The 88,792-nt window shown below is 73.3% G+C and carries 86 protein-coding genes (1 of these 86 running past the window's edge); 46 read left to right on the top strand and 40 right to left on the bottom strand.

From position 1 onward, the window contains the following. The 3 genes from BU52_RS21595 to BU52_RS21585 form a co-directional block, all read left to right on the top strand. On the top strand, nucleotides 1-1,054 hold a 1,054-nt coding region (locus tag BU52_RS21595; protein WP_037936912.1), incomplete at its 5' end, for a phytoene desaturase family protein. Nucleotides 1,055-1,130: 76 nt separating this feature from the next. Next, the gene (locus tag BU52_RS21590) at nucleotides 1,131-1,601 is read left to right on the top strand and encodes a hypothetical protein (RefSeq protein ID WP_037936851.1); all 471 of its coding nucleotides are present in this window, start codon (nucleotides 1,131-1,133) and stop codon (nucleotides 1,599-1,601) included. Next, nucleotides 1,598-2,479 carry an SDR family oxidoreductase gene (locus tag BU52_RS21585; RefSeq protein WP_037936850.1) on the top strand — a complete coding sequence of 294 codons (882 nt, stop codon included), beginning with the start codon at nucleotides 1,598-1,600 and terminating at the stop codon, nucleotides 2,477-2,479. Before BU52_RS21590 ends, BU52_RS21585 begins: the two co-directional genes overlap by 4 nt. Before the next feature lie 307 nt (nucleotides 2,480-2,786). Here BU52_RS21585 and BU52_RS21580 read toward each other — a convergent pair whose 3' ends face one another. From BU52_RS21580 to BU52_RS21565, 4 genes are read right to left on the bottom strand one after another with little or no spacing between them, the layout of a single operon-like run. Beyond that, nucleotides 2,787-3,794: a DUF5914 domain-containing protein gene (locus tag BU52_RS21580; RefSeq protein WP_037936849.1), complete on the bottom strand. Its 1,008-nt coding sequence runs from the start codon at nucleotides 3,792-3,794 to the stop codon at nucleotides 2,787-2,789. After that, nucleotides 3,791-4,792, bottom strand: coding sequence for a phytoene/squalene synthase family protein (locus BU52_RS21575; protein WP_037936846.1), 1,002 nt, complete (start codon nucleotides 4,790-4,792; stop codon nucleotides 3,791-3,793). The genes BU52_RS21580 and BU52_RS21575 overlap by 4 nt, the downstream gene beginning before the upstream one ends. Further along, a complete protein-coding gene (locus BU52_RS21570) occupies nucleotides 4,789-6,318 on the bottom strand; it encodes a phytoene desaturase (RefSeq protein WP_037936843.1) in 1,530 nt (509 codons plus the stop codon). Before BU52_RS21570 ends, BU52_RS21575 begins: the two co-directional genes overlap by 4 nt. Then, entirely contained in the window at nucleotides 6,315-7,619 is a 1,305-nt protein-coding gene (locus BU52_RS21565; RefSeq protein ID WP_078903372.1) for a polyprenyl synthetase family protein, read from the bottom strand. Before BU52_RS21565 ends, BU52_RS21570 begins: the two co-directional genes overlap by 4 nt. A 242-nt stretch (nucleotides 7,620-7,861) precedes the next feature. Between BU52_RS21565 and BU52_RS21560 the strand changes: the two genes are divergently transcribed. Genes BU52_RS21560 through BU52_RS21550 form a run of 3 tightly spaced genes read left to right on the top strand, consistent with a single transcriptional unit; the run spans nucleotide 7,862 to nucleotide 11,394 of the window. Beyond that, complete coding sequence (locus BU52_RS21560) at nucleotides 7,862-9,055, top strand: lycopene cyclase family protein (RefSeq protein ID WP_037936842.1); 1,194 nt, start codon at nucleotides 7,862-7,864, stop codon at nucleotides 9,053-9,055. A 42-nt stretch (nucleotides 9,056-9,097) separates the two neighbouring features. Continuing rightward, entirely contained in the window at nucleotides 9,098-9,832 is a 735-nt protein-coding gene (locus BU52_RS21555) for a class I SAM-dependent methyltransferase (protein ID WP_037936840.1), read from the top strand. Then, entirely contained in the window at nucleotides 9,829-11,394 is a 1,566-nt protein-coding gene (locus BU52_RS21550; RefSeq protein ID WP_078903368.1) for an FAD-dependent oxidoreductase, read from the top strand. The genes BU52_RS21555 and BU52_RS21550 overlap by 4 nt, the downstream gene beginning before the upstream one ends. 24 nt (nucleotides 11,395-11,418) lie before the next feature. Here the strand turns inward: BU52_RS21550 and BU52_RS21545 are convergent, their stop codons facing one another. The 6 genes from BU52_RS21545 to BU52_RS35720 all read right to left on the bottom strand — a co-directional run bounded on the left by BU52_RS21545 (nucleotide 11,419) and on the right by BU52_RS35720 (nucleotide 16,121). Continuing rightward, nucleotides 11,419-11,772, bottom strand: a complete 354-nt coding sequence (locus tag BU52_RS21545; protein WP_235216389.1) for an STAS domain-containing protein — start codon at nucleotides 11,770-11,772, stop codon at nucleotides 11,419-11,421. A 2-nt stretch (nucleotides 11,773-11,774) separates the two neighbouring features. After that, entirely contained in the window at nucleotides 11,775-12,857 is a 1,083-nt protein-coding gene (locus BU52_RS21540; protein WP_037936838.1) for a cobalamin B12-binding domain-containing protein, read from the bottom strand. Beyond that, complete coding sequence (locus BU52_RS21535) at nucleotides 12,854-14,533, bottom strand: PP2C family protein-serine/threonine phosphatase (protein ID WP_235216388.1); 1,680 nt, start codon at nucleotides 14,531-14,533, stop codon at nucleotides 12,854-12,856. The genes BU52_RS21540 and BU52_RS21535 overlap by 4 nt, the downstream gene beginning before the upstream one ends. 186 nt (nucleotides 14,534-14,719) lie before the next feature. Next, on the bottom strand, nucleotides 14,720-15,400 hold the full coding sequence (locus BU52_RS21530; protein ID WP_037936836.1) for an adenosylcobinamide amidohydrolase: 681 nt from the start codon (nucleotides 15,398-15,400) through the stop codon (nucleotides 14,720-14,722). Nucleotides 15,401-15,475: 75 nt separating this feature from the next. Further along, nucleotides 15,476-15,898 (bottom strand): ATP-binding protein, encoded by a 423-nt coding sequence (locus BU52_RS21525; RefSeq protein WP_037936835.1) that lies wholly within the window; start codon nucleotides 15,896-15,898, stop codon nucleotides 15,476-15,478. A gap of 70 nt (nucleotides 15,899-15,968) precedes the next feature. Next, entirely contained in the window at nucleotides 15,969-16,121 is a 153-nt protein-coding gene (locus tag BU52_RS35720) for a hypothetical protein (RefSeq protein ID WP_167343530.1), read from the bottom strand. Nucleotides 16,122-16,262: 141 nt separating this feature from the next. Here BU52_RS35720 and BU52_RS21520 point away from each other — a divergent pair, with 141 nt between their 5' ends. After that, nucleotides 16,263-16,691, top strand: coding sequence for a hypothetical protein (locus BU52_RS21520; RefSeq protein ID WP_107061224.1), 429 nt, complete (start codon nucleotides 16,263-16,265; stop codon nucleotides 16,689-16,691). Between the two features lie 104 nt (nucleotides 16,692-16,795). After that, the gene (gene pgm, locus BU52_RS21515) at nucleotides 16,796-18,436 is read left to right on the top strand and encodes a phosphoglucomutase (alpha-D-glucose-1,6-bisphosphate-dependent) (RefSeq protein ID WP_037936831.1); all 1,641 of its coding nucleotides are present in this window, start codon (nucleotides 16,796-16,798) and stop codon (nucleotides 18,434-18,436) included. Nucleotides 18,437-18,483: 47 nt separating this feature from the next. Here pgm and BU52_RS21510 read toward each other — a convergent pair whose 3' ends face one another. Then, a complete protein-coding gene (locus tag BU52_RS21510; protein WP_037936830.1) occupies nucleotides 18,484-18,996 on the bottom strand; it encodes a hypothetical protein in 513 nt (170 codons plus the stop codon). Nucleotides 18,997-19,265: 269 nt separating this feature from the next. On the opposite strand from BU52_RS21510, the gene BU52_RS21505 reads away from it, so the two are divergent. The 6 genes from BU52_RS21505 to BU52_RS21480 all read left to right on the top strand — a co-directional run bounded on the left by BU52_RS21505 (nucleotide 19,266) and on the right by BU52_RS21480 (nucleotide 24,865). Continuing rightward, nucleotides 19,266-20,354, top strand: coding sequence for a PP2C family protein-serine/threonine phosphatase (locus tag BU52_RS21505; RefSeq protein WP_037936828.1), 1,089 nt, complete (start codon nucleotides 19,266-19,268; stop codon nucleotides 20,352-20,354). 32 nt (nucleotides 20,355-20,386) lie between these two features. Next, nucleotides 20,387-20,914 carry a MarR family winged helix-turn-helix transcriptional regulator gene (locus BU52_RS21500; protein WP_037936827.1) on the top strand — a complete coding sequence of 176 codons (528 nt, stop codon included), beginning with the start codon at nucleotides 20,387-20,389 and terminating at the stop codon, nucleotides 20,912-20,914. A 161-nt stretch (nucleotides 20,915-21,075) separates the two neighbouring features. Beyond that, on the top strand, nucleotides 21,076-21,477 hold the full coding sequence (locus BU52_RS21495; RefSeq protein ID WP_037936826.1) for an AraC family ligand binding domain-containing protein: 402 nt from the start codon (nucleotides 21,076-21,078) through the stop codon (nucleotides 21,475-21,477). 74 nt (nucleotides 21,478-21,551) lie between these two features. Beyond that, nucleotides 21,552-22,817 (top strand): glycosyltransferase family 4 protein, encoded by a 1,266-nt coding sequence (locus BU52_RS21490; protein WP_037936825.1) that lies wholly within the window; start codon nucleotides 21,552-21,554, stop codon nucleotides 22,815-22,817. Further along, nucleotides 22,814-23,626 carry a hypothetical protein gene (locus tag BU52_RS21485; protein WP_037936824.1) on the top strand — a complete coding sequence of 271 codons (813 nt, stop codon included), beginning with the start codon at nucleotides 22,814-22,816 and terminating at the stop codon, nucleotides 23,624-23,626. Before BU52_RS21490 ends, BU52_RS21485 begins: the two co-directional genes overlap by 4 nt. 213 nt (nucleotides 23,627-23,839) lie before the next feature. Continuing rightward, complete coding sequence (locus BU52_RS21480) at nucleotides 23,840-24,865, top strand: hydroxyacid dehydrogenase (protein WP_037936822.1); 1,026 nt, start codon at nucleotides 23,840-23,842, stop codon at nucleotides 24,863-24,865. 24 nt (nucleotides 24,866-24,889) lie between these two features. On the opposite strand, the gene BU52_RS21475 is transcribed toward BU52_RS21480, so the two are convergent. Next, the gene (locus BU52_RS21475) at nucleotides 24,890-25,708 is read right to left on the bottom strand and encodes a prolipoprotein diacylglyceryl transferase (RefSeq protein WP_037936819.1); all 819 of its coding nucleotides are present in this window, start codon (nucleotides 25,706-25,708) and stop codon (nucleotides 24,890-24,892) included. A gap of 542 nt (nucleotides 25,709-26,250) precedes the next feature. Here BU52_RS21475 and BU52_RS21470 point away from each other — a divergent pair. After that, nucleotides 26,251-27,105, top strand: a complete 855-nt coding sequence (locus BU52_RS21470; protein WP_078903366.1) for a hypothetical protein — start codon at nucleotides 26,251-26,253, stop codon at nucleotides 27,103-27,105. Nucleotides 27,106-27,133: 28 nt separating this feature from the next. Here the strand turns inward: BU52_RS21470 and BU52_RS21465 are convergent, their stop codons facing one another. Next, nucleotides 27,134-28,141 carry an MASE1 domain-containing protein gene (locus tag BU52_RS21465; RefSeq protein ID WP_051858426.1) on the bottom strand — a complete coding sequence of 336 codons (1,008 nt, stop codon included), beginning with the start codon at nucleotides 28,139-28,141 and terminating at the stop codon, nucleotides 27,134-27,136. 52 nt (nucleotides 28,142-28,193) lie between these two features. Next, on the bottom strand, nucleotides 28,194-29,024 hold the full coding sequence (locus BU52_RS21460; RefSeq protein WP_037936815.1) for a PP2C family protein-serine/threonine phosphatase: 831 nt from the start codon (nucleotides 29,022-29,024) through the stop codon (nucleotides 28,194-28,196). A gap of 135 nt (nucleotides 29,025-29,159) precedes the next feature. Between BU52_RS21460 and BU52_RS21455 the strand changes: the two genes are divergently transcribed. After that, on the top strand, nucleotides 29,160-29,510 hold the full coding sequence (locus BU52_RS21455) for a hypothetical protein (protein ID WP_037936906.1): 351 nt from the start codon (nucleotides 29,160-29,162) through the stop codon (nucleotides 29,508-29,510). Nucleotides 29,511-29,652: 142 nt separating this feature from the next. Further along, nucleotides 29,653-31,704: a discoidin domain-containing protein gene (locus tag BU52_RS21450; protein ID WP_037936814.1), complete on the top strand. Its 2,052-nt coding sequence runs from the start codon at nucleotides 29,653-29,655 to the stop codon at nucleotides 31,702-31,704. 11 nt (nucleotides 31,705-31,715) lie between these two features. Here the strand turns inward: BU52_RS21450 and BU52_RS21445 are convergent, their stop codons facing one another. Together BU52_RS21445 and BU52_RS21440 are read right to left on the bottom strand one after the other, a co-directional pair. Next, nucleotides 31,716-33,296: a glycerol-3-phosphate dehydrogenase/oxidase gene (locus BU52_RS21445; protein WP_037936813.1), complete on the bottom strand. Its 1,581-nt coding sequence runs from the start codon at nucleotides 33,294-33,296 to the stop codon at nucleotides 31,716-31,718. After that, nucleotides 33,293-33,901 (bottom strand): TetR/AcrR family transcriptional regulator, encoded by a 609-nt coding sequence (locus BU52_RS21440; protein WP_078903365.1) that lies wholly within the window; start codon nucleotides 33,899-33,901, stop codon nucleotides 33,293-33,295. Before BU52_RS21440 ends, BU52_RS21445 begins: the two co-directional genes overlap by 4 nt. Nucleotides 33,902-33,974: 73 nt before the next feature. Here BU52_RS21440 and BU52_RS21435 point away from each other — a divergent pair, with 73 nt between their 5' ends. Together BU52_RS21435 and BU52_RS21430 are read left to right on the top strand one after the other, a co-directional pair. Next, entirely contained in the window at nucleotides 33,975-35,567 is a 1,593-nt protein-coding gene (locus BU52_RS21435; protein WP_037936810.1) for an FAD-binding oxidoreductase, read from the top strand. A gap of 59 nt (nucleotides 35,568-35,626) precedes the next feature. Then, nucleotides 35,627-36,508, top strand: a complete 882-nt coding sequence (locus BU52_RS21430) for a YegS/Rv2252/BmrU family lipid kinase (RefSeq protein ID WP_037936808.1) — start codon at nucleotides 35,627-35,629, stop codon at nucleotides 36,506-36,508. 7 nt (nucleotides 36,509-36,515) lie between these two features. Here BU52_RS21430 and BU52_RS21425 read toward each other — a convergent pair whose 3' ends face one another. After that, complete coding sequence (locus tag BU52_RS21425) at nucleotides 36,516-36,947, bottom strand: DoxX family membrane protein (protein ID WP_037936806.1); 432 nt, start codon at nucleotides 36,945-36,947, stop codon at nucleotides 36,516-36,518. A 66-nt stretch (nucleotides 36,948-37,013) separates the two neighbouring features. On the opposite strand from BU52_RS21425, the gene BU52_RS21420 reads away from it, so the two are divergent. The 8 genes from BU52_RS21420 (at nucleotide 37,014) to BU52_RS21385 (ending at nucleotide 43,499) form a co-directional block, all read left to right on the top strand. Then, nucleotides 37,014-37,715: a helix-turn-helix transcriptional regulator gene (locus BU52_RS21420; protein WP_200881238.1), complete on the top strand. Its 702-nt coding sequence runs from the start codon at nucleotides 37,014-37,016 to the stop codon at nucleotides 37,713-37,715. A 22-nt stretch (nucleotides 37,716-37,737) separates the two neighbouring features. Then, nucleotides 37,738-38,283 carry a DUF488 domain-containing protein gene (locus tag BU52_RS21415; RefSeq protein ID WP_037936802.1) on the top strand — a complete coding sequence of 182 codons (546 nt, stop codon included), beginning with the start codon at nucleotides 37,738-37,740 and terminating at the stop codon, nucleotides 38,281-38,283. Between the two features lie 106 nt (nucleotides 38,284-38,389). Continuing rightward, a complete protein-coding gene (locus BU52_RS21410; protein WP_037936800.1) occupies nucleotides 38,390-38,827 on the top strand; it encodes a Fur family transcriptional regulator in 438 nt (145 codons plus the stop codon). A 33-nt stretch (nucleotides 38,828-38,860) separates the two neighbouring features. After that, nucleotides 38,861-41,092, top strand: coding sequence for a catalase/peroxidase HPI (katG, locus tag BU52_RS21405; RefSeq protein WP_037936799.1), 2,232 nt, complete (start codon nucleotides 38,861-38,863; stop codon nucleotides 41,090-41,092). A 133-nt stretch (nucleotides 41,093-41,225) separates the two neighbouring features. Further along, nucleotides 41,226-41,456 (top strand): hypervirulence associated TUDOR domain-containing protein, encoded by a 231-nt coding sequence (locus BU52_RS21400; protein ID WP_037936797.1) that lies wholly within the window; start codon nucleotides 41,226-41,228, stop codon nucleotides 41,454-41,456. Then, complete coding sequence (locus BU52_RS21395; protein ID WP_407702056.1) at nucleotides 41,453-41,812, top strand: DUF3140 domain-containing protein; 360 nt, start codon at nucleotides 41,453-41,455, stop codon at nucleotides 41,810-41,812. Before BU52_RS21400 ends, BU52_RS21395 begins: the two co-directional genes overlap by 4 nt. Nucleotides 41,813-41,971: 159 nt before the next feature. Beyond that, nucleotides 41,972-42,937: a YihY/virulence factor BrkB family protein gene (locus tag BU52_RS21390; protein ID WP_037936794.1), complete on the top strand. Its 966-nt coding sequence runs from the start codon at nucleotides 41,972-41,974 to the stop codon at nucleotides 42,935-42,937. A gap of 121 nt (nucleotides 42,938-43,058) precedes the next feature. Beyond that, nucleotides 43,059-43,499, top strand: a complete 441-nt coding sequence (locus tag BU52_RS21385) for a hypothetical protein (protein WP_407702055.1) — start codon at nucleotides 43,059-43,061, stop codon at nucleotides 43,497-43,499. A gap of 62 nt (nucleotides 43,500-43,561) precedes the next feature. On the opposite strand, the gene BU52_RS21380 is transcribed toward BU52_RS21385, so the two are convergent. Then, nucleotides 43,562-43,984, bottom strand: coding sequence for a DUF350 domain-containing protein (locus BU52_RS21380; protein WP_037936791.1), 423 nt, complete (start codon nucleotides 43,982-43,984; stop codon nucleotides 43,562-43,564). Nucleotides 43,985-44,220: 236 nt separating this feature from the next. On the opposite strand from BU52_RS21380, the gene BU52_RS21375 reads away from it, so the two are divergent. The 3 genes from BU52_RS21375 (at nucleotide 44,221) to BU52_RS21365 (ending at nucleotide 46,687) form a co-directional block, all read left to right on the top strand. Then, on the top strand, nucleotides 44,221-44,577 hold the full coding sequence (locus tag BU52_RS21375) for a hypothetical protein (RefSeq protein ID WP_037936787.1): 357 nt from the start codon (nucleotides 44,221-44,223) through the stop codon (nucleotides 44,575-44,577). 168 nt (nucleotides 44,578-44,745) lie between these two features. Next, the gene (locus BU52_RS21370) at nucleotides 44,746-45,981 is read left to right on the top strand and encodes a glycoside hydrolase family 16 protein (protein ID WP_037936786.1); all 1,236 of its coding nucleotides are present in this window, start codon (nucleotides 44,746-44,748) and stop codon (nucleotides 45,979-45,981) included. Nucleotides 45,982-46,132: 151 nt separating this feature from the next. Next, entirely contained in the window at nucleotides 46,133-46,687 is a 555-nt protein-coding gene (locus BU52_RS21365; RefSeq protein WP_037936785.1) for a tellurite resistance TerB family protein, read from the top strand. 75 nt (nucleotides 46,688-46,762) lie between these two features. Here BU52_RS21365 and BU52_RS21360 read toward each other — a convergent pair whose 3' ends face one another. Further along, complete coding sequence (locus tag BU52_RS21360) at nucleotides 46,763-47,500, bottom strand: D-Ala-D-Ala carboxypeptidase family metallohydrolase (protein ID WP_037936784.1); 738 nt, start codon at nucleotides 47,498-47,500, stop codon at nucleotides 46,763-46,765. Nucleotides 47,501-47,731: 231 nt separating this feature from the next. On the opposite strand from BU52_RS21360, the gene BU52_RS21355 reads away from it, so the two are divergent. After that, the gene (locus BU52_RS21355; RefSeq protein WP_037936782.1) at nucleotides 47,732-48,454 is read left to right on the top strand and encodes an FAD binding domain-containing protein; all 723 of its coding nucleotides are present in this window, start codon (nucleotides 47,732-47,734) and stop codon (nucleotides 48,452-48,454) included. Between the two features lie 36 nt (nucleotides 48,455-48,490). Here BU52_RS21355 and BU52_RS21350 read toward each other — a convergent pair whose 3' ends face one another. The 3 genes from BU52_RS21350 to BU52_RS21340 all read right to left on the bottom strand — a co-directional run bounded on the left by BU52_RS21350 (nucleotide 48,491) and on the right by BU52_RS21340 (nucleotide 50,986). Beyond that, complete coding sequence (locus tag BU52_RS21350; RefSeq protein ID WP_037936780.1) at nucleotides 48,491-48,943, bottom strand: universal stress protein; 453 nt, start codon at nucleotides 48,941-48,943, stop codon at nucleotides 48,491-48,493. Between the two features lie 47 nt (nucleotides 48,944-48,990). Beyond that, the gene (locus BU52_RS21345; RefSeq protein WP_037936778.1) at nucleotides 48,991-50,469 is read right to left on the bottom strand and encodes a glutamate-cysteine ligase family protein; all 1,479 of its coding nucleotides are present in this window, start codon (nucleotides 50,467-50,469) and stop codon (nucleotides 48,991-48,993) included. 85 nt (nucleotides 50,470-50,554) lie between these two features. Then, nucleotides 50,555-50,986 (bottom strand): SRPBCC family protein, encoded by a 432-nt coding sequence (locus BU52_RS21340; protein WP_078903364.1) that lies wholly within the window; start codon nucleotides 50,984-50,986, stop codon nucleotides 50,555-50,557. Nucleotides 50,987-51,127: 141 nt separating this feature from the next. Here BU52_RS21340 and BU52_RS21335 point away from each other — a divergent pair, with 141 nt between their 5' ends. Next, nucleotides 51,128-51,568, top strand: coding sequence for a hypothetical protein (locus BU52_RS21335; RefSeq protein ID WP_037936774.1), 441 nt, complete (start codon nucleotides 51,128-51,130; stop codon nucleotides 51,566-51,568). Here BU52_RS21335 and BU52_RS21330 read toward each other — a convergent pair. Further along, nucleotides 51,526-52,266, bottom strand: a complete 741-nt coding sequence (locus BU52_RS21330; protein ID WP_063830020.1) for a lysophospholipid acyltransferase family protein — start codon at nucleotides 52,264-52,266, stop codon at nucleotides 51,526-51,528. The genes BU52_RS21335 and BU52_RS21330 overlap by 43 nt on opposite strands. A 232-nt stretch (nucleotides 52,267-52,498) precedes the next feature. Between BU52_RS21330 and BU52_RS21325 the strand changes: the two genes are divergently transcribed. Continuing rightward, the gene (locus BU52_RS21325; protein WP_037936773.1) at nucleotides 52,499-52,693 is read left to right on the top strand and encodes a DUF2795 domain-containing protein; all 195 of its coding nucleotides are present in this window, start codon (nucleotides 52,499-52,501) and stop codon (nucleotides 52,691-52,693) included. A gap of 321 nt (nucleotides 52,694-53,014) precedes the next feature. On the opposite strand, the gene BU52_RS21320 is transcribed toward BU52_RS21325, so the two are convergent. The 11 genes from BU52_RS21320 to BU52_RS21270 form a co-directional block, all read right to left on the bottom strand. After that, entirely contained in the window at nucleotides 53,015-53,848 is an 834-nt protein-coding gene (locus BU52_RS21320; RefSeq protein WP_037936770.1) for a pentapeptide repeat-containing protein, read from the bottom strand. Nucleotides 53,849-54,917: 1,069 nt separating this feature from the next. Continuing rightward, on the bottom strand, nucleotides 54,918-56,219 hold the full coding sequence (locus tag BU52_RS21315) for a bifunctional class I SAM-dependent methyltransferase/N-acetyltransferase (protein WP_235216387.1): 1,302 nt from the start codon (nucleotides 56,217-56,219) through the stop codon (nucleotides 54,918-54,920). After that, on the bottom strand, nucleotides 56,216-57,313 hold the full coding sequence (gene rsgA / locus BU52_RS21310; RefSeq protein ID WP_037936768.1) for a ribosome small subunit-dependent GTPase A: 1,098 nt from the start codon (nucleotides 57,311-57,313) through the stop codon (nucleotides 56,216-56,218). The genes BU52_RS21315 and rsgA overlap by 4 nt, the downstream gene beginning before the upstream one ends. Nucleotides 57,314-57,655: 342 nt before the next feature. After that, on the bottom strand, nucleotides 57,656-57,964 hold the full coding sequence (locus BU52_RS35965; protein ID WP_200881236.1) for a hypothetical protein: 309 nt from the start codon (nucleotides 57,962-57,964) through the stop codon (nucleotides 57,656-57,658). 432 nt (nucleotides 57,965-58,396) lie between these two features. Beyond that, nucleotides 58,397-59,179, bottom strand: a complete 783-nt coding sequence (locus BU52_RS21300; protein WP_037936765.1) for an enoyl-CoA hydratase/isomerase family protein — start codon at nucleotides 59,177-59,179, stop codon at nucleotides 58,397-58,399. Next, nucleotides 59,176-60,441: a cytochrome P450 gene (locus tag BU52_RS21295; RefSeq protein WP_037936764.1), complete on the bottom strand. Its 1,266-nt coding sequence runs from the start codon at nucleotides 60,439-60,441 to the stop codon at nucleotides 59,176-59,178. The genes BU52_RS21300 and BU52_RS21295 overlap by 4 nt, the downstream gene beginning before the upstream one ends. A gap of 103 nt (nucleotides 60,442-60,544) precedes the next feature. After that, the gene (locus BU52_RS21290) at nucleotides 60,545-61,888 is read right to left on the bottom strand and encodes a cytochrome P450 family protein (RefSeq protein WP_200881234.1); all 1,344 of its coding nucleotides are present in this window, start codon (nucleotides 61,886-61,888) and stop codon (nucleotides 60,545-60,547) included. Between the two features lie 58 nt (nucleotides 61,889-61,946). Continuing rightward, the gene (locus BU52_RS21285; protein WP_037936760.1) at nucleotides 61,947-62,549 is read right to left on the bottom strand and encodes a GTP-binding protein; all 603 of its coding nucleotides are present in this window, start codon (nucleotides 62,547-62,549) and stop codon (nucleotides 61,947-61,949) included. After that, nucleotides 62,524-62,898 (bottom strand): DUF742 domain-containing protein, encoded by a 375-nt coding sequence (locus tag BU52_RS21280; protein WP_037936759.1) that lies wholly within the window; start codon nucleotides 62,896-62,898, stop codon nucleotides 62,524-62,526. The genes BU52_RS21285 and BU52_RS21280 overlap by 26 nt, the downstream gene beginning before the upstream one ends. Continuing rightward, nucleotides 62,895-63,296, bottom strand: a complete 402-nt coding sequence (locus tag BU52_RS21275) for a roadblock/LC7 domain-containing protein (RefSeq protein WP_037936756.1) — start codon at nucleotides 63,294-63,296, stop codon at nucleotides 62,895-62,897. The genes BU52_RS21280 and BU52_RS21275 overlap by 4 nt, the downstream gene beginning before the upstream one ends. Then, complete coding sequence (locus tag BU52_RS21270) at nucleotides 63,293-64,498, bottom strand: ATP-binding protein (protein ID WP_200881233.1); 1,206 nt, start codon at nucleotides 64,496-64,498, stop codon at nucleotides 63,293-63,295. The genes BU52_RS21275 and BU52_RS21270 overlap by 4 nt, the downstream gene beginning before the upstream one ends. Nucleotides 64,499-65,000: 502 nt before the next feature. Here BU52_RS21270 and BU52_RS21265 point away from each other — a divergent pair. After that, the gene (locus BU52_RS21265; RefSeq protein ID WP_037936755.1) at nucleotides 65,001-65,696 is read left to right on the top strand and encodes a response regulator; all 696 of its coding nucleotides are present in this window, start codon (nucleotides 65,001-65,003) and stop codon (nucleotides 65,694-65,696) included. 25 nt (nucleotides 65,697-65,721) lie between these two features. On the opposite strand, the gene BU52_RS21260 is transcribed toward BU52_RS21265, so the two are convergent. From BU52_RS21260 to BU52_RS21240, 5 genes are read right to left on the bottom strand one after another with little or no spacing between them, the layout of a single operon-like run. Next, nucleotides 65,722-66,327, bottom strand: coding sequence for a vitamin K epoxide reductase family protein (locus tag BU52_RS21260; RefSeq protein WP_051858421.1), 606 nt, complete (start codon nucleotides 66,325-66,327; stop codon nucleotides 65,722-65,724). Next, a complete protein-coding gene (gene narI, locus BU52_RS21255; protein ID WP_037936754.1) occupies nucleotides 66,324-67,016 on the bottom strand; it encodes a respiratory nitrate reductase subunit gamma in 693 nt (230 codons plus the stop codon). Before narI (BU52_RS21255) ends, BU52_RS21260 begins: the two co-directional genes overlap by 4 nt. Beyond that, nucleotides 67,013-67,792 carry a nitrate reductase molybdenum cofactor assembly chaperone gene (gene narJ, locus BU52_RS21250; protein ID WP_037936753.1) on the bottom strand — a complete coding sequence of 260 codons (780 nt, stop codon included), beginning with the start codon at nucleotides 67,790-67,792 and terminating at the stop codon, nucleotides 67,013-67,015. The genes narI (BU52_RS21255) and narJ (BU52_RS21250) overlap by 4 nt, the downstream gene beginning before the upstream one ends. A gap of 56 nt (nucleotides 67,793-67,848) precedes the next feature. Continuing rightward, nucleotides 67,849-69,417, bottom strand: coding sequence for a nitrate reductase subunit beta (gene narH / locus BU52_RS21245; protein WP_037936752.1), 1,569 nt, complete (start codon nucleotides 69,415-69,417; stop codon nucleotides 67,849-67,851). A 1-nt stretch (nucleotide 69,418) separates the two neighbouring features. Beyond that, entirely contained in the window at nucleotides 69,419-73,120 is a 3,702-nt protein-coding gene (locus BU52_RS21240; protein ID WP_037936751.1) for a nitrate reductase subunit alpha, read from the bottom strand. Nucleotides 73,121-73,758: 638 nt separating this feature from the next. On the opposite strand from BU52_RS21240, the gene BU52_RS21235 reads away from it, so the two are divergent. The 12 genes from BU52_RS21235 to narI (BU52_RS21180) all read left to right on the top strand — a co-directional run bounded on the left by BU52_RS21235 (nucleotide 73,759) and on the right by narI (BU52_RS21180) (nucleotide 88,491). Further along, nucleotides 73,759-74,325: a hemerythrin domain-containing protein gene (locus tag BU52_RS21235; protein ID WP_051858420.1), complete on the top strand. Its 567-nt coding sequence runs from the start codon at nucleotides 73,759-73,761 to the stop codon at nucleotides 74,323-74,325. After that, nucleotides 74,322-74,822, top strand: a complete 501-nt coding sequence (locus BU52_RS34890; protein ID WP_051858418.1) for a hypothetical protein — start codon at nucleotides 74,322-74,324, stop codon at nucleotides 74,820-74,822. The genes BU52_RS21235 and BU52_RS34890 overlap by 4 nt, the downstream gene beginning before the upstream one ends. A gap of 360 nt (nucleotides 74,823-75,182) precedes the next feature. Next, nucleotides 75,183-76,463, top strand: a complete 1,281-nt coding sequence (locus tag BU52_RS21225; protein ID WP_235216386.1) for a TIGR04053 family radical SAM/SPASM domain-containing protein — start codon at nucleotides 75,183-75,185, stop codon at nucleotides 76,461-76,463. Continuing rightward, on the top strand, nucleotides 76,460-77,881 hold the full coding sequence (locus BU52_RS21220; protein ID WP_051858414.1) for a multicopper oxidase domain-containing protein: 1,422 nt from the start codon (nucleotides 76,460-76,462) through the stop codon (nucleotides 77,879-77,881). Before BU52_RS21225 ends, BU52_RS21220 begins: the two co-directional genes overlap by 4 nt. Then, on the top strand, nucleotides 77,881-78,327 hold the full coding sequence (locus tag BU52_RS21215; RefSeq protein ID WP_200881231.1) for a hypothetical protein: 447 nt from the start codon (nucleotides 77,881-77,883) through the stop codon (nucleotides 78,325-78,327). Before BU52_RS21220 ends, BU52_RS21215 begins: the two co-directional genes overlap by 1 nt. 190 nt (nucleotides 78,328-78,517) lie before the next feature. Next, a complete protein-coding gene (locus BU52_RS21210) occupies nucleotides 78,518-79,555 on the top strand; it encodes an Acg family FMN-binding oxidoreductase (RefSeq protein ID WP_063830018.1) in 1,038 nt (345 codons plus the stop codon). A gap of 120 nt (nucleotides 79,556-79,675) precedes the next feature. Beyond that, complete coding sequence (locus tag BU52_RS21205) at nucleotides 79,676-80,923, top strand: MFS transporter (protein ID WP_037936748.1); 1,248 nt, start codon at nucleotides 79,676-79,678, stop codon at nucleotides 80,921-80,923. Nucleotides 80,924-80,950: 27 nt separating this feature from the next. Further along, on the top strand, nucleotides 80,951-81,424 hold the full coding sequence (locus BU52_RS21200) for a hemerythrin domain-containing protein (protein ID WP_037936746.1): 474 nt from the start codon (nucleotides 80,951-80,953) through the stop codon (nucleotides 81,422-81,424). A gap of 252 nt (nucleotides 81,425-81,676) precedes the next feature. Beyond that, nucleotides 81,677-85,360: a nitrate reductase subunit alpha gene (locus BU52_RS21195; protein WP_037936870.1), complete on the top strand. Its 3,684-nt coding sequence runs from the start codon at nucleotides 81,677-81,679 to the stop codon at nucleotides 85,358-85,360. Nucleotide 85,361: 1 nt separating this feature from the next. Further along, nucleotides 85,362-87,062 carry a nitrate reductase subunit beta gene (gene narH / locus BU52_RS21190; protein ID WP_037936743.1) on the top strand — a complete coding sequence of 567 codons (1,701 nt, stop codon included), beginning with the start codon at nucleotides 85,362-85,364 and terminating at the stop codon, nucleotides 87,060-87,062. Further along, nucleotides 87,059-87,727, top strand: a complete 669-nt coding sequence (gene narJ / locus BU52_RS21185) for a nitrate reductase molybdenum cofactor assembly chaperone (RefSeq protein WP_037936741.1) — start codon at nucleotides 87,059-87,061, stop codon at nucleotides 87,725-87,727. The genes narH (BU52_RS21190) and narJ (BU52_RS21185) overlap by 4 nt, the downstream gene beginning before the upstream one ends. Then, complete coding sequence (gene narI / locus BU52_RS21180; protein ID WP_051858412.1) at nucleotides 87,724-88,491, top strand: respiratory nitrate reductase subunit gamma; 768 nt, start codon at nucleotides 87,724-87,726, stop codon at nucleotides 88,489-88,491. The genes narJ (BU52_RS21185) and narI (BU52_RS21180) overlap by 4 nt, the downstream gene beginning before the upstream one ends. A gap of 42 nt (nucleotides 88,492-88,533) precedes the next feature. On the opposite strand, the gene BU52_RS21175 is transcribed toward narI (BU52_RS21180), so the two are convergent. Next, a protein-coding gene (locus tag BU52_RS21175) for a serine hydrolase domain-containing protein (RefSeq protein ID WP_037936738.1) crosses the window boundary here: on the bottom strand, nucleotides 88,534-88,792 show its 3' portion. 947 nt of this gene lie beyond the right edge of the window; only the last 259 of its 1,206 coding nucleotides appear in the window; its start codon lies beyond the right edge, outside the window; it ends in the stop codon at nucleotides 88,534-88,536.

Raw genomic sequence — 88,792 nt, 5'->3', positions numbered from 1 at the left:
GCCGGAGGCCGCGGGCAGCGGTGGCTTCGGCTGGCTGATGTCGATGCTCGGACAAACATACGGCTTCCCCGTGCCGGCCGGCGGCTCCGGCGCCCTCACCGAGGCCCTGGCGCGCCGTCTGGAGTCGCTCGGCGGGGTGCTGCGCTGCGGGCAGCGCGTGGACCGCGTCGTCGTGCGCGGCGGAAGGGCGGTCGGGGTGCGCACGGCCGGCGGTGAGACGGTCGCCGCCGGCCGTGCCGTCCTCGCCGACGTGGCCGTGCCCGCGCTGTACGGCGAACTCGTCGCCCCCGAGCACCTGCCCGCCCAGGTGCTGTCCGACCTGCGGCGCTTCCAGTGGGACTTCGCCACCTTCAAGGTCGACTGGGCGCTCGACGGCCCGGTGCCCTGGAGCTGCGAGCAGGCCGCGGGCGCCGGCACCGTCCACCTCGCGGACGGCCTCGACGAGCTCACCCGGTTCGCCGCCCAGCTCGCCACCGGCAGCGTCCCGGACCGGCCCTTCTGCCTGTTCGGCCAGATGACGACCTCCGACCCCTCCCGCTCCCCCCGGGGCACCGAGTCCGCGTGGGCGTACACGCACGTGCCCCACGACGTCAAAGGCGACGCGGGCGGGGAATCGCTGACCGGCGCCTGGACCGCCGCCGAGCAGGAGATCATGGCCGACCGCGTCGAGCGCCAGGTGGAACGCTTCGCGCCCGGCTTCCGGAGCAGGATCCGGGCCCGGCGCGTCCTGGCCCCGCCCACGCTGCAGTCGCTCGACCGGAACCTGCACGGCGGTGCCATCAACGGCGGCACCACGGCCATGCACCAGCAGCTGTTCTTCCGGCCGGTCCCGGGCACCGGACGCCCCGAGACCCCCGTCAAGGGCCTGTACCTGGCGTCCGCCGGTGCCCATCCGGGCGGTGGCGTGCACGGCGCGCCGGGCGCCAACGCCGCTCGCGCCGCCCTGCGCCGCCACCTTGCCCCCTCACTGGCCGGGGCCCAGCGCCTGCTGACCCGGCGCGACCGCACCGGACGCAGACAACCGGACGCCGGACGAAGGGCCGGGGACGGATGACCGGCACACCGGAGCGGCCCCGCGGACACCACCCCGGCGGGCCACGACACCCACGACCACAGGCGGAGACGAGACGATGACCGGACACGACGACCGCCCCGACCACGCCCATCGGCGCCCCGAGGGCGTCAGCGACGAGACGGTGGAGGCGCTGGGGTCGCTGTCGAAGGCACTGGAGACGATCGAGCGGGCCCGGGGCCACCTCTACAGCTTCCACCAGCTCACCGGCACCGCCGACCTCGAACTGGACCGGGCGGTGGAACTGCTGCACAAGGCCGGGCACGCCGACTGGGCCGAGACGGTGCGGACCCAGGTGCTGGGCCGCAACGTGATCCCGGGCCACTGGACGTTCCAGATCGTCGAGGCGTACGACTCCACGTACTACCAGCCCTTCAAAGAACTCGAGCAGGCCGCCGTCGAGGAGCTGGCCGAGGGCCGGGACCATCTGTACGAGGCCGAGATGAAGGAGGCGCGGCGCACGGCCGGCCATCCCGACCACACGGCCCGCCCCGACACGCCCCGCGACAAGGAGGGGGACGGACGATGAGCGACTCCCCGCTCCGTGACCGCACCGTCGTGGTGACGGGTGCCGCGCGGGGCATCGGCGCGGCCCTGTCCCGCGACCTCGCCCGGCGCGGCGCCCGCATCGCCCTGCTCGGCCACGAGGGGGCGGGGCTGGCGGCGGTCGCGGACAGCCTGCCGACGGACGCGCTGGTGTGCGAGGCCGACATCACCGACGCGGCCGCCCTGGACGAGGCCGCCGACCGGGTCAGGGCGCGACTCGGCGCTCCCTCCGCCGTGGTGGCGAACGCGGGGGTGGCCGAGGGCGGCCCGTTCGTCACCTCCGATCCGGCCCAGTGGCGGCGGGTGATCGACGTCAACCTGACGGGCAGTGCGGCCACGGCCCGTGCCTTCCTGCCGGATCTGCTGGCGACCAAGGGCTACTACCTCCAGGTCGCCTCGCTGGCCTCGATCGGCGCCGCCCCGATGATGAGCGCCTACTGCGCCTCCAAGGCCGGTGTGGAGGCCTTCGCCCACTCCCTGCGCGCCGAGGTGGCGCACCACGGGGTCGCCGTCGGCATCGGGTACCTGAACTGGACCGACACCGACATGATCCGCGACGCCGACCGTCATCCCGTCCTGCGGGAGCTGCGCGGTCACATGCCGCCGCCCGCCCGGCGCCTGTACGCGGTGGAGCAGGTCGCCGCCCGGCTCGCGGTGGCGGTGGAACACCGCAGCACGGCCGTCTACGTGCCCCGGTGGCTGCGCCTCGCGCAGGCGGCGCGGGCCGCGCTGCCCCCGGTCGTGCTCCGGGTGGCCCGCCGGGAGCTGGCCCGGCTGGAGGCCGAGGCGCCCATGCGGCCCACCGGGTTCCTCGGCGCGGGCGGCGAGGCCGACCGGGCCGCGACCCGCCCCCACCCGTAACACCCGCCCACGGTCACCCCGTCCACCCCCCCCCGTCCCGGGCCCACCGTCACCAGCCCGCGACCCGCACCGTCCCGCCGGCCGGTACCCGGCGTCGGTTCGAGCCCGGGACGACCGGTGACGCCGGGCCCGTGCCGGGGCCGGCTCGGAGTCCGGCCGGGGTCGGCCCGCCGGCGGCCGGCCAGGGCCGAGTCGCGCTCCGGCCAGGGCCGCGTCGTGGGCCGGCCCGGGCCGGATGGGGACCGTCGGGCCCGGCCCGGCCGTGTCCCCGGTCGCGCACGGGCTCCGGGGCGGGCCAGGCCGGGGGTCAGCCCGGGAAGCGGCCCGTGGAGCGCAGTGACCAGCGGCGTTCCGCATAGGCCAGGTCGTCGCGCCACAGGCGGCCGGCGGCGGCCCGTACCAGCGGGCGCAGCAGGGGCGCCGCGCCGCGCGCCAGCGCGAAACCGGGACGGTCGGACCCGGCCACCACCGCCTCGACTACCGCCGTACGGGGCCGTCCCCGGTCGTCCGTGCCCAGCGGAGTGGCGTGGGACTCGACCACGGAGCCCGCCCCCTCGCCCTCCGTGATGCGCATGACGACCGTGCGCGGCTCGGGCGCGGTGAACTCGGCCCGCACCGGCACCACCAGGCGCCCCGCCACCTTGAAGGACACGTCCACGGTGAAGGTGTCCGCGCTCCCCTCCGAGCCGTCCGGCGCGCCGGCCACGGTGAGGTCGACGAACGAGTAGGGGTGGAACCAGGCCCCGTGCCAGGGATCGAGACGGTTGGCCACGACGTCCTCGGGTTCACAGGTGCCCACCCCGGTGTACACGGCCGCCAGGGCACGGTCCGGCCGTACCGGCACCACCGGCGCGTCCAGCGGCGGTTCGCCGCCCACCGCGTCCAGGCGGATCCACAGCAGTACGCCGTCGTCGTGCACCGGGAACGGTTCCCACCCCGCGAAGGGACCGCCGTCCAGGGCCAGTCCGTGCCAGTGGCACACCAGCGTCCCGCAGCGGACGGGACTGTCCCGCAGCGGCGCGCCCAGGTGCGGGCAGATCCCGGGCCCGGCCACCGGCCGGCCGCCGGCGGCCCGCCAGAGCACCACCTCCTGCCCCGCCACGGTCCGCGCCAGCGGACGCTCGGCGCGCAGGTCGCGGGAGGCGCCCACCACGTACCAGTTGCCGGACGGACGTGCCTGGGCCCGCTTCAGCGCCTCGGCGATGACCGCCGGCCGCGCCTCGCGCCAGGTGGGACGCTGCCGGTCCCACGGCACCGCACGCCTGCGCAGGGACAGCGGCAGACGCCGGCGCCCGCCCGCGGACCGGGTGTTCATGCGACCCCCTCGGAAACGGCCGGGTACGGATCGAGCGGACGGACGTCAGGGGGCCCGTCGCCGCCACGGGCGCTCAGCCGGGCCGCGACCACCCGGGCGAGCCCGTCGGCGGCGACCACCGCGCGCCGCCGGCGGGGGACCACCGCCCGGCGGTGCAGCACCGCGTAGCCGTCCCGGGCCACGGCGTCCAGGATGCCGCCGTACAGCACGAACGCCGTACGGATGCAGGGCCGTGACACCGGTTCCAGCATCGCGAGCCCCGGTGCGGCCTCCCGGTACACGCCCCGGGTCAGCGTCTCGAACTCCCTCAGCGCCGAGGTGACCCGCCGGTCGCGGCGGCCGGTGTCCCGGCTCCAGCGCAGCATCGCCCGGTCGACGCCGTGCGCGGCGAGCAGGTCCGCGGGCAGGTAGACGCGTCCCCGGTCCAGGTCCTCGCCCACGTCGCGCAGGAAGTTGGTCAGCTGGAAGGCCACCCCGAGCGCGGCCGCGTGCGGCTCGGCCGCCGGGCGCGGGACGACCGTGCCGAGGACCGGCAGCATCTGCAGCCCGATGACCGCGGCGGAGCCGTGCATGTACCGGCGCAGCTCCGCGTAGTCGGCGTAGTCGGTCACCACCAGGTCGTCACGCATGGCGGCCATGAAGTCGGTGAAGTGGGCGTGGTCGATGCCGTAGCGGCGTGCCGTGTCGGCGAGGGCCCGGACCACCGGTTCGCCGCTGTCGCCGTCCCGCAGTCCCTTGTCCAGTTCGCTTTCGAGCGCGGACAGTTCGGCGTCACGGCGCGCGGTGTCCGCGCCGGTACCCAGCGCGTCGACGATGTCGTCGGCCCAGCGGGCGAAGCCGTACAGCGCGTGCACCGCCGGGCGCCGCTCGACGGGCAGGAGCCGGGTGGCGAGGAAGTACGTCCTGCCGTGCCGGGCGTTGAGCACCCGGCAGCGGCGGTACGCCTCGCGCAGCGCCGGATCGCCGACGCCCGCCGCGTCCAGTTCACGGTCGGTCATGCGGAAGCCTCCTGCGTCGCGGTGAGGGGGACACGCGGTCGCCTGGGACCGCCGGTGATCCGTGCCGCGGCCAGCTTCCCGGACAGCAGCACGGTCGGCACGCCGACGCCGGGGGTGGTGCCGCAGCCGGCCAGCACGGCGTTCTCGGTGCCGCGGACCAGGTTGCGGGGCCGGAACGGCCCCGTCTGGGCGAAGGTGTGGGCCGCGGAGAACGGAGTACCGGCCGCGTGGCCCTGCTCGTGCCAGCTCGCGGGCGTCACCACGCACTCCGTCTCGACGGCGGCAGCCAGGCCGGCCAGGCCGCGCCGCTCGAGTTCCCGCAGCAGGTCGTCCCGGTAGCGGGGGGCCAGGTCCGTCCACGCGGCGGCGTCCGGGCCGATGTCGGTGTTGGGGCAGGGAGCGAGGACGTAGTGCAGGTGGCGTCCCGGCGGGGCGAGGTCCGGGTCGGTGGCGGTGGGCCGCGTGATGAGCAGCGAGGGGTCGCTCATCAGCCTCCCCTCGCGGGTGAGTTCGCCGAACGTGCCGCGCCAGGCGGCACCGAAGGAGATGGTGTGGTGGGCGAGTTGCGGCCACGTCCGGTCGGTGCCGAGGTGCAGCACGACCGCGGAGGGGGAGTGCCGCAGCCGCGCGGGGCGCCGTGGCGAACGGCCCAGGAGCCGGTAGGCGACGGGCAGGTCAGGGGTCAGGACGACCGCGTCGCAGGGGATCCGGCCCTGGTCGGTGACGACGGCGGTGATCCGGTCGCCGGAGCGCTCAAGGCGGCTCACCTCGTGGCCGAACCGCAGGTCGGCGCCCGCGTCGGCGGCGGCGTCCGCCATGGCACGCGGCAGGGCGTGCATCCCCCCGCGCGGGAAGTACACCCCGGCGACGGTGTCCATGTAGGCGATGACGGCGTAGGCGGCCAGGGCCCTGGCCGGCGGCACGCCCGCGTACAGGGCCTGGAAGGAGAACACACGGCGCAGCCGCTCGTCCCCCAGGAACCGCCCGATGCGCGCGTCCAGCCGCCCGAAACCGCCCAGTGCCGCCAGCCGGGCCAGGTCTGCGTTCAGCAGGCCCAGCGGGGAGTCGAAGTTGGCGTCGATGAAACGGCGCATCTGCGCCCGGTACAGCCGTTCCAGCCAGTCGCGCAGCCGCAGGTATCCCGCGGCCTCCCGGGAACCGGCGAACCGCTCGACCTCCGCGGCCATCGCGTCGGCCTCCGTGTGCACGTCGATGCTGCTGCCGTCGGCGAAGCCCGCCCGGTACGCGGGGTGCAGCGGCACGAGTTCCACACGTCCCCGCAGACTGTCCCCGACGGCGGCGAACGGCTCGTCGGCCAGGTCCGGCATGGTCAGCACCGTGGGGCCGGTGTCGATCCGGTAGCCGTCGAGATCCAGGCGCCCGGCGCGTCCGCCGGGCAGCGCGTCCCGCTCGACGACGGTGACGCGCCGGCCGGCGCCCAGCAGGTGCAGGGCCGCGGACAGCCCGGCCAGCCCGGCGCCCACGACCACGACGTGATCCGTACGTCCCGTAACCGTGCGGTTCACCGGCCGGCCCCCTCGCCGGCGGCGCGCACCGGCCGCGGCCGGCCGCCGCAGGGTGGTGCCTCCCGCGGGGGTCCCTCACCCGCCGCGGAGGCCAGCAGCAGCCGCAGCCGCTCCCCGCCGTGCGGATCGAGGAGGGCACCGTCGACGTGGCGCAGCCCCTGGGCGACCAGCCGGTCGATCATCGCCTCCACCGTGCGCCGCGCCCCGGTGTCCGTCAGAACCTCCCGCACCTCCTCCAGTTGCTCCTCGGTGAGCGGGCCGTGGCCGAGGAGACGGTCCAGCACCCGCAGGGACCGGCGGTCGCCGGCTGCCTCGGCCCGGGCGTGGGCGAGGGTGACCAGACACGTCGGCTTGCCCTCGCTGATGTCCCCGCCCGCCGGCTTGCCGGTGGTCCGGGGATCACCGAACACGTCGCTGAGGTCGTCACGGAGCTGGAACGCCGTTCCCACACAGCGCCCGGCCGCGCACAGGGCCGCCGTGGTGCCGTCGTCCGCACCCGCCAGCGCGGCACCGAGGGCGAGCGGCCGCTCGACCGAGTACAGGGCGCTCTTGAGGCGGGCGGCGCGCAGCGCGCGCGGCAGCGACCGCGAACCGGTCGCCTGACCGTGCAGGTCCAGGTACTGGCCCGCGACCATTTCCGTGCGCATGTCGCTCCACAGCCGGCGCACCGTCCGTTCGCTGCGCCGTTCGAGCGGCGTCTCGGCCAGCAGGTCGTCCGCCCAGGCGAGCGCCAGGTCGCCCGCGAGGATCGCGGTCCCGTCGCCGAGCTGCTCGGCCCGCCCGCCCGGCGCGGCGTCCGCGTACTGGCCGGCGACGTCGACGTGGAGCGCGGGCCGCCCGCGGCGCAGCGCGGAGCCGTCCATCACGTCGTCGTGGACGAGCGCGCAGGTCTGCACGAGCTCGAGTGCCGCACCGATCCGCAGGGCCGCGGCCACCGGGACGGCGCCCCCGCCGCCGCAGGCGCGCAGCGCCCACCACACGAAACGCGAACGGGTGCGCTTGCCGCCCGCGCGGGTGAAGTGCGCGACGCGTCCGGCCACGTCGTCGCCGAACAGCGGGTGCACGTCCCGTGCCCGGGCCATCCGGTCGGCCAGCACCTGCTCGAGCACGCGGCCGACCGCTCCGGACACGTCCCGGTCCACGACCGACGCGTCCTCGGTCCCCGATGCGAGGGCGAAGTGCTGGGTGTCGTACGGAACGCCGGGCAGGGCGCCGTCGGGCGGGCCCGGTGCCGACAGCACCGGGCCTCCGACGAGCCGTGGCCCCGCCGTGCCGTGATCCTCCGTCTGTGAGCGCCCCATCCCGGTTCCTCTCGTCCTGACGCCGATCGTTCCGTGCCCGACCTCTTTCCGCTCGCGCACGTCACGCGGATGCAGTACGAGGGCGAACGGTCCGACGAACTGCCGCCGCATGCCTTCCCCCTGAGCGCCGTGTCTCATCGGTGGCGGTCCGTCACACCTTCGAGTGGCCTGCATCCGATCGGGCACACAGACAGGAATGCTGGCCACGTGTGGATCGTCAGGATCGGGAGGAGTGTGCCGTCGTGCTGGACGCCGAGGTGGCGATCGTCGGGGCGGGTGCCGCCGGGCTGTCCCTGGCCCACCGCCTGGCGCGGACCGCGCCGGGCACCCGGACGCCGTCGGTCGTCCTGGTGGACGCCCCGCCGGGACCGCTGCGCCCCCCGCGCCGCACGTGGTGCTTCTGGGAGGCGGGCGCGGGCCGCTTCGACGCCGCCGTCACGGCGACCTGGCGGCAGCTGCGGGTGCGTGCCCCCTCGGGCCGGGAGATCGACGGGGACATCGAGCCCCTGCGCTACAAGATGATCCGGTCCGACGACTTCGAGCACCTGGTCGCCCGCGACCTGGCCGGCAGCACGGCCGTACGCCGGCTCGAGGCGGCCGTCGAGACCGTGGAGGACGTGCCCGGCGGGGCCCTGGTCCATCTGCGGGACACCACCGGCGGGGCGCGCTTCCTGCGGGCCCGCTGGGTGTTCGACTCACGCCCGCCGGGCAGCCTGCCGGCCGCCCGCACCACGCTCCTGCAGCACTTCCACGGCTGGTTCGTGCGCACCGCCCGCCCGGTCTTCGACCCCTGGACCGCCGATCTGATGGACTTCCGCACCCCCCAGCCCGCCGACGGTCTGTCCTTCGGCTACGTCCTGCCCGTCGGCCGCCGTGAAGCGCTGGTGGAGTACACCGAGTTCTCCCCGTGCCCGCTCACCGCCGACGGCTACGAGGCTGCGGTACGGCACTACGCCGAGGACGTACTCCGACTGGGCGCACTGCGCGTCCTCTCCACCGAGACGGGCGTCATCCCGATGACCGACGCCCCGATGCCCCGGCGGGTCGGTGCGTCCGTCTTCCGCATCGGCGCCGCGGGCGGCGCCACCCGCCCCTCGACCGGCTACACCTTCGCCGGTATCCAGCGGCAGACGAGTGCCGTCGCCGCGGCCCTGCACCGCGGCCGTGTCCCGGTGCCGCCCCCCGCCCATTCGGCCCGGGCCCGGGCCATGGACGCCGTGCTGCTGCGCGCCCTGGCCGGCGGCCGGGCCGACGGCCCCGCGCTGTTCGCCCGTCTCTTCGCCCGGGTGCCGATGCGGCGCCTGCTGCGCTTCCTCGACGGCCGTACCCGGCTTTACGAGGACCTCGCCGTCGGCCTGCACGCCCCGGTCGGCCCGATGCTCCGCTCGGCGCTGGAACTGCCCACCCTGCCCCGCCGCCCGTTCGACGGCCCCTGACCCCGCCCGTCCCCGTCCGGACCCTTTGCCCCAGGAGACCGCATGACCCTGCTGCTGCGCGACCAGGACCTCGCCACCGCGTTCGACCACGCGGCCCGTGGCTACGACGCCCTCGTGGCCGCCAACCCCGGCTACCACGCCCATCTGCGCCGCTCGGCCCGCCGCCTGGGGCTGCCGCGGCGGGGCGAGGGCCTGCGGGTCCTGGACCTCGGCTGCGGCACCGGCGCGTCGACCGCCGCGCTCGCCGCGGTGCTGCCCGGCGCACGGATCGTCGCCGTGGACGCCTCCGAGGGCATGCTCGAACGGGCCGCCGCCAAACCCTGGCCGGACGGTGTGACCTTCGTGCGGGCGGCGGCGGAGGGGCTGGCCGGGGCCGGGGTGGAGGGGCCGTTCGACGCGGTCTTCGCGGCCTACCTCTTCCGTAACGTGTCCGATCCCGACGCCGTGCTCACCAGCGTGCGCGACCTGCTCGCCCCCGGCGGGAGACTCGGCGTGCACGAATACAGCCTCGGCGGGCGGCGCGCGGACCGTGCGGTCTGGAGCGCGGTGTGCCGCGGCATCGTCCAGCCGGTGGCCACCGTGTTCGGCGACAGTGAGCTGTACCGCCATCTGCACCGCAGCGTCGTGGAGTTCGACACCGCGGACCGGTTCGCCGGACGGCTGCGCGCCACCGGCTTCGACGCGGTGCGGGTCCTGCCGCTGCCGGGATGGCAGACGGGCATCACTCACACCTTCGTGGCCCGCCGCCCCCGCACGGTGAACGGGGCCGGGGCATGACGCCCCTCGGCCGCCCCGGCGCCACCCGGCACGGCCGGGACCGCCGGGCCCGCGTGCTCGCGCCCCCGCCGGGCGCACCCCGGATCGAGGGCGCCCGCCCGACGGCCGCCGTCGTCGGCGGAGGGATCGCCGGACTGGCGGCGGCGACCGCGCTCGCCGAGCGCGGCGTGTCCGTGACGCTCTACGAGCGGGAACCCTTCCTGGGCGGGCGGGTCGGCGGCTGGCCGGTCGCCCTGGCCGACGGCACCCCGGCGACCATGAGCCGCGGCTTCCACGCCTTCTTCCGCCAGTACTACAACCTGCGCGGTCTGTTGCGCCGTACGGATCCGGGACTGGAGCGGCTCACCGGCCTGGCGGACTACCCGCTGCACCACGCGGACGGACCGCGCGACAGTTTCCGCCACGTGCCGCGCACCCCGCCGTGGAGCGCGCTCGGCTTCGTCGCCCTCAGCCCGTCCTTCCGCCCGGCCGACCTGCGCCGCATGAACCCGGTCGCGGCCCTCCCGCTGCTCGACGTGCGCGTGCCCGAGGTGTACGAACACTTCGACGGCGTGAGTGCCCACGACTTCCTCGACGCCGTCCGCTTCCCGCCGAGCGCCCGCCACCTGGCGTTCGAGGTGTTCTCCCGCAGCTTCTTCGCCGACCCCCGGCAGTTGTCGGCGGCCGAGATGATCCTGATGTTCCACATCTACTTCCTCGGTTCCGCCGAGGGCCTGCTGTTCGACGTGCCCGACGCGCCCTTCCCCGCCGCCCTGTGGGAACCCCTGGCCGACTACCTGCGCGGGCACGGCGCGGGAATCCGCACCGGCACGGCGGTGGAGCACGTCGCCCCCACCGCGGACGGCGGCTTCGAGGTGGCCACCGCCGAAGCGGAGCGGCGCCACGACACCGTCGTCCTCGCCCTCGACGCCGCGGGACTGCGGTCCCTCGTCGCCCGCTCCGGCAGGCTGGGCGACGAAGCGTGGCGGGAACGGGTCGCACGCCTGCGCAACGCCCCGCCCTTCCTGGTCACCCGCCTGTGGCTGGACCGGCCCGTCGCCCCCGACCGGCCGGCGTTCCTGGGCACGAGCGGATACGACGGCCTCGACAACATCAGTGTGCTGGACCGCTACGAGGACGAAGCGGCCCGCTGGGCCGCCCGTACCGGAGGTTCCGTGGTCGAACTGCACGCCTACGCGCGGCATCCCGGCGACGCACCGGAGACCGAGCAGAAGCGGCTGACCGACCAGTTGCACCGGGTCTACCCGGAGACGGCCCGCGCCACGGTCGTCGACGCCCGCCACCTGTGGCGGTCCGACTGCCCCCTGTTCCCCGTCGGGGGGTACGAGGACCGGCCGACGGTTCGCACGCCGGACCCCGGGCTGGTGGTGGCGGGCGACCTGGTGCGCACCGGCCTGCCCGTGGCCCTCATGGAACGCGCGGCGACGACCGGATTCCTCGCCGCCAACGCCCTGCTGGAGCGCTGGGGAGTACGCGGACAGACCTTGTGGACCGTGCCCGAACGGGGACGCGGGCCGGTGCTGCGCGGTCTGGCCGGACTGGGGCGGCGGCGGTCCGGCTGACGGAACACCGGCCGGGGTCCGGCGTCAGCCGCCCGGCCCCGTCCGCCCGGCCTCCGCCGCGGTGAGGTGGTCGAGGACGTTGGTCTGCCGCAGGAGGCGCTCGAGGCTGCGCGGCCGGTTGTCCAGGCGGAGGACCGCGCCCGCGGCACTGGTGTGCCGGTGGATCATGAGCAGCGCGGCCAGGCCCAGCGGGTCGACGCCCTCCAGCTCGCGGAAGTCCAGCCGCACGGCGGGCGGCGGCTCCGGACTGCCGAGGTGCGCCACCACGACGGCGATCAGCTCCTGTCCGCCCGCGTCGTCGAGCTCACCGCGGACCGGTACGGTCAGTGCCCCGGTCTCCGGCGCCGGTCCGGGGCGCATTCCGGCGCGGTGGGGCACGCTCATACCGTGGTGCCGGGAACGACGGCGTCGCTCGCCGGGCCGCGGAGCCGTGCCGCGCCCTCACGGACGAAACCCAGGACCCGGGGGAAGTCGTGCAACTGCTCCGCGACGATGTCGAGGCCCGCCACCAGGGAGTGCACCGGTACCCCGCGCGCCGCGAGCACCTCCGAGGTCCAGTCCAGGAACTCGGTGAACACCTCGGCGTCGTCCATGTAGAGCGCGGTGGCCAGGAAGTCGAGGATGTGGACCAGGTCCTCCGCGGTCCGCTCCCGCTGCGCGTCGCTGTACCCGCGCATCGCCGGGAAACGGCTCTCCAGGTCCGCCAGCACCTGCTTGACGAGGCGGCTGCGGGACTGGACCACCATCGTGTACTCCTGGTCCACCAGGTGCGGAAGGTCGTCGACCGCCTGCCGGGCCGCCATGGGCCGCGGCAGGCCGGCCTCCAGCACGGCGGCCGCGCCGCGGGCGTCCGGGGCCCACGCGTCGGCGCCCAGCGCTCGCGCGAACCGGCCGTCCGCGCCGAAGGCCCTGCCGCCGGCCAGGACGGGCACCCCGACCGCCTGGCAGGCGGTGATGGCCGCGTGCGCCGCCGGAAGATGCGTGGGGATCGACCCGGAGAGCAGGACGGCGTCGGAGTTGGTGTGATGCTGGTGGGCCACGAGGTGGGGCGTCGGCGTCTGGGCGCCCAGGTAGTCCACCTGCCAGCCCCGCAGCCGCAACACCTCCGCGACGAGCCGGGCCGGGAACGCGTGCCACTCGCCGTCGACGCAGGTGACCGTCACCCGTCCGCGGTACGGGTGGGCGGGCCTGCCCGCCGCCGGACCGTGGACCAGGGCTGCGATCACCCGCTCGTTGATGGCCGTGGCCGCGTGCTCCTGGGCGACGGTGATGCGGTCGGCGGCCCACTCCAGGCCGATCTTCGTCTGCACCGCCGCGACGACGTCGAGCAGCAGGCCCTCCTCGTCCCAGCCCGCGTCCAGCCCGGCACGCACCACGTCGACGGCGTCGAACTCACTGCCCTCGAGCACCGCCTGCCAGAGTCTGTCGCGCAGCTCGGCGGGCGACAAGCGGGTCTCGCTCACGTGTTCCTCCCGTGGGGTCCGCCGACGCCGACCACGTCGGCCGTCGGCACCGTCCGGGGTGCGCTGACGGCGAGGGTGGCCATGTCGTCGTGCCTGCCGCGGCCCAGCCACTGCGCGGCGAGCATCTGCACCCGCTCCACGATGGCGTCACCCGGCATGCCGGCGCACTCCACCAGGGCCTGCCGCAGACGGTCTTCCCCGAACAGTTCGTCACCCAGCGGTCCGCCGCGGGCCTCGGTGATGCCGTCGGTGTAGAGCAGACACGTCTCACCGGGAGCGAGCACCTCCTCTGCCGTCCGCACCGAGACGGAGGGCAGCGCTCCGACGAGGGTGCCGTGGGTGGCCGCCTCCTCGACGCGGCCGTCGGCGCGGATGATGAGCGGCGGCATATGTCCGGCACTGGTCACCCGGAGGCGCACCCGGTGCCCCTCCCTGCGGACGGAGGCCAGCACCAGGGTGGCGAAGCGGGTGTGGTGCGAGCTGAGCAGGGCCCCGTTGAGCAGGGTGAGGACCTGCTCGTGGTCGGACGCCAGCGGCAGCAGTGCGTGCAGCGTGTTGCGGATCTTCCCGGTCAGCACCGCGGCTTCCAGTCCCTTGCCCGCCACGTCGCCCAGCACGACGAACGTCTCCTTCGAGGCGTCGGCTCCGGGGTGCACGTCGTAGAAGTCACCACCGACCCGTTCGTGGTCACTGGCGGCGCGGTAGCGGCCCGCGTACTCCACCCCGTGCAGGCTCTCCAGCGTCGGCGGCAGCAGGTCCCGCATGAGCGTGGTGGTGATCGCGCTCTGCTCGCTGTACAGGCGCGCGGCCGACAGCGCGGCCCCGGCGCGTGCGGCGAAGAGCCGGGCGAACGCCTCCTCGTCCGGGCTGAACGCGCGTTCCGTGCTGGAGCGCAGCAGGATCAGCGCGCCGGCGGACACCCCGTGACCGGGAAGCGGTGTGATGATGACGGAGCCGACCGGCCGGTCGAAGCCCTTCGGCACGACCCACCCGGGAAGGGAGCCGGGGTCGATCCAGCGCGTCGGCACCGGCGGGAAGCCCTGGAGAGCCTCGACCAGCCCAGCGACCGCGCGCGGATCGAACTGACGCGAGGCGTGCACGGCCGGCCCTCCGCGCACGGCGTGGGTCACGGGGTAGCGGCGCCCCACGGGCGGCAGGACGACCAGCGCGGCGTCGGCGAGATGCTCCGCCGCCAGCTGAGCGGCGACCTCCGCGCAGCGCGGCACGTTGAGTGACGACAGCAGGGTGCTGGAGACCAGGGCACGGGTCCGCGCCTGCTCCCGCACGCTCTGCAGGGAGGTCTCCGCCCGGCGGCGTCCGGTGCCGTCCACCAGCCACCACATGACACTGCCGTCCTCGAGCCGGCTCGGATGCGCCTCGAAGAACCGGTCGCCGATCTCCCCGGCGGCCGACGGGCCCGCCGGAGTGGTTCCGGTGGTGTCGGTGACGCTCCGGTGGGCGTCCGTCAGCCAGGACGGCACCACGTCCGGTGGGCCGCCCCCACCGTGGCGGTCGGTGAGGAGCAGCCGGGCAGGTGGGTTCGCGTCGAGGACAGCGCCGCTCGGATCGAGGACCAGGACCGGGTAGGGGGCGTCCTTCCAGGACGGACCGACGCTGACGCGCCCGTCGCACGGGTGGGCCGGGAAGCCGGGGGAAGGAATCACGAGCTCAGGCACGCGCTGTGCGCACCCCACCGCCTCTCTGTCAGGTGAACGGGATCCGGTTGCCACGGTCCCCCATCCGTGTCCGTCAAATCAACCCAACCGGGCGAAGGTGTGCCCGCCGGGCGGCCGGGTACCCCGGAGCGCGGTCCTCAGTCGGCCCCTCGTGCCCCCGGCCGTACGACCGCGCCGGGCGGGGACTCAGGCGGCGGACACGGCCGCACGCACGGCGCCGTGGACGGCACGGGCCAGTCGCGCTCCCCACAGGGAGCGGGGTCCGGCGAAGGCGTATTCCCTCTGGCCGGAGTCGGGAATGTGGGAAATCACGCACACCGCGTCGGTGGGAGTCCCGGAGCAGTCGTGGCCCGCCTCCACGAGAGCCTGCACCTTCGCTTCCGTGACGGTGGCCACCGCGTTGACCAGGGCCGCGTCGCTCAGCGGGACCGGCACGGCGGCGACGATGTTGATCGTACCCGGCGCCTGCGGCCCGCCCGTGCCCGCGCCGGGCACGGCGGCCCAGCCACGCACGTCGATGCCGGCCGTGACGAAGGCGTCCGCGCCTTCGTCGTGCGCGTGGGTGAACGCCGACACGTCCGCCGCCGTCATCAGTCCCACTCCCGGCCCCCGCGCGCCCGCGGCGGCGGCGAGGCCCGCGAGATGCCGGTCGGGATCGGTGCGCCGGTAGCCGTGGGCCACCTGGGCGTTGAGCACCCAGGCCCGCTCGCCGATGCCCCCACCGAGCACCGCACTGCTGACCATCCTCCGGCCGGGACCGGCCACCCAGAGCAGCGCGTGCAGTCGTTCACCGTCCTCGACCCGGGTCAGGCGCCGCGGGGGCGGCAGCAGCGGGGAGGTGCGGGGCGGCGGGAGGACGGCGGTCACCGGGCGGGGCTCCTTGCAGGCTCGGACCGGCCGATCCTACGGCCGCGCGCCCGCCCCCTCCCGCACGGGGGCCGCTCAGTCCCGCGACTCCTCCGGCCCGGGCCCGAGGAAGCAGGCGGTGACGGTCTTGCCGTGGGGACAGGGGTGGGCCTCCCACTCGTCGGCCAGGGCGTCCACGAGGAGCATGCCGCGCCCGCCGAGGCGTTCCGTGCTCGGCCGCCGGGGCGCCGGGAGGGCGGCCGAGGTGTCGTGCACCGAGATGTGCAGACACCGCTGGTCCCAGGTCATGATCAGCTGGGCGCTGCTGTGGGCGTGCCGGTGGGCGTTGGTGACCAGCTCCGACACGGTCAGCAGCACGGCGTCCACCGTTTCGGGAGCGGTGGTGGTCCAGCCCACCGCGTCGAGGTGCGCGCGTGCCCAGTCCCGGGCCGCCTTCACCTCGCTGTCCAGCGGCAGCGAGCGCGCCCAGCCCACTGCGCGGACCGATGATCCGGTCATGGTGGTCCTTCCTGGTCACGGTCGCGCGGCCCGGCCGGTCGCCGGGCCGCGCGCGCGGGAGTGCCGGAACTCAACGGTGGCCACCCCCGCGGAGTTTGCCCAGCAGACGCTGTGCCTGGGCCCGGCGCCGGGGATCGGCGGCGGCCCGCCGCACCTGCTCGGTCGTACGCCGCCCCTGAGGGCTCCGGGCGAACTGTTTGATGCGCTCCACCATGCTCGGCATGGGTGCTCCTTTCCGCGGATGTCCGCTCTGGTGCCTGCCGTATTCCACGTACCCCCGGCGGACGGACTCAGCCCTGCGGGCGGGGGCAGGGCCCCGTGACGGGGCGTGTTTGGTGCGGAAGTCTGCGGCAATGCGGTGTCCATGAGTGAAGAGAACAAGAACGCGAACCGGAAGACCACGTCCACCCGGACCGTCGCGTCCAAGGCCAAGGAGGCTACGGACAAGGCGACCGCTTCCACCGGTGACGCCGCTCGCGGCGCCGCGGGCAAGGCGGGTGACGCCACGTCAGCGGCCGCGTCGGGTGCCGGCCGCGCGGCCCAGGTGGCGAGCGGCGCCGCGCAGACCGCCGCCAAGGGCGTCGAGGCGGGCCGCCGCGCGGTCGTCGCCACCTCGGGACAGGTCGCGGCCGGCGCCAAGACGGCCTGGACGGTCATCGCCAACCGCAGGCTCGTCGCCGCGGGTGCCGCGGCCGGACTGACCGCGCTGACCGCCGCCTCCTACGCGGTGGGCCGTCGCGCGGAACGCCACACCCACGGCCCCCTCACGAGGATGACCGGCGGACGGATCTGACCGCGGGGCGGCCGGGCGGCGCCGGGCCCACTCGCGCGGTGCGGCCCCGACGGGGAAAGATGTCTCCGCAAGCGAAGAATCAACCCATGCGGAGGAGTGGGCACATGCAGCACGAGCGAGCGGGCGGCCCGGCCGGCCCCGAGGATCTCGTCGACGTCGCTCGGCTGGTCACGGCGTACTACGCACTGCACCCGGATCTGGACGATCCGGGACAGTGCGTCGCTTTCGGGACGTCGGGTCACCGCGGTTCGTCCCTGGCGGCCGCGTTCAACGAGGATCACATCGCCGCGACCAGCCAGGCCATCTGCGAGTACCGCGCCGGCCGGGGGACCGACGGCCCGCTCTTCCTCGGTGCCGACACCCACGCGCTGTCCGAGCCCGCCCGGGTCACCGCCCTGGAGGTGTTCGCGGCCAACGGGGTCACGGTGCTCATCGACAGCGCCGACGGCTACACCCCGACCCCGGCGGTCTCGCACGCCGTCCTCACCCACAACCGGGGCCGCACCACGGGCCTCGCGGACGGTGTCGTGGTCACCCCGTCACACAACCCGCCCGGCGACGGCGGGTTCAAGTACAACCCGCCGAGCGGTGGTCCCGCCGGCTCGGACGCGACCGGCTGGATCCAGGACCGGGCCAACGACATCATCCGCGGCGGCATGAACGACGTCCGCCGCATGCCGTACGCCCGCGCCCTCGCCGCACCCGGGACCGGCCGGTACGACTTCCTCGGCACCTACGTCGCGGACCTGCCGCAGGTGCTGGACCTGGAGGCGATCCGCGCGGCCGGCGTGCGGATCGGCGCCGATCCGCTGGGCGGGGCGTCCGTCGCGTACTGGGGCCGGATCGCCGAACAGCACCGGCTCGACCTCACCGTGGTCAACCCGCTCACCGACCCCACCTGGCGGTTCATGACGCTCGACTGGGACGGCAGGATCCGGATGGACTGCTCCTCGCCGTACGCCATGGCGTCCCTCATCCGGCAGCGCGACCGCTTCGACATCGCCACCGGCAACGACGCGGACGCCGACCGGCACGGCATCGTCACCCCGGACGCCGGGCTGATGAACCCCAACCACTACCTCGCCACGGCGATCGGTTACCTCTACGCGCACCGCGAGCAGTGGCCGTCGGAGGCCGGGGTGGGCAAGACGCTGGTGTCCTCCGCGATGATCGACCGGGTCGCCGCCGACCTGAAGCGCGAACTGGTCGAGGTCCCCGTCGGGTTCAAGTGGTTCGTGGACGGACTCGTCGACGGGACCCTCGGCTTCGGCGGTGAGGAATCCGCCGGTGCCTCCTTCCTGCGCCGGGACGGCTCGGTGTGGACCACCGACAAGGACGGCATCATCCTGGCGCTGCTCGCCTCCGAGATCACGGCGGTCACCGGGAAGACGCCCTCCGAGCACTACGCCGCGCTCACCGCCCGCTTCGGCGAGCCCGCCTACGAGCGCATCGACGCACCGGCCACCCGCGAGGAGAAGGCCCGCCTGGCGAAGCTCTCCCCGGCCCAGGTCACCGCCGACACCCTGGCCGGGGAGGCGGTCACGTCCGTGCTCACCGAGGCACCGGGCAACGGCGCGTCCATCGGCGGTATCAAGGTGACCACGGACAGCGCCTGGTTCGCCGCCCGCCCCTCCGGCACCGAGGACGTTTACAAGATCTACGCCGAGTCCTTCCAGGGCCCCGACCACCTCCGGCGGGTGCAGGAGGAGGCCAAGTCCGTGGTACTCGCGGCACTGAGCGACTGAGCCGCACCGCCGCGTACGGCACGTCCGGCGCGGACGCCGGGGACGCCTCAGCCCTGGACGGCCGGCTCGGAGGGGGCCGGTGAGGCCGGCCCGGGCGGCTCGGACGTCGCCGTGGGCAGGTCCGCCGGGGCGACCTCCGACTGCTGCAGGACGCTGTCGCCGTCCGGTGCCTCCGCCGGGGTGCCCGCCCCGGTGGACAGCTGGGACCACGCGCCGAGGACCAGGGCGATGGCGGCGGCCGTGCCCGCCACGCGTCCGACACGGCGCACTCTGGCACCGCGGTCCATGTCCCGCCAGGACGGGCCCTGCCACGGATCGCCGGGGTGCCACAGCTCACCGACCGGCGCGGTCCCGCCGTCCGTCCGCGGCGCCCCGGTCCGGGCGGGGGGCTCCGGCCGCGCACCGGAGGTCCGCCGGCGTGCGGAGGGCTCCCTGGGGGCGGTGGCCCTGATGGCGTGCTCGGTGTCGGTGAGGAACCGCTGCCAGACGTCATCGGGCACGGGCGGCGCGCCGTCGTGCTCGTCCGGCGGTCCGCCGGCGTCCGAACCCTGCGCGGTCACGTGCGTTCCCCCTCTCGAGTGCGGGAGCCCGCGACGGCCTCTCGGCCGACTCGCCGGGGTCCCGGCAGGATCATTGCACAGCGCAAAAACCGAAGGACAGGGGACCGGGCGGCCGTTCACCCCCGCGTCGGGGGGACTCGATTGCATAAAGGTCCGCTGCGGGGGGCGCGGCCCCTGCACGACCTTTGCATAGTCTAAAGACGGGGCAGGGGGCGTCCGCGGAGGAAGAGGGCGGCCCTCGTGTGCCCCGACACCGCTGGAGCAGGAAGATGACCGACGACGAACCGCGATCGGGCCGGAGGGTCCTGGCCTGGACGCCCCTGGTGGTGATGGCGGTGATCGCCGTCGTCGACGTCATGGTGGGCCCGGGGATCGGCCTGCTGCCCCTGGTGTCCCTCGGGCCGGCCTTCGCCGGACTGACCGGCGGCTGGCGCCGCACCGCGGCGATCGGCGCGCTGGCGCTGCTGCTCTGCGTGGGTCTCGGCCTGTACAACGGGCTCTTCGTGAAGCCCCGCGGCTACACCGCCATGGCGTCGGTGGCCGGAGTGACCGGTGTCGGCATCGCGGCCGCCGTGGCCCGGTCGCGCCGGGAGGCGGAGCTGGCGAACGTGCGGTCGATCGCCGAGGTCGCCCAGCGGGTGCTGCTGCGGCCGGTGCCGCTGACCGCCGGCCCCGTGCAGGCGGCCGTGTCGTACACGTCCGCCGTCGCACAGGCCCGCATCGGCGGCGACCTGTACGAGGTGGTGGCCTCGCCGCACGGCGTCCGCGTCATCCTCGGCGACGTGCAGGGCAAGGGCCTGGCCGCGGTGGAGACGGCCGCCGTGGTGCTCGGCGCGTTCCGGGAGGCCGCCTACGACGAGCCCGACCTGGTCGGTCTGGGCGAGCGGGTGGAGCGCAGCGTGGCCAGGGAACTGGAGGGCGAACGCTTCGTCACCGCCGTCCTGGCGGAGATCGGCTCCGACCAGGAGGTCGTCCTTCTCAACTACGGTCACCCGGCCCCCCTGCTCGTACGCCGCGACGGCAGCACCGACTTCCCGGAGCCTCCGGAGTTCGCGCTGCCGCTGGGTCTGTCCGCGCCCGGAGCCGGCGGGCCGGAGCCCTACCGGGTGGCGTTCGCCCCGGGGGAGCAGTTGCTGCTCTACACCGACGGCGTCACCGAGGCCCGCGACCGGGAGGGCCGCTTCTACCCGCTGGGCGAGCGCACGCACCTGCTGAAGGAACCCGACGCGCACCGGGCCCTGGAGGCCCTGCGCGAGGACCTGGTCCGGCACACGGGAGGGCCGCCCGACGACGACGCCGCGATGCTCCTGCTCCGTTACCAGCGGCACCAGGACCCCGGATCCGCGCCCACCGGATGAGTGGGAGGCCCCGGGAGAGGTACAAAGGACACATGCCGGAGCGTGACGCCCCCGACGGGACCGTGGACGACGTCGAGGCGGTCACCCGCGCGGTGCTGACCGCCTCACGGCTGCTGGTGGCCGTCTCCGCCCAGTCCCTCGCCGCCGTCGAGGAGCGGGTGACGCTGCCGCAGTTCCGCATGCTGATGGTGCTCTCCACCCGCGGTGCCACCAAGCTCGTCGCGCTCGCCGAACTGCTCCACGTCGCCCCGTCCACCGCGATGCGCATGGTCGACCGGCTGATAGCGGCCGGCCTCGCCGACCGGCGGACCAACCCGGCCAACCGCAGGGAGACACTGCTGGGGCTCACCGACGAGGGCCGCCGCACCGTCGAGGACGTCACCGCGCGCCGCCGGACCGATCTCGCGGCGATCGTCGAGCGGCTCGCCCCGCCGCAGCGCGCCTCCCTGGTCAGCGCGCTCACCGCCTTCAACGAGGCCGGCGGCGAGCCACCCGCCGGCGAACCGGAACCGTACCCGCTCGGCTGGGCGGTGGACGACGCCGGCGCCCACGGCAGATGAGCGGCGGCCCGCTGTTCCCGCCGGACCGGCAGCTCCGCCCGCTCCGGCGGGGACGCCCCCGGGCCGTCTCACCTCACCGCCCAAATAGGCATGTTAGATTCCCATTTGGAGAGCGACCGCGGACGGCCGGCGCGTCCACGCGCAGGGGACGGTGACACCTCATGACGTCAGAGACCAGCGGCACACCGGGCGATGACATCCCCCTCCCGCGGATCCTGTGCGACACGGCAGCGCTGGCCGCCCTCGACGACGCGTCCGCCGGTGCCCTGTGGCGGCTCGCGGAGTCCGGCCGTCAGCTCGACGCCAACGTCGTACGCCTCCCGCCCGGGCACCGGGTCGACACCCACCGCGAGCCCGACCTCGACGTCCTCCTGCTCGTCCTCGCCGGCCACGGCACCCTCACCGCCCCCGACGGCCCCCACCCCCTTCCCGCCGGCTCCCTGACCTGGCTCCCGCACGGCTCCACCCGGAGCCTGGCCGCCGGCGCCGAAGGGCTGACCTACCTGACCGTGCACCGCCGCCGCCCCGGCATGACGATCCAGAGCCGGAGGCCCGGCAGTTGAACTCATGTGACCGTCACGGCCACAGAGTGATAACAACGGACAACTCCTGAACGCTCGATGCGGTCTAGTCCGCCATGAAGATCTCATTCCTGGTCCATAACGCCTATGCGATCGGAGGCACGGTCGCCACCACGTTCAACCTGGCCGGCGCGCTGGCCGAGCGGCACGACGTGGAGGTCGTCTCGGTGTTACGGAACCGGGAGCGCCCCAGCCTCACCCCGGACCCCCGGGTCCGGCTGCGGGCGCTGGTGGATCTGCGGCACGAGAGGGACCACCCCCTGCACGGCAGACCGGCCAAGGTGTTCCCCGCCGCCGAGTACCGGCACGGCGCGTACAGCGAACTGACGGACCGGCGGATCGGCGCGTACCTGGAGGCGATCGACGCCGACGTCGTCGTCGGCACCCGGCCGGGCCTCAACGTGCACCTCGCCCTCCAGGCCCCGGACCGCGTCGTACGCGTCGGCCAGGAACACCTCACCCTCGACAACCACCACGCCGGGCTGCGCACGGTGCTGCGGCGCGCCTACCGCAGGCTCGACCTGATCACCACCGTCACGCAGGCGGACGCGGATTCCTACCGCCGCAAGATGCGGCTCCCCGGTGTGCGGGTGGAAGCCCTCCCCAACAGCGTTCCCGATCCCACGCTGCCCGCCGCCGACGGCACCGGCAGGATCGTGATCGCGGCCGGCCGGCTGGTCCCGGTCAAGCGCTACGACCTGATCATCGACGCGTTCGCCCGGGTCGTCGCCGAGCACCCCGGCTGGCAGCTGCGTATCTACGGCAGGGGGGAGGAGAAGGACCGGCTGCGCGCCCGGATCGAGACGCTCGGCCTGTGGAACAACGTCTTCCTCATGGGGGCGGCGACCCCCATGGAAGCCGAGTGGGTCAAGGGCTCCATCGGCGTCTCCGCCTCCGACTTCGAGCCGTTCGGCATGACCATCGTCGAGGCCATGCGCTGCGGGCTGCCCGTGGTGAGCACCGACTGCCCCTACGGACCCGGCGAGATCATCAAGGACGGCGAGGACGGCCTGCTGGTGCCGGTCGGGGACGCCGCCGCCTTCGGCTCCGCCCTCCTCGCCCTGGTCCGCGACGACGAGCGGCGCCGCCGCATGGGCGGGGCGGCCCTCGGCAACGCGCGCCGGTTCGCCCCCGCACCGGTCGTCGCCCGGGCCGAAGCCCTCTTCGGGGAGGCCGTCGAAGCCAGGAGCGGCGGCGGACGCGGCGCACCCGCGCGCAGCGGGCTGCCGCACACCCTGCGCACCGGGGGCTACGCCGCCCGCGACCTCGCCCGCGCCGCCGCCACCAGCGCGCTGCGCGCCGTACGGAAGGGACGCCGATGAGCACCGAACATGCCGACGACCTGCGCACCGACTGCACCGCCGGTGCCGGCGGCCGGATCACCTTCCGGCTGCGGCTGCCGTCCCCCGCGCCGGCGCGGCTGCTGCTGGTACGGCGCCACGCGAAGGGCCGCCCCGAGCAGGAGAGCCGCACGCTCGCCCTCGAGCCCGCCGGTTCCGACGGCGAGGTCCGCGCCGTGCTGGAACCGGCGCCCCCGCTCGCGGAGGGCCGCTGGGACCCGTATGTGCTGCGCGGCCCCGGTGCCGAACGCGAACGGCTGCGCCCCGGCCTGCGGGACGTCCGCGCGCTGGTCGAGGGCTGCCCGCGGGACCGGCCGTCGCCGGTGGCCGTCCGGGTGCCGTACGCCACCGTCGACGGGTTCCTCGCGGTACGCGCCTGGCTGCGCACCGCCCACCCCGAGGTGAGCCGCGTCGACATCGCCGACGGCATGGTGACGGTCCACGCGCGCCTGCACGGCACCGGGCTCTCCGAAGGGGCCGCCGGAGTGCTGCGGCTTCGGGGCGACAAGGACACGGTGCGCGGCTTCCCGGTGCGGCGGGCCGGAGACGGCTTCTCCTTCACCGTCGCCTACGGGGAACTCGTGGCCGAGGACGGCGGTGCCCGGGTCTGGGACGTCTTCCTCCGCCCCGCCGCCGACGCCCCACTGATCAGGGTCGGCCGCCTCCTGGACGACCTGGCGGACCGCAAAGGGGTCTTCGTGTACCCGCGGGTCACCGTCGGCGGATCCGTCCTGCGCCCGTACTACACCGTCGACAACGACCTCGCCGTCGAGGTGACGGCCCGCGGCTGAACGGCCGCGACGGCCCCGCGGGCCCCGTCAGCCGTGTCACGGGGCCCGCCCCGGCTCCGCGTCCTTCTCTCTCCGGGGTACCGCGGCGTGGTCATCATGGGGTCACTGCCCGCCGCCCCTCCTCCCCCCTCCCCGCTTCAGCGCTTCCGGCACGGCGGTCCGGGCACCGGAGCCGTGACACGACCCCGCACGCACCAGGAGGTTCCCGCCGCCATGACCGCGTCCATGCCCGGCCCCCGTCCGCGCGCCGCCCTCGCCATGTTCCCTGACACCGCCGCGGCCGTCCTCGACGCCGATTCCCTGACCGCCCTCGCCGGGCTGTGCGACCTCGCCCCGCTCCCGGTGCTGGACGACCTGACCACGTCCCGGGCACGCACCGCGCTCGCCGACGCCGACCTGCTGGTCACCGGCTGGGGCTGCCCGCCCCTCGACGCGGACGTGCTGCGGGCGGCGCCCCGGCTGCGGGCCGTCGTGCACACCGCGGGCAGCGTACGCGGCCATGTCACCGACGCCTGCTGGGAACGCGGCATCGAGGTCTCCTCGGCCGCCGCGGCCAACGCCGTGCCGGTCGCCGAGTACACCCTCGCGATGATCCTGCTCACCGGCAAACGGGTGCTGGAGTCCGCGCGCGGGTACCGTGCCTCGCGCACCGGGCCGGACTGGCTGCGCACTCCCCGCACGGTCGGCAACCACCACCGTACGGTCGGCATCCTCTCGGCGTCCCTCATCGGCCGCCGGGTCATCGACCTGCTGCGCCCGCACGACATCGAGGTCCTGCTGCACGACCCCTGCGTCGACGACGGCGAAGCCCGCGTACTGGGCGTGGAGCGGGTCGGTCCGGCGGAACTGTTCCGGCGCAGCGACACCGTGAGCGTGCACACCCCGCTGCTGCCCGGGACCCGCGGGCTGGTCGGCCGTGAGCTGATCGACGCCATGCGCCCCGACGCCGTACTGATCAACACGGCGCGCGGCGCGGTGGTCGACCAGGAGGCGCTCACCGACGCGGTGCTGGCCGGCCGCATCCGCGCCGTGCTCGACGTGACCGACCCCGACGTCCTGCCGTCCTCGCACCCGTTGTGGCAGTGCGACAACGTCCTGCTCACCCCTCACCTCGCCGGCTCCCAGGGCAACGAATGGCGCAGGCTGGCCGATCTCGCCCTGTCCGAGATCGCGCGCTGGGCCTGCGGCGAGGGCTTCCGGCATCCCGTCCGACGCGAAAGGCTGGGTTTCCTGGCCTGAGCATCCCGTCCGAACCGCCGGGGATCAGCGGTTCGCCTCCTCCTTCGGCGCCTGCTCGACGGCCTCGGAGACGGTGTAGAAGACCGAGGAACCCTGCTTGGTGCGCTGAGCCTGGTTACGGGCGACGAGTCCCTCCAGGGTGCTGCGCACCACCGTGGTCCTGATGGTCCGCTCCGGGTGCGCCTCCGTGAGAGCGCCGGCCACCTCCGCGGCCGAACGCGGCTCGTTCTGCTCGCTCAGGTGCCGGCGGACGAGTTCGACCAGCTTGGGCCCGTCCGCTCCGGCCGCCCGGGCCTTGGTTCCCTTCGCGTTGCTCTCCTTCGCGTTGCTCTCCTTCGCGTTGCTCTCCTCCGGCTTGGTCTCCTTCGCCTTGGTCTCCTTCGCCTTGCTCCCCTGCACCGCGGTCTCCCGCGCCTGGGTGTCCGAGGCCTTGGCCGCCCGTGCCGCCGGCCGCTCCGCCTTCGCCGCGGACGGCCTGCGGGTCTGCTTGCCGGGCGCGGTGCGCGCGGCCGCCTTCTTCGCCCGCTTCGGCCTCTCCGCACCGGCCCCGGCGCCGCTCCTCCCGCGCGGCGCGGGGACGGTCGCACCGCCGGGCGCCGCCCCGGCCGTGTGCGCGGTGTCGGGCGCGCCCGCGGGCTCGGCGGGTGAGGGGACGAGGCCCAGCGCCTGCTGCATGTTCACCAGGATGGCGTGGTCGTGCCGAAGCACGGTCAACTGCTCCTGCAACGCGGCGACTTCCGCGGTCACCCGCTCCTGCTCCTTGATGTTGCGCTCGAGGTCGTCGGCGACCTGAGCGGTGTACTGCGACGCGAGGTCCGTTGCGGTGGTCGAGTTCTCGGACATGACGGTGTCTCTTTTCTTGCCGTTGGTTCCCCTGGTGGCCAGCCATGGTACGGCCGGGCGCGGTTGACCGTTTCTTCTGTGCGGCCCCTGTCCGGCGCTCGGCGAGAGCGTCACGTCCGTGCGCCGCGTCCGAGCCCGGGTGAGCGCCGACCCGGCACCCGCCGAAGCCGTCGAGGCCCCCGTCGCAATTCACTCGTTCGTGGCGGCCCACGCCGACGACGGCCACCCCGGCGCCCCGCGGGAGGTCCCACGGCCTAGGCGCCCGGGGCCGCGCCACTCCGACGGACCTCACCGTCACCGGTTCCGCCGAAGGGGACGGGGTGATCGAACCCGGCTCGCCCCTGGTGATCCACCGGTGGCGCCACGCCCGCGCGGTACTCCGTCCGGCGAACCCGTACTCCACTCGGTGCGCGGGCCCATCACCCGCGCGGGTGGCTTTCCGCACGGAACGGTTCCCTCCCGGGGGAGCGCAGACGGGGGACTTCACCGGACTCGCGCGGGGAGCTGAGGCGAATCCGGTGAGTCGAAGTCAGGCTGAGAGCATGGCTTCATCGATCGACTGCCCGCACCGTCCGCGTCACCCCGCTCCGCCCCGGGCCGGACGGTGGACCGGCGTCCCCGTCCGAGCGCGCGGCCGTGTGGCGTTGCCGGCCGTCGCCCTGGTCGTCGTCGCGGCCCTGACCGCCTGTGGGGCGGGCACCGGTACGACGACGCGGGACGTTCCCGCCGCCACCGTCCCGGCGGCCGGGGCGCCCGGGACCGCGAACACCGCCCAGGGCCGGGCCGGAGCCGGGACCCGGACGCGACTGCCCACCCGGATCCCCGGCCTCGGCCCCCGGACACTGGCGTGGATCCCGGGCGACGCCCGCCAGGTCCTCGTCGTCACCGGCCGGGCCAGGGACGCCAACCGCTCCGAGGCCGTGCTGTACGAGCACACCGGTTCCGGCTGGGAGGCGGGTCCGGCGTGGCCGGCACGCAACGCACTCAAGGGCTGGACCGATGACCACTGGGCCGGGGACCTGCGCTCCCCGATCGGCGTGTTCACCCTGACCGGCGCCGGGGGACTGCTGCCCGACCCCGGCACCGAGCTGCCCTACGACCGGTCGGACGCGTTCAGCGTCAGCGGCACGGGATTCGAGGGGGAGCCGCTGGAGGGGTCCTTCGACTACGTCATCGCCATCGACTACAACCGCGAACCGGGCACCACCCCGCTGGACCTGACCCGTCCGCTCGGGGCCGACAGGGGCGGCGGCATCTGGCTGCACGTCGACCACGAGGGGCCCACCCAGGGCTGCGTCAGTCTCCAGGAGCGTCACATGGAGGAACTCCTGCGCGCCCTCGACCCCGACCGGCACCCGGTGGTCGTCATGGGAGACACCGCGTCCCTGAGCAAGTGAGGCCGGCCACCCGGGGCCCCGCGTACGGTCAGCCGGCGCTCCGCGACCGCCCGCCGTCGTCCCGCGGCGGCCGGCCGGCCGCGGGTTCCCCCGCCGTCAGATGCTCCAGCACCTCGACCAGCTCCTGACACGCACGCTCCACGGAGCGTCTGGTGTTGTGCTGCTCGGTGATCACCGCGGACAGCAGCAAGGACGTCAGGGCCATCGCCCCGTTGAACGACTGCAGGTTGACCATGACCTCCACCTCCGACATGTACGCGAAGGGCCCGACACCGTCGGTCGCGGCGATGGTGGCCATGACGGAGGCGAACAGGGCGCACAGCATGCTGCCGGGCAGCTGGAACCGCAGAGCCGCCCAGATCAGCAGCGGATAGATGGCGAACAGCAGACTCGCCGGGCTGCGCGTGGCCACCGGCACGAGACAGCCCGCGATCACCGTCAGACCTACCGCCTCCTTCCACCGCGACCAGTGGAAGGGGGCGCGCAGGCGGAGGAGCATGAGCAGGACGGGGGTGATCAGCAGGACGCCCATCGCGTCGCCGACCCACCAGGCCAGCCACACGCCCCCGAAGTCCCGCCCCGGGAGGTCACCCGTGGCGACCAGCAGGCCGGCGCCGGCGGACGAACTGATCAGCATGGCCGAGAAGGCGCCGAGGAACACCAGCGCGAGACAGTCCCGTAACCGGGCGAGGTCGGTGCGGAAGCCCACCCTGCGCAGCAGGAGGTACCCGCACACCGGCGCCGCGGTGTTGCCGGCGACGACGCCCAGCGAGGCCGGCTGCAGGGAGGTGAGGTACATGAGGACGAACAGGGCGCCCAGCGCGATGCCGAGCCAGCAGCGCAGCCCGAGGACCAGCAGAGAGGCGACGGCCACCCCGGCCGGCGGCCAGAGGGGCGAGACCACCGCACCCGCGACGGTCAGCTCGCGCAGCAGCCCCAGTCGCCCCGCCGCGTAGTAGCAGGCGGCGACGGCCAGCGTCTCGAGCACGAAGACGGCCGGTGTACGAAGATCCTGGCGAGCCACCACACCAGCCATCACACACCGGCCCCGCCGCGACGGCGAGGCGAGGAGGGTGGGCCTGTCGGCCCTATGGAGGAGTGGCCGGTCCGTCGTGCCCGATCACCAGGACGGCCGCGTCGTCCTCGTGTCCCACCCGTTCCGCGCCCTTGATGACGGCCGCGGCGAGCGCGTCGGCGTCCAGGCAGGCGACCGCGGCGATGCCCGCCAGCCGCGCCACCTGGTCGAGGCCCTCGTCGAGGGGCATGGACGGTCCCTCCACCACGCCGTCGGTGAGCATCACGAACACGCCGCCGGTGTCGAGCCGGTACCGGGTGACGGGGTAGACCACGCCGGACTGGATCCCCAGCGGCGGACCTCCCTCGTCCCGGGTCACCCCGGACCGGCCGTCCGCGGTGGCCCACACGCACGGCAGATGCCCGGCACGGGCGCTCTCCAGCAGCCGGGTGGCCGGGTCGAGACGCATGAAGGTGCAGGTGGCGAACAGATCGGAGCTCAGGGACAGCAGGAGTTCGTTCGTCCGGGCGAGGAGTTCCCCCGGATCGCTGTCGACGGAGGCGAGGGCCCGGAGGCCGACCCGGACCTGTCCCATGAAGGCGGCCGCCTCGATGTTGTGCCCCTGGACGTCACCGATGGACAGGCCGATCCTGCCGTCGGGCATGGTGAACGCGTCGTACCAGTCGCCGCCCACGTTGAGCCCCTGGTACGCCGGCGCGTAACGCACCGCCAGCCGCACGCCGTCGGCGACCGGCAGTCCCCGCGGCAGCATTCCGCGTTGCAGGGCGATGGCCAGTTCCACCCGGGAGCGCTGCACCTCCGCCTGCGCACGCGCCTGAGCCGTCAGCGTCCTGAGCCTGACCAGAAGCTCGTCGCCGTCGTCCGTGGAACCGGTGCGGGACATGGATCACTCACTCGGGCGAGGACACTCACGCGCGGTGGCCGCCCTCGGGGGCGAAACAGTCATACCTATATGGAACGGATGATATCCAGCCGACGGACGGCTGGGCCAGTCGCCGGACCTGTCTAGGCTGTGCGCATGGAACAGCGGGAGATCATGCAGCGGAGCGTCGGCATCCTCACCGAGGCCCTGGAGATGCGGCGGCGACTGCGTGAGAACCCGGACGCCGACATGACCGGGAACGGGGCGGTCGCCACACTCCTGGAGGAGATGCTGCCGCACGTCCGGTTGCCGGCCGACGCGAGCGCGCGCGAGGTGGCGGACATCGTCACCGAGAAACTGGGCCCCGCCATCGTGCAGATCACGTCCGCGCTCACCTTCGCCTTCGTCCAGCTCGCCGAGATCCACGACGAGGGCCGCACCGACGTGTCCTCCGCCGACGTCCTGCGCTCCATCTCCCTGCACTACGAGACCGGCGGGAGGGGTTAGTCCCGCCGGTCGCGTAGCTCTCGCGCCGGACGGGTGCCGGCGGACGGGTGCGCGCCCCCTTGACGCCTTACGCGCCAGTAGCGATCCTCGCCCCAACGCCTTGTGCCGGTCATGTCAACTCCGCGACGGAGGGACGTGCGTGATGACGACGTACCGCACACGACGACACCTCGGGGTCGTCACGCTGCTCCTCCTCGTGCTGGCCGCGGCCCTGGGGCCGTCACCCAGCTCCGCGGCCGACGGCGACTGGTGGGATCCGGTCGCCCGGCCCGCGCCCGACTCCGGGACCGGCGTCACCGGCGAACCGTTCGGGGGAACCGGCCCCACCGGTGAGGTACGCGGGTTCGTCGACGCGCACAACCACATCATGTCCAACGAGGCCTTCGGCGGCCGGCTCATCTGCGGCAAGGCGTTCTCCGACAAGGGCATCGCCGACGCCCTGAAGGACTGCCCCGAGCACTATCCCGACGGCTCCCTCGCGATCTTCGACTTCATCACCAACGGCGGTGACGGCAGGCACGACCCCGTCGGCTGGCCCACGTTCGCCGACTGGCCCGCGCACGACTCGCTGACCCACCAGCAGAACTACTACGCCTGGATCGAACGGGCCTGGCGCGGCGGCCAGAGGGTGCTGGTGAACGACCTCGTCACCAACGGCGTGATCTGCTCCGTGTACTTCTTCAAGGACCGCGGCTGCGACGAGATGACGTCGATCCGGCTGCAGGCGAAGCTCACCTACGACATGCAGGCGTACATCGACGGGATGTACGGCGGACCGGGAAAGGGCTGGTTCCGGATCGTCACCGACAGCGCCCAGGCCCGCGAGGTGATCGAGCAGGGCAAGCTCGCCGTCGTCCTCGGTGTCGAGACGTCCGAACCCTTCGGGTGCAAGCAGGTCCTGGACGTCGCGCAGTGCGACCGGGCCGACATCGACGCCGGACTGGACGAGTTGCACGCGCTCGGTGTGCGCAGCATGTTCCTGTGCCACAAGTTCGACAACGCGCTGTGCGGGGTCCGCTTCGACTCCGGCGCGCTCGGCACCGCCATCAACGTCGGGCAGTTCCTGTCCACCGGCACCTTCTGGCGCACGGAGAAGTGCGCCGGGTCCCAGCACGACAACCCCATCGGCCTCGCCTCCGCGCCCGGCGCCGAGAAAAGGCTGCCGGAGGGCGTGTCGGTCCCCGCGTACGACGAGGACGCGCGGTGCAACGTCCGCGGGCTCACCGAACTCGGCGAGTACGCCGTGCGCGGCATGATGGAACGCGACATGATGCTCGAGATCGACCACATGAGCGTCAAGGCCACCGGCAGGGTGCTCGACATCTTCGAGGCCGAGTCGTACCCCGGCGTCCTCTCCTCGCACAGCTGGATGGACCTGGACTGGACCGAACGGGTCTACGGCCTGGGCGGGTTCGTCGCCCAGTACATGCACGGCTCGGAGGGCTTCGTCGCCGAGGCGGACCGCACCGGGGCACTGCGCGACAAGTACGGCGTGGGCTACGGCTACGGCACGGACATGAACGGCGTCGGCGGCTGGCCGGCCCCGCGCGGCGCGAGCGCCCCGAACCCCGTCACCTACCCCTTCCGCAGTGTCGACGGCGGATCCGTCCTCGACCGGCAGAGGACCGGCGAGCGCACCTGGGACCTGAACACCGACGGTGCCGCGCACTACGGCCTCGTCCCCGACTGGATCGAGGACATCCGGCGTGTCGGCGGGCAGGACGTGGTGGACGACCTCTTCCGGGGCGCCGAGTCCTACCTCGACACCTGGGGAGCCACCGAACGGCACCGGGCCGCGGCGAACCTCGCCGAGGGCGCCGCGGCCACGGCCAGTTCCGCGGAATGGAACCCGTTCACCAGCTACGCGCCCGGTCGCGCCGTGGACGGCGACCGGGGCACCCGGTGGGCGAGTGGCTGGAGCGACGACCAGTGGCTGGGCATCGACCTCGGCGCCACCCACCGGGTCGGGCGCGTCACCCTGGACTGGGAACGCGCCTACGGCAGGGCGTACCGCATCGAGGTGTCCACCGACGGCACCGACTGGCGCACCGTCTGGTCCACCGCCTCCGGCGACGGCGGCCTGGACACGGCCGTGTTCACCCCCGCGTCCGCCCGCCACCTCCGCGTCCGGTTCCTGGACCGGGGGACCGACTGGGGCTACTCGCTGCACGAGGTCGCCGTCCGCGCACGCTGACCGGGCGCCGTTCAACCGCCCCGCGGCAACGTCCCGTCCAGCAGCGCGCGGACCGCGTCCAGGGCGTCGGCCCGGTCGGCGGGGACGAGTCCGATGCGGGTGCGGCGGTCGAGTACGTCCTCCTCGTCGAGCGCTCCCTCGTGGCGCAGGGCCCAGAGCAGTTCGGCGCCGGTGACCGGATATCCGGGCAGGACCGGTTCGCCGAGCCGGGGGTCCCGCGCGGCGAGCGCCTGCACGGCCGGTGCCTCGGTGCCGTAGAGCCGGACGAGCCGGCGGGGCGCGGGCAGGGCGGCGAGGACGTGCGGTGCGGCGGCGCCCACCAGGGGCAGGGACGCCGTGGGGGACGGGCCCGCTTCCAGTCCGCGGACGCGGACGGCGGTGTCGACGGCGTCCTCGGCCATGCGCCGGTACGTGGTGAGCTTGCCGCCGACGACCGTGACGACGCCCTCGGACGAGGTGAGCACCGCGTGCCGGCGTGAGAGGTCGGCGGTCCTCGGAGCCGCGCCCGCGTGCTCCGCCGTGGTGTCCAGCAGCGGACGCAGCCCGGCGAAGGCGCCGACGACATCGGCCCGGTGGACCGGTACGTGCAGGACGGAGCAGAGGACGTCGAGGAGGAAGCCGATGTCCGTCTCCGGTGCCTCCGCGACGTCGGGGACGTCTCCGTCCACGGGCTCGTCCGTGAGGCCGACGTAGACCCGGCCGTCCTCCTGGGGCAGGACGAGGACGAAGCGGTTGCTCTCCCCGGGGATCGGGATGTGCAGACCCGCGGCCAGCGGCCCGAGGCTCTCCGGACGCAGGACGAGATGGGTGCCGCGCGAGGGCCTTATCCGCACGCCGTCGACGAGGCCCCCCGCCCAGACGCCGGACGCGTTGATCACCGCGCGGGCGCGGATCGCGCCCTCCTCGCCGCTGAGTTCGTCCCGTACCCGGGCGCCCGTCGAGGTCAGTTCCAGGGCCCTCACGCGGGTGAGGATCCGCGCGCCGCGCGCCGCCGCCGTACGGGCGAGGGCGGTCACCAACCGGGCGTCGTCGGTGAGCCGGCCGTCCCAGGACAGCAGGCCGCCGCGCAGGCCGTCGCGCCGCAGGGCGGGGGCGAGATGACGGGTCTCCACCACGGAGAGCCGGCGCGGCGGGGGCAGGGTGGCCCGGGCCGTGCGGGCGGCCAGGCGCAGCGTGTCACCGGCGTGGAAACCGGCCCGCGCCAGGGCGGCCTGACCGCGCGAGACGAGCGGGGTGAGGGGCAGCACGAACGGGTGGGCCTGTACGAGGTGGGGAGCGGTACGTTCCATCAGTACCCCGCGTTCGACCGCGCTCTCGTGGGCCACGTCGAGCCGTCCGGAGGCGAGATAGCGCAGCCCTCCGTGGATGAGCTTGCTGCTGAAGCGGGAGGTGCCGAAGGCCAGGTCGTGGGCGTCGACGGCGACCACGCTCAGCCCGCGGGCGGCGGCGTCCAGGGCGGCTCCCGCACCGGTGGCGCCGAGACCGACGACCAGTACGTCGACCGCGGGACCGCCGACGGAGCCGGTCAGCTCGCGCGCGCGCCGGGCGGCGGACAGGGAGGCGGCGGGTGCCGGGCCGCTGAGGGGGGTCATGGCGTGAGGGTCCTCTCCAGGATGCCGCGCAGTTCGCCGAGGAAGGCCTCGGAGGTGAGTTCGGGGTCGTCCTCGTCGGTCATGGTCCGCAGGGACAGGGTGAAGGACTGCACGATCAGCAGCACCGAACGGGCCTGCCGCTCGGGGTGGGCGGTGCGCACGGAGCCGTCGGCGTGCCCCTCGCGCAGCGAACCGGCCAGCAGTTCCAGCAGGGCCTCCTGGCTCGCCCCGCGGCGGTCCAGCACATAGGGCAGGAGCAGTTCGGGGTCCACGTCGAGGATCTTCCGGAAGAGCGGATGGACGCCGAAGGCGCGCACCGCCGCCACCAGGCCCTCGGTGATCAGATCGCGCGCGGGCACTCCCGGCCGGGGCTCGGGGACGGCCCCGGTGGCCACCGCGATCCACTCCCGGGTCATCAGGTCGCCGACCAGCGACCGCACATCGGGCCAGCGCCGGTACAGCGTCATCCGGGAGACACCGGCGCGGCGGGCCACGTCGGTGAGCGTGGTGCGGCGGACCCCGACGGCCAGGACGCAGTCGCGCACCGCGTCGAGCACCGCGTCGTTGTCGGACCCACCGGAAGCGTTGTGACGAATAGGCGTCATGTGTCACAGTGTAACGCCACGTGAGGCCGTCGTGCGACGGCACCGCCCGTTTCGACCGATGAGGACGACAGCCATGGACATGCTGTGGAGCGGCTGGGGCGACCCGGCCGAGGCGACGCCGCTGCCCGACACGGTGATCGGGCTGTTGCGCGATCTGCTCGGGGTCAAGCCTCGCGAGGCCGGGCCCCTCGCCCTCGAGGACCTGGCCGTCCCCGAGAGCACGCTGGCGCCCGCCGCGCACCGTGCCCTGGTCGCGGCCCTGGGCGACGAGGCGCATGTGCGTACTGACGCGGAGGCCCGCGTCCGGCACACGCGCGGCAAGTCCACCCCCGACCTGCTGCGCATCCGCGGGGGTGACGTCGCCGCCGCACCCGCGGCCGTACTCCTGCCCGCGGACCACGACGAGGTGCTCGCCGTCCTGCGGGTGTGCGCCGAACACGGCCTGCCGCTGGTGCCGTTCGGCGGCGGCACCTCCGTCGTCGGTGGCCTCGCCCCCGAACGGCGCGACGCCTTCGTCGCCCTGGACCTGCGGCGCATGGACGGTCTGCTCGACCTCGACCCGGTCTCCCGCACCGCCACCCTCCAGCCCGGCCTGCGTGCCCCGCGGGCCGAGGCGCTCCTCGCCGAACACGGCTTCACCCTCGGCCACTTCCCCCAGTCCTACGAGTGGGCCACCATCGGCGGCTTCGCCGCCACCCGTTCCAGCGGCCAGGCGTCCGCGGGCCACGGCCGCTTCGACGAGATGGTGCTGTCCCTCACCCTCGCCACGCCCGAGGGCACCCTCGACACCGGCCGTGCCCCCCGCTCGGCCGCCGGACCCGACCTGCGCCAGCTCGTCCTCGGCTCGGAGGGCGCCTTCGGCGTCATCACGTCGGTGACCGTGCGCATCCGGCCGGTCCCGCAGGCCGTCGTCCACGAGGGGTGGCACTTCCCCTCCTTCGAGGAGGGCGCCACCGCGCTGCGCCGGCTCGCCCAGGACGGGCCGCGGCCGACCGTGCTGCGCCTGTCCGACGAGACCGAGACCCTGATCGGCCTGGCGCACCCGGACGCGATCGGCTCCGGCGCGCCGCAGACCGCAGGCTGCACGGCCGTCGCCGGCTACGAGGGCACGGAGGAGGACACCGCGTACCGCAGGGAGCGGGCCGCGGCCGTCCTGCGCGAGTGCGGCGGCACCCCCCTGGGCGAGGAACCGGGCCGGCGCTGGGCGCACGGCCGCTACTCGGCCCCGTACCTGCGCGACGCGCTCCTCGACGCCGGGGCGTTCGCGGAGACGCTCGAGACGGCGACGTTCTGGTCGCGCGTCCCCGGGCTGTACGCCGCGGTGCGGGACGCGCTCACCGCCACGCTCGCCGGGGCGGGAACCCCGCCGCTCGTCATGTGCCACATCTCCCACGTCTACGAGAACGGCGCCTCGCTGTACTTCACCGTGGTCTCGGCCCAGGGCGAGGACCCCGTGGCGCACTGGACCCGTGCCAAGCACGCGGCGAACGAGGCGATCCTCGCCGAGGGCGGCACCATCAGCCACCACCACGGCGTCGGCACCGACCACCGCGACTGGTACGTCCGGGAGGCCGGCCCGCTGGGCATCGACGCCCTGCGCGCCGTGAAGCGGCGGCTGGACCCGGCGGGGCTGCTGAACCCCGGCGTCCTGCTGCCCGCCGACTGATCCCCCGGCACCCGGTCCGTCCCTCCCCGTCCCGCAGGCCCGCCCCGAAAGGCACCTCGATGCGACAGTTCACCGCCGTCGTCAACCCCACGGCGGGCGCGGCCACCGCAGCCGCCGCGCTGCTCGCCCTGGCCCGGCGGCTCCGGGAGGAGGGCGCCGACCTGCGGACCGAGTACAGCCGCAGCCTGGACCACGCGCGGGAGCTGGCCCGCGACGCGGGACAGCGGGGGCGGGTCGTCCTCGCCGTCGGCGGGGACGGCATCGCGGGGGGCGTCGGCGGCGCACTCAGCGGAACGGGCACGACCCTGGGTCTCGTCCCGGCCGGACGCGGCAACGACTTCGCCCGCGCCCTGGGACTGCCAGGGGACCCGGCGGGCCTGGCCCGGATCCTGCTCCACGGCGAGCCGCGGCAGGTCGACACCATCGAGGTCGTCTCGGCCGTCCACGACCGCACCGTCGTCCTCGGCAGCGTGTACGCCGGTGTGGACGCGCTCGCCAACCGTCACGCCAACCGCTCCAGGCTGCTGAAGGGGTCCGCGTCCTACTACGCCGGCGGCCTGCGGGCCGTCACGACCTGGCGGCCCGCCCGCTACCGGGTCACCGTCGACGGCACGGAGCACACGCACACCGGGTACACGGTGGTGGCCGCCAACTCCGGCTTCTACGGCTCCGGCCGCGTCATCGCCCCCGACGCCCGTGTCGACGACGGCCTGCTGGACGTCGTGATGATCGAGGAGGCGCCCAGACGGCTGTTCTTCGCCCTGATGAACGAACTCGGCACCGGCGCGCACGTCCGCCGCCCCCAGGTGCGGATCCTGCGGGGGAGCGAGATCCGCATCGAGGCCGACCGGGACATCCCCTACGGCACCGACGGGGAGGTCGACGCCGTCCTCCCCGTCACGGCCAGGGTCCTGCCGGGAGCGCTGCGCGTCCTGTGCTGACCGCCCGTCAGGACGGGGTGCCGTGGTAGTGCCGGGCCAGCCGGGCGAGCGCCACCGCGCCGAGCAGCAGCCCGAAGTCGCGCAGGGCGACGTCGTAGTAGCCGGACAGCGTGAGCAGGTCGACGATGATGCCCGCGAGCCAGCCGGCGACCAGCCAGGCGCCGAAGCGCGGCGCGATGCCCACCAGGACACCGGCCACGATCTCGATCACGCCGACCGCGTACATCGCCGACTGCGCGCTGCCCGGGACGATGTCGTCGATCCACGGCGCGAGGTAGACGGGCCAGTCGACGAGGAGGTTCGCGAACTTGTCCAGTCCGAACAGGACGGGTGCCACGGTGAAGCCGGCGCGGAGGACGACGTACGCCTGGTAGCGGGGATCGCCGAGTGCGGACCGCCGGGACGTGACCGACCTGCCGCTCGTGGTTGTGGAGGCCATGACCTGCACCCTTCTTCTATCAACAACTCTTATTGACGATAGAAGCGCGGATCCGCTCTTTAGTCAATGGCTGTTGCTTTTACACTGGTGTCCGTGGACGACACGGAAGAAGTGCGCGACAAGGACATCTCCGCCATCGCCGCTCTCGACGAGCCCACCCGCCGGCGGCTCTACGACTACGTGGTGGGCCGGCGCCACCCGGTGGGCCGGGACGAGGCGGCCGAGGCCCTGGGGCTGGCCCGGCAGACCGCGGCCTTCCATCTGGACCGCCTCGCCGCGGAGAACCTGCTCGACGTGCTCCACGTCCGGCGCAGCGGACGCAGCGGGCCGGGCGCCGGCCGCCCGGCCAAGCTCTACCGCCGCTCCGCCGTGCAGATCGCCGTCAGCCTCCCGGACCGGCGCTACGAACTCGCCGGCCGGCTCCTCGCCCAGGCGGTGGAGGAATCCGCGGCCGGCGGCGAACCCGTGCGCGAGGTGCTGCACCGCAGGGCCCGGGAGCTGGGCGCACGGATCGGCGCGGACGGTGACGGGACGCAGGTCTTCCGCGTGCTGGAGCGGTACGGCTTCGAGCCGCGGCGCGACGGCGGGGCCGTCGTTCTGGGCAACTGCCCCTTCCACGCCCTGGCCCGCGCGCACACGCGGACGGTGTGCGGCATGAACCTCCACCTGTTGCGAGGGGTCCTCGAAGGAGCCGGTGACACGGCGTTCGAGGCCCGTCCGGCGCCGGAGCCGGGCCGGTGCTGCGTCCGCCTGGAACCCGCCGTCTGACCCTGCCGAGAGGAGGCGCCGCATGACCCCGCGCGAGTTGTCGACCTTCGGCCACGGCACCGCGGGCCGGGAAGCCCTCACCGGACTGCTGCACGACGCGGGGGTCACCGCCGTCGTGGACGTCCGCATCGGCCCCGGCAGCCGCCGCGATCCCGACCTGGCACGCACCCGGCTGGCCGAGTGGCTGCCCGAGGCCGGCATCGCCTACCGGTGGGAACGGGACCTCGGCGGCTTCCGCAAGCCGCCGCCCGACTCGCCCGACACCGTCTGGCGCAACGAGTCCTTCCGCGGCTACGCCGCCCACACCCGCACCCCCGGGTTCGTCGCCGCGATGGACACCCTGCTGGAGCAGGCCGCCCGCGAGCCGACCGCGGTGATGTGCAGCGAATCGGTGTGGTGGCGGTGCCACCGGCGGCTCATCGCCGACTTCGCCGTCCTCGCCCGTCACGTCCCGGTGCGTCATCTGATGCACGACGGACGCCACGCACCGCACAGCCCCACCCCCGGCGCCCGCCTGCGCGACGACGGACTGCTCGTCTACGACGACACCGCCGCCGCGGCACCGTAGACCGCACGGCGCAACCCAGGAGTCACCCGCAGTTACCGGACACACCCCAAGACTGGACCCGTTCGTTCTCTGGAATTATTCGCGTCTGGGCCTATAGGTTCGGCGCATGACCGCATCCCGGCCGTCCAGTACCGCCGAGGAGCTCCGCGGTGCGGGCCTGCGCGCCACGGCCGCCCGCGTCGCCCTCCTCGAGACCGTCCGCCGGGGCGGCCACCTCGGGGTCGAGACCATCGCCGCCGAGGTGCGCCGGCGTACGGGGCACGTCTCCCTGCAGGCGGTGTACGGAGCGCTCGACGCGCTGACCGGGGCAGGTCTGGTGCGCCGCGTCGCACCGGCCGGCGGCCCCGCCCGCTACGAGGGGCGCGTGGGGGACAACCACCACCACCTGGTCTGCCGGACCTGCGGCGTGGTCGCCGACGCCGACTGCGCGGTCGGTGAAGCACCCTGTCTGACCGCGTCCGACAGTCACGGCTTCGTGATCGACGAGGCCGAGGTCGTCTACTGGGGCCTGTGCCCCGGCTGTTCCGCCTCCCGCAGTACCTGAACTGCGCGAACCGTTTCGCCCGGAAGGACTTCCATGACCGAGAACCACGACGCGATCGTCACCGAGCCCAAGGCGGAGGAAGCGGGTGGCTGCCCGGTCGCGCACGGGCGCGCCGCGCACCCCACCCAGGGCGGCGGAAACCGCCAGTGGTGGCCCGAGCGTCTCAACCTGAAGATCCTGGCCAAGAACCCGGCCGTGGCGAACCCGCTCGGCGAGGACTTCGACTACGCCGAGGCGTTCGAGGCCCTCGACCTTCCGGCGGTGAAGCGGGACATCGCCGAGGTGCTGACCACCTCCCAGGACTGGTGGCCCGCCGACTTCGGCCACTACGGTCCGCTCGTCGTCCGCATGGCCTGGCACAGTGCGGGCACCTACCGCATCAGCGACGGCCGCGGCGGGGCCGGGGCCGGCCAGCAGCGCTTCGCCCCGCTCAACAGCTGGCCGGACAACGCCAACCTCGACAAGGCCCGCCGCCTGCTGTGGCCCGTGAAGAAGAAGTACGGCAACAGCCTGTCATGGGCCGACCTGCTGATCCTCTCCGGCAACGTCGCCCTGGAGTCGATGGGCTTCAAGACCTTCGGCTTCGCCGGCGGCCGTGCGGACGTCTGGGAGCCGGAGGAGGACGTCTACTGGGGCCCCGAGTCCAACTGGCTCGGTGACGAGCGCTACACCGGCGACAGGGAACTGGAGAACCCGCTCGGCGCCGTCCAGATGGGCCTCATCTACGTCAACCCCGAGGGACCCAACGGCAACCCGGACCCGATCGCCTCGGCCCGTGACATCCGCGAGACGTTCCGCCGCATGGCCATGAACGACGAGGAGACCGTCGCCCTGATCGCCGGCGGCCACACCTTCGGCAAGACCCACGGCGCGGGCCCGGCCGACCACGTCGGCCCCGACCCGGAGGCCGCCGGCCTCGAGGAGCAGGGCCTGGGCTGGAGGAACACGTTCGGCAGCGGCAAGGGCGCCGACACGATCACCAGCGGTCTCGAGGTGACGTGGACGAACACGCCGACGACCTGGGACAACAGCTTCTTCGAGATCCTCTTCGGCTACGAGTGGGAGTTGTTCAGGAGCCCCGCGGGCGCCCACCAGTGGCGGCCGAAGGACGGAGCGGGGGCGGGCACCGTGCCCGACGCCCACGACCCGTCGAAGAGCCACCAGCCGACGATGCTGACCACGGACCTCGCGCTCCGCTTCGACCCGGTCTACGGTCCGATCTCGCGCCGCTTCCTGGAGAACCCGGACGAGTTCGCGGACGCCTTCGCCCGCGCCTGGTTCAAGCTCACCCACCGCGACATGGGCCCGAAGTCGCTGTACCTCGGCCCCGAGGTGCCCTCCGAGACGCTCCTGTGGCAGGACCCGCTGCCCGAGCGGACGTACGACCTCGTGGACGCCGCGGACATCGCCGCCCTCAAGGACCAGGTCCTCGCCTCGGATCTGTCGGTGTCCGAGCTGGTGTCGACCGCGTGGGCGTCGGCGTCGTCCTTCCGCGGCAGCGACAAGCGCGGCGGTGCCAACGGCGCGCGCATCCGCCTGGAGCCGCAGCGGGGCTGGGAGGCCAACGACCCCGACCGGCTGGCGACGGTGCTGCGCACGCTGGAAGGCGTCCGGGATTCCTTCAACGCGGCGCAGACCGGCGGCAAGCGGGTCTCGCTCGCCGACCTGATCGTGCTGGCAGGCGCGGCCGGTGTCGAGAAGGCGGCCAGGGACGCCGGCTTCGACATCGAGGTTCCCTTCACGCCGGGCCGCGTGGACGCGTCGCAGGAGGAGACGGACACCGAGTCGTTCGCCGCGCTCGAGCCCACCGCCGACGGGTTCCGCAACTACCTCGGCAAGGGCAACCGCCTGCCCGCCGAGTTCCTGCTGCTGGACAAGGCCAACCTGCTGACCCTGAGCGCCCCCGAGATGACCGTCCTCGTCGGCGGTCTGCGGGTCCTGGGCGCGAACCACCAGCAGTCGGCGCACGGCGTGTTCACCACGGTCCCGGGCACCCTGACGAACGACTTCTTCGTCAACCTGCTCGACCTGGGCACGACGTGGAAGGCGACGTCCGAGGACCGGACCACGTTCGAGGGCCGCGACGCGGCGACCGGCGAAACGAAGTGGACCGGCACCCGTGCCGACCTGGTGTTCGGATCGAACTCCGAGCTGCGCGCGCTGGCCGAGGTCTACGCGAGCGACGACGCCGGGGAGAAGTTCGTGCGGGACTTCGTCAAGGCGTGGGACAAGGTCATGAACCTCGACCGGTTCGACCTCGTCTGAGCCGTCCGTAGCGCTGGTCCGGGCCGGCCCGCAGGGGCCGGCCCGGACGTGCGTGACGCCCCGGGATGCGCGTGGGCCGCCCTGCCAGCAGGGTGGAACGGAGCCGACCGCCACGTGAAGGAGGCGCCTGGGAATGGGCAAGGACAGCGACCGGGAGAAGGAACTCCACGAGGGTGACGGGGTCGCCTGGAGCAGCCACGGAAACGAGACGACGGGCAAGGTCGAGAAGAAGATCACCGAGCGCACCGAGGAGGCCGGACGCACGGTCGCCGCCTCCGAGGAGGAGCCGCAGTACGAGGTGCGCAGCGACACGTCGGGCAAGCGGGCGGTCCACAAGCCCTCCGCGCTCAGGAAGAAGAAATGAGCGCGGTGGAACCGGACCGCAAGGACGAGACCTGGGACGAGTTCCGCGAGCTGGTCAACATGAAGCCGGCCGATCTCGAGAAGTGGCTGGCCACCGACGCGTCCCGCGCCGCGGGGCAGCACAAGGACGGGGGTGAGTCGACCGGCCACGCGTCCGGCCGCCGGATCGCCGGCATCCTCCGCGCGGGCAGGAAGGACCTGACCGACGACGACTACGAGCACATGCGCAAGGTCGTCGGGTACATCCGCCGCCATCTCGCCCAGCGCCCGTCCGGCGACGTGCGCGACTCGCGCTGGCGCCACTCCCTCATGAACTGGGGCCACGACCCGCTCGCCGGCGAGTCCGCGAGCCGGTGACGGTCCCGGGCCCCCCGTGCCTGCGGTGGACCCTCCCGTCCCGTGCGGCACCCGGCGGGCACCTGCGCGCCGTGTGAGTCCTCCCTCAGGGGTGTGGCGCCGCCGAAAGGGGCGATCAGTGAGGGGGAGCAAGCCACTCGAGGCGAGGAGGGTCCGCGCATGGGAACCGTCGTCCGCGTCCCGCAGACCCGGGACATGGTCGGGGACGAGCTCTCCGGAGACGAGGCGTTCGCCGCGCTGCGGCACTACGGGGGCATGCGGCTGCTCACCGACTCCGTCGCCCGCTTCCGCTTCGCGGACGGCTTCACCAACGCGCGGGCGCTCGCCTTCCAGGTCGTCCTGGGCCTGGTGCCGTTCACCGTGGCGCTGGTCGGCCTCGCGACCTCCGTGCACACCGAGGGCGCGGGCCGCGTCATCGAACTCACCCTGGGCCGCATCGTGCCCGGCGCCAGCGCGGACGTCGTCGAGGACGCCTTCGACGGCATCCGGCGCACCGCCCACGACGACCTGGCGAGCACGCTGGCCCTGTGGCTCGGACTGGGCTTCGCCGTACTGAACCTGGCCTCGGCCATGGGCCAGATCGAGCGGGGCGCCAACCGCATCTACGGCATCGAACGGGACCGGCCCCTGCCCCGCAAGTACGGCAGGGCCGTCCTCCTCGCGCTCGCCGCGGGCCTGCCCATGGTTCTCGGGTTCGTCGTCCTGGTCGCCGGTGACGCGGTCAGCCGTTCGGTGGCCGAGGTGGTCGCGGGCCGGGGGGCCGGGGCCGGGTGGTGGGGCGCGCTGGACGTGCCGGTGGGGCTGCTGCTGGCCTGGGTCGCCTCCGCGGTGATCTTCCGCTGGTCGCCCCGCCGGGTCCAGCCGGGCTACACCTGGCTGGCCTTCGGCTCGGCCGTCCATCTCCTGCTGTGGGTCGCCGCGACGTGGCTGCTCGCGCTGTACGTCGAGGGCAGCGGGGCGTTCGGCGCCCTGTACGGGCCGCTGACGGCCTTCGTCGCCCTGCTGCTGTGGGCCTACCTCACCGCCGTCGCCCTCTTCCTCGGCATCGCGTTCGCGGCCCAGCTGGAGGCGGCTCGCGCCGGTGTCGACGCGGCGGTGCGCCCGGACCCGGGGCCGGGCGGCTGACCCGGGGCGGGCGACACGCCGGGACGGGAACGGGGTGAGCCCTGCCCGCGTTGTCAGTGTGAGGTTGCACAATGATCGGAAAAGGAGATCAACACCGGCGCCTCGCTGGGTAGACGGTCTCGTGTCCGGCTCCGGAAAGGTCCTGCTGATGCTCTCCACCGTCGACCGCACGAAGTCCCTCGTCGCCCTGCCCACCGCACGCCGCCGACACTCCCGGGCCGCCACCGCCGGCCCCGCCCCGGCCGGACGCCCCTCGGGAGCGGCCGCCGAAGCGCTGCGGATCATCGCCGACCCCCGTACCCCCACGTACGTGACGGTGTACGCGAACGGCCGCCGGAGATACAGCTACTGGCGCCCCCTCGACTCCACCACCGGCACGGGCGGCTGTTATGCCGCCCTGCCCACCGCCGACTGCGACGAGCTGCACGCGTCAGGCCGCATCACTCTCGGCGAGCCCGTCGTGGACCCCAACCGCACGACGTACCGCGTCCGCACCGCCACCCGCGTCCAGCCCGCGCCGGTGCGCGGCGGCGTCACACAGCTCCGCTCCCGGGTGGCGTGAGGGCGCGGCGGCACCGGCCGCCCCGCCCTGTCCCAGCCGCGCGTCGAGTCGTTGACGGAACGTCAGGCGATCGAGGCCGAGATGATGGCGGACACCGCGAGGTTGCAGGAGGCCGTCACCCAGACCGCCGGGTGGGGTTCGGGCTCCACCAGGGTGGCACCCAGGCGCCCCGGAGTGATGAGATCGACCACCAGGAACGCCACGGCCATCATCACCAGGCCCAGCACGCCGAACGTCGCGGTCGACACCAGCCCCTTGCCGAAGTCGTCGTACGTCGTCCAGATCGACGTGAACACGATGCCTCCGATGCCCAGCAGCGAGGAGCTGAGCACGACGGCGGCGTTGCGGTTGCGCTCCTGCCAGATCTGCCGGCCGAGCTTTCCGGGCGTCAGCAGGTCGACCAGGACGATGCCGAGGACCAGCAGGACCAGCCCGAGTGCGCCGTAGGCGGCGGCCCGGCCGAGTCCGTTGACGATGTCGCTCATGGGTGTGCCGGCTCCGTAGCGTGAGAGATCGTGAATGATCGCCGTCAAGGGCGAGCAAAATGTAGCGCACCCGTTCGACGTTGTGGCCGGGCGCCCCGCTCATCGGTTCCGGCCGGCCTCACCGCGCCGTCGAGGTGGCCGGGGAGGGACGTGCTTCTCACGGCCGGGGACGAGTCATGCCCGCGCGCATCCGGGGCATCAGACTTCCACCGGCAGGACCGAGAAGGAGACGAGCCATGAGCAGGGGCAGCCGCGCTCTCACCGTCATGTACGCCGCCGTGGCCCTGTGGCTCTCCTTCTGTACCGTGAGCACCTGGGGCACCGTTCCCGCGTGGACCAGCCTCGCCATGGCGGTCACCGCCCTCGCGCCCGTCCTGGGAGTGGTCCGCGAGACCGTCATCGCCGAGGAGCGGCGCACCGTCGCCGTTCTGCGCGAGCGGGAGGGCCGCCGGGCGGCGTGGCGGGACGCGGCGGCCGCGGCGCTCGCACAGGCAGAGGTGGAGGCCGCGTGCTGCGAGCGCTGGTGGACGTCGTGCGCCACCGAGCACGACCCCGGCTGTGCGCACCGGACCTCCTGGGGCACGACGGCCTGAAGCGCGGCCCCGGGCCGGGACGGGACGGCGACCGTGCGGTCGTGGTCCGTACCAGGGTCTTGACGCCCCTTTATCTCACCTCTTGAATCAAGGCGTTGCGCATTCACCCCCCCCACCACCTCGGTCGGCGCACCCGCGCATGCGGGGCGCCGTACGGAAGGGAGAGCCATGTTCTCTCCGCGCACCCGCCGCAGATGGCTGATCGCGGCCCTGTCCGCCGTTCTGGTCGCCTCCGGGGCGGCCGGCACCACCGCCCGGGCCGAACCGGCGGACACCACCGCCGCGGCGGCCGTGACGTTCTCGGACACCTTCGACGGGCCCGCCGGTGCGGCGGCCGACTCCTCGAAGTGGCAGACGGAGACCGGGGACAACGTCAACAACCACGAGCGGCAGTACTACACCTCGGGCACCAGGAACGCCGCCCTGGACGGCCAGGGTCATCTGGTCATCACGGCCCGCAAGGAAAACCCGGCAGGCTACCAGTGCTGGTACGGCACCTGCCAGTACACCTCCGCCCGGCTCAACACCGCGGGCCGGTTCACCGCGCAGTACGGGCACATCGAGGCGCGGATGAAGATCCCGCGCGGGCAGGGCATGTGGCCGGCGTTCTGGATGCTGGGCACGCCGGTCGACTGGCCGGACTCGGGCGAGATCGACATCATGGAGAACGTCGGCTTCGAGCCCTCCACGGTGCACGGCACGATCCACGGCCCCGGCTACTCCGGCTCCGGCGGCATCGGTGCCGGCTACACACTGCCGGGCGGTCAGGCCTTCGCGGACGCCTTCCACACCTTCGCCGTCGACTGGGCGCCGGGCTCGATCACCTGGTCCGTGGACGGGAACGTCTACCAGCGGCGCACGCCCGCCGATCTGGGCGGCAGGCAGTGGGTGTTCGACAAGCCGTTCTTCCTGATCCTCAACCTGGCGGTGGGCGGCTACTGGCCCGGCGACCCGGACGGCTCCACCGTCCTCCCGCAGCAACTCGTCGTGGATCACGTCTCGGTGACGACCGGTGACTCGTCCACCGGCGGCGCGATCCGCGGCCTGGCCGGCAAGTGCGTCGACGTGGCCGGGGCGAACACGGCCAACGGCACCCCCGTACAGCTCTACGACTGCAACGGCACCTCCGCCCAGCGGTGGACGGTGGGATCCGACGGCACGGTCCGGGCCCTCGGCAAGTGCCTGGACGTCGCCTCGGGCGGCACGGCCGACGGCACGCCGGTCCAGTTGTGGGACTGCAACGGCACCGCGGCCCAGAAGTGGGTCGTCACCGCGGCGCGCGACATCGTCAACCCTCAGGCCGACAAGTGCCTGGACGTGGCGGGCAACAGTTCGGCCAACGGCACCCGGCTGCAGATCTGGACGTGCACGGGCGGCGCGAACCAGAAGTGGACGGTGGGCTGACCCCGCGCCCGGCACCGGTGCTCCCGATCGGTTTTGCCGTTCTTTTGCCGAGCGGGAACCTCCCCGGGCGCGCGTCCGTTTGACCGGACGGACCGTGAAGATCCGGGACTGGCGAACAGGACCGGACAGCGACAACCCGAGGTGGCACCGAATGGCGATGTGGGACCGGCTCAAGGACCAGGCCAGGACGCTCCAGCAGTCCCAGGGCGCGCGGGCGGGAGGCGCACGGCCGCAGGGGCACGGCCCGTCCTCGTCCGGCGGTGGCTCCAAGGCCCAGTTGATGGGGCTGTTCAAGTCCCAGCTGGCGTCCGCCAAGGCGGAGTTGAAGAGCGGCGCCTACCGGGACGCCAGCATGGCGATGTGCGCGCTGGTCGCGGCGGCCGACGGGCGGGTCGACCCGGCGGAGCGGCAGCGGGTGGAGGAACTGATCGTCTCCAACGAGGTGCTGCAGAACTTCCCGGCGGACCAGCTCCGCAAGCGGTTCAACGAGCACGTGGACCGGCTCACCGCCCACGTCGAGCAGGGCAGGGCGCGGGCGCTGGAGGACATCGCCAAGGCGGCGAAGAAGCCGGTCGAGGCCCGGGCCGTCGTCCAGACCGGCATCGTCGTCGCCGGAGCCGACGGCAGCTTCGAGCCCTCCGAGCAGTACGCCATCCGTGACGCCTGCGCGGCTCTCGGTCTCTCGCCGCAGGAGTTCGGCGTCTGACGGCCGGCCCCGTTGTTCGGCGCCCGCCGGTTCCCCGGAATGGGGCCGGGGAACCGGCGGGCGGTTGCGGCCGGATCAGACGCCGCAGGTCGGCGCGGACCAGTAGCGGCTGGAGCGGTGGTCGACGTGCGCGTGGTCGTCGTGTCCGGGGTAGCCGGGGCCGAGGATGCCGTTGAACCCGTGGTTGCGGGCCTGCTTGGCCAGCGTGCACAGGGAGTGCGGTCCCGCGCCGAGGTCGGCCGCGTCACCGTACAGGTGGCGGCTGCCGCTCGCCCCGCCCACGGCGTCGTTGCAGGCGTAGGACCGGAAGCCGCTGGTGACCCGGATCGGTTCGTCGCCGAGCGCGTGCCGCAGGGCCTCCAGTTTCCACATCGTCCGCAGCGCGTTGGACTTCGCCGTCGCGGCACTGACCGCACCGCCCGACCAGGTGGAGTTGCACTGGTTCAGCTCGGCGTAGGAGAAGTGGATCGGCGTGCAGTCGTCGTCCTGGAGGGCGTAGAGCTTGTTGTAGGTGTTGGGGCCGGCCACGCCGTCGGCGGCCAGGCCGTAGGCGGACTGGAAGCGCTTGAGGGCGGCTGCCGTGGCGGGCCCGAAGCTGCCGTCGACGGCCAGCACGGACCCGTAGCCCGGGTAGCCGCCGAGGCGGATCTGCAGCTGGGTGACATCGGCGCCCGAGGCGCCCTGGGACAGGGTGCGGGTCCAGGTGTAGCAGCCGTCGGCGTGCGCGGTGCCCGCGGTGGCGACGGTACCCGCGACCATTCCAGTCGTGAGCATGACAATCGACAGAATCAGTCGTACAGCGCGTCCGAACATGCGATCTCCGGTTCCGGGACGTGGGGTTGAGTGGGGTGATGAGCCATGTGACGCGCGTCAACCATGGAGCACGCACCCGGCCCGGCGCAAGATTGCCCCCCCCGACGGGCGCACATCCCGGACCTGTGAGCCCTGTACGCGCCCCCGGTGCCGCACGGACAATGCAGTGCCCGCGATCACTCCTGACACCCCTTGTCCACCGCTCCGGTTGAGGAAAGCAGGTCGACCGTCGTGCTGTTGCGTCTGCCCACGTCCCTGTCCGAAGCACAGCGGTATCTGGCGGAAGGAGCGGTGCCGGTCGGCGGCGCCACACTCGTGTGGGCCCTCTGGCAGCGCGACGGCTTCCCCGAGCAGGCGATGTCACTGCGTGAACTGCCCCAGGCGAACCTGAGGGAACGCGAGGCGCTGGGCGCCGCGGTCCTGCTGCACCAACTGGACGACCGGATGCCTGAGGTGCTGCGCCGGGCCGCCGCCACCGTGGGCACCGGCGCCGTACGGCGGACGGCCACCGTGGGCGGCAACATCGTGGGCAGCACGCTGCGCTGCCTGCTGCCCGCGGCGCTTGTTCTGGACGCCCGGGCGACCGTGCTGGACCGGGACGGGACCTGTGAGACCGACCTGGCCGAAGTGGTGGCCAAGCGTCACCTGCTGCTCGGCCTCCGCTGGCGCGACCCGGTCACCAGCGGGTACTACAAGGCGCCCGGTGAAGCGGGAGGCCCGCCGCCGCTCGTCGTCGCCACCGCCGTGCACGCCGGGAGCGACGGCCGGCCCCGCCTCTTCGTCGCCGTCCGCGACGGCTACGAGGTGACCAGCGAGTCCATCGTCTGCCGCAGCGGACCCGACCACACCCTCGAGGCCCTGGACCGCACCGGCCTGGGATCCCTCCCCGCTCCAGCGCGGGAAGCGGTACGCCGGGAGGTGACCAGGACACTGAACCGCTCCCCGGACCGCTGACGCGGGCACGGACACGAAGGCCCCCCCGCGCCGGGATCAGCTGCCCGAGTCCTTGCGGTGCCGGACGACGACGACCGGGCAGGACGCGTGCTGGGCACAGCGCTGGCTCACCGACCCCAGCATCGCCCGGGCGAACCCGCCCCGTCCACGGTGGCCCACCACCAGCAGTTCCGCGCCCTCCGAGGCGCGGATCAGCACCTCGGAGGGATCGCCCTCGATCAGTCGCTCCCGCAGTTCGGCGGGGCGCTCCCCGGGGAAGGCGGTGCTCACCGCCTCGGCGAAGAGCCGCCGTGCCTGCTCGGCGTCGAAATCCGGTTCGATCACGGGGCCGGCCCACCCGGCGGACGACGGGGTCTCCCACGCGTGCACGGCCTCCACGACCGCGCCGACCGTCCGCGCATGGCGTACGGCCCAGCGCAGTGCCTCGTACGACGCCGGTGATCCGTCCACACCCACGACCACCCGCGGGGCCGGTTCAGTGCTGTGCATGCCTACCTCACTCACCAGTCGCTGTCCGCACCGCCGCGCCGCCCGTGTCACTCCACGGGCCAGGTGTGCACCGGGGCGTTGAGATGCATGTACTCGATGTACTGCTGCGTCATGCGCCGCAGGGCCTCGTGGCGGCCGCGGTGCGCGGTGGCGTCGATGTGATGGAACATCTCCTTCTGCCACACCGCCCCGTTGCGGCCCACGACGCAGCGCTGCTCGATGATTCCGAGCAGCGGCTCCCGCCAGGCCTCGTCCATCCCGGAGCGCTCAAGGCCGCGGTGCGCCAGCGGCAGCAGCCGCCGCAGCACGAGTTCGGCCGCCGGCACCTCGCCCATGCCGGGCCAGTACAGCCGGGCGTCGATGCCGTACCGCGCCGCCGTCCTGAGGTTGTCCTCGGCGGCCGAGAAGGACATCCGTGACCACACCGGCCGTTCCTCCTCCACCAGGGCACGGGTGAGCCCGTAGTAGAAGGCGCCGTTGGCGAGCGTGTCCGCGACGGTCGGGCCGGCGGGCAGCACCCGGTTCTCCACCCGGACATGCGGCTTGTCGTGAGCGACGGCGTACACCGGACGGTTCCAGCGGTAGATGGTGCCGTTGTGCAGGGTCAGCTCGGCGAGTTCGGGGACGTCTCCGCGCGTCAGCGTCTCCCAGGGATCCTGCTCGTCGCACAGGGGGAGGAGGGCGGGGAAGTAGCGCAGGTTCTCCTCGAAGAGGTCGAAGACGCTGGTGATCCACCGCTCGCCGAACCACACCCGTGGCCGCACCCCCTGCGCCTTGATCTCCTGCGGCCGGGTGTCGGTGGCCTGCTCGAACAGCGGGACGCGCGTCTCGTGCCAGAGTTCCTTGCCGAACAGGAAGGGCGAGTTCGCGGCGAGCGCGATCTGGACCCCGGCGATGGCCTGCGCCGCGTTCCAGTAGTCGGCGAACTGTTCCGGCGACACCTGAAGGTGGAATTGCGTGCTGGTGCACGCGGCCTCCGGGGTGATGGTGTCCGCGTAGGTGCGCAGCCGGTCGACACCGGTCACCTCGATGTGCAGGTCCTCGCCGCGCGCCGCGAAGATCTGGTCGTTGAGCAGCCGGTAGCGCGGGTTCTCCGACAGCGCGCCCTCGCCGACGTCCTCCTGGCGCAGGGTGGGGAGGACGCCCGTCATGATCAGATGCGTGCCGATGGACCTGGCGCGCTGCTCGGCGTGGTTCAGTGCCGCGCGGATCTCCGACTCCCAGGCATCGGGGCCGCCCGCCGTGAGCCGGCGGGGCGGGATGTTGATCTCGAGGTTGAACCGGCCCAGCTCCGTGGCCCAGGCCGGGTCCGCGATGGCCTCCAGCACATCGGTGTTGCGCATCGCGGGCTCGGCCCGGTCGTCGACCAGGTTCAGCTCGATCTCCAGCCCCACCTGCGGCCGCTCGGCCTCGAACCGTGCCTCGCGCAGCATCTGCGCGAGCGCGTCCAGGCACTCCTGCATCTTGATCCGGTACCGGCGGCGGTCCTCGCGGGTGAAGGTGAGCGCCGGGACGTCGCGTCCCATCGGTCTCCCTCCAGGGCTCTCGTCCTCCTCGGAACCTGTCCACCCCAGCGTCGCACCGGCGGACGAGTCCGACCACGCGAAGCGTTCAGTTCCCCGCGTCCCCGGCCAGGAAGGTGGTCAGGCCGTCGAGGAGCATGGTGCTGCCCTGCTCGGCCATGTCGCGCTCGTCCGCGGTGTCGCACGTCTGGCGTACCACGATCCGGGTCCGCGGGCCGTCCTCGGCGAACTCCACGGCCATCGCCTGGGGCTCGGGCTTTCCGGGCACATCCATCCCGATCACCAGGAGCCGGTCCGGTTCGACCTCGAGGTAGGACCCGGTCAGGGGGAACTCCCCGCCGTCGGGGGTGACCACGGTGGCCTTCCAGATGCCGCCCGGCCGTACGTCCATCTCGACGGAGCCGGGGGCGGCGTAGGCCCAACGGGCGTACCGGTCGGGGGTGGTCCACGCCTGCCATACGCGGTCGGCCGGGACGTCCAGGGTGCGGGTCAGGGTGTAGGAGAAGCCGGTGCCGCTCATGGGTGTCATTCCTCGTCTCGTGCGTCATGCCCCGGTGGGGGTCTGTCGCGGGTGTAGACGCGCCGGGACGCGGGGAGTCATCGGTGACCCCGTAGGAATTTCTCGTTGACAACGAAGTGTTCATTCGGGAGGCTGGTCAGCATGACCAAGCCCTCCGAACAGTGCCCTGATCCCTTCAGCCCGCCCAGCGCCGACACGGCCCGCGCGCGACGGGTGCACGCCTCCCTGTTCCGCATCGCCGAGCGGCACGCGGCCACCGACGGACAGCGCGGCCGGCAGGCCCACCCCGGCGTGATCGGTCCGCACGAGGCGGTCAGGCTGGTGTCGTTCCTGCTCAGCGGCGCGGCGATGCTCCAGGACGGCGAACCGGAGGTGGACCGTGCGGACATCACGGCCGCGCTGACCCTCGTGCCGCGCGCCCGTGCGGAGATGGACGAACTGGAGGTCGGTCTGCTGCAGATGGCACGGGGACGCGGCATGACCTGGCCGGAGATCGCCTTCGGGCTGGGCCTGCGCAGCCCTCAGGCCGCCCGGCAGCGCTACGAGCGGCTGGTGGGGCGCACCGACGCGGACGCGGAGTGACGGTGGGCGCCCGGGGTCTCCGGGGTGTCGGTCTCCGGGGTGTCGTCGCGGGCGGGTTCGCCCACGGCCCGGGCGGCCAGCCGCCAGGCGGCGCTGACCGCCCGGTGGGCCACCACCGTGCCGACCGCGGTATCGGACGGCAGGTGCAGGCGCCCGCCGATGTGGATGTGGAGACGCGGGCGGCGCACCGGGGCAGTGACCACACCTGCCAGCTGCTTCGCGGCCGGCCCCGAGGCCAGCCGCCGGGCCCCCGCCTGGCCCACGGGTACGACCGGCGCCCCGGTGGCGGCCGTCAGCCGGGCCAGACCGGTACGGAAGGGCAGGGGCGCGGCGCACGCCGCGTCCTCGCGCGGGGGCAGGCCGCCTTCCGCGTAGATGAGCACATGGCGTCCCGACCGCACCGCCTCCGCGGCGGCCTCCAGTGCGCCGGCCGCGCGGGCGGTCCTCCGGTGCACCGGGATGTGGCCCTCCTTCGCCAGGGCGCGTCCCAGCACCGGCACGCGCCACAGCCCGGCCGTCGCCATGACGGCGGGCGTCACACCCACCGTGCGCAGAGCGGCCAGTACGACGGCCGGATCGGCCGTCGAGTCGTGGTTGGCCACGAAGACACTGCCCGCGGCGAAAGGCTCCCCGTCATCGCGGGTCACGGTGAGCCGCCCGAACAACGGCAGCAGAACAGCGGCGGTACGGCTGAGCACGAGACGTCCTTCCGGCAGACGGGAACCTCGCCGCCAGCCTCGTACACCACCCGCACCCCGCGCCTGAGTACGCGTACCCGGGTCGACGGTGCCGGGTACTCGGCTCACCGCCGGGACGGCCGGGTGCACGGTGCCCTCCCGCCACCGCCTCGGTGAATCGCCCCGCAATGGCCGGGGTACCCGCCCCGTCCGCGCGCGGATCCGCCGCGCCGTTCCGCCACGGGAGGCTGACATGGCAGAGCTCAGCCCGATCGACCTGCAGAAGGCTCTCAAGGGCGCCGACTATCCCGCCAGCCGTGACGACCTCGTCGCGCTGGCGAAGAGCAACGGCGCGGACAACACCCTCGTCCAGAAGCTGACGGAGACCGGGAGTCAGCAGTTCGACGGTCCCAACGAGGTGCAGAAAGCGGTCTTCGGCACCGAATAGCGCCATGATCCGGGGCGGCCCGCACCCTGACGGTGCGAGGCGCCCCGGACCCCGGGCACCCGCCGGGGAGCCGCCGGCCGTCAGCGCGCACGAGACCGTTCCGGCGAGGACACCTCAGCCGTGCTGCGCGCAGGGCGGGACCGGACGCAGCCCGAGTGGGGCACGCGCGACCGGGGTGGCTGCACGGGACGGCTGCAGGTCTCCGGCAGCGGCAGCACAGGACGGCCACGGCCCGGGGGAGCGGGAGGCGGGCGACGCCCTGGACACGAGCCCGAGGCGCCTGGAGGAACAGGTACGCCTGCGCGTCGACAGCGCGGCCGTCTACCAGTGGGCGGGGCGGGTGAGCGCGGGAGGCAGCACGGTGGCCGCGTCGCCCCTGGCCCCGTTGAGCTGCGCCTGGGTGAGGAACAGGGCGCCGGTGAGGTCGGCGCCGCCGAGGTCGGCGTCCCGCAGATCGGCCCCGATCAGGTCGGCGTCCCGCAGGTCGGCCCCGCTGAGATCCGCGGCCACCAGCAGGGCGCCGCGCAGGCTGGCACCCCGCAGGTCGGCACCGGCCAGCTTCGCGCCGACGAGATCGGCCCCGCGGTGGTTCTTCGTGCGGCCCGGGACATGGGCCCGGGCGAGCTCGCCGGCCCGCAGCAGCAGGGCGTTGACCTCGCCGCGCAGCGCGTTCACGTCGAGCCCGGCGATCGCGGCGGCGCTGCCCCGGGTCAGTCCGTCGATGCGCGCCAGTGCCCGCCGCAGTTCCTCGTGGACGGGGCGGGCCGCCGTGAGCGCGAGGGCCTCGGTGATGTACCAGAGCAGCTCCTGCAACTGCCGGATGACGGGGAAGACCTCGAACATGCTCCGCGCCGTCTCCGGTGCGCGGCGCCAGTCGGTGCCGCCGAAGGTGACCTGGGACACCTTCTGGCCCGCACCGAAGCAGTCGAAGACGGTGCAGCCGGGGTACCCCTCGTCACGCAGCCGGTCGTGAATGCCGCAACGGAAGTCTTCCCGCAGGTTCGAACACGGCCGCCCCGCCGGCTTGGTGGCGGCGAAGCCGGCGGAGCGGGCGAAGGGCAGGGCCACACAGCACAGGCCGAAGCAGGAGGCGCAGTCGGCCCGCAGGTCCTTGCGGTCCCCGGCGGGGGCGGGGGCTTCGTGCTGTGACGACACCGTGTGTGCTCCAGTCGTGCGGCGAGCACCGCACACCGCGGCGCTCGGGGATCGGCCTCATTCTCGCAGACGGCCGCCGGCCGCCGGGGCCGATGGCCCTCAGGGGCGCCCGGTGGGACGGCTGCCTCAACCGGGCGTGCCGCCACGGCCGCCTCAGTCCGCGCGCGGATCCGGGCCGCACGGTGACGCGGGCGACGACGGCCCGGCCTTCCAGGGCAGTTCGGCCCAGACCGTGCGTCCGGGCCGGCCCGGGGACACGGGCGACCGCCCAGGCGTCGCTGAGCGCGTCGACCAGGAGCAGCCCGCGGCCGTTCTGGTCGTCGGGGCACGGCCGGCGGAGGACCGGCAGTCCGGTGCCGCGGGCCTGGTCCTCGACCTCGACGCGGATCACGTCCGCCGACAGGTGCAGCCGGCACACGATCCGGTCACCGGCCGAGGGGTGAGCGCGTTGGTGACGAGCTCCGAGGTCACGACGACAGCGTTGTCGCACGCCTCGTCGCCCACGCCCCGCGCGAGGAGCAGCTCGCGCACCCCGCTCCGGGCCGTACGCACGGAGGCCGGGGTCACCGGCAGGTCGAACGCGCGTGTCTCACAAGGAGCGCGGGACCCGGAGGCGAGACGGCCGGAGCCGTCCGGCTGGGGGAGTGGAGCCGTGTGCCCGCCTCCGGGCGATCTGGGGGGAGAGCTCGCTCCCGGCGTGCTGCAGCGGCCTGGGCAAGGGGAGCCGAGCCATCTCCGTGGGCCTTCGTCTGCTTTCGCGCGGGGGGTGCCGTCACGGCCGGCCGGGGGTCAACCGGCATGCTCCGTACGGCCGTTCAGTGGGCCGCGGGGACGGTGCGAACACTCTGGGACCGGTCAACGGTGGCCCAGACATGAACAGCCGGTCGGACGTGGAACCGCGCGGCACGAGTGTGCTGCCCTGGCCGCGCAGCCCGCAGGAGGAAGCCACCTCGGCCCCGGTGTGACCCCACCGTCCGACAGCCGTCGCTTCCTCCCAGGTCATCCGGAAATATGCGGCCCGGGAAGGCTGTGGCGCCCAGGGAAAAGCCCCGGGGCGCCACAGGAGCGGTCAGACGCCAAACGCAACCGGGTACTGGATGGTGCCCGCCGGGACCGGGCGGGTGTCGTCCAGAGCCATGGCCATCATGGCCTCGTCGGGTACTTCGAAGGGGGCTCGGATGCCGAAGCGGGAGGCTGGCGTGAAGCCGAACCGAGGGTAGTAGTCGGGGTGTCCCAGGACGACAACGAGGTTCTCTCCCGTGGCCCGGGCGGCGGCCAGGGCGGCGCGGATGGCCGCGGAGCCGGCACCGGTGCGCTGGGCCGAGGGCAGTACCGCGCACGGGGCCAGGGCCAGGGCAGGCTGACCGTCGACGTGGCAGCGGGTGAGCAGCGCGTACCCGACCGGGGTGCCGTCGGGGGCTGCGGTGACCATCGACAGGCCGTCGATCCACGCCTTCGGGTCGGTGCGCAGGGCGTCGACGATGTCGGCCTCGGTGGCGGTGGGGAAGGCCCCGAGGAGGATGTCTCGGACGGCGGGGATGTCGTCGGCGGTTTCGGGACGGGCAGTCCAGGTGGTCATGGTTCCGTTCTCAGTGGTGTCGTGGGGGCTGAGGATGTAGGCGGCGTAGCTGTAGTCGCTGCCGTGTTCGCGCCGCATGGCGATCTCTGTCCGGTGTGCGGCCAGGGCCTCCGGCATACCGGGCTGCTGCGGCTCCGCTCGGGCCAGGCGCTGGGTGAGCGGCGTGTAGTACTCGTCCCACCAGTCGCTTTCCGGCAGCGGCCAGTGCGCGCGGAGGCGATAGCCGGCGGCCTGCGCGGCGTCGGTGTTCGCGGCGTGGGTGCGCAGTGGGTAGACCGCGTCCCAGTAGGCGCGCGCCGGGGCAGCGGGGTGGGGCACGGTCCATTCGATTTCGGTGACGACGAGGACGCCGCCCGGGGCGAGTAGGCGACGCCAGGCGCGCAGGGCGACGTCAAAGCCGACGGTGTAGACGGACCCCTCGGCCCAGATCACGTCGAAGCTGTGATCGGGGACGGGCAGCCGGTCCATCGAGCAGTTGACGACCGTGACCTGGTCGCCCAGGCCCCGGCGGCCCGCCTCGGCGGCGAGGCCGTCCAGGAAGGGCTGGTACAAGTCGACCGCGGTCACATGCGCACCGACTTCCTCCGCCAGCAGCAGGGTGGAGCGGCCGGGGCCGCAGCCCGCGTCCAGCACCCGCGGGCACTCGGGCAATGGCCCGGCCATCTCCAGCAGGCGCCGTGTGGTGGCGTCCGAGCCGGGGCCTTGCCGGGGCAGATCGTGGTGCAGGGCGAAGAACGCCTCCGTCACCGGGTCGGTGCCAGGAGCGTGGTCAGGTGTGTCGGTGTCGTTCACCGCTGGCGCTCCCGGAACTGGTAGGTGGCACGCAGGTGCCGCGTGATGTCCTTCTTGGCGGCCTCGCGGTCGGTGCGCAGCCGGGCGTCGGTGCGGGAGCCTGCGTAGGCGTTCTCCCTCAGCAGTTGGCGGTAGCTGCCCAGACGGCGCTGGGGAATCTCGCCTGCCTCGACGGCAGCCAGCACCGCGCAGCCGGGTTCGCTCACATGTGCGCAGTCCGTGAACCGGCAGCCCTGTGCGAGGTGTTCGATCTCGGCGAAGGTCTGCTCCAGCCCGTCCTGGGCGTCGTGCAGGCCGATCGCGCGCAGACCGGGGGTGTCCAGCAGGACCCCGCCGCCGGGCAGCGGAATCAGCTCCCGCCATGCGGTGGTGTGCCGCCCCTTGCCGTCCACATCGCGCACCGAGGCGGTCGCCAGCCGCTCCTCGCCCAGCAGCTGGTTACCCAAAGTGGACTTACCTGCGCCGGAGGGGCCCAGCAGCACGACGGTGCCGTTCAGGACGGCGGTCAGGGTGTCCAGGCCCAGCCCGGTCACGGCGCTGGTGACCAGCACATCCGTGCCTGGTGCCACCTCGGCCACCTCGGCTGCGGCCAGTTGCGGGTCGGCACACTGGTCGGCCTTGGTGAGCACCACGACCGGCTGGGCGCCGCTCTCCCAGGCCAGGGCGAGCATGCGTTCGGTCCTGCCGTGCTTCAGCGGGGTACCCAGCGACACCGTCACCGCGACCGTGTCGATGTTGGCGGCCAGGACCTGGCCACGGGAGGTACGCGAGGCGGTGGATCGCACCAGGGCGGTGCGTCGTTCCAGTACCGTGTGCAGCACTGGTCCGTGACTGGTGGTGGCAGGACGCAGGGCGGCCCAGTCGCCCGTGCATGGCGGCGACAGCTGATTCTTCCGATCGGCGGCACCGGGGACCTCCGCATGGAGGATTCCGGCGTCGGTGACTGCTTCACACGAGCCGCGTTCGGCTCGCACGATACGGGCCGGGATCAGGCCGGCCTCGCGATGGGGCGCGAAGGCGTGCTCGCACGCCTCGTCCCAGCCGTAGTCCGCCAGGGAGTACGGCTGAGCATGGTGGAAAGTGGATTGAGACAACGTAGAGACCCTTGAACAAGGACCCCGTTGAGCGCGATGCTCCGCCCCCGTGAGCCATCGGGCTTGGGTGGGGGTGAACGTCAGGTCAGACCGGGGTCCGGGACGTGAGGATGGTCCGGCGTGCGCTGCACACAGCAGCGGCCTTCACGGCAGACATCAACTCACCTCCCCCTTCCGGTCTCGCAGTTGACCCGATTGTCCCTGCGCCACTGACGCTAACACATCCAGTCCCCGGGTCGGGCAACGCCGGGACGGAGGGCGTCGGTGCACGGGGGCTCAGGTCCGTCGGCGGGCGGCAGGGTGCCGTGACGGAGCCGGTGGAACGTCCACCCGTCCAGGGCCTCAAAGTCCTAGGGTGGGGCGAGGGGGTTGGCCGGCAGACGCCGGCACCTCGTCGGCCCGCACGGCGGACTCGTGGAGCGTCTTGCAGAACGGCTTCTCCTGCAGGGCGACGTCCAGGCGCCACAGGCGGGACAGCTCCCGGTTGACGGTGCCGGCGTCCATCTCATCCGCCCGCGCCGCCGGCACCTCGGGCAGCGCCGGGTCGTCCGTCGTGGTGACGGGGAAGACGGGCGGCTTCGCGCCCCGGCGGGCGGGCCCGGTCGGCGCGGGTTCACCGGCGAGCATCCCCCCCCACGTCGTCAGCGACATCCGGTGGATCCGCGCGGAGGATTTCGCGACGCCCGCGCCGGTGAGGTACCGCTGGACCGCCGCGGTGTACGACGCGGGCGCGCACTGCCGCGGTAGATGCGTGCACCTCGCCTGCGGCGGCTGGAGCACCCACCACAGGTCGCAACGATCACGGTAGGGGGCCGCCGGAAGGCAACAGTCCGATAGGCCGACCTCGAAGCGGAACAGGCGCTACCGCCAGCCGCTGCGCCTCGGCCCGAGCGCCCAGTCCAGCCCTGAACCACCGTCATGCCGTGCCGGTCGTACAGGCGGGGGGCTCCGGTGGTGTTCTCCGTGTCCACGCCGAGGCCGACGGTGTCCCGGCCAAGGGTCGGGCTGCGGAGCCCGCCGCGCAACGTCCTTTTCCGGGGGGGACGGGCCGACCCGTCCCCCCGTCGCGTGACGGACCCGGGCTCAGCGGGCGTGGCGTTGTTCGGTGAGGACCGCCGTCAGGAGTTCGGGATCGAAGACCGAGACGTCGGCGAGACGGGTGGGGGCGGCGAGGGAGTTGAGCAGCGCCTTGGTGACCCGCATGGCGGAGGCCGGGCGGCGCAGGACGGGCTTGGCCCATGCCATGACGGCGGCGTCGAGCGCCTCCGGCGGCACGACCCTGTGCAGGACCGACAGGCCGAGGGCCTCCTGGGCGTCGAACACCCGCGCGGTGAGGATCAGCTCCCGCACGCGGGCCACGCCCACCTCGCTGATCAGGCGGGGGAGCAGCCCGCCCCAGGTGGGCGGCACTCCCAGGGCGACTTCGGGCAGCCGGAAGGTGGCGGTGTCGACGCCCACGCGCAGATCGCAGGCGAGCGCGAGGCCGACACCGGCGCCGACGGCCCTGCCCTGGACGCGGGCGATGGTGACGGCCAGGTTGGTGGTGAGCGCCTCGCACACCCGCAGGGCCTTCGCACCGGAGACGCGGATGCCGCCCCCGGTGGGATCGTCCTCGAAGTGCCGGGGGAACTCGCGCCGGTCGCCGCCGAGGCAGAACTCCTCCCCGGCGGCGGCCAGCACCAGGACCCGTACCGACGGGTCCTGCTCGTCGAGGACGGTGAGGAGGTCGTCCAGCATGGTGTCGCTGACGGCGTTGCCCTCCTCGGGGAGGTTCAGCTCGACGGTGAGGAGAGGACCCTGCCGGTAGGTGCGCAGCGTCTTGAGTATCCGGTCGGCGGGGAGCGCGGCGAGGGGCTGGGCGTTCATGTCGTCACCTTCAGGGAAGTGATACGGCGGAAGACGAGGCGGGAGTTGTCGTAGGAGGGGGGCCCGACCGGCCGGAGGGTGGGGAAGCGCTCCAGCACCTGGGCGATCGCCTCCCGCGCCTCGAAGCGCGCGAGGGCCGCGCCGAGGCAGTAGTGGGGGCCGCTGCCGAACGTGATGTGGCCGCCCCCGCGCAGGATGTCGAAGACGTGCGGGTCCGGGTTGCGGCGCGGGTCGTGGGCCGCCGAACCGTACAGGATGTGGACGGTGGTGTCCTTGGCGATGGGCGTGCCGGCGAGGACGGTGTCGTCGGCGGCCACATGGGAGTTGAGCCAGACCGGGGGGTCGTAGCGCAGGGTCTCCTCCACCAGGTCCTCGATGTGCTCCGGGTGGGCCCGCAGCCAGTCCGCACGGGCGGGTTCTTCGGTGGCGAACCGCACCGCGTTGGTCAGCAGCACCGCGCTCGTCTCCAGTGACGCGATGGTGATGAACATCGTCAGGTGATAGATCACCCGGGCCGCGGCAGCCGGGTCGTGCGGGTACTGGGCGTCCCAGTGGTGGATCCAGCCGGTGAGGACATCGTTGCCAGGGTGCGCCCGCCGGTCGCGGATCAACTCGCCGAAAAACTCCCGCATCTCCAGCGTCGCCCGGCCCGCCAGCGCCAGTTGCTCCTTGGTGGGCAGCAACTCCTGGGCGTACGCCTGCCGGTGGGCGAAGTCCAGGATGTGCGCGTGGTGCTCCTCGGGGATGCCGAGCCACTCACCGACCGTACGGACGGGGAGGAGTTCGGCGACCGTACGGACGAAGTCGGCCTCGCCGTCGGCACGCAGGCGTTCCTCCAGGTCGTCCAGGAGGCCGGAGACGAGCGCGGCGATCCGCGGACGCATGCCCTCCAGGGTGGCGCGGTCGAACGGGTTGCCCAGGGCACGGCGCTGGCAGGTGTGGGTCGGGGCGTTGATGCGGGACAGGGTGCCCGTCAGCTCCTGGGTGGCCGGCTCCTGCCAGCGCCTCGGGTCGGGCTGCCGCTCCTGCCAGGCGAAGTCGGGCACGAGCCAGTTCCTGCCGCGCAGGACCTGGCTGCATGCCTCGAACGAGGTCACGAAGTAGGCGCCCCAGGGGGCGCGTACGACGTCCCCCAGGGCGCGTAGCCCCTCCCAGACGGGCAGGGGATCGGTCTGTCCTTCGGCCGAACGCAGGTGGCGGAGGAGAGAGATGACGGCTCGGCGGTCGTTGATGGTCCCGCGTATGTCGCCAACGGCGGTCACGTGGAGCTCCTTAGGCTGGACGCTACCGTTACCGACGGAACCTACCCCTCCACCTGCCTGCGTCATGTGTCGTTGCGTGTTGTACCTGTCACATGCCGTGCCGTCAGACACGGAAGATGTCCAGGAAACTGCTCCAGAACCCCTTCCTTCGCGCCGGGTCCTGCCGGGCCGGTCCGGACGCGGCCGCCGGCATGGGCTGCGCACCCGGTGCCGCGGTCCGGTCCCGGAGCGCGGCCGCCGTACGGGTGGCCGGAGTGGGACTGAACGTCACGGGCAGCGCGACCAGTGAACGGTGGAACGGCCCGGGCCGCCACTCGAGTTCCTTCTCCGGCACGGCCAGGGTGAGGTCGGGCAGCGCGTTGAGCACCCGCTCGATCGCGGTGGTCGCGATGACCTGCGCCGGGTCCTTCGCGGGGCAGGCGTGAGGTCCCGCGCCCCACGCCAGGTGGGCGCCCTTGCTGTGCGCGCGGCGGGCCTCCTCCAGGGCGGGGTCGCCGTTGGCGCCCGCGAAGGAGATGACGACCGGGGTGTTCGCCTCCGCGACATGACCGCCGAGGTCGACGTCCTGCACCGGGTAGTGGGTGGCGTAGTTGGCGATCGGCGTCTGGTTCCACAGCACGTGATCGAGCGCTTCCTCGATCAGCATGCCGCTCTGCCGGCCGCCGGACCCGGACAGCAGCAGCATCAGGGTGCTGCTGATGAGGCTGCGCTCGGGTTCGATGCCGGCACCCATCAGCAGCACCAGCTGGTCCTTGAGCTCCTCGTCGGTCAGCCCGGCCGGGTGCTGGATCAGCCAGGAGGTGACGTCGTCACCGGGCTGGCGCCGCTTGAGCGCGATCAGCTCCATCAGGCAGGCGGTGAGGTCCTCGTTCGCGCGCAGCGCGTCCTTGCCGTCGAAGATCGCCGACATGGAGGTGGTGATGGTGTCACCGATGTCCGCCGGGCAGCCGAACAGCTTGTTGAACAGCAGCAGCGGCAGCAGCTTGGCGTAGTCGCTGAGCAGATCGGCCCGGCCCCGCTCGCTGAACCGGTCGATCAGGTAGTCGGCGATCGGCTCGACGTCACGGCGGATCCGCGTGGTGTTGAGCCGGGCCAGGCTGTCCACCACGGCCTTGCGCAGCCGCAGGTGCACGGCGCCGTCGGTGAACAGGCAGCTGGGCCGGTACGCCATCATCGGCAGCACCGGGCTGTCCAGACCTATGCTGCCCTCGTTCAGGGCCTTCCAGCGGCGGGCGTCACGGGCGAACAGCTCCGTGTTCTGCAGCACCCGCAGCGCCATCTCGTGCTCGACGACCAGGGTGGCGTCCACACCGGGGGCGAGTTCGACCGGACCGGCCGGGGCGTGTGCGCGCAACCGGTCGTAGACCTGGTGGGGGTCGGTGGCGAACGCGGCGTCGTGCATGGGGCATCTGCCGGAGGCAGGCGCGGATGGGGAGTGAGGATCCATGAGGTCTTCCTTGTTGATCCGGGGAGCCGGGTCCCCGGGCCGGGCGGAGGCGAGGAGGTCAGGCCGCCCGCTCGAGCAGGTGCCGCACCAGCGCGATCAGCGCCTTTGCGGACGACTGCTGGTCGCGGGCGTCGCAGTAGACGACGGGGGTGTCAGGGAGCAGGTCGAGCGCCTCGCGCACCTCCGCCTCGCTGTAGGTGGCGGCCGGGTCGAAGCAGTTGACGGCGATGGCGTACTCCAGGCCGTAGCGCTCGACGAGGTCGATGACGGGGAAGGTCTCCTCCAGCCGCGCCGGGTCGACCAGGAGCAGCGCTCCGAGCGCACCGCGCGCCATGTCCTCCCACAACTGCATGAACCGCTGCTGTCCCGGGGTGCCGAACAGGTACAGCACCAGGTCGTCGCTCAGGGTGAGACGGCCGAAGTCCAGGGCGACCGTCGTGGTGGTCTTGTCCGTGACGCCCCGGAGGTCGTCGATGTGGACGGACGCCTGGGTCATCTTCTCCTCGGTGCGCAGCGGAGTGATCTCCGAGAGCGAGCCGATGAAAGTCGTCTTGCCCACGGCGAAGTGCCCGACGACGAGGATCTTGGCGGCGTTGGTCACCGCGCTGGAGACGTAGATGGACTTCTGGGCCGTCTCAGCCGATGAGGGATTGGAGTCCATTCAGAACCTTCTCGAGGGTCGCTCTGTCAACGTTCTGGGCCCGGGGAGGCTCGGCCCTGCGCAGCAGGTGCCCCTGTTCCGATAAATCGGTGAGCAGCAGCCGGGCCACCCCGACGGGCAGGCCGAGGTGGCCCGCCACCTCGGCGACCGACAGGTAGCCACCCGCGCACAGCTCCCAGATCGCCCTGACCTCGGGACCGGCTCCCAGCGGAAGCGTCCGCTCGGGAGCCAGGGTGACCAGGGTGTGCAGCGCCAGTTCGTCGGAGGAGGGCAGGTCACGCCCGCCGGTGATGACGTAGGAGCGGACGAAGTCACTGGTGACGGGTGCTTCCTCGCCGGGCGTGGTCATGCGCCGGCACCATGCTCGGAGCGCGGCGCCACGCTCATCGCCTTGCTCAGCGCCGTCACCGTCTTCTGCATGCGGAACGACATGGCTTCCATGTCGACGTCCAGCGCCGCCGAGACCGCGAGGTAGGCACCCTGCCCCGCGGCGATCAGGAAGATCCAGCCGCCGTCGTACTCCAGCAGCGTCTGCTTCCAGATGCCGTGCCCGGCGCCCACGAAGCCGGCGACCGCCCGGCTGAGGGACTGCATGGAGCTCATCGCGGCGGCGTTGGTCTCCGCGTCGTCGCGTGAGATGTCGTCCGAACGCTGCAGCAGCAGGCCGTCACCCGAGACGAGGACCGCGTGGCGGGCTCCACGCACCTCGAGCACGTCGTTCAGCACCCACGACAGGTCGGTGTTCACTGGTGGTCAGGTCCTTCCGTGGTGTTCGTGGTCCGTCCGAGCTGGGTGCCGCGCGCGAACGCCCCCAGGCGCGACGCGGTCACCTCACCGGCCGACTCGGACGTCTGCTCGTCGATGGCGGGCTCCGGGGCCGGCACCACCGAGATGGGCCCCTGACGCCGACGGCGCTTGGGCAGCCCGCCGGATGTCGTGCCCACCACGTGAGACGGGCCCACCGGGACGGGGGCCAGCCGCTGCGGCGCGCTCTCCTGGCTCTCGGCCGCGGGCTCCCGCACCGGTTCGGCGGGGGCGGCGGCCTCGGCCGCCAGAAGACTTTCCGGCACTCGGATCACTGCACGCACTCCGCCGTAGGGGGACACCGAACCGACGGAGACGGCGAAGCCGTACCGCGCGGCGAGCATGCCGCACACCGCGAACCCGAACCGCGGCGGGTCACCGAGACCGGTGATGTCGACCGGGCCGTCAGCGGACAGCAGGGCCGCCGCACGGTCCTTGGTCTCCTGATCCATGCCCAGACCGGCGTCGTCGACGATGAAGCACACGCCCGTCGGCACGGCCTGGATGTTGACCTCGACCGGGGTACCCGGCGCGCTGTAGGTGGTGGCGTTGTCGAGCAGTTCGGCCAGCACCACGGCGACCGGCTCCACCGCCTTGCTGGAGACGGCCACACTGACCTGGGCGTGGATGCTGACCCGGTTGAAGTCCTTGATACGGCCCTGGGCGCTGCGAGCCACGTCGTAGACGGTCGCCAGGCCCTCGCGCCGCCCCAGCCACCCGCCGCACAGCACCGAGATGCCCTTGGCCCGGCGGCTGAACTGGCTGCCGGTGTGGTCCACGGACATCAGGTCCGCGAGGACCTCGGTGTCGTTGCCGTACTTCTTCAGCAGCCCGTCGAGCAGCAGCTGCTGTTCCTCGGCGAGCGACTGCAGCGTGCCCATCGCCGACTTCAGTACGGCCTTGGTGGCCGACTCCGCGTCGGCGCGGACGTCGGCGAGGTCACCGCGGTGCTGGGAGTCCAGAGCCGCGATGTGTCCCTGGAGCTGGTCGATACGGCCCTGGGCCTGGCCCAGCCCCGTCTCCAGGTCGTTCTTCGTTCTTCGGAGCGCCAGGTTGGTTCTCCGGGCCCGCTGCACTGCGAAGACCGCAGCGAGGAGCACCACAAGCAGGATCCACAGCAGTGGATCCTCGATCAATGACGTCATGAGACTCTCTTCAAGTCGCATCGCGCCGGGAGTGCGGGAGGACCGCGCGTCCGCGGATCGACTCCGGCCGTCGGACGGCACGGATCCACGGGCGGACCAAGCCTCAACTCCTCAGCGATGGGGCCTTAGAGACTGTCCCCCGTACGCGTTCATGACGCGCCGCCAGCCTACTGAAAGTTCGATGATCTTAACAGCTCGGCGACTGCAACACGCCTGCCCCGCGAGACACTTGACTTCTCTCACGAGACCCACACACCCGGGCGTGAATCGGGCAGGCAGCTGAACGGCGGGCGACCGCGGACCTCACCCCGCAACGGAGGCGGAGGACCGCTCCCGGGCAGCGCGACGGCGCGGGAACGTCACTCCGGGTGGCCGACGGACCGGCACGGGGTAGCCGTAGGGTCGGAACCGGGGACATCAGGGCCGACCGGCCCTGGCCACACGGCCCCGGACCGGCGAGTATCCTCCCGGGAGCAGTGCACGCGGAGAACAGGAGCATGCGATGGCGGACGGCGAGCAGCCCGGCCCCGACAACCCGATCCGGGTCTTCCTGCTGGACGACCACGAGGTGGTCAGGCGCGGGGTGCACGACCTGCTGAACGACGAGCCCGACATCACCGTGGTCGGCGAGGCCGCCACCGCGGAGCAGGCCCTCGTCCGCGTCCCCGCGCTGCGTCCCCAGGTCGCGGTCCTCGACGTCCGGCTGCCCGACGGGGACGGGGTGAGCGTGTGCCGCGAGCTGCGCTCGGCCATGCCCGACCTGGCCTGCCTGATGCTGACCTCGTTCGACGACGAGGAGGCGCTGCTGGACTCGATCATGGCCGGCGCGTCCGGTTACGTGCTCAAGCAGATCCGGGGCTCCGACCTGGTGACGGCCGTCCGCACGGTGGCCCGGGGACAGTCGCTGCTCGACGCGAACGCCACCACCAAGCTGATGGCCCGGCTGCGCGGCGGCCAGCAGAAGGAGGAGGAGCAGCCGGACGCGCTGCCGGGGCTGACCGACCGGGAGCGGGAGATCCTCGCGCTGATCGGTGAGGGGCTGACCAACCGGCAGATCGGCCAGCGGCTGTACCTGGCCGAGAAGACGGTGAAGAACCACATCTCCCGGCTGCTGGCCAAGCTCGGTGTGGAGCGTCGCATCCAGGCCGCCGTGATCGCCACCGAGGCCCGGGACCGCCTGCGGCAGGAGGGTCACTGACCCGTGACGGCGGCCCCGGCCCCCCTCACAGCAAGCTGCTCCAGTACGTCCAGAAGCGGGTCAGCACCAGCAGGACGATGACGCCGTACCAGCCCGCCAGGAGCAGCCAGTGGCTCTCCAGCACCAGCTGGGCGGCGCCACGGGCACGGCGCGGCACGGGGATGATGCCGCGCCGTCCGTTGTGCAGGGTCACGTACCAGAACAGTGCGATGGTCACGACCCAGACGACGGCGCAGTACGGGCACAGGCGGTTCAGCTCGTACAGCGACTGCCAGATCAGCCAGTGCACGAAACCGACCGCCGCCAGCGCCCCGCCGTTCAGGGCGAGCCACAGCGCCCGGTGCAGCCGCGCACCCGTCAGCACGGCCGTGCCGAGGGCGGCCACCACCGCGAACGCGCCGAGCCCGAGCAGCATGTTGGGAAACCCCAGCAGGTTTCCCTGCTCGCTCGCCATGGCACTGCCGCAGCCCACCACCGGACCGACGTCGCACGACGGCCGGTAGGCCGGATCCCGGAGCAGACGCCAGTCGTCGACCGTCAGGCGGAAGGACGCCAGCCAGCCCACGGCACCGGTCACCGTCATGAGCCATCCGATGCCCCGTTCCGGCGCGGTGGCCGCCACGGCGCTCATGCGGCGCGCCGCCGCCGGTAGACCACGTAGGGGCGGACCAGGTAGCCGACCGGGGCGCTCCACACGTGGACGAGACGGGTGAACGGCCAGGCGGCGAAGAGCAGACAGGCCGTGAGGGCGTGGAGCTGGAACAGCAGCGGGGCACCGGCGATCGCCCCGGGTTCGGGCGCCAGGGTGAACAGACCGCGGAACCACACGGAGACGGTGGAGCGGTAGTCGTAACCGGCGCCGAAGACGTTGTGGGCGGCGGTGGCGGTGATGCCCAGCAGCACGGTCGCGGACAGCAGGGGGAAGAGCACCTTGTCACTGCGGTCCGTGCGGAGCCGGATCCGGGGGCTCAGCAGCCGGCGGGCGCACAGCATGCCGAGTCCGACGACCATGGCGATCCCGGCGACCGAGCCCGCCCACACGGCGGTGGTGTGGTAGGCGTGCTCGTCGATGCCCGCCGCCTCCGTCCAGGAGGCCGGCACGGCGAGGCCCACGACGTGTCCGGCGATCACCATGAACGCGCCGAGGTGGAACAGCGGGCTGCCCCAGCGCAGCCAGCGGTGCTCCAGGAGCTGGCTGGTGCGGGAGGTCCACCCGAACTGGTCCTGCCGGTACCGCCAGACGTGCCCGACGGCGAAGACCGCGAGGCATATGTAGGGAACGGCGACCCACAGGAGCAGGTCCGCTGCGGAGGTGTTCATCGACGGGCTTCCTGACGGGTCGGGGCGGACGGCGGGACGAGGGTGGGCGGGGCCTGCCCGGGCGGCACGAAGGTGTCCGGCGGCGCGAACTCGCCCGCTCCGTAGGGGTCGAGCCCGACCTCCTCGTCGGGCGGGCCCTGCGCGGCCAGCTCGGCGACCGCCCGCAGATCGGCCTCGGTCGGCGGCGGCAGCAGCTCGGTCAGCGCGGCGAACACGTGCCGGTAGGGAGAGTCCGCGTCGGTCAGGGCGCGGTGGATCAGTTCGATGCCGCGCCGGTGCTGGCGCAGCGGGGCCTCGCCCCGGCCGGGACCGGTCAGCGCGGCGAACTCCAGGACCACCGGGAGGTGGTCGGGCAGCTCGCCGCCGTCGGTGTCCCAGCCGGCGGCACGGTACCGCTGGGCCAGGGTGAGCAGGGCCATGCCCCGTCGGCGCGTGTCACCGTGCAGGTAGTAGGTGAGGTAGAGGCTGCTGCGGCGGCGCAGGTCGAACGTCTCGACGTAGGTCCGCTCCAGGGCCTCCGTCTCCTCGCCGGTGAACCAGGCGGTGAACTCGGCCAGGTGCCCGGCCGCGGACGACGGCGGCAGCGCCGCGACGGTGCTCGTGATCACCGGGCGGGCGGCGGTGAGCTCGGCGTCGGGATACTGCAGCAGCAGCGACATCAGCCGCAGCAGCAGCGCCCGCTGCTCCGCCTCCTCGGGGGTGAGCGGTACGGGCCGGGCCGGGCGGGGGGCCCGGGCCGGGCGGCGCAGAGCGGCCCGCACCCTGGCGCGGACCATCCCGGGCACGGACGGCGGTCCCCCCGGGCGCTGGGCACTGGGGGAGGGCAGCGGGGTCACGGTCGGCCTCCGGCGGGGGTCTCGGGGGAGCGGCGGCGCAGGGTGGGGATGCCGAGCATCACGCGGCGGCCGTCGGAGGGCGCCGGGTCGCCGGAGGACTCGACGGGGCAGCGGTTCTCCATGGCGGTGAGCGCGGCGGCGTCCTCCTTGTGGGCGGCGGGGACGACGTAGCGGTCGTCGTACTTGGCGACGGCGAGCAGCCGGTGCAGGTCCTCCGCCTCCCGCGCGGTCAGCCCGACCGCCTTGAGCACCGCCTCGTCGCCCTCCTCGCCCAGGGTGCGCTCACGCATGTACGAGCGGAGCGCGGTGAGCTTCATCAGCACGCCGCCGACCACGTCGGTGTCCCCGGCGCTGAACAGCTCCGCCAGATACTCCAGGGGGATGCGCAGCCGGGTGACGGCGGCGAAGACATGGTCGGGATCGTCCTGGTTGCCACCGGCCGCGTCGACCGCGTCGAGCACCGGGGAGAGCGGGGGCACGTACCAGACCATCGGCAGCGTGCGGTACTCCGGGTGCAGCGGCAGCGCCACCTTGTACTTCGACACCAGGGCGTACACCGGGGAACGGCGGGCCGCCTCCAGCCAGTCCTCCGGTATGCCCGACTCCCGCGCGGCGGCGATGACACGGGGGTCGGACGGGTCGAGGAAGACCCCGCGCTGGGCGTCCAGCAGGTCCTTCTCGTCGGGCGTGGCCGCCGCCTCGCCGACGCGGTCGGCGTCGTACAGCAGCAGACCGAGGTAGCGCAGCCGCCCGACGCAGGTCTCGGAGCAGACGGTGGGCTGCCCGGCCTCGATGCGCGGGAAGCAGAAGGTGCACTTCTCGGCCTTGCCGGTGGCGTGGTTGACATACACCTTCTTGTACGGGCACGCCGTCACGCACATCCGCCAGCCGCGGCACTTGTCCTGGTCGACCAGGACGATGCCGTCCTCCACCCGCTTGTACATCGCACCGGACGGGCAGGCCGACACACAGGCCGGGTTGAGGCAGTGCTCGCACAGCCGGGGGAGGTGGAAGAGGAAGGTCTGCTCGAACTCGAACTTGACCTTCTCGGCCCACTCACCGCTGAGGTTGGGGTCGCCGCCGGCGTTCTCGGGGGCGCCGCCCAGGCCGTCCTCCCAGTTGGCGCCCCAGGTGATCTCGGTGGGCTTGCCGGTGAGGACCGAGCGGGGCCGGGCGACGGGCATGTCGGGCCCGGCGGGGGCGCTGATGAGGTTGTCGTAGTCGTAGGTGACCGGCTCGTAGTAGTCCTCGAGGGACGGCAGGTCGGGGTTGGAGAACAGTGACAGCAGCCGCTTGACCCGGCCGCCGGAGCGCAGGACCAGACGCCCGCGCCGGTCGAGCATCCAGCCGCCCTTCCACTGTTCCTGGTCCTCGTAGCGGCGGGGGTAGCCGACGCCGGGCTTGGTCTCGACGTTGTTGAACCAGGCGTACTCGACACCGGTGCGGTTGGTCCACGTCTGCTTGCAGGTGACGGAGCAGGTGTGGCAGCCGATGCACTTGTCGAGGTTCATCACCATCGCGATCTGGGCCATCACTCGTCCGACAGGGGCTTCGCCACGGGGCATGTCAGTACTCCACTTGCTGGCTGCGACGGCGGATGACGGTGACCTCGTCCCGCTGGTTGCCGGTCGGGCCGTAGTAGTTGAAGGCGTAGGTGAACTGCGCGTAGCCGCCGGCGAGATGGGTCGGCTTGAGCAGCAGGCGGGTCAGTGAGTTGTGCATGCCGCCGCGCTTGCCGCTGACCTCGGTCTTCGGCACGTTCACGTTGCGGTCCTGGGCGTGGTACATGTACACGGTCCCCTCGGGCATCCGGTGGGTGACCACGGCCCGGCAGGCGACGACGCCGTTGCGGTTGTAGGCCTCGATCCACTCGTTGTCCTTGACGCCGATCTTCCCGGCGTCCTCCAGCGACATCCAGATGACCGGGCCGCCGCGGGACAGGTCGAGCATGTACTTGTTGTCCTGGTAGTTGGAGTGGATGGACCACTTCGAGTGCGGGGTCAGGTAGCGGACCGTGACCTCGGCCCGCCCGTCCTCGTGCAGGTGCTCGTCGCCGTAGTGCCGCGGGGTGTTCAGCGGCGGCCGGTAGACGGGCAGTTGTTCCCCCAGCTCGGCCATCCAGTCGTGCTGGACGAAGAAGTGCTGGCGGCCGGTGAGGGTGTGCCAGGGCTTCTTGTGCTCGGTGTTGATGACGAAGGGCGAGTAGCGCCGGCCCCCGGTCTCCGAGCCCGACCACTCGTAGGAGGTGATCACGGAGCGGGGCTGCGCACGGGTGTCGGCGAAGGTGATCCGTTCGGCCTCGCGCTCGGCGGACAGTTCCACCAGCCCCTCGCTGCCGGTCTGCCGCTCCAGCTCACGGAAGCCCTCCGTGGCCAGGCGGCCGTTGGTGGTGCCGGACAGGGCGAGGATCGCCTCGCACATGTCGGAGGCGGTGGCCAGCGACGGCCGGCCGGCGCCCACGCCGTCCCGGACCGTCCCGCAGCGGTGCCGCAGATCCTCGATCTCCCGGTCGGGGTGGACGGTGACGCCCTTGGTGGTGGTGCCCAGCGTGTCGAGGAGCGGACCGATGGCCCGCATCTTCTGGGCGGTGGCCGCGTAGTCCCGCTCGACGACCACCAGCTTGGGCATGGTGCGCCCGGGGACCGGCTCGCACTCGCCGGTCTTCCAGTCCCGCACCACCCCGCCGGGCTGGGCGAGTTCGTCGGGGGTGTCGTGCGTCAGCGGTACCGCGAGGACGTCGGTGCGCCTGCCCAGGTGTCCGGCGGCCAGCTCGCTGAACCGGTCGGCGATGGTGAGGAAGGTGTCGTAGTCGGTGCGGGACTGCCAGGGCGGGGCGATGGCGGGGGTGAAGGCGTGCACGAAGGGGTGCATGTCCGTGCTGGACAGGTCGTCCTTCTCGTACCAGGTCGCGGCCGGCAGGACGACGTCGGAGAGCAGACCGGTGGAGGTCATCCGGAAGTCCATGGTGACCAGCAGGTCGAGCTTGCCCTCGGGCGCCTCGTCCCGCCAGACCACCTCCTGCGGGCGCTTCCCGGGCGGGGTCTCCTCGGAGCGGACGGCGGCGTCCGTGCCCAGCAGGTGCCGCAGGAAGTACTCGTTGCCCTTGCCGGAGGAGCCCAGCAGGTTCGCCCGCCACACCGTCAGCACCCGGGGGAAGTTGGCCGGGTCGTCGGGGTCCTCGGCGGCGAACCGCAGCCGCCCCGACTTCAGTTCGTCCACGATGTGCTCGGCGACCGGGCGCCCCCGCTCCGCCGCCTCGTCCGCCAGGTCGAGGGGGTTGCGGTTGAAGCCGGGGTGACCGGGCGTCCAGCCCAGCCGCACGGCCTGCGCCAGGCAGTCGGCGAACCCCTTGCCCGCGAACCGCCCCGTGCCCAGCGGGGAGGCCAGCTCGTCGGGACCGAACGCCTCGTACCGCCACTGGTCGGAGTTGAGGTACCAGTAGGAGGTGCCGGTCATGTGCCGGGTGGGCCGCTGCCAGTCGAAGGCGAACGCCAGGTGCTGGAAGCCGGTGAGCGGGCGGACCTTCTCCTGGCCGACGTAGTGTGCCCAGCCGCCGCCGTTGACGCCCTGGCAACCGGTCATGGTGGTCAGCGCCAGGAACGCCCGGTAGATGGTGTCGGAGTGGAACCAGTGGTTGGTGCCGGCCCCCAGGGCGATCATGGAACGGCCGCCTGTGCGCTCGGCGTTGCGGGCGAACTCCCGGGCGATCCGGGCCGCCTGCTGGGCCGGCACGGACGTGATGGTCTCCTGCCAGGCCGGGGTGTACGGCTCGTCGGCGTCGTCGTACGAGGACGGCCAGCTGCCCGGCATGCCCGGCCGCTCCACGCCGTACTGGGCCAGCATCAGGTCGAAGACGGTGGTGACCGTGCGCCCGCCGATCCGGCGGACCGGCACCCCGCGGACCATGGTCGTACCGCCCTCGGTGGCGCCCTCGTCGAAGCGGGGCAGCACCAGCTCGGCCGTCCCCTCGGCCCGCTCCAGCAGCGTCAGCTCAGGAGTCACCTCGCCGAGGTCGAGGTTCCAGCGGCCCTGCTCCTCCTTCGCCCAGCGGAAGCCGAGCGAGCCGTTCGGCACGACCGGCTCGCCCGTGGCCGAGTCGATCAGGACCGTCTTGGATCCGGCGTTCTCCTCCTCGTGCCCGAGGTCGGCGGCGCTCAGGAACCCGTCCGGCACGAGACGGCCGTCCGTGTGCTCGCGCAGGGTGACCAGGAACGGCGCGTCGGTGAACTTCCGCAGGTAGTCCCGGAAGTAGGGCACCTCGCGGTCGACGAGGAACTCGCGCAGGACGACATGGCCCATGGCCATCGCCAGCGCGCCGTCCGTGCCCGGGTGCGGGGACATCCACTCGTCGGCGTGCTTGACGTTGTCGGCGTAGTCGGGGCTGACCGCGACGACCTTGGTGCCGTTGTAGCGGGTCTCGGTCAGGAAGTGCGCGTCGGGCGTGCGGGTGACCGGGATGTTGGACCCCCACATGATCAGGTAACCGGCGTTCCACCAGTCCGCGGCCTCCGGCACGTCGGTCTGGTCGCCGAAGACCTGCGGGGAGGCGATGGGCAGGTCGGCGTACCAGTCGTAGAACGACAGCAGGGTGCCGCCGATCAGCGACATGAACCGGGAGCCGGCCGCGAAGGACGCCATCGACATCGCCGGGATCGGGGAGAAACCGGTGACGCGGTCCGGTCCGTATTCCTTGATGGTGTGCACATGGGCGGCGGCGACCAGCTCGGCCACCTCGTCCCAGTCGGCCCGCACCAGTCCGCCCTTGCCGCGCGCCCGCTTGTAGGCGCGGGCCTTCGCCGGGTCACCGGTGATCTCCGCCCACGCCGCCACCGGGTCACCGAGCCGCTTGCGGGCCTCGCGCCACAGCTTCAGCAGGGCGCCGCGCACATACGGGTAGCGGACCCGGCTGGGGGAGTAGGTGTACCAGGAGAACGACGCCCCGCGCGGGCAGCCGCGCGGCTCGTACTCGGGGCAGTCGGTGCCGATCGACGGGTAGTCGGTGGCCTGGTGCTCCCAGGTGATGATGCCGTCCTTGACGTACACCATCCAGGAGCAGGAGCCGGTGCAGTTGACGCCGTGGGTGGAGCGCACCACCTTGTCGTGGGACCAGCGGTCCCGGTAGAAGCCCTCCCACTTCGGGTCGCCCTCGCCGAAGACCGCACGTCCGTCGGACGAGACCTCCCGGCGGTTCAGCAGTCTGCGCGCGGCCAGTGGCCAGGTCCCCGGAGCCGGCTCGTGCCCCCGGCGTGCGCTCTGATCGTTCTCCATGGTCAGGAACCTAGGTTTCCGCCGTGGGGGCGGCCTTGGGCCGAACGGCCCCGGTCACCCGTCCTACCGGCCCGGCCTCGGGCCGCGTGTCCGGGACCAGGGCCCGGGACCCCCTGAGCGGAGGGCTGGGCCGGCCCCGCGGCCACCCGGTGACCTCCGGCGGCCCGCGGGGCGGCCACCGCCCGGCGCCCGTGGCGGTGCCGCGCCGTCCGCCGCTTGGGCCCAAGTGCCCACTCCACCAGAGCCGTCCGGCCCCGATCCGGACCGGCGGGCGGGGACCGGCCGGCACCCCCGCGGGCCCGCACGGCCCAGGCGGCGGACGGGCGGGGCGGGTGATGCTGGGGCGTGACGGGCCGGGAGGCGAACAGGCCGTCACGTCACCCTGTCCGGTCACGTCGTCTCGTACCACGGGCCGGGGAGCAGGCGTGGCGAGCTCCCCGGACCGGTCACCGTCCGGCCGTTCCTCAGTCACGGCCGGACCCGCGGTCCACCGCGTCCCCGGCCGGCGTCCACCCGTGCCGGCCGCCCGCTGAGCCGGGCCTGCGTCAGGGACGTGGTGGACCGCACGCCCTCCGCCGCGCCGCCCGTTCCCACCCGCACCGGTCGCCCGGCCGGTCACGAACCGCTGGAGACACCTCATGAGTGCTCCCACCCTCGCGTCGTCCGCCGAGGACGCCGCGGCGCTCGAAGCGGCCGAGGCCCGGCACGCCCGCACGGCCGGGGAACTGGCCGGCCGTGTGGCGCTCCTGACCACCGCCGCGAGGTGCGACGCGCACGCGGCCGAGAAGCTCCGCACGGGCCTCGTGGCCTTCTGCGAGCGGGAACTGCTGCCGCACGCGGCCGCCGAGGAGGCCGCCCTCCACCCGGTCGCCCGGACCATGCCCGACGCCCGACTGCTCATGGTGAGCCTGGCCGCCGAGCACCGCTGCATCGCCGGTCTGGTGGACGCGGTGCGCGCGGCCGCCTCCCCGGCGGACGCGGCGGCCCACGCCCTGGCCCTTCAGGTCTTCTTCGAGGAACACACCGCCAAGGAGAACGGCCTTGTCCTGCCCCTCCTGGCCATGGCACCCGGGGTCCGTCTGGCCGCGCTGCTGGACGACCTGCACGACCGCCTGACACCGCCCGCGCCGCCCGGCGCGGGCCGTACCGCCCACGACACGCGGAACGACGGCACACACCCGAGACCGAAGGACGACACGCGATGAACGACGCGCCCCGCCGAGCCGGCGCCCTGATCGGGCTGACCGGCCTCGCCCTGGGAACCGCCGGGCCGGTGATGCTGCTGCGCGGCCGCAGCGGACGCCGGGAGATACGGGCGGAACTGGCCGCGCAGAGGATCACCTTCCCCCACCACGGCCTGCCCGAGCCCCTCGCGCGCTTCGCGGGCCGCCCCGTGCGGACCGGCGGTGAGGCCCACGCCTACGCCGAACTCATCAAGGACCATCTCACCCGGGCCACCGGGGGCCGCACCTACGCGGAGATCACCGACGAACTGCACACCGGCGGGGGCGACCCCGACAAGCTCGCCGAGCTGCGTCGGACCGCGTTCATGGGCGAGACCCTGCGGGCCTCCCTGCTGTCCGCCTACCAGGCGTGGCACCTCACCACCCTCGTCACCGGACTCGGCGCCCTGCTGACCGGTACCGGCGCCGCCCTCGTCGCCACGGCGAACGCCCTGGGAGCGGACCGGCGCCACGCCTGAACGCGCCCGGCGACTCCCGCGCCGCCCCGGGCCGCGACCAGCGGTCCGGGGCGGCGCACGCCTGCGCCGGAGGTCGGCCGGTCCCGCCGCGGACCCGCCCGGGAGGGACCAACGGCCCACCGGACCGGGACCGGTCGGCCGGGGCGCCGCCCGGCCCGGTGCGACAGGCTGACACCGACCGACCCGGAGGTGTCCCGTGTACAACCGCAACCAGCATGCGTGCGGCCGTTTCCCCCGCCGATCCCCGTCACGGATGCTGCACGCGGTCCGGACCGGTCACCGTGCGGCGGCCCGGGCCGTCTGTGCCGGCTCCCGAGCCGCCGGACGCACGCCCCACACCTGCGTGGGACGGAGGACCCGGTGAGCGGCGCACGCGCGATCCGGCGGCAGCACCAGGACGTGGACGACCGGCCGTTCATCGTCATCTGGGAATCCACCCGCGCCTGCCCGCTGGCCTGCCTGCACTGCCGGGCCGAGGCCGTCCCCGACCGCGACCCGCGCGAGCTGGACACGGCCGCCGCCAAGGATCTGCTGCGCCAGGTCGCCGCGTTCGGCCGGCCCGCCCCGCTGTTCGTCATCACCGGCGGCGATCCGTTCCAGCGTCCCGACCTGAACGAGCTGATCGGGTACGGGGAGGAGGTGGGCGTCCGTGTCGCCGTGTCGCCGTCCGGCACCCCGACGCTCACACCGCGGCGGCTGCGGGAGGTGCACGACGCCGGAGCGGTCGGGCTCTCGCTCAGCCTGGACGGGTCCACCGCCGCGCTGCACGACGGCTTCCGCGGTGTGCCCGGCGTGTACCGGTGGACGCTGGACGCCTGGGACGCCGCCCGGGCCCTGGGCATGAAGGTGCAGATCAACACCACGGTCGCCCGGCACAACCTGCACGACCTGCCGGACATCGTGCGCCTGGTCCGCGACCACGGGGCGATGCTGTGGAGCGCCTTCTTCCTGGTGCCCACCGGGCGCGGCCGGCAGCTCGGTGAACTGACCCCCGCCGAGACCGAGGACGTCCTGAACTTCGTGTACGACGTCGGGCTGACCGTGCCCGCCAAGACCACCGAGGCCCACCACTTCCGCCGGGTCGCGCTCCAGCGCACGGTCCTCGCGGACACCGGTGACGACCACGTGGCGGTCATGGGGCTCGGCCCGCTCTACCAGCGACTGCGCGAGCGTTCCGCCGCGCTGGGCCTGGAGTCCGGGGGCCGGCGGGCCAGGCGGCCCCCGCTGGACGTCAACGCGGCCCGCGGCTTCGTCTTCGTGTCGCACACCGGCACCGTGCACCCCAGCGGGTTCCTGCCCCTGGGCGCGGGCAGTGTGCGCACCCGTCCCCTGGCCGAGATCTACCGCTCCTCGGAGCTGTTCACCGGCCTGCGGGACGCCGACGGGCTGGGCGGCCGGTGCGGGCGGTGCGAGTTCCGCCGGGTCTGCGGCGGATCCCGGTCCCGCGCCTACGGCGTGACCGGCGACCCGTACGCCGAGGAACCCTGGTGCGGCTACCGGCCCGGTTCCTTCCCGTACCAGCAGGAACTGGCGGCACTGCTCTCCGGCAGCGGGACCGCCGGGCCGCACGGGCCCGACGGCCCGGGCACCGGCCTTCCCGCCGTCCCGCACCCCCGCGCCGAGGACCGAGGAGCACCGTGACCGGCAAGCAGGACGGGTCCGCACCCGCCGGCGCGGGCGGCCCCGCCCGCCGGCCCGCCCTGCTGGGCACGGCGGCCGGCGCCGTACTGACCGTACTGGCCGTGCTCGCCGCCAACAGCGGCGGCGGGACCGGTGATCCCGCGGTCGCCGCGGGCACGGGGGCCGGGGGCACCACCGTCACACGGACCGTCGAGGTGACCCTGGCGGGCATGCGCGTCCGCCCCGCCCGCATCGAGGTCGCCGAGGGCACCGCCCTGCGCCTGAAGGTCACCAACACCGACGCCGTGCGCCACGACCTCAAGGTGGAGGACGGGCCCGCCACCCCGCTGCTCACCCGCGGCCAGAGCCGTACCCTCGACCTCGGGACGGTCACCGGGGACCGCGAGGCGTGGTGCACCCTGCCCGGGCACCGCGCGGCCGGCATGACGCTGGACATCGTCGTCCGCGACACCGGCGCCGGCTCCGCCCACCGGGCGGCCGGGGACGCGCACGGCGACTCCACCGACGGCGGGCACGGCGGCCACTCCGCGCCCGGCGGCGGCACCGGCCCGGACCTCGGCGCCGACTTCTCCCGGGGCTGGCGCGAGCGCACCGCCGACCTCGCCCCCGCCCCCGGCGGGCGCCTTCACAAGGTGGAGCTGCGCGCCGCCCACACCACGGCCGAGGTCGCCCCCGGCGTGAAACAGCAGATGTGGACCTTCGGCGGCACCGCCCCCGGCCCCACCCTGCGTGGCAGGGTCGGCGACGTCTTCGAGATCACCCTGGTCAACGACGACGAGGGCATGGGCCACGGCATCGACTTCCACGCCGGCTCGCTTGCCCCCGACCGGCCCATGCGCACCCTCGAGCCCGGCGAACGCCTGGTCTACCGGTTCCGCGCGGAGCGGGCCGGAGCCTGGCTGTACCACTGCAGCACCGCCCCCATGCTCCAGCACATCGGCAACGGCATGTACGGCGCCGTCGTCATCGACCCGCCGGATCTGAGGAAGGTGGACCACGAATACCTCCTGGTCTCCTCCGCGCTCTACCTGGGCCCCCCGGGCAGCACCGCCCAGGTGGCCAAGATGCGCGAGGGCACGCCCGACGCCTGGGTCTTCAACGGTGCCGCCGCCCAATACGCCAAGCGGCCCCTGACCGTGAAGGCCGGGGACCGGGCCCGGTTCTGGGTGGTCGACGCCGGACCGAGCGACCCCGTCGCCTTCCACATCGTGGGGACCGTCTTCGACACGGTGTACAAGGAGGGCGCCTACCTGCTGACGCCCGGCCGGCCGGGCGGGGCGCAGGTGCTGGACCTGGCCCCCGCCCAGGGCGGGTTCGTCGAGACCACGTTCCCCGAGGCCGGGCACTACGCCTTCGTCGACCATGACATGCGGCACGCCGAGGCCGGGGCGCACGGCACGGTGGAGGTGACCCGGTAGTGGACACGGTGGGACTCTGGTCCCTGGTGCGGTTCGCGCATGTGGCCGGTGCCGCGCTGTGGGTCGGGGGACAGCTGGCCCTGTCGCTGGTGATCCTGCCGCTCGCCAGGCGTCTGCTCGGCCCCGAGGCCAAGGACCGCTTCACCGCCGAGGCGGGACGCCGGTTCGGGATGCTCACCGGGGCGCTGTTCCTGCCGGTGCAGCTCGGCACGGGTGTCGCGATGGCCTGGCACAAGGGCGTCACCTGGGCGTCGCTCGCCGAACCCGGCTACGGCCGCACCCTGGCGGCCAAACTCGCCCTGTTCGCCGTGGTCATGGCCGCCGCGGCCGCGCATGGCATCGCCCACGCGCGCCACCGCGCCGACCTGGCACGGGCCCTCGCCGTCGTCTCGCTCGTCGGCTCACTCGGCGTCGTCCTCCTCGCCACCGCCCTGCCGGCCACGTAGCACGTCCCGGGCAGGGGCCGGCGAGGCGCCGCCGCCCCGTCCCGCGTCCCGATCCGCACGTCACCCCCGGGTCCGCTCGGCACTGGGCGATGGGCCGGGTGGCCCTCGTCGCGCGCGGGGCGGTGCCGGAGGGTGGGGATCAAGGACAGTCCTCCTCCACCCCCGAGTTCCCGCACAGCGAGGAGCCACGATGCACACCGACAAGATCGACGCCCTCGCGCTGGAGACGCTGCTGGCCGCGGCGGTGGCGGCGCCGTCGATCCACAACACGCAGCCCTGGCGCTTCGGCTTCGACCTGAGCACCCGGGCGGTCACGGTCCACGCCGACCGCAGCCGGTCCCTGGCCCTGGCCGACCCGGAAGGGCGGGCCATGTACCTGTCCGCGGGCTCGGCGGTGTTCAACCTGCGGGTCGCCGCGGCCCACCTCGGCTGGCAGCCCGTGCCCCACCTGCTGCCGGACCCGTACGACCCCGGACTGCTCGCCACCGTGCAGCTGACCGTCCCCGCCGGCACCGCGCCGGGCTACCGCACGCTGTACACGGCCGTCTCCCGGCGCCATTCCAGCCGCATGCCGTTCACCGGCCGTCCGGTGCCCGAGCCGGTCGTCGCCGACATGGCCGCCGCCGCGCGGGCCGAGGGCGCGCACCTGTACGTCCCGGACATCGTCCACACCCGCCGGCTGCTGCGGGTGACGTCGGCGGCCGAACTGCGCAACACCGCGGACGAGGCGCGCACGGCGGAGAGCCGCGCCTGGATCGCCCCGCCCGGATCGAGCCCCTACGGCATCCCGTTCACCACCTCCCGCCCGCTCGACGCCGCCGGACGCATGCCGATGCGTGACTTCACCGGCAGGGCGCCCGCGCCCGGGCGGCCGCGGCTGCGGTTCGAACGGCACGCCCAGGTCGCCCTGGTGTGGACCGTCGGCGACCGGCCGCGTGACTGGCTGCTGGCGGGTCAGGCCCTGGAACGGGCGCTGCTGGTGGCCACCGTGCACGGGGTGCGGACCTCGCTCCTGCACCAGGCCATGGAGTGGCCGGACCTGCGGGCGGCGATGCGGGTCCCCGCGGCCAAGTGGTGCAGCCCGCACGTGCTGATCCGCTTCGGTTACGGCCCCGATACCCGCGGAACGCGGACGCCCAGGGCCGCGGCACGCCCGGCCGACCGGCCGGTGCCGCGCGCCGTTCGGGCCTCGCAACCGGGACCGCCGGACCCCGGCACGAAGGACTGACGGCCCAACGCGTGCCGGCGTCCCCCGGCCGATAGTGGTCGTGGGACGCCGGCACAGAGCCCGGGTACCCGCGGCACCGACGTGTTACGGGCCGCACCGCGAACAGGGAGGACGGGCGGCATGCTCCAGCCGTCGAGCACTACGAATCGAGCACCGCGACCCGGTGCGGCCGTGACCGGCCGGGCCTGGCTGATGCTGGCCCTGGCCACGGCCGGGTTCGCCCTGAACTTCTGGGCCTGGGCCCTGCTCAGCCCTCTCGCCCCCCGGCTCCAGGACTCCCTGGGCCTGTCGTCGTTCCAGCAGTCGCTGCTGGTGGCCGTGCCGGTGATCGTCGGCTCCCTGGGCCGCATCCCGGTCGGCGCCCTCACCGACCGGTTCGGCGGACGGGTGATGTTCCCGCTGGTCTCCGCGGCCACCATCGTGCCCGTGCTCTACCTGGGTCTGGCCGGGCACTCCTCGCTCCCCGCGCTGCTGGCCGGCGGCTTCTTCCTCGGGATCGGCGGCACCGCGTTCGCCGTCGGCGTGCCGTTCGTCAGCGCGTGGTTCCCTCCCGAGCGCCGAGGCCTGGCCATCGGGATCTTCGGAGCCGGCATGGGCGGTACCGCGATCAGCGCGCTCACCACGGTCAAGCTCGTCGACGCCAACGGAATGGCCAACCCCTTCCTCATCACCGCCGGGGTGCTCGCCGTGTACGCGGCCGTCTCGGCCCTCCTGCTGCGCGACGCCCCCGGCCGGACCGTGCCGACCGAGCCACTGGCCCGCCGGCTGACCGCCACCTTCAAGCTGGGCGTCACCTGGCAGGCATCCGCCCTGTACGCGGTGGCCTTCGGCGGCTACGTCGCCTTCTCCGTGTACCTGCCCACCTACCTCAAGACCGGTTACGGGCTCACCCAGGCGGACGCGGCCAACCGCATGGCCGGGTTCGTGCTGCTGGCCGTGGCCATGCGGCCCGTCGGCGGCTGGCTGTCGGACCGCATCGGACCGGTGCGGGTGCTGAACGGCGCACTGGCCCTGGTGGCCGCCGGCGCGGTCGTGCAGGCGTTCACCCCGTCCCTGGCACCCGTCGGCACCCTCGCCTTCCTCGCCATGGCCGCCGCGCTCGGCGCGGGCAGCGGCGCCGTCTTCGCCCTGGTGGCCCTGCTGGCCCCGGCGAACAAGGTCGGATCGGTCACCGGCGTGGTCGGCGCGGCCGGCGGCCTCGGCGGCTTCCTGCCCCCGCTGGTGATGGGCGCCCTGTACGGCACGTACGGCTCCTACGCCTGGGGCCTGATCCTGCTGGCCCTGGTGGCCGCGGCCGCGCTGGCCTACACCGGGACCGTCGTCCGCCGCGGCATCGACCGCCGGGACCCCGCCGCCCAGCCGCACTGACCTCTCACCGCGTCAAGGAGTCACATCATGTGCGAGTACTGCGGCTGCCAGTCGCTCACGGCGATCGACGAGCTCACCCGCGAGCACGACGAGGTGGTGCACCTGATCAGCCACGTCCGTGACGCCCGTCGCGACGGTGACATCGGCCGGATGGCGGAACTGGCCCGCCGGATCGGCGAGGTGCTGGAGCCCCACACCGAGGTGGAGGAGCACGGGCTGTTCCCCGCGCTGGCCGACGAGTTCCCCGAGCAGCTGGCCGCCCTGGAGGAGGAGCACCGCCGGATCGAGGCCGTGCTGGCGGAGGCCGGGGCGGGCACGCCGCGGGACGCCACCTGGCCGGACCGGCTGATCCGGACGCTCGACCTGCTGCGCCTGCACATCCTGAAGGAACAGGACGGCGTCTTCCCGGCCGCTCTGGCGGCGCTGTCCACCGAGGAGTGGGAGGCGGTCGAGGCCGTGCGCGCCCGCGCCGGCACCCGCATGGAGCAGCCGGCCGGGTGAGACGGGCCCGCTCCGGTCGCCCGCTCCACCTCCCGGACGGCGTGAAAGGAGGGTACAAAGGGACTCGCGGTCGAAAAGTTGCTCTGTCTCCGCATATCTGTCCGGCAGTCAGGTAAGGCGAGCCAGTGCGTACGACGGCCGGGGCCCGAGTGGCATCCCGCGGGCGCGCGGCGTCCGGGAAGGAGCGGCGGAGTGAGCACGGAGGCGAGCCCGGCACCGGGAACGGCGGGCCGGGCGGAGAACCCCCCGGGGATGGACGGTGAGGTGGCTCAGGCACTGGTCCGCTCACGCCGCTTCTTCACACGGGCCGAGGTGTCCGGGGACCTGCGCTCGATGCACCGCAAGGGCGGCCGTCAGGCGGACGAGTTCTACCGCGACCGCTGGTCGCACGACAAGGTGGTGCGCTCCACCCACGGCGTCAACTGCACCGGGTCCTGTTCCTGGAAGGTGTACGTCAAGGACGGGATCATCACCTGGGAGGCCCAGCAGACCGACTATCCGTCCGTCGGCCCGGACCGCCCCGAGTACGAGCCGCGCGGTTGCCCCAGGGGAGCGGCCTTCTCCTGGTACACCTACTCGCCGACCCGGGTCCGCTACCCCTACGTCCGCGGTGTGCTGCTGCAGATGTACCGCGAGGCCAAGGCCCGGCTGGGGGACCCGGTGGCCGCCTGGGCGGACATCGTCTCCGACCCCGAGCGCTCCCGCCGCTACAAGCGGGCACGCGGCAAGGGCGGCCTGGTCCGGGCGACCTGGGCCGAGGCGGCGGAGATGGCCGCCGCCGCCCATGTGCACACCATCAAGCACCACGGTCCGGACCGGCTGGCCGGGTTCTCCCCGATTCCGGCCATGTCGATGGTCTCCCACGCGGCGGGGGCCCGGTTCTACTCCCTGCTCGGCGGGGTGATGCTCTCCTTCTACGACTGGTACGCCGACCTGCCCGTCGCCTCGCCCCAGGTGTTCGGCGACCAGACCGACGTACCGGAGTCCGGGGACTGGTGGGACGCCGGATACCTGATCATGTGGGGCTCCAACCTCCCGGTGACCCGCACCCCGGACGCCCACTGGATGGCCGAGGCCCGCTACCGCGGCCAGAAGGTGGTGGCGGTCTCCCCGGACTACGCGGACAACGTGAAGTTCGCCGACGAGTGGCTGGCCGCGCAGCCCGGCACGGACGGCGCGCTGGCGATGGCCATGGGGCACGTGGTCCTCAAGGAGTTCTTCGTCGACCGAGAGACCCCCTACTTCGCCGACTACGTCCGGCGGTTCACCGACCTTCCCTTCCTGGTCGCGCTCGACGAGAGCGAGGACGAGCCGGGCACGTACACGCCGGGCAAGTTCCTCACCGCCTCCGACCTCGGCGGCGAGCACGCCCGGGCCGAGAACGCCGACTTCAGGACCGTGCTGCTGGACGGCGCCACGGGCCTGCCCGTGGTTCCGGGCGGCACCCTCGGCGACCGCTTCGGCGAGTCCGGCGCCGGCAAGTGGAACCTCGACCTCGGTGACGTGCGCCCCCTGCTGTCCGCCGAGGGCGGCGACGAGCCGCCCGCCGTCGTCGGCCTGCCCCGCTTCGACACCCCGGACGGCGGTGCCGCACGGCTGCGCCGCGGAGTACCGGTGCGCCGGGTGGCCGGACGGCTGGTGACCACCGTCTTCGACCTGTTGCTCGCCCAGTACGGCGTGGCCCGCGAGGGACTGCCCGGGAACTGGCCCGCCGGCTACGACGACCCGGACGAGCCGTACACCCCGGCCTGGCAGGCCGCGATCACCGGAGTGGACGCCGACCGGGCGGCGCGGATCGCCCGGGAGTTCGCCGCCAACGCGGAGGACTCCCGAGGCCGCTCCATGATCATCATGGGGGCCGGGACCAACCACTGGTTCCACTCCGACACCATCTACCGCGCGTTCCTCACCCTGACCACCCTGACCGGCTGCCAGGGCGTCAACGGCGGCGGCTGGGCGCACTACGTCGGTCAGGAGAAGGTCCGTCCGATCACCGGCTACTCGGCGATCGCCACGGCCTCCGACTGGAACCGTCCCGCCCGCCAGATGATCCAGACCGCCTACTGGTACCTGCACAGCGACCAGTTCCGCTACGACCCGTTCTCCGCCGACACCCTCGCCGCGGCGGGCGCCGGCGGACCGTTCGCCGGGAAGAGCACGGCGGACGTCATCGCCGCCTCGGCCCGGATGGGCTGGATGCCCTCCTATCCCACGTTCGACCGCAACCCGCTGGACCTCGTGGACGAGGCCGAACGCGAGGGCAGGGCACCGGCCGACCACGTCGTGGACGAACTGAAGTCCGGGCGGCTCAGGTTCGCCGGCGAGGACCCGGACGCGCCGGAGAACTTCCCCCGGGTGCTCACCGTGTGGCGGGCCAATCTGCTGGGCTCGTCGGCCAAGGGCAACGAGTACTTCCTCAAACACCTGCTGGGCACCGACTCCTCGGTGCGGGCCACCGAGGCCCCGCCGGACGCCCGCCCGCGCGACGTGGTCTGGCGCGACGAGGCACCGGAGGGCAAGCTCGACCTGCTGCTCACCCTCGACTTCCGCATGACCAGCACCACCGTCTTCTCCGACATCGTGCTGCCGGCCGCGACCTGGTACGAGAAGTACGACCTGTCCAGCACGGACATGCACCCCTTCGTGCACTCCTTCAACCCGGCGATCGCCCCGCCCTGGCAGACCCGCACCGACTTCGACATCTTCCACACCCTCGCCAAGGAGTTCAGCCGCCAGGCCGCCGGCCACCTCGGCGTGCGCAAGGACCTGGTGGCCGCGCCGCTGCTGCACGACACCCCCGACGCGCTGGCCACCCCGCACGGGCGGGTACGGGACTGGAAGGCGGGGGAGTGCGAGCCGGTTCCGGGCCGCACGATGCCGAAACTGATCACCGTGGAGCGCGACTACGGTGCCGTCGCCGACAAGATGGGCGCCCTCGGCCCCCTGCTGGACTCCCTGGGCGCCACCACCAAGGGCGTCACCTTCAAGGTCGACCGCGAACTGGAGTACCTGCGGCACAAGAACGGCACCGTGCGCGGAGGAGTCGCGGACGGCCGCCCCTCGATCGCCCGCGACTCCCACGCCTGCGAGGCGATCCTCGCCCTGTCCGGCACCACCAACGGCCACCTCGCCACCCAGGGGTTCCACACCCTGGAGGCCCGCACCGGCACCCGGCTCGCCGATCTGGCCGCCGAGCACGAGGGCAAGCGGATCACCTTCGCCGACACCCAGGCCGCCCCGGTCCCGGTCATCACCTCACCCGAGTGGTCCGGCTCCGAGACCGGCGGGCGGCGCTACTCGCCCTTCACCGTCAACGTCGAGCGGTCCAAGCCCTGGCACACCCTCACCGGCCGCCAGCACTTCTACCTCGACCACGACTGGATGACCGCTCTGGGTGAACAACTGCCCGTGTACAGGCCACCGTTGAACATGCATGCGCTCTTCGACGAACCGCGTCTCGGCGAGACGGGCGAACTCGGCGTGACGGTGCGCTACCTGACCCCGCACAACAAGTGGTCCATCCACTCCGAGTACCAGGACAACCTCTTCATGCTGTCCCTGTCCCGGGGCGGTCCGACCATCTGGATGAGCACCCAGGACGCGGCGAAGGTGGGAGTGCGGGACAACGACTGGATCGAGGCCGTGAACCGCAACGGCGTCGTCGCAGCCCGCGCGGTCGTCTCGCACCGCATGCCCGAGGGAACCGTGTACATGTACCACGCCCAGGACCGGCTCATCGACGTGCCCCGCACCGAGACCACCGGGCGGCGCGGCGGCATCCACAACTCCCTGACCCGGCTGCTGATCAAACCCAGCCACCTCATCGGCGGCTACGCCCAGTTGAGTTACGCCTTCAACTATCTCGGACCGACCGGCAACCAGCGCGACGAGGTCACCGTCATCCGGCGCCGTGCGAACCAGGAGGTGGAGTACTGAGATGCGCGTCATGGCCCAGATGGCGATGGTGATGAACCTCGACAAGTGCATCGGCTGCCACACGTGCTCGGTCACCTGCAAGCAGGCGTGGACGAACCGCACCGGCGTCGAGTACGTGTGGTTCAACAACGTCGAGACCCGGCCCGGCCAGGGCTATCCGCGCCGCTACGAGGACCAGGAGCGGTGGCGGGGCGGCTGGGAGCTGAACAAGAAGGGCCGGCTCGCCCTCAAGGCGGGCGGCCGCTTCAAGAAGCTGATCACCATCTTCGCCAACCCCGTCCTGCCGTCCCTGGACGACTACTACGAGCCCTGGACGTACGACTACGAGACACTGACCAACGCCCCGCTGCAGGACCACACCCCCGTCGCCCGCCCGAAGTCCCTCATCTCCGGCAAGGACATGAAGATCTCCTGGTCGGCCAACTGGGACGACGACCTCGGCGGATCGGCGGAGCACGGTGAGAAGGACGTGCTGCTCAACGAGGTCTCGGAGAAGATCAAGCTCGAGTTCGAGCAGACCTTCATGTTCTACCTGCCGCGCATCTGCGAGCACTGCCTCAACCCGTCCTGCGCGGCGTCCTGTCCCTCCGGCGCGATCTACAAGCGCGAGGAGGACGGCATCGTCCTGGTCGACCAGGACCGCTGCCGGGGCTGGCGGATGTGTGTCACCGGCTGCCCGTACAAGAAGGTGTACTTCAACCACCGCACCGGCAAGGCCGAGAAGTGCACCTTCTGCTTCCCGCGCATCGAGGTCGGCCTGCCCACCGTCTGCTCCGAGACCTGCGTCGGCCGGCTGCGCTACATCGGCCTGGTCCTCTACGACGCCGACAAGGTGCTGGAGGCCGCCTCCACCCCCGACGACACCGGCCTCTACGAGGCCCAGCGGCAGGTCTTCCTCGATCCGAACGACCCCGAGGTGGTCGCCGCGGCGGAGCGGGCGGACATCCCGCGGGACTGGATCGAGGCCGCCCAGCGCTCCCCGATCCACGCCCTCATCAACACGTACAAGGTGGCCCTGCCGCTGCACCCGGAGTACCGCACCATGCCCATGGTCTGGTACATCCCCCCGCTGTCCCCGGTCGTCGACGCGGTCCGCGACACCGGACAGGACGCCGAGGACCACCGCAACCTCTTCGCCGCCGTGGACGCCCTGCGCATCCCCGTCGACTACCTCGCCCAGCTGTTCACCGCCGGCGACCCCGCGCCCGTGGACGCGGTGCTGCGCCGCCTGGCCGCCATGCGCGCCTACATGCGCGACATCAACCTGGGCCGCGAGCCCGACGCCTCCATTCCCGAGGCCGTCGGCATGGGCGAGGAGCAGATGTACGACATGTACCGGCTGCTGGCCCTGGCCAAGTACGACGAGCGGTACGTCATCCCGACGGCGCACGCCGAGCAGGCCCACCAGCTGGAGGAGCTGGCCACCGAGTGCAGCCTCGACTACGAGGGCGGCCCCGGGATGGGAGGTTCCGGCCCCTTCGGTGAGGCGTCCGGCGGCGCCGCGCCCATCGCGGTGGAGAACTACCTCGCCCTGCGCGACCGCCAGCTCTCCGACACCCCGGCCACCCCGGCCGACAAGGGGACCCGCGTCAACCTCCTCAACTGGGACGGCAAGGGCAGCCCACCCGGCCTCTTCCCGCCCGGCGACGGGGACCGTCCCGGCAGCCCCGACAGCGGCGGGGAGGTCGAACCCAAGCCATGAGGAACAAGTTCAGGCTCAGGCCCGCGCACCGGACCCAGCCCTGGCACACGTACGCATGGCAGGTCCAGTCCCTGCTCCTGGGCTATCCCGGCGAGGAGCACACCAGCCATCTGTCCCTGGCCCGGCGGACGGCCCCCGCGCTGCCCGCCGCGGTGGGCGGACCTCTGCTCCGTTTCGTCGACCGCGCCGAGGAGGCCGGCACCGAAGCCTTGGCCGCCGCCTATGTCGCCACCTTCGACCACCGCAAACGCTGCTGCCCGTACCTCACCTACTACGCCCACGGCGACACCCGCAAGCGGGGCCTCGCCCTGGTGCGCCTGAAGCAGACCTACGCCAGGGCCGGCTGGCGGCTCACCGACGACGAACTGCCCGACCACCTCGCCGTCGTGCTGGAGTTCGCCGCCACCGACCCGGAGACCGGCCTGCGCCTGCTCACCGAGCACCGGGCCGGACTGGAGCTGCTGCGCCTCGCCCTGCTCGACGACCGCGCTCCCTGGGCGGACCTGCTGAGCTCCGTCTCCGCCACACTGCCCGCGCTCGCCGGTGACGAGCGCGACGCGGTCGCCCGGCTCGCCGCCGAGGGCCCGCCCGAGGAACAGGTGGGCCTCGACCCCTACGCGCCGCCCCAGTACATGCCCGCACCGTCCGCCGGAGGCCCCCGATGACCGCATCCGCGCAGTATCTCCCCCTGGCGGTGGAGTCCGGCACCGGCGGCATCCTGCTGTGGGTCGCGCTGCCGTACGTCAGCCTCGCGGTGTTCGTGCTCGGCCACATGTGGCGCTACCGCTACGACAAGTTCGGCTGGACCACCCGCTCCTCCCAGCTTTACGAGCGCCGTCTGCTGCGCATCGGCAGCCCGCTGTTCCACTTCGGCATCCTCTTCGTGCTGCTCGGCCACATCGGCGGTCTGCTCATCCCCGCGAGCTGGACGGACGCCGTCGGCATCAGCGAGCACACCTACCACGTTCTCGCGGTCGTCGTCGGCACCATCGCAGGCGTCTGCACCGTCGGCGGACTGGCCATCCTGATCTACCGGCGGCGCACCGTCGGCCCGGTCTTCTCGGCCACCACCCGCAACGACAAGGCCATGTATCTCTCTCTGGCCGTCACCATCGGGCTGGGCCTGGCCGCGACCGTGGCGGCGAACATCGTGGGCGGCGGCTACAACTACCGGGAGACCATCTCCCCCTGGTTCCGCTCCGTCTTCTACCTGCGACCCGACGCGGACCTGATGACCGGCATCCCGGTCCTCTTCCAGCTCCACGCCGTGAGCGCCCTGCTGCTCTTCGCGGCCTGGCCCTTCACCCGGCTCGTCCACATGCTCACGGCGCCCCTCGGCTACCTGACCCGCCCCTACATCGTCTACCGCAGCCGCGACACCCAGCTCGGCAGCCGCGCCCCGCACCGGGGCTGGGAGCGCATCAGGTAGCGCTCCGGCCGGGTGGGTGCCCGGCCGGAGGGGCCCGGTGGCTCAGTCGCGGGTGACCTGCGGCGCGATGTCCTCGGTGAAGGACCCGGTGACGGCGGCGCGCCGGGCGGCGGCCGCGCCGGAGCCGCAGAACGAGGCGTCCAGGGTGCCGCCGAGGGTGGCGTTCACGGTTCCGTTGTTGGAGGTGTTGGCCAGGGACGTCATGCTGCGGGCACCGTCGCCGGTGGTGAAGGCGTAGGTGTAGTAACCCTGGACGGTGCCGGTGTGGCCGTAGACGGTGGTGCCGCACGAGAGCTTCCGG

The organism is Streptomyces toyocaensis (assembly GCF_000725125.1).
Classification (GTDB): Bacteria; Actinomycetota; Actinomycetes; order Streptomycetales; family Streptomycetaceae; genus Streptomyces; species Streptomyces toyocaensis.
Note: the sequence above shows the minus strand (reverse complement) of the source record. Positions and strands in the feature narration are given on the sequence as shown.

Coding starts and splice junctions, on each gene's coding strand:
- BU52_RS21590 (WP_037936851.1), top strand. CDS start 1,131: ATGACCGGACACGACGACCGCCCCGACCACGCCCATCGGCGCCCCGAG.
- BU52_RS21585 (WP_037936850.1), top strand. CDS start 1,598: ATGAGCGACTCCCCGCTCCGTGACCGCACCGTCGTGGTGACGGGTGCC.
- BU52_RS21580 (WP_037936849.1), bottom strand. CDS start 3,794: ATGAACACCCGGTCCGCGGGCGGGCGCCGGCGTCTGCCGCTGTCCCTG.
- BU52_RS21575 (WP_037936846.1), bottom strand. CDS start 4,792: ATGACCGACCGTGAACTGGACGCGGCGGGCGTCGGCGATCCGGCGCTG.
- BU52_RS21565 (WP_078903372.1), bottom strand. CDS start 7,619: ATGGGGCGCTCACAGACGGAGGATCACGGCACGGCGGGGCCACGGCTC.
- BU52_RS21555 (WP_037936840.1), top strand. CDS start 9,098: ATGACCCTGCTGCTGCGCGACCAGGACCTCGCCACCGCGTTCGACCAC.
- BU52_RS21550 (WP_078903368.1), top strand. CDS start 9,829: ATGACGCCCCTCGGCCGCCCCGGCGCCACCCGGCACGGCCGGGACCGC.
- BU52_RS21525 (WP_037936835.1), bottom strand. CDS start 15,898: ATGACCGGATCATCGGTCCGCGCAGTGGGCTGGGCGCGCTCGCTGCCG.
- BU52_RS35720 (WP_167343530.1), bottom strand. CDS start 16,121: ATGCCGAGCATGGTGGAGCGCATCAAACAGTTCGCCCGGAGCCCTCAG.
- BU52_RS21520 (WP_107061224.1), top strand. CDS start 16,263: ATGAGTGAAGAGAACAAGAACGCGAACCGGAAGACCACGTCCACCCGG.
- pgm (WP_037936831.1), top strand. CDS start 16,796: ATGCAGCACGAGCGAGCGGGCGGCCCGGCCGGCCCCGAGGATCTCGTC.
- BU52_RS21505 (WP_037936828.1), top strand. CDS start 19,266: ATGACCGACGACGAACCGCGATCGGGCCGGAGGGTCCTGGCCTGGACG.
- BU52_RS21500 (WP_037936827.1), top strand. CDS start 20,387: ATGCCGGAGCGTGACGCCCCCGACGGGACCGTGGACGACGTCGAGGCG.
- BU52_RS21495 (WP_037936826.1), top strand. CDS start 21,076: ATGACGTCAGAGACCAGCGGCACACCGGGCGATGACATCCCCCTCCCG.
- BU52_RS21490 (WP_037936825.1), top strand. CDS start 21,552: ATGAAGATCTCATTCCTGGTCCATAACGCCTATGCGATCGGAGGCACG.
- BU52_RS21485 (WP_037936824.1), top strand. CDS start 22,814: ATGAGCACCGAACATGCCGACGACCTGCGCACCGACTGCACCGCCGGT.
- BU52_RS21480 (WP_037936822.1), top strand. CDS start 23,840: ATGACCGCGTCCATGCCCGGCCCCCGTCCGCGCGCCGCCCTCGCCATG.
- BU52_RS21475 (WP_037936819.1), bottom strand. CDS start 25,708: ATGTCCGAGAACTCGACCACCGCAACGGACCTCGCGTCGCAGTACACC.
- BU52_RS21470 (WP_078903366.1), top strand. CDS start 26,251: ATGGCTTCATCGATCGACTGCCCGCACCGTCCGCGTCACCCCGCTCCG.
- BU52_RS21465 (WP_051858426.1), bottom strand. CDS start 28,141: ATGGCTGGTGTGGTGGCTCGCCAGGATCTTCGTACACCGGCCGTCTTC.
- BU52_RS21460 (WP_037936815.1), bottom strand. CDS start 29,024: ATGTCCCGCACCGGTTCCACGGACGACGGCGACGAGCTTCTGGTCAGG.
- BU52_RS21455 (WP_037936906.1), top strand. CDS start 29,160: ATGGAACAGCGGGAGATCATGCAGCGGAGCGTCGGCATCCTCACCGAG.
- BU52_RS21450 (WP_037936814.1), top strand. CDS start 29,653: ATGACGACGTACCGCACACGACGACACCTCGGGGTCGTCACGCTGCTC.
- BU52_RS21445 (WP_037936813.1), bottom strand. CDS start 33,296: ATGACCCCCCTCAGCGGCCCGGCACCCGCCGCCTCCCTGTCCGCCGCC.
- BU52_RS21440 (WP_078903365.1), bottom strand. CDS start 33,901: ATGACGCCTATTCGTCACAACGCTTCCGGTGGGTCCGACAACGACGCG.
- BU52_RS21435 (WP_037936810.1), top strand. CDS start 33,975: ATGGACATGCTGTGGAGCGGCTGGGGCGACCCGGCCGAGGCGACGCCG.
- BU52_RS21430 (WP_037936808.1), top strand. CDS start 35,627: ATGCGACAGTTCACCGCCGTCGTCAACCCCACGGCGGGCGCGGCCACC.
- BU52_RS21425 (WP_037936806.1), bottom strand. CDS start 36,947: ATGGCCTCCACAACCACGAGCGGCAGGTCGGTCACGTCCCGGCGGTCC.
- BU52_RS21420 (WP_200881238.1), top strand. CDS start 37,014: ATGGCTGTTGCTTTTACACTGGTGTCCGTGGACGACACGGAAGAAGTG.
- BU52_RS21415 (WP_037936802.1), top strand. CDS start 37,738: ATGACCCCGCGCGAGTTGTCGACCTTCGGCCACGGCACCGCGGGCCGG.
- BU52_RS21410 (WP_037936800.1), top strand. CDS start 38,390: ATGACCGCATCCCGGCCGTCCAGTACCGCCGAGGAGCTCCGCGGTGCG.
- katG (WP_037936799.1), top strand. CDS start 38,861: ATGACCGAGAACCACGACGCGATCGTCACCGAGCCCAAGGCGGAGGAA.
- BU52_RS21400 (WP_037936797.1), top strand. CDS start 41,226: ATGGGCAAGGACAGCGACCGGGAGAAGGAACTCCACGAGGGTGACGGG.
- BU52_RS21395 (WP_407702056.1), top strand. CDS start 41,453: ATGAGCGCGGTGGAACCGGACCGCAAGGACGAGACCTGGGACGAGTTC.
- BU52_RS21390 (WP_037936794.1), top strand. CDS start 41,972: ATGGGAACCGTCGTCCGCGTCCCGCAGACCCGGGACATGGTCGGGGAC.
- BU52_RS21380 (WP_037936791.1), bottom strand. CDS start 43,984: ATGAGCGACATCGTCAACGGACTCGGCCGGGCCGCCGCCTACGGCGCA.
- BU52_RS21375 (WP_037936787.1), top strand. CDS start 44,221: ATGAGCAGGGGCAGCCGCGCTCTCACCGTCATGTACGCCGCCGTGGCC.
- BU52_RS21370 (WP_037936786.1), top strand. CDS start 44,746: ATGTTCTCTCCGCGCACCCGCCGCAGATGGCTGATCGCGGCCCTGTCC.
- BU52_RS21365 (WP_037936785.1), top strand. CDS start 46,133: ATGGCGATGTGGGACCGGCTCAAGGACCAGGCCAGGACGCTCCAGCAG.
- BU52_RS21360 (WP_037936784.1), bottom strand. CDS start 47,500: ATGTTCGGACGCGCTGTACGACTGATTCTGTCGATTGTCATGCTCACG.
- BU52_RS21350 (WP_037936780.1), bottom strand. CDS start 48,943: ATGCACAGCACTGAACCGGCCCCGCGGGTGGTCGTGGGTGTGGACGGA.
- BU52_RS21345 (WP_037936778.1), bottom strand. CDS start 50,469: ATGGGACGCGACGTCCCGGCGCTCACCTTCACCCGCGAGGACCGCCGC.
- BU52_RS21340 (WP_078903364.1), bottom strand. CDS start 50,986: ATGAGCGGCACCGGCTTCTCCTACACCCTGACCCGCACCCTGGACGTC.
- BU52_RS21335 (WP_037936774.1), top strand. CDS start 51,128: ATGACCAAGCCCTCCGAACAGTGCCCTGATCCCTTCAGCCCGCCCAGC.
- BU52_RS21325 (WP_037936773.1), top strand. CDS start 52,499: ATGGCAGAGCTCAGCCCGATCGACCTGCAGAAGGCTCTCAAGGGCGCC.
- BU52_RS35965 (WP_200881236.1), bottom strand. CDS start 57,964: ATGTCGCTGACGACGTGGGGGGGGATGCTCGCCGGTGAACCCGCGCCG.
- BU52_RS21300 (WP_037936765.1), bottom strand. CDS start 59,179: ATGAACGCCCAGCCCCTCGCCGCGCTCCCCGCCGACCGGATACTCAAG.
- BU52_RS21290 (WP_200881234.1), bottom strand. CDS start 61,888: ATGGATCCTCACTCCCCATCCGCGCCTGCCTCCGGCAGATGCCCCATG.
- BU52_RS21285 (WP_037936760.1), bottom strand. CDS start 62,549: ATGGACTCCAATCCCTCATCGGCTGAGACGGCCCAGAAGTCCATCTAC.
- BU52_RS21280 (WP_037936759.1), bottom strand. CDS start 62,898: ATGACCACGCCCGGCGAGGAAGCACCCGTCACCAGTGACTTCGTCCGC.
- BU52_RS21270 (WP_200881233.1), bottom strand. CDS start 64,498: ATGACGTCATTGATCGAGGATCCACTGCTGTGGATCCTGCTTGTGGTG.
- BU52_RS21265 (WP_037936755.1), top strand. CDS start 65,001: ATGGCGGACGGCGAGCAGCCCGGCCCCGACAACCCGATCCGGGTCTTC.
- BU52_RS21260 (WP_051858421.1), bottom strand. CDS start 66,327: ATGAGCGCCGTGGCGGCCACCGCGCCGGAACGGGGCATCGGATGGCTC.
- narI (WP_037936754.1), bottom strand. CDS start 67,016: ATGAACACCTCCGCAGCGGACCTGCTCCTGTGGGTCGCCGTTCCCTAC.
- narJ (WP_037936753.1), bottom strand. CDS start 67,792: ATGGTCCGCGCCAGGGTGCGGGCCGCTCTGCGCCGCCCGGCCCGGGCC.
- narH (WP_037936752.1), bottom strand. CDS start 69,417: ATGCCCCGTGGCGAAGCCCCTGTCGGACGAGTGATGGCCCAGATCGCG.
- BU52_RS21240 (WP_037936751.1), bottom strand. CDS start 73,120: ATGGAGAACGATCAGAGCGCACGCCGGGGGCACGAGCCGGCTCCGGGG.
- BU52_RS21235 (WP_051858420.1), top strand. CDS start 73,759: ATGAGTGCTCCCACCCTCGCGTCGTCCGCCGAGGACGCCGCGGCGCTC.
- BU52_RS34890 (WP_051858418.1), top strand. CDS start 74,322: ATGAACGACGCGCCCCGCCGAGCCGGCGCCCTGATCGGGCTGACCGGC.
- BU52_RS21210 (WP_063830018.1), top strand. CDS start 78,518: ATGCACACCGACAAGATCGACGCCCTCGCGCTGGAGACGCTGCTGGCC.
- BU52_RS21205 (WP_037936748.1), top strand. CDS start 79,676: ATGCTCCAGCCGTCGAGCACTACGAATCGAGCACCGCGACCCGGTGCG.
- BU52_RS21200 (WP_037936746.1), top strand. CDS start 80,951: ATGTGCGAGTACTGCGGCTGCCAGTCGCTCACGGCGATCGACGAGCTC.
- BU52_RS21195 (WP_037936870.1), top strand. CDS start 81,677: ATGGACGGTGAGGTGGCTCAGGCACTGGTCCGCTCACGCCGCTTCTTC.
- narH (WP_037936743.1), top strand. CDS start 85,362: ATGCGCGTCATGGCCCAGATGGCGATGGTGATGAACCTCGACAAGTGC.
- narJ (WP_037936741.1), top strand. CDS start 87,059: ATGAGGAACAAGTTCAGGCTCAGGCCCGCGCACCGGACCCAGCCCTGG.
- narI (WP_051858412.1), top strand. CDS start 87,724: ATGACCGCATCCGCGCAGTATCTCCCCCTGGCGGTGGAGTCCGGCACC.